Here is a 112,036-nt window from a genome sequence, read left to right as displayed (position 1 = left end):
GGGCCACAGGTTCGGCCCCTCGAGGATCCAGTAGTCCGGGGTGTCGGCCGTCATGGTCACGGCCGGGCGCTCGGCGCCGAGGTCGATCTGCTCGCGGATGTCGACGCGACCGAGCGTGCGCTCGCCGCCCATGCGGGTGTACCCGCGGAAGTGCGGGCTCGTGACGTTCTCGATCGCGAGCTTGTGCGACTCGGGCAGGGCGAAGAACGCCCGCGCCGCCGCATACGCGCGATCGACGAGCTCGGTCGGCACGCCGTGGCCGATGAGCGAGAAGAAGCCGACCTCGTGCGTCGCGCGGCGGAGGTCGTCGCGGAACTGCGCCTGCTGCTCGGTCGTGCCGTTGAGCAGTGAGAGGTCGAGAACGGGGATGTCGGACATGGGATGGTCCTTTCGAGTGCCGGGTGGTGCGCCGACGACGCGGCGGCCCCGGCATCCGTTGACGTCGGCTGCGTGGCATCCGGTGTTCGAGATCGATTCGAGATCGGTTCGAGGCGGATGCCGCGGAGCTGACGCGGACGCGTCGGATGCGGCGTGAGCACGGGGCTGCGGTCGGCGGCGCGGGGAATCGCGCCCTGGGGTCGTCGGGGAGACGACCGCCTAGCGGCGACAGCAGCGACAGGTGAAGGTGCTCACGATGTCCGAAACGGTAGCACGGTCGCCGGCGACCGGCTATTCCCCATCAGTGGGGCAGCACGAGCGAGGCCGCGATGGCGAGCATGACGACGGCGATGACGCCGTCGAGCACCCGCCAGGCGCGCGGGGTCGAGAGCACGCGGCCCAGCAGGCGCGCCCCGTAGGCGAGGGCGAAGAACCAGATGAGGGATGCCGCGCCGGCGCCCAGCGCGAACCACCAGCGGCCCTCGGGGCCGTGGCTGTTCGCCACCGATCCCAACAGGAAGACGGTGTCGAGGTACACGTGCGGATTGAGCCAGGTGAGGGCCAGGCACGTGAGCACGGCGCTCGCGAGGGTGGTGCGCGTGGCGATCGCCGGTCGTGCTTCGACGGCGACGGACGCACCGCGGCCGTCGGCGGAGGGCGTCCCCACACCGTCCGCCGACGGCCCCGGCACGTCCGCCGCCGAGTCGCCGCCGTCGCCCGTGACGAGCACCTCGCCCGTCGGGCGCAGCGCGCGGCGGGCGGCGAGCACGCCGTAGCCGACGAGGAATGCCGCGCCCGCCCACCGGACCACGTCGATGAGCCACGGCACCTGGCCGATGACGAGGCCGATGCCGGAGACCCCGACGACGATGAGCACGAGGTCGCTCACGGCGCAGATCGCGGCGACGGCGAACACGTGCTCGCGCCGGATGCCCTGGCGCAGCACGAACACGTTCTGCGCGCCGATGGCGACGATGAGCGAGAGGCCGAGGCCGAGGCCCGCGAGCACGGAGGAGGCGATCACCTTTCGACGGTACGTCGGCGTCAGGCTGTAATCCAGCTCAAGATCCTTCAGAACCATTAGCATCGCTTCAGATGCACATTCCACTCGACCTCGCCCGCACCCTCGCCGCCGTGATCGACGAGGGCACCTTCGACGCGGCCGCCCGTCGGCTGCGGCTCACGCCCTCGGCCGTGTCGCAGCGCGTGAAGACGCTCGAGCAGCAGCTCGGTCGCGTGCTCGTCGTGCGCTCGAAGCCGGCCCGTGCGACCGGTGCCGGGGCGGCCGTCGTGCGGCTCGCGCGCCAGCTCGCCCTGCTCGAGCACGACGCGCTCGCCGAGTTCGGGCTCGACGCCGATGACGTCGCCACGGCCGACGGGGAGGCGGGCGCGACGGCGTTCCGTCCCGTTCCGATCCCGCTCGCGGTCAACGCCGACTCGCTCGCCACGTGGTTCCTGCCCGCGCTCGCGCGCGTCGCCGAGACGCATCCCGTGGTCTTCGACCTGCACCGCGACGACCAGGACTTCACCGCCGGGCTGCTCGAGTCCGGCACCGTCATGGGGGCGGTGACCTCGCAGGCCACCCCGGTGGCGGGATGCCTCGTGCGCCCGCTCGGCGTCATGCGATACGAGGCCGTGGCCACGCCGGGGTTCGTCGGCCGCTGGAGCGACCGAGCCCGCCACGAGGCATCCGCCCTGCCCGACTGGATCGCCCGTGCGCCACTCGTCGACTTCGACCGGCGCGACCACCTGCAGCACGACGCGCTGCGCGCGGCCGGCCTCGACCCCGAGCGCGCCCCGCGCCACTACGTTCCGGCCTCGAACGACTTCGCGAACGCCGTGAAGCTCGGGCTCGGCTGGGGCATGCTGCCCGAGTTCCAGTCGGCCGCCGAACTCGACCGCGGCGAGCTCGTGCGACTCGGCGGGGCGCCAGTCGACGTGCCGCTGCACTGGCAGCAGTGGAACCTCAGTTCGCCCCTGCTCGACGCCGTCGCCGACGCGCTCGCCGTCGAGGCGCGGCGTGCGCTCGGCTGAGCCGCCCGGGCGTTCTCCAGTGCTGGCACGCATGCGGCCGGGGCGGCGGCTCCGCTAGCGTCGCGTGCGACCGGGGGCTGGGAGGGGCCCATGAAGACCTGGGAGGTCGCCGCCCTGGTGGCAGTGGCGACCCTCGCCGCGATCGCAGCCGCCTACGGCGTCGGCATGCTCGCCGGCGTGCAGGCCGGAGCGTCGGGTGCGGCTCCGATCGGGCGGGAGCCGCCGGGCCTGCATGCCGGTGTCGCCGGCCCCGCGGGAGTCGTGGGCCTCGAGCGGGCCATCTACCTGCGCAACGTCGACGTCGTGCTCGGGCCGGGTTGAGCCGGGCGCGCCCAGACGCGCAGCGGGCCGACGCGCCGGAAGCCCGCATCGAGCGCATCGTCGAGGGCGCCATCCGACTCGTAGCCGACGACCGGCAGCCCCGGCCACCGTGCTCCGGCCTCGCGTCGGAGCGCACGGTACAGTCCCTGGCCACCGCCGAAGGCGTTCGAGAGCCCGACGACCTCGCCCGTGCGGTTGAGCACGCCGCCCGCGGTGACCGCGGCCTGCACCGACGCCCGACTCGACCCGGGCCCGGCCGACCCGAGCACCACCACCTCGGCTGCCCCGAGCAACGGCTCGGCGAACGCGTCGGGGAGGCCGTGGGCGCCCGCCCACCGCGCGAGCCCGGCGGCCGTCGTCACCGTGACGAGTGCGGGGTCGCCGGGATCGGTGCCGTTCGACGACGAGTCGTGCGCGTCGGCGACGATCCAGGTCGCGTCGAACAGCGGCGCCCAGCCGGCGGCGCCCGGATCGAGGTCGGCGAACGAGTCCTTCAGGCTCGTCGCGTCGGGCGCGAGCATCGCGAGCACGGTCGCCGTGTCGAGCCCGGGTTCGACGGTCACCGCCTCGGGATAGCCGAGCGGCGTCGGCGCCTCCGCCACCCACAGGGCGCCGCCGAGGGCGAAGCCCGATGCGATCCCGTGGCTCGCGGCGACCGCTCGGCACCACTCCGCGTTGTTGCGTGCTGCGAGGCGTGCGAGCCGGGCGTCGCCGCGAGGCATCCCGCCTAGCCGAACAGTCGCTGCAGGCGCTGCACGCCCTCGAGCAGCGGCTCGTCACCGAGCGCGTAGCTGAGGCGGAGGAACCCGGACGGCCCGAACGCCTCGCCGGGAACGGCGGCGACCTCGGCCTGGTCGAGGATGAGGTCGGCGAGCTCCAGCGACGAGGTCGGCGTGACGCCGCCCCACTCGCGGCCGAGGAGGCCGGTCACGTCGGGGTAGACGTAGAACGCGCCCTCGGGCACCGGCACCGTCATGCCGTCGATCTTCGAGAGCTCGGCGACGATCAGGCGGCGTCGGCGGTCGAAGGCGCGGCGCATCTCCTCCACCGGCTCCTGCGGGCCGGTGAGGGCGGCGATCGCGGCGCGCTGCGAGATGTTCGAGACGTTCGACGAGAGGTGCGACTGGAGGTTCGCGGCGCCCTTGATCACGTCGGCGGGGCCGACCATCCAGCCGAGGCGCCACCCCGTCATGGCGTAGGTCTTGGCGACGCCGTTGACGAGGATCGCCTGGTTCGCGAGCCCCGGCACGGCCTCGACGATCGAGACGGCGCGCGGGGCGGGGCTGCCGACCTCGGAGTCGAGCGAGCCGTAGGTCAGGTTCTGGTAGATCTCGTCGGCGATGACCCAGATGCCGTGCTCGAGCGCCCACTCGCCGATCGCCTTCACCTGCTCGGGCGCGTACACCGCGCCGGTCGGGTTCGACGGCGAGACGAACAGCAGCACCTTCGTACGCTCGGTGCGCGCGGCCTCGAGCTGCTCGACCGTGACGAGGTAGCCCTGGTCGCTGCCCGCGAACACGTCGACCTGGCGGCCGCCCGCGAGCTTGATCGCCTCGGGGTAGGTGGTCCAGTACGGGGTGGGCACGAGCACCTCGTCGCCCTCGTCGAGCAGCACCTGGAAGGCCTGGTAGACGGCCTGCTTGCCGCCGTTGGTCACGACCACCTGCGATGCGGATGCCTCGAGGCCCGAGTCGCGCGCGGTCTTCGCCGCGATCGCCTCGCGCAGGTCGGGCAGTCCCGCGGCAGGCGTGTAGCGGTAGTTCTTGGGGTCGCGCGTGGCCGCGAGGGCGGCCTCGACGATGTGCTCGGGGGTCGCGAAGTCGGGCTCGCCGGCGGCGTACGAGATGACCGGGCGGCCCTCGGCCTGGAGCGCCTTCGCCTTCGCATCGACCTTCAGGGTCGCGGACTCGGCGATGGCGGCGATACGGGCGGACAGGCGCGGCTTCTCGGTCACAGGGGTGAGTCTAATCGCGTGGCCGCGAGGCCGTGAGGGGCGTTTCGATCGGTGTCGTCCGGCCCTCCGGACGGTCTGCCCGGGCACGGGCGAGCGGATGCCTCGGCGCCGCGCCGAGGCATCCGCCCGTGCTCCTCGACGTCAGCCGACGGTGGCGGCGATGTCGGGCTGGTCGCTGAAGATGCCGTCCATGCCGGCACCGACGAACACCGCGATCTCGCCCGCGAGGTCGCCCGGCGCGATCGGGTCGGCCGACGAGCGGAACTCCGCCGGGAGGAACTGGTTCTCGAGGCGGAAGGTCCAGCCGTGCACCGCGAGCCCGGCCGCGTGGGCATCGGCGATGACCGGCTTCGGCGCACCGAGCGTGCCCGCCGCCGTGCGCGGGATCATGACCGACTTCTCGAGGCCGACGCCGTCGGCGTAGCCGGCGATCTCCACGAGCCCGGCGGGCGTGACGAGGTCGGCGTACGTGCGCGGGTCGCCCGCGGCCGTGAAGTCGTACGGGCGGCCCGAGGCGCTCACGAGCTGGGCGAGGGCAACCTCGGTCATGCCGTCGAGCTCCTGCAGGTTCGAGACCTCGAAGCTCTGCACGATCACGGGTGCGTCGGCGTCGTCGACGCCGTTCGCCTGCAGGGCGGCGACGAGGGGCTCCTCGAGCGAGAGGCCGATCGAGTCGAAGTAGGTCGGGTGCTTCGTCTCGGGGTAGACGCCGACCTGCCGGCCGTCGCAGCTGATCGAGTGGCGGGCGAGGTCGATGACCTCGTCGAGGGTCGGCACCTGGTACAGCCCGTCGAACGCGGTGTTGGCGGGGCGGGTCTGCGGCAGCCGCTCCTTCGCCCGCAGGGTGCGAAGCTCCCCGAGCGTGAAGTCCTCGGTGAACCAGCCGGTGACCTTCGCGCCGTCGATGGTCTTCGTGGCCTTCCGGCCCGCGAACTCCGGGCGGGCGGCGACGTTCGTGGTGCCGCTGATCTCGTTCTCGTGGCGGGCGACGAGCACGCCGTCCTTCGTCGAGACCACGTCGGGCTCGATGTAGTCGGCGCACTGCACGATCGCCTGCTCGTACGAGGCGAGCGTGTGCTCGGGGCGGTGGCCGCTCGCGCCCCGGTGGCCGATGACGGTCACCTGCTCGGGCTCGATCTTCGTGCGGCCGAGGTCGATCACGGCGAACTCGGTGTCGTCGGGCGTGCCCGGCACGCGGGCGTCGTTGCCGGGGTAGTTGTTGTCGTTGCCGATGAGCAGGCGTCCGTCCTTCAGCTGCACGATCGTCTCGAACGACTGCACGGGCAGCGAGAACACCTCGCCCGTGCCGTAGCCGTCGCCGGCGCCGATGCCGTCGGGGTTCGCGATGCGGAGGGCGTCGAGCACGAGCGTCTTCTCGAGGTGGCCCTCGGCGTCGGCGCGCTTCAGGTCGACCTGGTAGACGCGCTTCGTGACCGACTGCTCGCCCTCGAAGTCGTCGCGCTCGACGACGAGCAGCACGCCGTTCTTGACCGTGAACGCGTCGCCGACGACGTTCGCCTCCTGGTCGGTCTGGTAGTTCCACGTGCGCCCGGTGTAGGCGCCGCGCTTGGTGTCGAACTCGTGCACCTCGCGCCGGCGCAGGTCGGCGTCGTCGGCGTACGAGCCCTCGACGATCGGGTAGAGGTAGCGCCCGTTCACCGAGCCCGCGAGCGCCTCGAAGCCGCGGCTCGCGCGCACCCGCGGCGTCTCTCCTGCGGCGAGGTACGGGTTCTGCGGCGACTTCGCGCCGTCGAGCGAGAAGGGCTTCTCGAGGAGGGTGCCCTCGGCGTCGAAGTGCAGCAGGAAGGGCCCGAACTCCTCGCCGACCCAGAAGCTGCCGTCCTTCGCGCGCACGACCGACTCGATGTCGAAGTCGGCCCCCGTGAGCAGCCGCTCGTCGGTGTCGCCGTTGACGATCGGGAAGTCGAGCACGCCGTTGCGGTCGTTGTACGAGATGAAGCGCTCCACCTCGAGCGCGCCGTCGCCGCCCTCGGCGGTCTGCCAGGCCGGTCGCACGAGGTAGTTGCGCAGCAGGAAGTCGGCGGAGTTGCCCTTCGAGCCGAACCCGTTGTCGGGCTGGGCCCAGAACGTGCCGTCGCCGTTCTCGATCACGGCGGAGAATCCGGGGATGACCTGGCCGTCCCACGGGCCCTGACGGCCGTTCGCGGCGGAGGCGAGCGCGCCCGAGGCAGGACCTTCGGCGAGGAAGTCGGCCGACAGGGTGGCCCGGGCGACGAGCGTGGGCTCGAACGACTGCATGGGCGAGGTCGGGGTGGTCTGCCCGTTGCCGACGGCCTGGGCGGCCGGTGCGGCGAGCAGCAGGGCGGCCGCCGTGGCGGTCGCGGCGGTGACGGCGATGGCGCGCGGCAGGGCGCGTCGCGTGAGGTTTCGGCTCATGCCGCGAGCCAACCGGCCCCGGTCTGCGACCCCGTGTCGGCCAGGCGACCGTTCGGCGACGACCCGGTGAACGGATGCCCCGTGTGAATGGATGCCCCGTGTGAATGGATGCCCCGTGCCGCGGCCTCGCGTCCGTGGCTCGGGCGGTGGCGGAGATCTCGGGCTAGAGGTTCTGGCCGATGTCCCAGAGCCGGTCGGGTCGCCCGTCGATCGCCTCGGAGACGGCGAGCGCCTGGTCGTCGGAGAGCGACGCGACGTAGTCGACGACACCGCGGCCGACGCCGAGCCGCAGCAGGTCGGCCGACTCGGGCACCGGCACTCCCTCGGGGCGCGTGCGGCGCAGTTGCGCGTAGCCGTCGGTCGCGATCTCGATGAGCTCGCGCAGCCGCTGGGGCACCCGGTGCCGGTCGTACTCGTCGGTCGCCCAGGCGGTCAGCCCCTTCACGGCACGCGTGAGCACGCGGCTGAGGCCCCGCTGGTACATGGCGATGTCGGCGCGGTCGAGGATGAAGTGCCGGTGCACGAACTTCAGGATCTCGACCTCGTGCCAGGCGCCCCGGTCGAGCGTCACGAGGCCCGTGCGGGCGACGCCGTCGGGTGCGGGCACGACCGAGGTCTGGAGGTGACCGATCCAGCGGTTCGTGAACGACGACAGCGCCCGTTCCGAGGCGATCGAGCCGTCGAAGGGCGTCGCGAGCAGGCCGTCGACGAGGTCGTCGGCGACGACGTCGACCGCGGCCGCGAACGCGTCGTCGTCGGCGATCCACGCGTCGGAGCGACGCAGCTTGCGCCGCAGTGCCTCGAGGGCGGCGCCCGCCGGCGCGCTGCGCTGCAGGAGGGCCTCGTCGTCGAGCTCGCGCAGGGCGCTCGAGTCCTCCATCCACCCGCGGAACTCGCGGGCGACCGCGCCCTGGCTGAGCAGGCCGGCGCGGTAGAAGTCGTCGACGTCGTGGATCGAGTAGGCGATGTCGTCGGCGGTGTCCATGATCGAGCACTCGAGCGACTGCACCATCGGCGCGAGGCCCCTGCGCGCCTCGGCGAGGTCGGCCGCGTCGAGGTCGTACGCCGAGAACTTCGCCGCCTCGACGCTCTCCCCGCTCCGGCGCCAACCGCGCGGCAGCCCGCCGTCGGCGAACGGCGCCGGCGAGGCGAACCGGGTCCACGGGTACTTCGCGACGGCCGCCCGCACCGCCGACGTGAGGTTGAGGCCGTGCGGCGCGGCCGCGCACACGTCGAGGGTGGCGATGATGCGGTAGCTCTGCGCGTTGCCCTCGAATCCGTCGGGGAGGTCGAGCGTCTCGCGGGCGAGGCGGTCGAGCACGCGCTCGCCGAGGTGCCCGAACGGCGGGTGCCCGAGGTCGTGCGCGCTCGCCGCCGCCTGGACGACGACGGCGTCGCAGCCGTGCTCCGTCGCGAGCGCGTGCGCCGGCGACGAGGCGTCCGCGAAGCCGACCGCGATCGCGCGTGCGACCGCGGTGACCTTGATGGAGTGGGTGAGCCGGTTGTGGATGAGGGGGCCGGCGCCCGGTTGCGCGATGACCTGCGTGACCGCCGACAGCCGCGAGAAGTAGGGGGAGAACCGGATGCGCTCGAGGTCGAGACGGAACTGCGAGTGCTCGCCGACGACCTCGACGCTCGAGCTCGGCTCGGGGGTGCGGCGGGCGGCGCGGTCGGGGCTCATGGTCCCAATGTAGGCGTCGGTTCGCGCGAGGCGCTCGCGTCGCCTACACTGATGGAGGTTGCTCGCCTCGGCAAAGATTCACTGCGCCCGAAATCGCGACTCGATCGAATCGAGTTTCGTTGCGGTCGTGTGAAGCGGAGCCGGGCTGGCGATTCCGAGGCGTCCCGTGCAAGCGGGGCCCTAGGGCGGTGGCTCAATTGGTAGAGCAGCGGTCTCCAAAACCGCAGGTTGCAGGTTCGAGTCCTGTCCGCCCTGCGAGCCGGCAGTGATTGCCGGCCCACGAAAGGTGTACGAGGTGGCACGAAAAGTTATCGACGAACCCAGTGAGGACGTCGTCGCCAACGCGAAGCGCGATCGCGCAGCGCGTCGGAACCCCTTTTCGCGCATCGCCCTGTTCATCCGGCAGGTCATCGCTGAGCTGAAGAAGGTCGTCACCCCCACGCGGAGGGAGCTTGTCAGCTTCACGGTCGTGGTGCTCGTGTTCGTCATCATCATGATGGCGCTCGTCTGGGGCCTCGACCAGCTGTTCGGATGGCTGGTGCTGTACGTCTTCGGAACGACCGGGGTCTGATCGGGCCTTCGGCCGCACGACCCGCTGGGCGCCGGGGGCGCACGAAGAGAAGGATCGAGAAGTGTCAAGGACTGAGCGCGACGACGTCGACTGGGCTACGGCTGCCGAGCAGTCGGCTGAAGACGACGAGGCGCAGACGGGCAGCGTCAACGAGCACGAGGAGCAGTCCTCGGAGCCGGCCGAGCACCGTGCCGTGCACCTCGTCGACGACGAGGGCAACGACATCGACCTCGAGGCGGTCCTCGACGCGATCGCCGAGGCGGGCGACCCCGAGGCCGACGCCGTCGTCGACGACGCCCTCGACATCGACTCGCCCGAAGAGGCCGAGGCCGCACTCGAGGCGGTCGAAGAAGAGGCCGACAGCGAGTTCGACCCGTACGAGGAGTTCCGCAACGAGCTGCGCTTCCTCCCGGGCAAGTGGTACGTCATCCACTCGTACGCGGGCTTCGAGCGCCGCGTGAAGGCGAACATCGAGCAGCGCCGCGAGTCGATGGCGATGGCCGACTACATCTACCAGGTCGAAGTGCCGATGGAAGACGTGGTCGAGATCAAGAACGGCCAGCGCAAGATGGTCACCCGCGTGCGCATCCCGAGCTACGTGCTCGTCCGCATGGAGCTGAACGAGGAGAGCTGGTCGGTCATCCGCCACACTCCGGGCGTCACCGGCTTCGTGGGCAACGCGCACAACCCGACCCCGCTGCGCTTCGAAGAGGCCTTCGGCATGCTGAAGAGCCTCGTCGAGCCCAAGGACGTCGCGCCCGCCAAGGGTGCGAAGGCCGGTGCCGCGTCCGGCGCAGCCCGTCAGATCCCCGCCGAGGTCGACTTCGAGATCGGCGAGACGATCACCATCAAGGACGGCTCGTTCGCGGGCCTGCCCGGCACGATCAGCGAGATCAAGCCCGAGAGCGGCAAGCTCACCGTGCTCGTCTCGCTCTTCGAGCGCGAGACCCCCGTCGAGCTCAGCTTCGACCAGGTCACCAAGCTCTAAGATCCCCAGAAGCTCCACAGCCGACCCTCCGGTATACTCGGAGGGTTGTGCTGCGTTCGGCCCCGCCGAACCCGCACGAACCACCGCCCTCCGGAACCGCCGGAGCGACGGGAGAGTGCCCGCCAGGGCGTTCGAACAGAAAGAGAGAAATCATGGCACCGAAGAAGAAGGTCACTGGTCTGATCAAGCTTCAGATCAACGCCGGCGCCGCCAACCCCGCACCGCCCATCGGTCCGGCGCTGGGTCAGCACGGCGTGAACATCATGGAGTTCTGCAAGGCCTACAACGCGGCGACCGAGTCGCAGCGCGGCAACGTGATCCCCGTCGAGATCACGGTCTACGAGGACCGCTCCTTCACCTTCGTCCTGAAGACCCCGCCCGCCGCCGAGCTCATCAAGAAGGCCGCCGGCGTCGCCAAGGGCTCGGGCGTCCCGCACACGACCAAGGTCGGCAAGCTCACGCAGGACCAGGTCCGCGCGATCGCCGAGCAGAAGATGGTCGACCTCAACGCGAACGACCTCGACGCCGCGTCGAAGATCATCGCGGGCACCGCTCGCTCGATGGGCATCACGGTCGAATAAGGCCGGTCGTCCCGGGGTCTCGTTCCGCGCTTCGCGCGACTCGACCACCGGGGCAGGATGCCTCGGCCGAGGCATCCGTCTTCAGAACTCTCATTCGTGGCAGCGCCCGCCAGGCGCGATGACCACACTCTCGCAAGGAGAACCAACATGGCACAGAAGTCCAAGGCCTACCGGGCCGCGGCCGAGAAGATCGAGGCCGGCAAGTACTACACCCCGACCGACGCGGTTGCGCTCGCGAAGCAGACCGGCTCGGCGAAGTTCGACTCGACCGTCGAGGTCGCGCTGAAGCTCGGCGTCGACCCCCGCAAGGCCGACCAGATGGTGCGCGGCACCGTCATCCTCCCGCACGGCACCGGTAAGACCGCCCGCGTCATCGTCTTCGCGACGGGCCCCGCGGCCGAGGCCGCCATCGCGGCCGGCGCCGACGAGGTCGGCGGCGCCGAGCTCATCGAGAAGGTCGCCGCGGGCTACACCGCGTTCGACTCGGCCGTCTCGACCCCCGAGCTCATGGGCCAGGTCGGCCGTCTCGGCAAGGTGCTCGGCCCGCGCGGCCTGATGCCGAACCCGAAGACCGGCACGGTCACCCCGAACGTCGGCCAGGCCGTCTCCGACATCAAGGGCGGCAAGATCGAGTTCCGCGTCGACAAGCACGCCAACGTGCACTTCGTCGTCGGCAAGTCGTCGTTCTCGGCCGAGCAGCTCGACGACAACCTCAAGGCCGCCCTCGAAGAGGTCATGCGTCTCAAGCCGTCGAGCTCGAAGGGCCGCTACATCCAGAAGGGCGCCGTGTCGACCACGTTCGGCCCCGGCATCCCGCTCGACGTCAACGCCATCTGACCCACTCGGTGATCGAGGAGCGCACGGCGCGTCTCGAGATCCACGAAGGCCCCGCCGGTTCGCCGGCGGGGCCTTCGTCGTTCCCTCTCGGGAGCGGTCGGGTCAGTGCGGGAGCGCGTCGTGGTGCGCCTGCATGCTGGGCCGGATGGCGAGCACGGCGGCGACGAGCGCGACCGCACCGCAGATCCACGACATCCAGGCGGCCCCGAACGTCATGGGGTCGGCGTAGCCGCCCATCCACGGCGAGATGAGGAGCAGCGCGCCGAGTGCAGCCTGGATGTACTCCATCGCGACGAGGCCGGGTGCGGCGAGGTTCACGACTCCGGAGACGACCAGCAGGGCGCCCAGCACGAGCATCAGGGCGACCGAGGCGCCCATCGGGGGAACGAACAGCGTCGAGATCATCGCGGCTGCACCCGCGGCGATCGCGACCCAGTCCTCCCAGCGAGTCCACTTCTTCATAGAAACCAGCCTCCTCAAGGTGGTGGCTCCCGATCAGGGGGTCGATTCAACGGTATTCCCGACCGATCGTCCGGTCAATATGTCTCGAGCGGCGTCGAGACGCCCCGGGATGCCTCGTGCGCGGCGCCGGCCGCGAGCAGGACACCCCGGCTCGGCGTCGGGCCCTCGACGAGCGGGCTCGGCCCGCTCGATCGTGGGTCACCGCACGATGAGGAAGCCATCGTCGTCGTCGCGGGGCTCGAGTTCGTCGACCGCGACGCCGGTCACCTGCGAGCCGGGCGGGCCCTGCTCGAGCCGCCGGATCATCTCGCGGACCGCGCGCGACGGCCCCTGCACCTCGGCCTCGACGGTGCCGTCGGGCAGGTTGCGGACCCAGCCGGTGATCGCGAGGCGCTCGGCGTGCTTGCGTGCGAGGTAGCGGTAGCCGACGCCCTGCACGGCGCCGCTCACGATGACGTGCCGACGGATCACCCGCTCACCATACACGCGCGGTGAGCGAACGCACTCCGGGGGTGCTTCCCGCTGATTCGAGCCCTCGAACGGCCTGGGCACGGCGGAGATGCACCCCCGGAGTGGAGGAGCGGGCGGAGGTCAGCCCGCCGTCGGGGCGTTCACCGCGGCGACGGCGCCGGTGCGGGCGCGGATCTCGTCGGCGACCGCGATCGCATCGCCCGCCGGGGCGTCGGACTTGCGGTCGGGGCGGGCGATGAAGAGATACAGCAGGCCGCTCACGACGACGACGCCGAGGCCGATGAGCACGATCCAGTCGGTGAAGAACGTGCCGCTCGTTCCCGGCATCGCGAGCAGGATCATCGCGAAGACACCGTAGGCGAGGGCGACGATGTTCACGATCAGGCCGAGTCCGCCGAGCGAGAACGGGCCGGCCGGCTTCCACCCCTTGAGTCGCTGGCGCAGGGCCGCGAGCACGACCATCTGGAACGCGACGTAGATGCCGAGCACCGCGAACGAGGTCACGGCGGTGAGCAGTGTCGCCTCGAAGTAGATGAGCACCGCGAGGATGACCGGGATCGTGCACGCGACGATGAGGGCGTTCGTCGGCACCTTGCTGCGGGGCGAGACCTTCGAGAGCCAGCGGTGGCCCGGGATCATGCCGTCACGGGCGAACGAGTAGAGCAGACGGCTCGCGGCGGCCTGCAGGCTCAGCACGCAGCTGATGAACGCGGTGACCGCGACCACGAGGAAGACCTTCGCACCGACGGGGCCGAGGGTCGCCTCGAGGATGCCCGGGATCGGGTCCATGTCGTCGCCGGCGACGATCGACGCGAGGTCGGGCGCGGCGAGCACGTAACCGCCGAAGGAGAAGAGCGCCGAGACGCCGCCGACGAGGATCGTCATGATCATCGCCTTGGGGATGCGGCGGGCCGGGTTCGCGACCTCTTCGGCGACATCGCCGCAGGCCTCGAATCCGTAGAAGAGGAAGAGGCCCGCGAGCGCGGCGCCGAGGAACGCCGCCGCGTAGCTGCCGTCGCCCTCGACGCCCATCGTGTCGAAGAACACGCTGAACTCCTGCTTGCGCTGGAAGATCAGGAGGTACAGGCCCACGCCGATGACGCCGACGAGCTCGGCGGCGAGGCCGATCTGCGCGACCCGGGCGAGGGTCTTCGTGCCCGAGAAGTTGAAGACCAGGGCGAGCACGAGCAGGCCGAGCGTGAGCAGCAGCGTCGACATCGGCGTGATCTCGATGCCGAGCAGGCTCGCGAGGAAGCCCGAGCCGTACTCCGACACCGCGGTGATCGTGACGATCATGGCCCAGATGTAGACCCATGCGGCCATCCAGGCGTAGCGACGACCCCAGAGCCGCCGGGCCCACGGGTAGATGCCGCCGTGGATCGGGTACTGCGAGACGACCTCGCCGAACACGAGCGACACGAGCAGCTGCCCGGCGCCGACGATGACGATCCACCAGATCGAGGGCGGACCGCCGACCGAGAGGGCGAGCGCGAACAGCGAGTACACGCCCACGAGGGGAGAGAGATAGGTGAAGCCGAGCGCGAAGTTCGCCCAGAGGCTCATCGAGCGGTTGAAGGAGCCCTCGTAGCCGAGGACCCCGAGGTGCTCGTCGTCGCCGAGGTGGTTCGGCGGGGTGGTTTCTTGCGACATGTCGCCCTTTCGATCGACGCTGATCTCGCGCCCGCCCCCCTCGGGCGCACGGTACCGGGACAGCTTAGCCATACCTGCGGCAGTAAAGCTATAGCACTAGATGATTAATCGGGATGCCTCCGCCGGGGCGCCGTGGCAGGATGCCGACATGGGAACCGTCACCGACTACCTGGCCGCGATCGACGGTGAGAACCGCGTCGCGCTCGAGCACGTGATCGCCGTCGCGCGTGGGCTCTCGCCCGACGCGACCGAGGGTGAGAGCTACGGCATGCCGGCCCTGCTGCACCGCGGCAAGGCGCTCGTCGCGGCGCTCGAGGCCAAGAAGCACCTGGGCCTCTACCCGTTCAGCGGGCAGATCCTGCCGGGCCTCGCGACCGAACTCGACGCCGCCGGACTGAACTGGTCGCCGGGTGCGCTCCAGTTCACGGCGCAGCATCCCGTGCCCGACGACCTGCTGCGCCGGATCCTGGGCGAGCGCATCGCGCAGATCGACGCGCAGCTCGACAAGAAGCGGCGCTGAGACGACGGATGCCCGGGCGCTCGCCCGGGCATCCGTCGGTCGACCCCGTCTCTGCGGGGTCGGTCGACCTCGTCTACGCGGCCTCGGCGACCTCCGCGGTGAGGCGGGCGCGCAGCGCGCCGAGTTCGTCGTCGGCGAGGCCCGCGGCGCCGAGATATCCGGCTGCGCCGCCGTGCTCGCGGTCGATCCAGCCGAGGGCGGCCTCGATGGCCTCGGGCGGGGTGCCGGTGACGAGCGTCTCGAGCTCGGGGGTCAGCGGAATGCCGAACGAGGCCACCATGTGCAGCATGCCGTCGGCCCACGCGCCCGACAGGTTGGCCTGCGATGCCGCGTAGTCGGCGACGACCGCGTCGCGCTCCACCCCGACGGCGTCGAGCATGAGCGCCGTCGCGACGCCGGTGCGGTCCTTGCCGGCGGTGCAGTGCACGAGCACGCCCGTGGGTGCGGCGTCGTTCGACGCCGCGATGAGCCGGGCGACGCGCGCGAACGCCGCGCCGCCGTGCTGCAGCATGCCGACGTACAGGTCGCCGAGCGACGGAATGGCGGCCGTCGTCTCGGCGGCCGACGGGGCCCCGCCCTTCATGAGCTGCTGCATCGAATCGGCGACGGCGCCCTCGAGGATCGAGAGGTCGACGACCGAGAACGGGCGCGAGTCGGGCACGAGGTCGGGTGCTGACTCGCGCTCGGCGGGCGTGCGGAAGTCGACGATCACGCCGACCTGCGTCGCCGCGAGCTCGTCGAGCCCCTGCGCGCTCAGCGCGGAGAGTGCGGCGGAGCGGAAGAGCACGCCGCTTCGCGTCGTGCCGCCGCCCTGCAGCGGCATGCCGCCCGTGTCGCGGAAGTTGACCAGGCCGTCGATGCTCACAGTTCCCCCAGTTCGTGCAGCGTTGCGGCGACGCGAAAGGCGACCGCCGTTCGGCATCCTAGCGACACCCGGGCGGGAGACGACGGATGCCTCGGGGCACGTGGCCCCGAGGCATCCGGATTTCATGCGAATCGGGTGATCAGCCGATGCGGATCATCTTCTTGTTGACGAACTCGTCGGCGCCGAAGCGGCCGAGCTCGCGGCCCGAACCCGAGCGCTTCACGCCGCCGAAGGGGAGCTCGGCGCCGTCGGCCGCGACGAGGTTGACGAAGACCATGCCGGCTTCGATCTTGTCGGCGACGCGGAGCGCCTGGTCCTGGTCGGTCGTGAACACGTACGAGCCGAGGCCGAACGGGGTGTTGTTCGCGAGCTCGACGGCGGCGTTCTCGTCGGCGACCTTGAAGACCTGCGCGACCGGGCCGAAGAACTCCTCGTGGAAGGCGTCGGAGCCCGGCTTGACGTCGGTGAGGATCGTCGCCGAGTAGTAGTTGCCGTTCTTGGTGCCGCCCGAGTGCAGGGTCGCACCCTGAGCGACGGCGCGCGAGACCTGCTCGGCGAGCCCCTCGGCGGCCTTGGCCGACGAGAGCGGGCCGAGGGCGGTGCCCTCCTTCGAGGGGTCGCCCTCCTCGACCTCGTTCATCTTGGCGGTGAACTTCTCGAGGAACGGCTCGTAGAGGTCCTCCACGACGATGAAGCGCTTGGCCGCGTTGCAGGCCTGGCCGTTGTTGTCGACGCGGGCGAGCACGGCGGCGTCGACGGTCGCGTCGAGGTCGTCGGTCGAGAGCAGGATGAAGGGGTCGGAACCACCGAGCTCGAGCACGACCTTCTTGAGGTGGCGACCGGCGATCTCGGCGACGATCGCACCGGCGCGCTCGGAGCCGGTGAGCGAGACGCCCTGCACGCGCGGGTCGGCGATGACGGTCTCGATCTGCGCGTGCGACGCGTAGATGTTGACGTAGGCGCCCTCGGGGAAGCCGGCGTCGAGGAAGATCTGCTCCATCGCGGCGGCCGACTCGGGGCACTGCTCGGCGTGCTTCAGCAGGATCGTGTTGCCGATGATGAGGTTCGGGCCGGCGAACCGGGCGACCTGGTAGTACGGGAAGTTCCACGGCATGATGCCGAGCAGCACGCCGAGCGACGAGCGGCGGATGAGGGCCGAGCCCTCGCCCGCGAGCAGGTCGATCTTCTCGTCGGCGAGCAGCGACTCGGCGTTGTCGGCGTAGTACTCGTAGATCGCGGCGGCGAACTCGACCTCGCCGACGGCCTGCTCGATGGGCTTGCCCATCTCGCGGACGATGATCTCGGCGAGCTCCTGCGCGCGCTCGTTGTGCAGTTCGGCGACGCGGCGGATGAGGGCGGCGCGCTCGGCGACCGTCGAGTTCTTCGACCAGGTGCGGTGCGCCTCGGCGGCCGAGGCGATCGCGGCCTGCAGACCGTCGTCGGTGATGGTGTCGAAGCTCTTGACGACCTCGCCGGTGGCGGGATTGGTCACGGCATAGGGCATGGGGTTTCTCCTTCTCGGGTGCACCGCGGGATGTTCCCTGAGCTTGTCGGAGGGTCCTGGCCTGTCGAAGGCTGGGCGCATGCCGCGGTGCAGACGCTCGTCGTCAAAGATATAACAACGGATGATTCTTCTCGACCCGGTCGCAGGGGATGCCCAGCCTCGCGCTCACTGCATGCGCGGATCCTCGGTCGGGTCGAAGTACTTGCCGGGGCAGCCGACGTCCGGCGCATCGGCGAACAGCTCGAAATGCCAGGCCTCGTTGTCGTACACCTGGCACAGTCCGTAGGCCTCCCCGCGCTCGGCGAGCCAGTCGACGGCGTCGTAGTCGCCGAGGTCGACGGCGTCGCCCGACACGTGGGCGGACTTCTCGGGCGGCGCGACCCAGCGCGCCGCCTCGGTCTCCGAGCCGTACTCGGCGACGGCCTCGTCGAGCAGGCGGTTCTGATGCGCCGGTGAGCGCCAGCCGCTGTTGACGCGGAACTCGATGCCCTCGGCCGCGGCATCCGTCGCGGCCCGGCGCAGGGCGTCGAGGAGCGCCGGGTCGAGGCGGGTGATCGCCGGGTACTCGTCGAAGGGCGTGGCGCCGTCGGGGAGGTCGCCGGCGGCTTCGCCCGTCGCGTCGCCGCCGTCGCCCGTGGATGCCGCGTCGTGCCCGCCGCCGACGGGCTGGGCCGATGAGGAGATCGACTGCATGACGAGGCTGCCGGCCATTGCGGCGGCGACGACTGCGAGGGCGACGACGAGCGCCGCGAAGGCACGTCGGGCCCGCCGGACGCGGCGCCGACGCGCTGAAGCTGATCGCTGGGAGTGCATGCGGCCAGTCAAGGCGGCGCGGTGTTGCGAGAGCGTCTGCGGAATCCGATACGCCGGCGATATGCGCTCGCTCCTAGCATGGGGGCATGCGGGTACTGGTCGTCGAAGATGAGCCCTTCATGGCCGAGGCCATCCGCGACGGGCTCCGCCGCGAGGCGATCGCCGCCGACCTCGCGGGCGACGGCGACACCGCGCTCGAGCTGCTGAGCGTCAACGCCTACGACATCGCCGTGCTCGACCGCGACGTTCCGGGGCCCTCGGGCGATGAGATCGCCCGGAGCATCGTCGCCTCGGGCAGCGGCATGCCGATCCTGATGCTCACCGCGGCCGACCGCATCGACGACAAGGCCACCGGCTTCGAGCTCGGCGCCGACGACTACCTCACGAAGCCCTTCGAGCTGAAGGAGCTCGTGCTCAGGCTGCGGGCGCTCGACCGGCGGCGCGCGCACGCCAGGCCGCCGGTGCGCGAGATCGCCGGCCTGCGCGTCGACCCCTTCCGCCGGGAGGTCTACCGCGACGGACGGTACGTGGCACTCACGAGGAAGCAGTTCGCGGTGCTCGAGGTGCTCGTCGCCGCGGAGGGCGGCGTCGTCAGTGCCGAGGCGCTGCTCGAGCGGGCGTGGGACGAGAACGCCGACCCCTTCACGAACGCCGTGCGCATCACCGTCTCGGCGCTGCGCAAGCGGCTCGGCGAACCGTGGGTCATCGCGACGGTGCCGGGCGTCGGCTACCGCATCGACGTCGGCGGCGGTGCGGACGATACCGGCGGGACCGGGGCGGGGGAGCGGCGATCGTGACGCGCGCACCGGGCATGAGCGTCCGGCTCAAGCTCGCCCTCAGCTACGCGGGCTTCCTCATGGTCGCCGGTGCCCTGCTGCTCGCGGTGGTGTGGGCCTACCTGCTGCGGTACGTGCCCGCCGACGCGGTCGCGACGCGCGAGGGGTTCATGCCGGGTCGCGACGACCTCGTGCGCGCGTTCGCACCCGCGGTCAGCTGGGCACTGCTCTTCCTGCTCGTGTTCGGGCTGCTCGGCGGCTGGGTGCTCGCCGGCCGCATGCTCGCGCCGCTGACGCGCATCACGAGGGCGACCCGCAAGACCGCGACCGGGGCGCTCGGCCACCGCATCGAGATGGAGGGCCGCCGCGACGAGTTCCGCGAGCTCGCCGACAGCTTCGACGACATGCTCGCCCGGCTCGAGGCGCACGTCGCCGAGCAGCAGCGCTTCGCCGCGAACGCCTCGCACGAGCTGCGCACGCCGCTCGCGATCACGCAGACCCTGCTCGACGTCGCCGACGATCCGGCGGCCGACCGAGACGTGCTGCTCGAACGCCTCCGCATCGTGAACGCCCGCGCGATCGACCTCACCGAGGCGCTGCTGCTGCTCACCCGCGCCGACCGCCGCTCGTTCAGCCGCGAGCGGGTCGACCTGTCGCTGCTCGCCGAGGAGGCCGTCGAGACGCTCCTCCCGATCGCCGAGGCGCGCGGCGTCGGCATCGAGGCCGCGGGCGACGTCGCACCGACGCTCGGGTCGCCGGCGCTCCTCTTGCAGCTGACGACGAACCTCGTGCACAACGGGATCGTCCACAACGTCCCCGAGGGCGGCACCGTGCGGATCGACACGGCCGCCGCGACCGACTCGGTCGCGCTCACGGTCGAGAACACCGGTCCGCACCTGAGCCCGCAGTCGGTGGCGACCCTCACCGAGCCGTTCCAGCGCGGCACCGAGCGCATCCGCGACGACCACGCCGGCGTCGGGCTGGGGCTCGCGATCGTCAAGAGCATCGTGCAGGCGCACGACGGAGCGCTCGTGATCGAGGCGCGACCCGGCGGAGGCCTGCGGGTCGTCGTGCGGCTGCCGGCCGCGCCCGACGGTGCCGTCGGCGACGGCTCGCGATCGGGCGCCTGACGGGGCTAGTCGCCGACGAGCACCCGGAACGGGGTGCCCGGGCATTCGAGGGATGCCGCGGCGGAGGCATCCGCGAGCTGACCGACCTGCAGTGCGGGGTCGGTCGACAGCACGACGCGACCGTCGGCGTTCACGAGGGCGAGCGGGGCGTCGACCGCGAGGAAGCGGGGGAGCAGCTCCTGCTCGAGGCGGCGGACCGAGATGTCGGCGCCGACGACGCCGACCATGCGCTCGCCGTCGGGGGCGTGCACGGGCATCGTGAGCGTGAGGATGTAGTCGCACGTGCACAGGTGGTCGACGTAGGGGCCGGTCACGTGCGCGTGCCGCGTCGTCGCCGGGATGCGGTACCACTCGAGCGCGCGGAAGTCGCGGAGGTACTCGGTGTACCCGCGCGTCGACAGGTCGAGGCGGGTGGGGGCGTCGGTCGAGCCGAGCACTGGGTTGTCGTCGAGCGGCCCGAGCCACCACGCGAAGTGCACGTCGCGCCCGCGCACGATCTCGCCGTCGGCGATGAACCCGGCGCCGACGAGGAGGGCCTCGGGCTCGGTCAGGCGCGGCAGCACGAGTCCGGCCACGACCTGGTCGAGCTCGGCGGGGCGCACCTCGCCGACGGCGGCGTCGGCGGCGGGCCGCTCGCCCGGCCGGCCGGCGCGCTCGGCTTCCAGCGCGGTGCGGTCGGCGACGGCGCGGATGCCGGGCGCGATCGCCTGCTCGATGGGCGAGCGCCACTCGGCGAGCAGGTCGAAGGCACCGTCGAAGAGCCGGGCGACGGCGTCGGCGGCCTCGCGGGCGCCGCGCCTCGACGGGCTCGGCGAGCGGTCGTGGTCAGCGCTCATCGAGGGCACCTCCTCGTTCGACGCGGGCCTTCGCCTGCAGCAGGTGGGTCGCGAGCGAGCCGACCAGGGCGCCGGCCGCCTCGCGCGCCTTCGCGGGCCGGTGGGCGGCGACCGCGCGGACGATGCGGCGGTTCGCCGCCGAGGCGTCCACGCGCTCCCGGTCGTCGTCGAGACCGAGCAGCAGCAGGGGGCCGAACTCGGCCTGCAGGCGGATCTGCTCGCGCACGAGCCGCGCCGACTGGCTGAGCACGGCGAGCTCGAGGAAGAACCCGCCCTGATTGGTGCGGGCCGACGCGGCCGCCCCGAAGTCGGCCGCGTCGAGCCAGCCGGCGAGGCGCTCGGCGTCGGCGTCGGAGGCGCGTTCGGCCGCCCGCTCGGCGACGCCCGCGAGGATCGCGCCGAAGTACACGGTCATGTCGCTGAGCTCGACCTGAGCGAGCGCGCGCAGGCGTGCGGTGATGATCGTGCGGTGCTCGGCGTCGTCGTGCACGACGAAGCTGCCGCCGTCGCGGCCGCGGCGGGTCTCGACGAGCCCGGCCTCGCGGAGGATGCCGAGGCCCTCGCGCACGGTGATGAGGGCGACGCCGAAGCGGCGGGCGAGCTCGGGCTCGCTCGGCAGGCGCTCACCGGGGTCGAGCACTCCGAGCACGATGCCGTCGGTGAGGCGCTGCGCGACCTGCTCGGCACGACCCGCATCGGCGAGCTGGGCGAACACGGCTTCGCGTGCGCCCGGGCCCACCCTCGATTCCATGGGGTTCACGATAGTCGAGGGTGCGGCGGCCGAGTGGCGGCGCGCGCAAAAAAGATTCACTATAGGATGAATGAACGTGCGGCCGACCGGCCGGGCACATGCGAAGGCGGATGGATCATGAGCGAGCGACCCGAGGCGACGACCCGAGGCGTGCTCGACGGGCTGCGCGTCGCGGACTTCTCCCGCGTGCTCGCCGGCCCGTACGCGACCATGATGCTCGCCGACTTCGGCGCCGACGTCGTGAAGATCGAACCGCCGGCCGGCGACGACACCCGGCACTGGAGGCCGCCCGTCGACGCGAGCGGCATGGCCACGTACTTCGGCAGCGTCAATCGCAACAAGCGCTCGGTCGCGCTCGACCTCACGAATGAGGCGGATGCCGCGGAGGCGCGCCGGCTCGCGGCATCGGCCGACGTGGTGATCGAGAACTTCCGGCCCGGCGTGATGGCGCGGTTCGGGCTCTCCTACGACGAGGTGCGCGCCCTGAACCCCCGCGTCGTCTACTGCTCGATCACCGGCTTCGGCGCGGGCGAGGGGGCGGCGCTCGCCGGCTACGACCTGCTCGTGCAGGCAGTCGGCGGCCTCATGTCGATCACGGGGGAGCCCGACGGCGAGCCCGCGAAGGCCGGTGTCGCGCTCGTCGACGTGCTGTGCGCGCAGAACGCGCTCGCCGGCATCCTGCTCGCGCTGCGCGAGCGCGACCGCACCGGCCGAGGCCAGCTCGTCGAGGTGAACCTGCTGCAGAGCCTGCTGTCCGCGCTCACGAACCAGGCGGGCTCGACGCTCGCGACCGGGCGGGCACCGCGCCGGCTCGGCAACGCGCATCCGTCGATCGCGCCGTACGCCGTCTTCCCGGCGGCCGATCGCGACCTCGTCATCGCCGTCGGCAACGACAAGCAGTTCGGCGCGCTCGTAGGGCTGCTCGCCGAGGCATCCCCGCAGGCGGCGTCGCTCGCCGCCGACGTGCGGTACGCGACCAACGAGGCGCGCGTCGCCCACCGCGACCACCTGCGCGCCGAGCTCGAGGCGGCCCTCGCGACCGCGCCGGCCGCGCACTGGGTCGAGGCGTTCAGCGCCGCCGGAGTGCCCGCCGGGCTCGTCAACGACGTCGCCGAGGCGATCGCCTTCGCCGACGCGCTCGGCCTCGACCCCGTCGTCGAGCTCGGGCACAGCCGCACCGTGGCGAACCCGATCGGGCTCGCCGAGTCATCCCCCCGCTACCTGACCCCGCCGCCCGCGCTCGACGAGCACTCCGGTGCCGACTGGCGCGGGCCCGCCGAATAGCCCCAGCGCGCGAGCGCTGCCCGACCACCGCGACCCACCGAGAGGAACCCCCATGACGACCGCACCCCGCATCGACCAGGTCTTCGACTTCGACGCGCTGCTCACGGAAGAGGAGCGCGGCTGGCAGCAGAAGGCCCGCGGGTTCGCGCAGGAGCGCATCCTGCCGATCATCGAGGAGGACTTCGAGAACAAGCACTTCCGCAAGGAGCTCATCCCCGAGCTCGGCGCGGCCGGCTTCCTCGGCATGCACCTGAAGGGCTACGGATGCGCCGGGGCCGGCGCCGTCGCGTACGGCCTGGTCTGCCTCGAGCTCGAGGCCGCCGACTCGGGCTGGCGCACCTTCGTGTCGGTGCAGGGCTCGCTCGCGATGAGCGCCATCTACAAGTACGGCTCGGAGGAGCAGAAGCAGCAGTGGCTGCCCGGCATGGCCGCCGGCGAGCTCGTGGGATGCTTCGCGCTCACCGAGCCGCAGGGCGGCAGCGACCCCGCCGCGATGTCGACGGTCGCCCGCCGCGAGGGCGACGAGTGGGTCATCGACGGCGCCAAGCGCTGGATCGGCCTCGCCGCGCTCGCCGACGTCGCCGTCGTGTGGGCGCGCGTCGAGGACCCGTCGGGCGAGTACGGCGAGGGCGCGCGCGCGGTTCGCGGCTTCATCGTGCCGACCTCGACCGCCGGCTTCACCGCCACTGCGATCGACGGCAAGCTGTCGATGCGTGCGAGCGTGCAGTGCGACATCGATCTCGACGGCGTACGCCTGCCGGCCGACGCGATCCTGCCGGGCGCGGCCGGGCTGTCGGGCCCGTTCGGCTGCCTCAACGAGGCCCGCTACGGCATCGTCTGGGGTGCGATGGGCGCCGCGCGTTCGTGTCTCGAGGTCGCCCTCGACCGGTCGATCACGCGCGAGGTGTTCGGCAAGCCGATCGGCGCCAACCAACTCACGCAGGCGAAGCTCGCCGACATGTTCCTCGAGGTCGAGAAGGGCACCCTGCTCGCCCTGCACCTCGGCCGCCTCAAGGAGGCCGGCACGCTGACGCCGGCGCAGATCTCGGTCGGCAAGCTCAACAGCGTGCGCGAGGCGCTCGAGATCGCCCATCAGGCGCGCACGATCCTCGGCGGCGACGGCATCACGAACGCGTTCCCGGTCATGCGGCACGCGGCCAACCTCGAGTCCGTGCGCACGTACGAGGGCACCGACGAGATCCACCAGCTGATCCTCGGTCGCGCCCTCACGGGCCTCAACGCGTTCTAGGGGCCGGCGATGACGAACACGGATGCCTCGGGCATCGCGCCGCGCGGCGAGCGGGCGCTCGGTGACGACCGGGTCGGACTGACGGCGGCGAACGAGGTCGAGCTGGCGGTGACGCTCGCCGCGTCATCCGGGCTGGATGTCGCGACCCGCGCCGATCGAGGCCGCTGGCTGCGCGCGATCGCCGACGGCGTCGAGGCGCACCGCGACGAGCTCGTCGCGCTCGCCGCGGAGGAGACCCACCTCTCGGCGGCGCGCCTGAACGGCGAGGTCACCCGCACGGCGACGCAGCTGCGCTTCTTCGCCGACGTCGTCGACGAGGGGTCGTACCTCGAGGCGACGATCGATTCGCCCGACCCGTCGCTCGTGCCGCCGCGGCCCGAGCTCCGGCGCATGCTGCGGCCGCTCGGCGTCGTCGCCGTGTTCGCGGCGTCGAACTTCCCGTTCGCGTTCTCGGTGCTCGGCGGCGACACCGCCTCGGCGCTCGCGGCCGGCTGCCCCGTCGTCGTGAAGGCGCACCCCGGGCACCCGCGGCTCTCGCGCCGGATCACCGAGATCGCGCGTTCGGCGCTCTCGTCGGCGGGCGGGCCCGTCGGCGCGCTGCAGCTCGTCGAGGGCATGGAGCAGGGCACCGAGCTCGTCGCCCACCCGCGGGTGACCGCGGTCGGCTTCACCGGCTCGACGCGCGGCGGTCGGGCGCTGTTCGATCTCGCGAACGGCCGGCCCGCGCCCATCCCGTTCTACGGCGAGCTCGGCTCGATCAACCCCGTCGTCGTGACGCGCGCCGCGGTTGCGACGCCTGCCGAGGTCGCGGGCGTCGCGGCGGGCCTCGCGGGTTCGTTCACGCGAGACGGCGGGCAGTACTGCACCAAGCCCGGCCTCGTGTTCGTGCCCGAGGGCGCCGGGTTCGAGGCGGCGCTCGTCGACGCGCTCGGCGCGGCCGCTCCGCAGCGCCTGCTCACCGACGGCATCGCCGCCGCGTTCGACCGGGGCTCGGGCGCGCTCGCGGAGCGCGACGACGCTGAGGTCGTGTTCGCGGGGGAGCGTGCCGCCGATATCGCGGCGCCGGTCGTCGTCGCGACCACGGCGGGTGCGTTCGTCGCCGCGCACGAGACGTTCCTCGAGGAGTGCTTCGGGCCGCTCACCGTGCTCGTGCGGTACGGCTCCGACGAGCAGCTCGCCGCCGCGCTCGACGTGCTCGAGGGCTCGCTCACGGCATCGATCCAGCACGCGCCCGGCGAAGACGTCGCCGCGCTCGCCGACCGCCTCGTGCGCGTCGCAGGCCGCCTCGTCTTCAACGGCTGGCCGACTGGCGTCGCGATCGCGTGGGGTCAGCACCACGGAGGCGGCTGGCCCGCGACGACCGCGTCGGTGCACACGTCGGTCGGGGCGACGGCGATCCGCCGCTGGCTGACCCCGGCGACCTGGCAGGACGCCCCCGCCGCGGTGCTGCCGCCCGAGCTCGCCGACGGCAACCCGCTCGGCGTGCCCCGCCGCGAGGACGGTGCGCTCGTCGTTCCGAGCTCGTCGGTCGAGCGCCGGGTCGAGTAGGCGCGCAGCGCCCGATCGAACCCAGCGACGAAGGATCGCATCGAGACCACCGGGCGCGTGGTCCCGAGTGGCGCCCGCCTTCGTCGCACGCTGCTCGCCCGACGCCGGGTGGGAATGCAACGCGGGGTAACGCCGTTTCACCTTGCGGTCGGTGTCGTGATGGACTCGACCGCATCGACGCCGCAGACTCGCGGTCGCACCCCTCCCCACGAACGGAGCACCACATGTCACGCGCCCCTCGCGCCCGCACCCTGCTCGGCCTCGCGGCCGCATCCCTCGCCGTCGTCGCGCTCGCAGCGTGCTCGAGCGGTGCCCCGGCGTCGAGCGACGACGCCTCGGGCAAGGGCGACGAGTACGGGCTCGTGACCCCGGGCACGCTCACGGTCGCGACCGAGGGCACGTACAAGCCGTTCACCTACCACGAGGGCGGTGCCGGCGACCTCGTCGGCTACGACGTCGAGGTGGCCGAGGCCGTCGCCGACAAGCTCGGCCTGAAGGTCGAGTTCCAGGAGACCCAGTGGGACGCGATCTTCGCGGGCCTCGACGCGGGCCGCTTCGACGTGATCGCGAACCAGGTCTCGATCAACCCCGAGCGCGAGGAGAGCTACCTCTTCTCGACGCCGTACACCGTCTCGCCGAGCGTCGTCGTCGTGAACGAGGGCGACACGTCGATCACGAGCTTCGACGACCTGAAGGGCAAGACGACCGCCCAGTCGCTCACGAGCAACTTCTACCAGCTCGCGGTCGACGCGGGCGCGAACGTCGAGGCCGTCGAGGGCTGGGCGCAGGCCGTCGCCCTCCTCCAGCAGGGCCGCGTCGACGCGACCGTGAACGACAAGCTCACCTACCTCGACTACGTCAAGCAGACCCCCGACGCGAAGCTCGCCGTCGCGGCCGAGACCGACCCGAGTGAGAGCGCGCTGGCGTTCACCAAGGACAAGGCCGCCCTCGTGAAGGCCGTCGACGGCGCCCTCGCGGAGCTCCGCGAGGAGGGCGTGCTCGCCGAGCTCGGCGAGAAGTACTTCGGCGAGGACGTCTCGCAGTAACGACGCTCTGCACGATCCGGCGGATGTCGCGTTCCGCCCCCGGTTCCCGAGTGGAATCATGGGGTGACGCGGCATCCGCCGTACTTCGAAGGCGGTGAAGCGATGCCCGACTGGCAGCTCGTACTCGACTCGTTCTGGCCACTCCTGCTCGGAGGGCTGACCGGCACCATCCCACTCGCGCTGGCGTCGTTCGCGCTCGGTCTCGTGATCGCGCTCGGCATGGCGCTCATGCGCATCTCGAAGAACCGGGTGCTGAACGGCATCGCACGGTTCTACATCTCGGCGATCCGCGGCACTCCGCTGCTCGTGCAGCTCTTCGTGATCTTCTACGGCATGCCGTCGGTCGGCATCACGATCGACCCGTGGCCGAGCGCGATCATCGCGTTCTCGCTCAACGTCGGCGGGTACGCTGCCGAGGTGATCCGGGCGGCGATCCTCTCGGTGCCGAAGGGGCAGTGGGAGGCCGGGTACACGATCGGCATGTCGCCCGGCACGACGCTCCGGCGGCTCATCCTGCCGCAGGCGGCGCGCGTCTCGGTGCCGCCGCTCTCGAACACCTTCATCTCGCTCGTGAAGGACACGTCGCTCGCCTCGACCATCCTCGTGACCGAGATGTTCCGGGTCGCCCAGGAGATCGCGGCGTTCAGCCAGAAGTTCCTCCTCATCTACATGGAGGCGGCGCTCATCTACTGGATCTTCTGCTTCGTGCTCTCGGGCGCGCAGAACCTCGTCGAGAAGAGGCTGGACCGCTATGTCGCCCACTGACCCGCTCGCCCCCGTCGAGACGCCCGACGACAGCGTGCTGCTCGAGGCCCGAGGCATCCGCAAGTCGTTCGGCGACAACGAGGTGCTGCGCTCGATCGACCTCGAGGTGCGCCGCGGCGAGGTCGTGGTGCTCATCGGCCCGAGCGGCTCGGGCAAGACGACCGTGCTGCGCTCGCTCAACGGCCTCGAGACGCCCGACGGCGGTACCGTGTCGATCGCCGGCGGACCCTCGCTCGACTTCTCGAAGCCGATCTCGAAGTCCGAGCGGTACGCGCTGCGCGACCGCTCGGCCATGGTGTTCCAGCAGCACAACCTGTTCCCGCACATGACGGTGCTGCAGAACGTCATCGAGGGGCCCCTGCGCGTGCAGAAGGTGCCGCGCGAGCAGGCGGTGGCCGAGGCATCCGCACTGCTCGAACGCGTCGGCCTCGCCGAGAAGCGCGACGCCTACCCGTTCGAGCTGTCGGGCGGGCAGCAGCAGCGGGTCGGCATCGTGCGCGCGCTCGCGCTGAAGCCGCAGCTGCTGCTCTTCGACGAGCCGACGAGCGCGCTCGACCCCGAACTGGTGGGCGAGGTGCTGCAGGTCATCAAGGAGCTCGCCGACGAGGGCTGGACGATGGTCGTCGTCACGCACGAGCTCGGCTTCGCGCGGCATGCCGCCGACGAGGTCATGTTCATGGACGGCGGCGTCGTCGTCGAGCGCGGCGCCCCGAAGGAGTTGTTCTCGAACCCGCGCGAGCCGCGCACCAAGCGGTTCCTCGAGCGCATCCTGCGGCCGCTCGACTGAGCCGGCGTCGGCCGGTCGGGCGACGGCGGGCTAGCGTGGAGGCATGCCCGGCTCGCCCGCCCCGAACGGACCGGGGGTGGTGCGCGCGCGTCGCGCGCTCGGCGTCTTCCGGCTGCTCATCGCGGCGCTCGAGGTGATCGCGCTCATCGGCAACTTCCAGTACGTGCTGGGCTTCCGCTTCTTCGCGACGGCGAACTTCTTCAGCTACTTCACCGTGCAGTCGGCGTTCGCGGCGGTCGCGACGCTCGGCGTGGCCGGGGCGTTCGCCCTGCTCGCGCCGCGCGACCCGCCGTGGCTCGGCATCGTCCGCACGATGGTGACGGTGTACGTGCTCGTCTCGGGCATCGTGTTCGCGCTCATCGTGACGCAGGCGTCGACGCACGACTACCGGGTCGACGTGCCCTGGTCCGACACGCTGCTGCACTTCGTCGTGCCCGCCCTCGCCGTGATCGCATGGACGGCCGACAGCATCATCGCGGTCAACCCGCCCGTGCCGTGGTCGACGGTGGGGTGGGTGCTGGTGTATCCGTCGGCGTGGCTCGTCTACACGCTCGCCCGCGGCGCCGACGTCGGCTGGTACCCGTACTTCTTCCTCGACGAGGCGCAGGTCGGCGGACCGGTCGGGGTCGCGCTCTACTGCGCCCTCGTGCTCGTGATCTTCGTGACGCTCACGGCGGGGCTCGTCGCGGTCAACCGGTGGCTGCAGCGGGCGGGGCGGTCGCGAAGGGAGCGAGGTCGTCGAGCACCGCGGACTGGAACGCCTGGTCGTCGAGGTCGTCGAGCAGGCGAGCCTGCGCGGCAGCGATGATGCCGACGAGCACGGGCGGGCCGCCGCCGAAGGGGCCGGTCGCCTCGCCGCCGTCGACCTCGGCAGGGTCGGGCTTCGGATAGCCGTTCGCGGCACCGAGGTCGATCCAGGCGGAGACCTGGGTGCCGACGCCGACGACGGTGTAGAGGTCGGGCGCCGAGGCGGAGGCGTCGCCCGTCGTCTCGCCCGATCCGGGCTGCTCGGGTCGCCAGAACGCCTCGTCGAAGCGCAGCCAGACGAGGTCGACCGCGCCCGTGCGGAGCTCGTCGAGCGCGCGGCGGTGCCCCGCGGGCAGCGGCGGGTCGAACTCGAACGCGTCGGACTGCAGCACGCCGAGCGGCACGGCGACGACGGCCCGGTCGGCCGACACCGACTCGCCCGAGTCGAGCCGCAGCGAGACGCGGCGATCGGTCGCGGCGAGGCGGGTGACCGCGCTGCCGACGGCGATGTCGAGGCCCTCGGCGAGCAGGTCGGCGACGTCGGAGAGCCGCCCGGTGATGAGCCTGCGCGGGGTCGCGGCGAGCGCGGCGAAATCGGTGTTCGCGGAGACCACCGTCGAGCCGGCCCCGGTGAAGGGTTCGACGCCGGTGCGCACCGTGTGGCTGAGCCACTCGCCGGCGTCGACGCCGTCGGTGTCGCCGTCCTTCGGCGGGAGTTCGCCGGCGCCCATGAGCGCGGCGGCGAGCGAGACGTCGTCGGGCTGCTCAGCCGCCCACGCGTGCGCGGCGGCCACCGCGTCGGGGCCGGTCGCGGGCACCGCGACGGTGCGCCCGTCGAGCGAGCGGGTCTCGGTGCGTGCGGTGAACGGCACGGTCGTGACGGATGCCTCGTCGAGGAGCCGCGCGAGCGCGGCGTCGTCGCCGACGAAGAGCGGGCCGAGCTCGACCGGCCGCCCGAAGGCGTCGTCGCCGACGGTCTCGATGCGTCCGCCGATCCGCGTGCGCGCCTCGACCACGATGACCTCGAAACCGCCGCGATCGAGTTCGCGGGCGGCGGCGAGACCGGCGAGGCCGGCGCCGATCACGGCGACGCGTTCGCCGGGCTCGGACACGGCCATGAGGGAGGCTGCCGCATCCACGCCCGAGCGCAGTGCGCCGTGCAGGGTGCCGGGGGCATCGGGCGAACAGGCCTCACCGGCGAACCAGAGCCGGTCGCCGACGGGTTCGGCGAGCGCCTCGCGCAGTCCGGGCGTGGTGTCGACGGCGCGGAAGCCGAATGCTCCGCGGGCGAACGGGTCGGCCGCCCAGCGCGAGCGGCGCATCGCCGTCGGCAGCGGCACGCCGCCGGGCGTCGCGGTCGGGGCGGGCGTCGTCGGCGTCGGAGTGGGAGTGGGAGTGGGGGAGGGCTTCGGCTCGGGCCCGGTGCAGCTCGCGAGCACGACGGCGGCGGTGCCGGAAAGCGCCGCGGCGAGGAACCCGCGCCGGCTCACGCCGCCCCCGCCGCCTCGCTCACGCATGCTCTCAGGCTATCCGGGTGTCGGCTCATCGAGGAGCGCCCGACGAAGGAGGACGCGTGCGGAGACGTGCTCGCCGAAAAGCTGCAGGATCAGGAGACGACCACCCCGCTCGTGGGCGGTGCCGGCCGAATGGTCCTGCAACTTTCCGCAGAACGACGGATCGCCCGCATCCATGCAGATGCAGGCGATCCGGGGCGGTGGTCTCGATGCGCTTCGCTCCTCGACCGACCGGGTTCGGTCACGCGGTGACGTGGCCGTCGGCGACGGTGAGCGCCTCGTCGATGATGTCGAGGCCGCGCACCAGCTCCTCCTCGCTGATCACGAGCGGCGGTGCGACGTGCATGCGGTTGAAGTGGATGAACGGCCACAGTCCGGCCTGCTTGCACGCGGCTGCGACGGCGCCCATGGGCGCCGCGTCGGCGCCGGCGGCGTTGAACGGCACGAGCGGTTCGCGGGTCGAGGCATCCTTCACGAGCTCGATGGCCCAGAAGAGGCCCAGGCCGCGCACCTCGCCGACCGACGGGTGCTTCGCGGCGATCTCGCGCAGGCGCGGGCCGACGACGCGCTCGCCGAGGTCGCGCACGCGCTCGAGGATGCCGTCGCGCTCGAACACCTCGAACGTCGCGACGCCCGGGGCGCACGCGAGCGGGTGGCCCGAGTACGTGAGCCCGCCCTGGAACGCGACCGTGTCGAAGTGCGCGGCGATCTTCTGCGAGATCACGACGCCGCCGAGCGGCACGTAGCCCGAGTTCACGCCCTTCGCGAAGGTGATGAGGTCGGGAGTGACGCCGAAGTGGTTCACGGCGAACCACTCGCCGACGCGGCCGAAGCCGACCATGACCTCGTCGGCGATGTACACGATGCCGTACTTGTCGCACAGCGCGCGCACGCCCTCGAGGTAGCCGGGCGGCGGCACGAGCACGCCGTTGGTGCCGACGATCGTCTCCATGATGATCGCGGCGATCGTCGACGCGCCCTCGAGCACGATGACCTGCTCGAGGTGCGCGAGCGCGCGCTGCGCCTCTTCGGCAGGGGTCGTCGCGCCCCACGACGAGCGGTACTCGTACGGGCCGAAGAAGTGCGCGACGCTGCCGTCGCTCGGCTCGTTCGCCCAGCGGCGCGGGTCGCCCGTGAGCGAGATCGCGGTCGCGGTGCCGCCGTGGTAGCTGCGGTACATCGACAGCACCTTGCGACGACCGGTGACGCCGCGTGCGAGACGCACCGCGTACTCGTTCGCGTCGGCGCCGCCGTTCGTGAAGAACACCTTGTCGAGGTCGCCGGGGGCGACCTCGGCGATGCGGCGCGCGAGTTCGCCGCGCACGTCGGACGCCATCGACGGCTGGATCGTCGCGAGGCGGGCCGCCTGCTGCTGGATCGCCGTCACGAGGTCGGGGTGCTGGTGGCCGAGGTTCAGGTTCACGAGCTGCGACGAGAAGTCGAGGTACTCGTCGCCCTGGTAGTCCCAGAAGGTGGCGCCGGCGCCACCCGCGACGGGCAGCGGGTCGATGAGGGCCTGCGCGCTCCACGAGTGGAACACGTGGGCCCGGTCGTCGGCGCGCACCTGCGCGTCGGCGGCGGGGTCGGGGAGCTGGTGCACGGACCCCTGGCGGTCGGTGTAGGCGGGCCCGTCGGTGAGGGTGTCGGTCATTTCGGATGCCTCGTTCAGTCGTTCGCCGGGACTCAGTGGTTCTGGGGGAAGCCCAGGTTGATGCCGCCGTGGGTGGCCGGGTCGAGCCAGCGGCTCGTGATGGCCTTCTCGCGGGTGAAGAAGTCGAAGCCGTGCGCGCCGTACGCCTTCGAGTCGCCGAAGAGCGACTGCTTCCAGCCGCCGAACGAGTGGTAGGCGACGGGCACGGGGATCGGCACGTTGATGCCGATCATGCCGACCTCGATCTCGTTCTGGAAGCGACGGGCCGCACCGCCGTCGTTGGTGAAGATCGCGGTGCCGTTGCCGAACTGGCCCGAGTTGATGAGGTCGACGCCCTCCTGGAAGGTCTCGACGCGCACGATCGACAGGACCGGGCCGAAGATCTCCTCGGTGTAGGCGCGCGACGTGGTCGGCACGCGGTCGAGCAGGGTGGGGCCGAAGAAGAAGCCGTCCTCGTGGCCGTCGACGGTGAATCCGCGGCCGTCGACGACGACCGCGGCACCGTCGGCCTCGGCGATGTCGACGTACGACGACACCTTGTCGCGGTGCACGTCGGTGATGAGCGGGCCCATGTCGGGCTCGACGCCGTCGACGCCCGCGCCGTTGCCGATCTTCAGCTTGCCGATGCGCTCGGTGATCTTCTCGATGAGCTCGTCGGCGACCGGCTCGACGGCCAGCACGACCGAGATCGCCATGCAGCGCTCGCCCGCGGCGCCGTAGCCCGCGTTGATCGCCATGTCGGCGGCGAGGTCGAGGTCGGCGTCGGGCAGCACGAGCATGTGGTTCTTCGCCCCGCCGAGCGCCTGCACGCGCTTGCCGTGCTTCGAGGCCGTCTCGTAGATGTACTGCGCGATCGGCGTCGACCCGACGAACGAGATCGACTGCACGTCGGGGGAGGTGAGCAGGCCGTCGACGGCCTCCTTGTCGCCCTGCAGCACGGTGAACACGCCGTCGGGCAGGCCGGCCTCCTTCCACAGCTCGGCGAGCCAGAGCGCAGCCGACGGGTCCTTCTCGGAGGGCTTCAGCACGACGGCGTTGCCCGCGGCGATCGCGATGGGGAAGAACCACATCGGCACCATGGCCGGGAAGTTGAAGGGGCTGATGATGCCGACCACGCCGAGCGGCTGCTTGATCGAGTACACGTCGATGCCGGTCGAGGCGTTCTCGCTGAACGCGCCCTTGATGAGGTTCGGGAAGCCGGTCGCGAGCTCGACCACCTCCTGCCCACGGGCGATCTCGCCCGCGGCGTCGGAGAGGACCTTGCCGTGCTCGGCGGTGATGATGGCGGCCAGCTCGCCCTTGCGCGAGTTGAGCAGCTCGCGGAACGAGAACAGCACCGCCTGGCGCTTCGCGATCGAGTACTCCGACCAGACCTTGAAGCCGGCGACGGCCGACGCGATCGCCGCGTCGATCTCGGCCTGGTCGGCGAGGGCGACCTCGGCCTGCACGGCACCGGTGGCGGGGTTGTACACCGGTGCGGTGCGGCCCGAGGTCGAGGTGCGCAGCGCGCCGTCGATCCAGTGTCCGATCACGCGCGATTCGGGGGTCGTGGTGGGTGACGAGGCCGTCTCCGTGATGCTCATCGCAGCTCCTTCAGCTGGTCGTGCGGGGCCGGGTCGGACAGAATGCCCGATGCTCGGCTAAGCTTCTGTTTCCAAGTGTTGCAGAGGCGAAGTGAGCGGAGCGATGGCAGTTCGTCGCGAAGATGAGGCGATCCGAACGGATCGTCCGACGGGTCAGAGCCCGGTGATGCCGGCGGTCGGCGACGGGGCGGCGATGCCGACCGTTCGCGAGATCGTCGGGCTCCAGGCGTTCGCCGACGGGGTGCCCGAGGTGCTGGTCGGCGGCGAGGCCCTCGAGGCCCCCGTGCGCTGGGCGCACGTCTCCGACAGCGCCGGAGTGGCGCGACTCCTCGACGGCGGCGAGCTGCTCCTGTCGACGGGCTCCGGGTGGCCCACCGAGCCCGACGAGCTCTCGGCCTTCGTGCGCGGGCTCGTCGACGCGGGACTCTCGGGCCTCGTGCTCGAGCTGGGCGCGCACTACCGGTACGTGCCGGCCGTCGTCGTCGAGACGGCGCAGGAGCACGGCCTCGCGCTCGTCGCGCTGCATCGCGAAGTCAAGTTCGTCGCCCTCACCGAGGCGGTGCACAGCCGCATCATCTCCGAGCAGACCGCCGCACTCCGCGCGCGCGACGAGGTGCGCGAGCGATTCACGGCGCTGAGCCTTCGCGGTTCGCCCGCCGACTACATCGTGCAGCAGCTCGCGCAGACCCTCGGCGCCCCCGTCGTGCTCGAGAACCTCGCGCACGAGGTCGTGGCCGCCGAGGTGCCGGGCGGCGACGAAGCCGAGCTCTTCGCGAACTGGGAGACCCGTTCGCGGCACGCCCACGACGACGACGCCCTGCTCATCGTGCCGGTCGAGGCGCGCGGCATCAGGTGGGGGCGGCTCATCGCGCTGCCGGGCCCGCCGCATCCGGCCGGCCGTACGGGCGTGCTCGAGCAGGGGGCGATCGCGCTCGCGCTCGGTCGCCTCGCCGACGGCATCGAGGTCGACGAGTGGGTGCGGGCGGGGCGCCAACGGCTCATCGACGCGCTGCTCGACGGCCGGTTCGCCGGATTGCCGGCCGCGGCCGGCCGGCTCGTCGCGGCGGGCTTCCCCGTCGAGCAGGCGGCACTCTACGGGCTCGTCGCGACCGGCGCCCCGATCGAGGCGCGCGCGGTCGACGCCGCGGCGCGCGAACTCGGCGGGCGGGCGCTCGCCGGCACGGCCACCGGCGCTGCACCCGCGACGATCGTGCTCGTCTCCCTGCCCCAGCGGGCGGTGCTCGACGACGAGGCGGCACGCGGGTTCGCGCGGGCGATCGTCGGCTCCGAGGCATCCGCAGAACGCATGGTGATCGCCATCGGATCGCGCGCGACCGGGCTCGACGGCCTGCTGGGCTCGGTGCAGGAGGCGCTCGACCTGGCGCGGGCGCCGGGCGCCCGGCCGAGTCGCGGGCCGGTGCTGCGGCGTGCCGAGAACCGTCCGCTCGTGCGGCTCGTGACGTCGCTGCGCGACGACCATCGGTTGCAGCGGCACAGCGAGCAGATGCTCGCCCCGCTCATCGAGTACGACCTCGCCCGCGGCGGCGACCTGCTCGACGTGCTGGGCGCGACGCTCGCGCACCCGGGCAACCGCACGGCGGCGGCGTCGGCCTCGCACCTGTCGCGGTCGGTCTTCTACCAGCGGCTCGCGCTCATCGGCGACCTGCTCGACGTCGACCTCGACGACGGCGAGACGCTGACGGCCCTGCATCTCGCCCTGCTCGTGCGCCGCAGCGGGACGCGCTGAGCACCGGCGAACCGGTGTTCACTTGCTATTGACAAGTGAACTTGTTAAGAGCAAGCTGAGTCTCGCAACCCACGAACGAACGACGATCCCGATGGAGGAGATCATGACCACGACCAGCATCTTCGTGAACCTGCCGACGACCGACCTCGACCGCTCGAAGGCGTTCTACGAGGCCCTCGGCTTCAGCATCAACCCGCTCTTCACCGACGAGAACGCCGCGTGCGTCGTGCTCGACGAGAACATCTACTTCATGGTGCTCACCCGCGAGTACCTCGGCACCTTCACCGACAAGCAGATCATCGACCCGAAGACGCAGGCGCAGACGAGCATCTCGTTCACCCGCGACTCGCGCGACGAAGTCGACGCGGTGCTCGCCAAGGGCCTCGCAGCGGGCGGGTCGGAGCCGCGCGAGGCGCAGGACTACGGGTTCATGTACTCGCGCGACCTCGAAGACCCCGACGGCAACATCCTCGGGTTCCTCTTCATGGAGCAGGCGGCCGTCGAGCAGGGCCCCGACGCGTACCTGGCGCAGCAGGCGTCGGCCGGCGGCGCGGCCTCGGCCTGAGGCATCCCGCATGGCGACGCGCGCCGCGCGCGGCTACGGCCAGTACAGCGGCGTGGCACGGGCCCTCGAGCGGGTCGGCGAACGGTGGGCGCTGCTCATCGTCCGCGACCTGCTCGGGGGCGCGCGGCGGTACAGCGACCTCAAGGCGTCGCTGCCGCGCATCCCGACGAACATCCTGAGCGACCGGCTGCGCGAGCTCGGGGAGTCGGGGGTGATCCGGCGCGTTCCGATGGTGCGCGGCGGCTACGAGCTCACGCCCCTCGGGCGTGAGCTCGCGCCCGTCGTCGCCGCGCTCGAACGCTGGGGCTGGGCGGTGCTCGGCGACCCCGGAGACGGCGAGACGGTGAGCGCCGACTCCGTCGCCTTCGCGCTGCGATCGGCATTCCGGCCGGATGCCGCGGCGTCGATGCCGCCCACGGAATACGTGCTGCACCTGGCCGACGAGAGTGCTCCCGACGCGGTGGTCGTCTCGGTGTCGGCGATCGTCGTGGGCAGCACGCTCGACGTCGCGCCCGTCGGCCCCGGCGCCCTGCCGCAACCCCGGCGATCGGCGTTCGAGCCCGTGCCGCAGGCCGTGCTCGAACTCGAGCTCGCACCAGGCCGGCTGCGAGCACTGCTGGCGGGCGAGGCATCCGTGTCGAAGTCGTTCGCAGGTGACGCCGAGCTGCTCGCGCGGTTCAGCGAGACGTTCCGCATCGAGCCGGCGGGGCCGCCGCAGGGGGCGGCCGACGCGGCGGTCGCGTGAGGCGGGCGTTATCCAAGCGATACGGAGAACTCCTTCCTGCGGACGGGAGCGGGCCGGTACGTTGATCGGACACGGCCGGGGGCCACGTGCATGAAGGAGATCCATGCCTCGCAACGTATCTTTCGTCGGATCGTGGGCCGGAGCGGTTCTCGCAGCGGGCACAGCGCTCGTGCTCGTCGGGTGCGCGACGTCGGGCGACGCGACCGAGCCCGAGCCGACGGCCGCGGTCACGGCCGCGCCGACACCCGTCGAGACACCGACGGCCACACCGACGGTCGCGCCGGTCGCCGTCGATCCGGCTGATGTGTCGACCTGGACGATCACGACGAGCGGCATCGGGCCGATCCAGCGAGGAGCCTCGGCCGAGGCGGCCATCGCCGAGCTCACGGCCTTCGAGTCAGAGGAGTACTGCCCCGGGATCGTGCAGCTCTCGACGGAGGGTTCGGCCTCGATGCTGTTGACCCACCCCGAGGGCGCTGACGCGATCGGCGGGGTGTGGGCCAACGGCCGCGCCGACGCCGAGGGAGTGGTGCCCGCGTCGCCGAAGACCGAGACCGGTGTAGCGCTCGGGTCGACCATGGACGAGCTCGCAGCCGCCTACCCCGACCTCGCGCCGTCGAACCAGACGGGTGCCGAGTCGTACGGTTACGCCGCCGGCGACGAGGCGAGCGGGTACCTCAACTTCCTCGTCGAGAACGATGTCGTCGTGATGATCGGGGTCCAGGACCGGGCCGGCATTCCGAAGGAGTTCTGCGGTTGAACGTGCCGACCATGAGCCGAGCCAGAGGAGTCCTCGCGGCGCTCGCGGTCGCTGCCGTGCTCGCCGCCTGCTCGGGCTGCGCGATCAACGCGGGCGGCGCCGCGACCTCGCGGGCGTCCGAGCGCTTCAGCGGCGTCGCCGACGTCGACGAGGTCGCAGTCAGCGGTTCGAACAACCTGCCGTTCATGGGGTCCGCGAACGTCGTGCTCCGCGTCGACGACGCAGCGTCGCCCGAGCGCGCCGTCGAGCTCGGTCACGAGCTCGGTGCGTTCATGGCGCACGACGGCGGCGGCGCCGTGTCGTGGAAGGGTGCGATCGAGTACGAGAGCTTCACGGTGGAGATCACCGACGATCGCGCCCTGAACGACACGCGGCTCGCCATCGCGGGTCCGATGTGGGAGAGCGGCGTCGAAGGCGTGCTGAGCGCGTCGGAGGTGTTGATGTCGGCCGTCGACGCCGACGGGCTCGAGCCGGCGGCACGCCGTTCCCAGGCGCTCGCGGCCCATGACTCGCTCGAGGTCCGTTCAACTGCGGAGGTCGGCGCGTTCGTGCCCGTCGAGGGTGAACCGGCCGACGGCTATGACCAGGTCCTGATGCAGGGGCGATACGGGATGCCGACGCGGTTCGAGGCCGTCGCCGACCCCGGCGTCTCCCTCGAGGCCGAGTTCGACGTCTTCGACGAGGTGCGGGCCTCGTATCCGGTCGAGGCGGGCCGGATCAGGGAGGGAGAGGTCAGCCTCCTCGTGACGGTCACCGACCTCGACTCGGCGACGGCGCTCGCCGAGCAGCTCGCAGCCGCATCCGGCATCGAGGTCGAGATCGAGCGGGCCGGGCCCGGCGACGTGCCGCTCTGGGGCTAGACGACATCGCCGGACCCGGCCCGCTCGGGCGGGCTACTTCGCGACGAACGAGAGCCGCTTGTTCGAGAACTCGCCGATGCCGATGGGGCCCATCTCGCGGCCGAAGCCCGATCGCTTGACCCCGCCGAACGGCAGCTCGGCGGCCTCGGCGGCGATCGTGTTGACGTGCGTCATGCCGACCTCGAGACGCGAGGCGACGCGGGCGGCACGTGCCTCGTCGGTCGAGAAGACCGAGCCGCCGAGGCCGAGCGCGCAGTCGTTGGCGAGTTCGAGGGCCTCCTCGTCGCTGTGCACCCGGTAGACCGTCGCGACCGGTCCGAAGATCTCCTCGCGGTACGACTCCGAGTCGCGCGGAACGTCGGTGAGCACGGCGGGGGAGTAGTACGCCCCGGGGCCGTCGGCGAGGACGCCGCCCGCCTGGAGCTTCGCACCCTCGGCGATCGCCCTCTGCACCTGCGCGTGCACCGTCTCGGCGGCGGTGCGCGTCGACAGCGGGGCGTACTGGCCCTCGCCGAGGTCGAGCTGGTCGCCCGGCTCGAGGCCCGTCGCGAGCTTCGTCAGCTCGGCGACGAACTCGTCGTAGATGTCGTCCATGACGATCATGCGCTTGTTCGAGTTGCAGACCTGGCCGCCGTTGTAGACGCGGAAGTCCCACGCCGCCTTCGCCACGGAGGCCACGTCGTCGGCGTCGAGCACGACCATCGGGTCGATGCCGCCGAGCTCGAGCACGGCCTTCTTGAGGTGGCGGCCCGCCTGCTCGCCGATGATGGCGCCGGCGCGCTCGGAGCCCGTGAGCGAGACGCCCTGCACGCGCGGGTCGGCGATCATGGTCGCGATCTGGTCGTGCGAGGCGAACACGTTCTGGTAGCCGCCGACCGGAACGCCGGCCTCCTCCATGATCTCCTGGACGGTCAGGGCCGAGCGCGCGCAGATGTCGGCGTGCTTCAGGATGATCGTGTTGCCGAGCACGAGGTTCGGCGCCGCGAAGCGGGCGACCTGGTAATAGGGGAAGTTCCACGGCATGACGCCGAGCAGGGCGCCGACGGGCAGCTGCTCGATGACGGCCTTGCCGGGGATGGTCGACGGGATCTCGTGGTCGGTGATGAGGCTCGGGCCGTACACCGCGTAGTACTCGATGATCGAGCGGGCGAACTCGACCTCGTCGAGCGACTCCGCGATCGACTTGCCCATCTCGACGGCGATGAGGCGGGCGAGCTCGTCTCGACGCTCGTCGAAGAGTTCGGCGACGCGCTTGACCACGGCGGCGCGCTCCTGCACGCTGCGTTCGCGCCACTCGCGGTAGGCGGCGTCGGCCGCCGCGAGCGTCTGCTCGATCTCGGCGTCGGTCGCCGACTCGAACGTCTCGACGATCTCCCCCGTCGCGGGGTTCTGCACCCGGTACTTGGCCATGTCTGCTCCTCCTGAAACCTGAATCCTGAAACGTAGAACGCGCCTCAGCGCGAGATGAACACCTTGCGGAGCGGTTCGCGGACCGTCCAGATGGTCTTCATGCCGGCCTCGAGTCGCACGACGGCTCCCGGCGCCAGCACGATCGGGTCGCCGGGGCGGCCCGTCGACGGCACGTGCTCGAACTCGACCGTCGCGGCGCCCGCGAGCACGACGAACACCTCGTCGACCTCGACGTCGCGCATCGCGCCGACCGACATCTCCCAGACGCCGATCTCGCCGACCGCCGACTCGTCGAGGGGGAGGTACGCCGTCGTCGGGCTGCCCGCGACGACCTGGTCGGCCGGCACCGGCTCGTGCTCGAGCGCCAGCCCCGCGGCATCCGTCACCGCACCGGCGAGAAGCCGCAGCACGTCGCCCTGCCCGTCGGCGCTCACGAGTCGAACCCCAGGCCGAGCGCGTCGAGCGTCTTCAGCAGCACGTTGCGCTTGCCGCGGTTGTGGTCGGCTCGGTCGAGCGACCAGCGCGTGGCGTTGATGCCCATCGCCGCTGCGGGCTCGGGCGGGAAGGGCAGGGGGCGCTTGCGCACCATCTCGAGCGAGGTGCGCTCGTTCTCGCGCCCCTCGAGCAGGTCGAGCATGACCTCGCCGGCGAACCGCGTCGATCCGACGCCGAGGCCCGTGAAGCCCTGCGCGTAGGCGACGCGGCCGTCGCGCGCCGTGCCGAAGAACGCCGTGAACTGCGTCGAGGTGTCGATCGCACCGGCCCACTGGTGGCTGAACCGCAGCCCCTCGAGCTGCGGGAACGTCGTGAAGAAGTGGCTCGCGAGCTTCTGCCAGGTCTCGGGGCGGTTCTCGTACTGCTCGCGCACCTTGCGGCCGTAGTGGTAGATCGCGTCGTAGCCGCCGAACAGGATCCGGTTGTCCTTCGAGAGGCGGTAGTAGTGGAACTGGTTCGCCATGTCGCCGATGCCCTGGCGGTCGTTCCAGCCGATCGAGGCGAGCTGCTCGGCCGACAGCGGCTCGGTCATGAGCACGTAGTCGTACACCGGCACCGTCATGAGCCGGTTGCGCTTCAGGAGCGACGGGAAGACGTTCGTGGCGAGCACCGCGTGCTTCGCGTCGACGCGGCCGCCATCGGTGACGATGCTCACCGCGCCCGTCGACCCGGGAGTCTCGAGCCTGCGCACGGGCGAGCCCTCGAAGATCTCGACGCCGCGTTCCTCGGCCGCACGGGCGAGCTCGGCCGCGAGGCGCGCCGGGTGCACCATGGCGTTGGTGCGCTTCTCCCAGACTCCGGCGAGATAGGTCGGCGAATCGACGGATGCCCGGACCGCGGCCTCGTCGAGGAACACGACGTCGTCGGCCTCGCCGTTCGACGCCGCCTCGTCGGCCCACTCGCGCAGCCACTCGACCTGGTGCTCCTCGATCGCGGGGGCGAGCTGCCCGGTGCGCTCGAACTGGAAGTCCATGCCGTACTTCGCCTCGCTCGCCTCGATGGCGTCGAGGTTCTCCATGCCGAGGCGGTGGAGCAGGTGCATCTCCTTCGGCCAGCGGGCCTTGCCGTTCTCGTCGCCGTGCGTGAGGCTCGCCTCGCAGAAGCCGCCGTTGCGGCCGGAGGCCGCCCAGCCGATGCGCTTCGCCTCGACGAGCACGACGCGCGCGTCGGGGTTGCGCTCCTTCGCGAGCAGCGCCGTCCAGAGGCCGGTGTACCCGCCGCCGACGACGACGAGCTCGGCGACCTTCGTGCCGGCGAGCTTCGGCCGGTTCGGCGTGAGGGTTGCGGGCAGGTCGTCGCGCCAGAACACCGCGTGATCGGTGGTGGCGAGCGAGTGCTCGATGACGGATGGACGGGGGGTGCGTCGTTCGAAGACGGTGGTGCCCACGGGGTATCACTCCGATGCGATTGGTTGCCATCCATCCTGACGGCGGCGGGTCGAGGTCGCCAGCGGCGGGTGTCGCGATCTGGGCTCGCGACCGAACGACTTGTCCGATCGGCTGCAGCCGCTGTCGCAACGCACTCCTGGAACGTACCCCCCGTTCGTGGGGCATGGCCCGGATTGGTGCGAGATGTCGTGCCGGAGGATCCCTCATCCGTGAATAAACTCCACCATATGGACGGTATGACGGCCGTGCGGGGGGACGCGTCGTCGGGATCGGGTGCAGACCCGATCCCGACGATCGACGGGCTGTCCGTGCCAGACGGGCACGAGCGGAAGTTCGCGCCGCCCAGAGCGCGCGGCGCCACCGTGAGCCGTCGACGACTGATCGAGCGCGCGCGAACCTCGCGGGCCGCGCTCGTGAGCCTCGTGGCCCCGGCGGGGTACGGGAAGTCGACGATGCTGCGCGAGTGGGCCGAGCTCGACGAGCGCCTGCTCGTCTGGGTCTCGCTCGACCGTTTCGACGACGACCCGGCGGCACTCGTCAACGTGCTGGCGGAGGCGTTCGACCATGCGCTGCCGGGCGACGAGCGGATCGCGGGCGTCGCCGCCCTGCCGATGACCGGTCCCGGAGTGCTGGGCCGGGCGGCCCCGCTCCTCGCCTCGGCGATCGAGCGGCTCGGCGTTCCGTTCGTCCTCGTGCTGGACGACGTGCACGAGGCCGACTCGCCGGACTGCCAGGACGTGCTCGAGGTCGCGCTCGCGCGCGTGCCCGAGGGGTCCCAGGTCGTGATGGCGAGCCGGCGCGTTCCGCCGTTCCTCTCGCGGCTCCGGCTCGGCGGTGACATCGTCGAGATCGGCGCCGACCACCTGCGGCTCGACGTCGACGACGCCCGCCAGGTCTTCGAGCTGCTCGACGCCGGCACCGACGACGCCGAGCTCCGACGGCTCGTCGAGCACACCGAGGGCTGGCCGACGGGCATCACGCTCGCCGCGCTGGTCGCCCGCGACGGCGGCGACCCGGTCGACGTCGGCGGCGACGACCGTTTCGTCGCCGACTACCTGTACCGCGCCTGCTACGCCGGGCTCGAGCCAGACGACCAGTCCTTCCTGCGGCGCACCGCCCTGCTCGAGCACCTCTCGGCCGGATGCTGCGACGCGGTGCTCGAACGCCACGACTCGCGTGCGCGACTACGGGATCTCGAACGACGCGGACTCTTCCTCGTGCCGATCGACCGCCGCCGCGGCGAGTACCGCTATCACCAGCTCTTCCGGGAGTTCCTGCTCGCGGAACTCGACCGAGTCGAGCCCGGCGCCGACACCGAGCTGCATCGTCGGGCCGCGCGCTGGTGCGAGGAGCACGATCACGTGCACCTCGCCATCGAGCACCTGCTCGCTGCCGGTGACCGCGCGCAGTCGGTGCGGCTCGTCGCCGAGCGCGGGCTCACGGCCTACCAGGCCGGCGAGCTCGCGGCCCTGACGCGCTGGATGCAGGAGCTCGGCGACGAGGCGATCGCCTCGTTCCCTCCCCTCGTCGTGCACGCAGGGCTCCGAGCCATCCTCGCGGGGCAGGCGGCCGAGGCCGATCGATGGGCGCGCATGTTCGACGCGATCGAGTACGACGCTCCGCCCGAGTTCGGGCTTCCGCAATACCACTCGGCGCGGGCGATGGTGCGGGTCATCATGTGGCGCGAGGGACTCGCCTCGGCCACCGAGGACGCCGCCTACGCGCTCGGCGCCGAGTCGCCGTCGAGCCTGTGGCGCGACCAGGCGCTGCACCTGTTCGGCTGGACGAAGCAGCTCGCCGGCGATGACGGCGGGGCGAAGCGCGCCTTCGAGCAGGCGACGGCTCAGGCCGAACTGTTCGGCAACGCCGACACGATCCTGCTGAGCGAAGCCGAGCTCGCCGTCATGGCGTTCGATCGGGGTGCGATCGATGAGGCCGCAGGCCATGCCGACCGGGCGATGAACGTCATCGAGTCCAGCAACATGCACGGCTACGCGACGACGATGCTCGCGCTCGCGGTCAGCGCCCGCATCGCGATCCGCCGGCGCGACCTCGCGACCGCCGAGCGCCTGCTCGTGAGCGCCATGCGAGATCGCGGGCTCTGCACGCATGTCATGCCGGTGTTCGCCGTCAAGGTGCGGCTCGAGCTCGCCCGGTCATTCGCCGCCCTGGGCCGGAACCCGACGGCCGCCCACCTGCTGCACGAGATCGACGAACTGCTGCGCGCGAGACCCGACCTCGGCACCCTGGTCGACGCCGTCGACGAGCTCCGCTCCTCGCTCGAGCATTCGCGCGAGGTGCTCGGCAGCTCGCCGCTCACGCCGGCCGAGCTGCGACTGCTGCCCTACCTGCAGACGCACCTCACGATCGCCGAGATCGGCGAGCGGCTGTTCGTCTCGCGCAACACGGTGAGCTCGCAGGTCGGCTCGATCTACCGCAAGCTGCAGGTCACCACGCGCGGCGCCGCCGTCGAGCGTGCCGGCGAACTCGGCCTCCTCGGTTGAGCGTCGGGACGGCGGTCGACGATCACGCGTCACCCGTGATGAACGTCTCGAGGTCGAGCCCGAGCGCGACCGCCAGGTGCTGCGCGGCGGCGACCGCTCGCGGCGCCCCGACGATCGGGACCACGCCGACGACCACGTGCACGAGCTCGGCCGTCGAAGCCCCCGCCCGGACGGCCGCGTCGGCCACTGCGGCGAACGAGGCGTCGGTGCCCCCCACGCCCGCCAGGGCACCGAGGCGCGAGAGCGCGAGCGACTTCGCCGTGAGCGAGCTGGTGTCGGGCTCGCCGAAGACCTCGCTCGAGAGCCGCTCGTCGGCGATGGCGAGTCGGCGCAGCGCTTCGATGTGGTCCATGGCGGGTGCTCCAATCGATGCCTTCGATCACACCGCGATTCGGCTCCGCCCGCATCACGCAGATCACGCGATCGCGTCGGCGGGTGGTCATCACACGATCTGCGTGATGCAGGTGATGGGTGGCGTCAGCACGATGGGAGCGGGTGCGGTTCCGCGTGCCCGACCGCCGGAGCGAAGCGCTCCGAGCCGAACTGCCGAGGGGGCGCGATCCATGGAAGATCTCGAATTCGGACCGGTCGAGCTGGTGCTCGCCGCATATGACGGCGATGCGCCGGATGCGGGCGTCGTGGAGGCGGTGCTCGACCTCGTCGAGGCCGGTACCGTGCGGCTCCTCGACCTCGTGCACGTCGCGCGCACGGCCGACGGCATCGAGTTCCTCGAGCTCGACGAGACGGGCATCGAGTTCGGCGAGATCGAACTGGCCGGCGAGGGCCTCGTCGGCGAAGACGACGTGAACGAGCTCGGCGGCCGCCTTCCGGTCGGCGCATCGGCGCTCCTGCTCGTCGTCGAACTGGTCTGGGCGAGGCACCTCGCGAGCAGGTTGCTCGCGGCCGGTGGTGTCGTCGTCGATTCGGTGCGGATCCCCGCACCGGTGGTCAATGCCGTGGTCGCGGAAGCGCGCGACGCGCTCTAGAGGGGGAGAAACGACGATGCCACTGTTGAGAAGGTTCGGTCGACCGGGTCTGATCGGAATGGCCGCGCGCACCGCGGTCGTCGCCGGAACGGCGACCGCCGTGAGCGGCGGGGTCATGCGGCACCAGCAGCGCAAGGCCGACGAGAAGTACGAGGCCCAGCAGTACGAGATGCAGCAGCAGGCCGCGATGTACCAGGCGCCGCCTCCGCCTCCGCCCGCCCCGGCGCCTGCCGCGGCACCGGCGGCCGGCGGCACCGACGTCGTCGCCGAACTGCAGCAGCTCGCGACGCTCAAGGAGCAGGGCGTGCTGAGCGACGCCGAGTTCGAGGCCGCCAAGGCCAAGCTGCTCGGCTGAGAACGAAGAGACAGGAAAGCTGAAATGACCGATACCGCATCTCGTTCCGTGATCGGGGCACAGCTCCCACCGGCTCGCACGCTGCCCTTCGCGCCGAAGGCGTCCGGCAGCATCGCCGGACGCACGCTCGGCGAATCGACGTACGCGCCGCTGCCCGCCGAGCGCCATCTCGGCGAGCAGGCGCCCAACGTCCTCGTCGTGCTCATCGACGACGCGGGGCCCGCTCTGCCCAAGCCGCTCGGCGGCGTCGTCGAGACGCCGACCCTCGACCGCATCCGTTCCGGCGGCATCGGGTTCAACCGGTTCCACACGACGGCGATGTGCTCGCCCACCCGTGCGTCGTTGCTCACGGGCCGCAACCACCACCGGGTCGGCAGCGGTCAGATCGCCGAGCTCGCGAACGACTGGGACGGCTACTCGGGCCACATCCCGAAGTCGAGTGCGACGATGGCGGAGGTCCTCCGCAACTACGGGTACTCGACCGGCGCTTGGGGCAAGTGGCACAACACGCCGGCTGAAGAGACCACGTCGGCCGGTCCGTACGACCGCTGGCCCACCGGCTACGGGTTCGAGTACTTCTACGGGTTCCTCGCGGGGGAGGCATCCCAGTACGAACCGAACCTCGTGCGCAACACGACCGGCGTGCTGCCGCCCAAGTCGCCCGAAGAGGGCTACCACCTGAGTGAGGACCTCGCCGACGACGCGATGCACTGGCTGCGCGACCACAAGGCGAACGCGCCCGACAAGCCCTTCTACATGTACTGGGCGACGGGCGCCATCCACGGGCCGCACCACATCATGAAGGAGTGGGCCGACAAGTACAAGGGCAAGTTCGACGACGGCTGGGACGCCTACCGCGAGACGGCGTTCGCCGGGGCCAAGGAGTCCGGCTGGATCCCCGACTCGGCCGAGCTCACCCCGCGACCCGAGAGCCTGCAGGGCTGGGACGACATCCCCGATCACCAGAAGCCGTTCCAGGCGCGCCTGATGGAGGTGTGCGCCGGCTTCGGCGAGCACGCCGACGTGCAGGCCGGCCGCCTCATCGACGAGATCGAGCGCCTCGGCTACCTCGACAACACGATCATCGTCTACATCTGGGGCGACAACGGGTCGTCGGGCGAGGGCCAGAACGGCACGATCAGCGAGCTGCTGGCGCAGAACATGATCCCCACGACGATCGACCAGCACATCGCCGCGCTCGAGGAGCTCGGCGGGCTCGACGCGCTCGGCACCCCTGCGACCGACAACCAGTACCACGCGGCGTGGGCGTGGGCGGGGTCGACGCCGTACCAGGGCATGAAGCTCATGGCCTCGCACCTCGGCGGCACCCGCAACCCGATGTTCGTGCAGTGGCCCGGCCGGATCGCGCACGACCCCGAGCCGCGCACCCAGTTCCACCACGTCATCGACGTCGTGCCGACGATCTACGAGATCCTCGGCATCTCGCACCCCGACATGGTGAACGGCATCCCGCAGGACCCGATCGACGGCACGAGCTTCGCGTACGCGATCGACGACCCGTCGGCCGACGGACGGCACCGGGTGCAGTACTTCGAGATCATGGCGAGCCGATCGATCTACTCAGACGGGTGGATCGCGTCTGCGACGGGGCCGCGCCTGCCGTGGGTGCCCGGGGCGCCTCCCGGCATCGCGACCTGGACTCCCGACGCCGACAAGTGGGAGCTCTACCACCTCGACGAGGACTGGAGCCAGGCGCGCGACCTCGCCGCGGAGCATCCCGAGAAGCTCGCGCAGTTGAAGGAGCTGTTCGCGATCGAGGCGGCCAAGAACGAAGTGCTGCCGGTCGGCGGCGGGCTCTGGGTTCCGGTCTACCACCCCGAGTTCCGGCTCGGCCCGGCCTACACCGAGTGGGAGCTGTCGGGCGATACCGTCCGCATCCCCGAGTTCTGCGCGCCGGCGCTCGGCAACAAGCCGAACACGGTCTCGATGCAGGTCGACCTGCCCGAGCAGGCGAACGGCGTGCTCTACAAGCTCGGCGGCGCCGGCGGCGGGCTCACGGCCTACCTCGTCGACGGCGTGCTGCACTACGAGTACAACCTGTTCCTGGTGCAGCGCACGATCATCGCCTCGGCCGAGCCGCTCGCGGCGGGCGAGGCGACGATCGAGATCGTGACCGACTACCTCGAGCCCCGGCCCGGCGGACCGCTCTCGGTCTCGCTGAAGGTGAACGGCGCCGAGGTCGGCTCGGGCACGGTGCCCGTCAGCGCGCCGCTGCTGTTCTCGGCGAACGACTGCCTCGACATCGGCCGCGCGTACGGCGGACCCGTCTCGCGGGCGTACTTCGACAAGATGCCCTTCGCCTTCGACGGTACGATCGACAGCGTCCATGTCGCGTACCACCTGCCGGCGAAGGCTTGAGTCCCACTGAACACGCAGAGAACTGACGAGTCCGCGATCGGCGCGGCATGAGCGGAACGCTTCAGGCATTCGCGCATGTCGTGCCGATCGCGGTCGCGGTCGCGGCGAGCTCCGTGCCGATCCTCGTCACGCTCTCCATCCTGCTGTCGCCGAACGGCGACCGGGTCGCCGGGCCGTTCCTCGCGGGATGGCTCGTCGGCATGACCGCGCTCGTCATCGGGTGCACGGCGCTCGCGCAGGTGCTGCCGCGCCAGGGGTCGCAGCGCGAGCCCGAGCAGGCCGTCGGCATCGCCGAGATCATCGTCGGCGCGCTCATCATCGTCGTCGCCATCGTGGGACGATTGCGCGCTCCGCGCACGCCCGCCGACCAGCCGCCGAAGTGGCTCGGGCGCATCAGCCGGCTCGGCCCGGGCGAGGCGTTCACGCTCGGCGCGGTGCTCAACATCCGGCCGAAGAGCCTGCTGCTCGTCGTCGCGGCGGCGCTCTCCATCCGCGGCGCCGGGCTCACGGCCGTGGAGTCGGTCGTGGTGATCGCGTGCTTCGTCGTCATCGGGGCCTCGACCGTCGCCGTGCCCATCGTCTCGGCGAAGGTCGCGCCCCGGCGCACCGCCCCCCGCCTCACGAGCATGCGCGACTGGATGTCGCGGAACAGCCGGTCGATCACGGGCCTGATCCTCGTCGTGATCGGCGTGTTCGTCATCGTCTCGGGCATCGGGCGGCTCTGACCCCGCGAGACCTCGCCGGGGCTGCGAATCACGCAACCTGAGTGATGCCTGTGCAGGTCGCGGCTCGGTACCGTGACGGCAACCGAGGCGACGCGCGGGTTCACTCCCGGGCGCCCGTCCAACCCCACAGGGAGGAACCGAAATGAGCGACACCGAAACCACCGGCTGGGTCGGCTGGGGATACTTCGCTGCGATCGTGCTGCTGATCGCGGGTATCTTCGACGCGATCTACGGACTCATGGCCATCATCGGCCCCGACAGCGCCTACTTCCTCACGAGCGAGAACCTGTTCATGATGAACGTCGCCGGGTGGGGCTGGTGGCACCTGATCATCGGCGCCTTCCTGATCATCACGTCGCTCGCGCTCTTCGGAGGCGCCACCTGGGCACGGGTCATCGCGATCATCCTCGCGATCGTCAACGCGATCGGGCAGCTCTTCCTGATTCCCGCCCAGCCCTGGCTGTCGATCATCCTGATCGTGCTCGACATCCTCGTGATCTACGCGCTGACGGTGCACGGACGCGAGCTGAAGGCCGCCGCGCGCTGAGTCGACGCCGGCGCCGGCCGGAGGAGCGCATCGGGACCCCGTGAGGGGCTCGGTGCGCTCCTTCGTCGTTCGGCCGTCAGCCGAGCGCCGGTGCGTGCTGCTCGAGGAACTCGTACACCTCGGTCTGGTCGACGCCGGGGAACGTGCCCGTCGGCAGCGCCGCGAGCAGCGATGTCGGAGTGCGCGCGGCCGGCCACGAGGCATCCGCCCACTTCTCGGCGAGGCCCGCGGGAGCCTGGCAGCACGACGGATCGGGGCAGCGAGAAACCGCACGATGCGGTGTCTCCCGGCCGCGGAACCACTTGACGTGCTCGAACGGCACGCCGACCGAGACCGAGTACTCGCCCTCCTTGGCCTTCTCGATGCGCGACGTGCACCAGAACGTGCCCGACGGCGTGTCGGTGTACTGGTACCAGGGGCTGAAGCGGTCGTCGACGTCGAAGACCGTGCGAGCGGTCCAGTTGCGGCAGACGGTGGTGCCCTCGACGGCGCCGAGTGCGTCGGAGGGGAACCGCACCCGGTCGTTCTCGTACGCCTTGATGATCGTGCCCGACTCGTGCACCTTCATGAAGTGCACGGGGATGTCGAGGCGGGCCGTCGCGAGGTTCGTGAACCGGTGCGACGCCGTCTCGTACGAGACCGCGAAGTGGTCGCGCAGCTCCTCCATCGAGATGCGCCGCAGGTTCTTCGCCTCGGTGAGGTAGCGCACCGCGGCCTGCTCGGGCAGCAGGATCGCTGCGGTCAGGTAGTTGGTCTCGATGCGCTGGCGCAGGAAGTCGCCGTAGCTCGCAGGCTCCTCGTGACCCAGCAGGTGGCTCGCGAGCGCCTGCAGGATGGGGGAGCGGGAGTCGCGCGACGGCGACTGCTGGGTCGGCAGGTAGATGCGGCCGTTGCGCTTGTCGGTCACCGAGCGGGTGGAGTGCGGCAGGTCGCCGACGTAGTGCAGCGAGTAGCCGAGGTGGGTCGCCATGTCGGCGACGAGCTGATGCGAGACCGGGCCCCCGGTGTGGCCGACGGCCTCGAGCAGCTCGGCCGCCTTCTGCTCGAGCTCGGGGTAGAAGTTGTCGCGGGCGCGCATCTCGGCGCGCAGCTCGGCGTTCGCCCGGCGCGCCTCCTCGGGGGTCGCGGCGCGCTCGCGGTGCAGGCGGTCGATCTCGTTGTGCAGCGCGAGGATCGTCTGCAGGGTCTGGTCGCTCATCGACTTCGCCACGCGGAACGGGTCGAGTCCGAGCGCCGAGAAGACCGGGCCCCGCTGGGCGCGTTCGACGGCGATCTCGAGGGCGGCCCGCTCGCTCGGCGCATCGGTGCGCAGCAGCTCGTCGACGCTCGTGCCGAGTGCGAGGGCGATCGTGCGCAGCATCGACAGTCGCGGCTCGCGCTTGCCGTTCTCGATCGCCGACACCTGGCTGGGCGCCCGGTCGATCGCGCGGGCCAGTTCGCCGAGCGTCATCCCTCGTGCGACCCGGCGCTCACGGATGCGGCGGCCGAGCGTGAGGGCGTCGAGCTCACCGGCCCCTTCGGGCGCGGCGGCGGGCGCGCCCGCCGGTTCGACGGGGGCGAGGTGCGCGCGATCGGCGGTGATCATGCCATCGATGGTCACACGCGCGCGGCGTTCCCGCAAACGGAAGAAGTTGCGAAGTTCTGCGAGACTCGGGACTTCGGCCCCGCTTCGGGCTCAATTTGGATGTCGCGCGCCGGAATAACCTCGAAACTACGCTATGCGCGCGATGATCTCGTCGGCGAGGTCGACCGCGGCGTAGCCGTCGGCGAGCGCCGCCATGAACGCCGCGTGCACCTGGGCACCTGGGACGACGACGCCGTCGAACTCGAGGTCGGGTGCGGCGCACGCGTCGTGCGCGACGGCGACGGCATGACCGCGGTCGGCGGCGGCGCGCACGGTCGCGTCGACGCACATGCTCGACATCATGCCCGCGACGACGAGGTCGACCGGGCTGATCGGGTCGCCCGGCGTCGCGGCGCTGCGGGCCAGCTCGTCGAGGCGCTCGGCGAGGTCGGTCTCGAGGAACGCGTTCGGATTCGACTTCGTGACGAGGGCTTCGTCCGCGCGCGGTGCGACGACCGGATGGATCTCGACGCCCGGCGTGCCCGGCTGGAAGAACGCGGCGTCGGGCGCGTCCCAGACGTGCTGCACGTGCACGACCGGCTCGCCGCGCTCGCGCCACGCGGCGAGCAGGCGCGCCGCTGCGGCGGCCGCGGCATCGGGGTCGACGAGCGGGTGCCGCCCGCCCGGGAAGTAGTCCTGCTGGATGTCGATGATGAGCAGCACGCGGGTCACCCGCCCACCGTAGCGCGACGGGTGGGTGCTCTCGACACGCGGTGCTCGCGTGTGCGCGGCGTGCGTCAGCCGAGCGCGCGCTCGCGCGACGCGAGCACCTCGGGCACGTGCCGCTCGGCCCAGTCGCGCAACGCGCCGATCGGCTCGAGCAGCGACTCGCCGAGCGGGGTGAGCGAGTACTCGACGCGGGGCGGCGAGTCGGCGAAGGCGCGGCGCTCGACGAGCCCGTCGCCCTCGAGCGCCCGGAGCGTCTCGGTGAGCACCTTCGGCGTGACCTCGCCGACGCGGGCGCGCAGCTCGGTGAATCGCAGGGTGCCGGCGCGCGAGAGCGCGAGGATGACGAACATGGTCCAGCGCTCGCCGATGCGCCCGAAGATGACCCGGCTCGGGCAGTCGGGCGCGAGCACGCTCCACGGCTCTGCGGTGATGGCGTTCGGCTCGGACATCGGACCCCCGTGCAGGTGCGGTTCCCCCGAGGGAACTTCCGTTGAAGTAACCGGCGACGCGTCCGTAGCGTCTCGGGCATGAGGATTCTACTGACCGGGGCGACCGGATACATCGGATCGGCCGTGCTCGACGAACTCGTCGGCGCGGGACACGACGTCGTCGCGGCCGTGCGCAGTGAGCGCGCGGCCGACGACGTCACCGTGCGCGGTGCGACCGCGGCGATCGGCGAACTGACGGATGCCTCGTGGCTCGCGCGTCGGCTCGACGGCGTCGACGCGGCGATCCACACCGCGGCGCCCGCCGCCGATGCGGCCGCGTTCGACAGGGCGATCGCGGAGGCGGTGCTCGACGCCTTCGCGGGCACCGGCCGCCGGTACGTGCACACCGGCGGCATCTGGGCGTACGGCGCGGGCGACGACCTCGACGACGACGCCGTGCCCAACCCGCCGGAACTGGTCGCGTGGCGGGTGCCGATCGAGGAGCGGCTGCTCGCGGCATCCGATGCGGTGACGGTCATCGCACCGGGCGTCGTCTACGGGCGCGGTCGCGGGCTCTCCGGGCTGGTCGTGGAGGCGCCGCGCGACGCCGCCGGCCGCCTCGAGCTCATCGGCGACGGGGACCAGCACTGGACGTGGGTGCACGTCGACGACCTCGCGCGCCTGTACCGGCTCGCGGTCGAGCACGAGTCAGGGCTCGGCCGGGTCGTCGGCAGCGACGGATCGCCGACGACCGTGCGCGAGGTCGCCGAGGCGGTCGTCGGTCGGGGAGGTGCCACGGGCGTCGTCGCTGAGGGCGCCGGGCGCTCGCGCTCGCGGCTCGGCGAGGCGTTCGCCGATGCGCTGCTCCTCGACCAGCGTGCATTCGGCGCGAAGGCCCGCGCACTCGGCTGGGTTCCGGAGCGCACGAGCGTGATCGACGAGATCGTCGCCGACGAGGCATCCGTCGCCTGACGGACGGGCCGCCCGGGTCGGGGACCCGGGCGGCCGATCACCCGCCTGCGGCCCCCGGCCGGCTCAGCCCTCGCGCGCGAGCACGGGCGCCGGCCCGCCGAGCATGTCGAGGTAGTGCACGTTGGTCATCACGCCGAGGACGTTGCCGAACGGGTCGACGACCGAGGCCGTGACGAAACCGGGGCCGTGCTCCGTGATCGGCATGAGGGGCGTCGCGCCGAGCTCGACGAGCCGCGCGACCGCCCGCTCCAGGTCGTCGACGTGCCAGTGCACGAGCGCGCCGCCGGTGCCGGCGCCGAGCCCCGCCGGCGCGAACCGGCGGTCGATGAACCCGAGTTCCTGCTGGTGGTCGCCGATGCGGAACTCGACGTAGGCCGGGCTCCCGTCGGGGCCGGGACGGCTGAAGTACGGCTCGATGCCGAGCACCTCGGTGTACCAGGCCGCGGCCGCGGCGGGGTCGTCGACGTAGCAGTTGATGGTGGCGATGCCTCGCAGCATGGGATTCTCCTCGTCCTCGGCGACCGGTCGTCGCCCTGATGAATCCATGATCGAACGCAGAAGTGCTCACCTCTTGACTACTTTTGCGACGAGAATCGGAACATGCGTGCAGACCGACTCGTCGCGACCCTCCTCGTCATGCAGGCGCGAGGCAGGGTCACCGCGAGGCAGCTCGCCGAGGAGCTCGAGATCTCGGTCGCCACGGCCCGCCGCGACCTCGAGGCGCTGTCGGCGGCCGGGATCCCCGTCTACCCGCAGCCGGGCCGGGGCGGCGGCTGGCAGCTCCTCGGCGAGGGCCGCACCGACCTCAGCGGCTTCACGGCGGCCGAGGCGCGAGCGCTGTTCCTCCTGTTCGGACCTCGCGCCGGTGAGAGCGAGGAGGCGCGCTCGGCCCTGCGCAAGGTGCTGCGGGCCCTGCCCGCGACGTTCCGCGCCGAGGCCGAGGCCGCCGCCGAGTCGATCGTCGTCGACTCCGGCGGGTGGGACGCGCCGGCGACCCGGCCGTCGCACCGGGTCGAGGTGCTGCAGGCGGCGGTGGTCGAGCGACGTGTCGTGCGCTTCACCTACACGCGCTGGGGCGGCGAGCCGGCGTCGCGCACCGTGCGCCCGCTCGGTCTCATCGACACGCGCGGCACGTGGTACCTGATCGCCGACCGGGTGCCGCACGACTCGGCGGACGTGGCGCCCGACGTCGCCGATCGACGGAGCTACCGCGTCGATCGCATGGCCGACGTCGAGGCGCTCGCCGAGCGGTTCGAGCCGCCCGCGGACTTCGACCTCGATGTCGCCTGGGCCGACCTGCGCGCCGCCGCGCAGCGCGCTCGCCGCCGCGTCGAGGCCGTCGTGCTCGTCGACCCGGCCGCGGCCGACGAGTTCCGCGGCTGGGTCGGGGGCCTCGTCGACGAGGAGGTCCACGACGACGTCGACGGCCCCGGCGACGTGCGCGACGGGCGGGTGCGGGTGCGCGTCGTCGCCCAGAGCGAGACGGTCCTCGTTCGACGACTCGCGGGCTGGGCTGCGGAGATCGAGGTCGTCGCACCCGTCGGACTCCGTGGACGACTCGCCCAGGTCGGCGTCGCCCTCACGGCGCGGTACCCCTGACCCGGCGGCGCTCGACGGCGGTCGGCCGGCGATGGGGACGGGTCCCCATTTCGCGCTGTCGGTGCCTCCTGCTTGGATGGAGCGGGGGACCGGGAACGACTCGGTACCGAAAATCCAGGGGAATCACACAGATGACTGCATCACGTCCGCTCGCCGCCGCCTCGTTCGCGCTGCTCGCGCTGCTCTTCACGGGTTGTGCCGCCACCGGCTCCGCCGACGACGCGAAGTCCGACTCGAAGGCCGACAGCGCCGAGGCTGCACCCGCCGCCGACCAGAGCAAGGAGGAGGCGTGCGAGATCGTCGAGGGCACCCTCACCGACCTGCAGTCGCTCTCGTCGGTCGACGCGAGCGACCCGACCGCCGCGCTCGAGGCGTTCAAGGGTGCCCAGGCCAAGGTTGGTGACGCGGCCGACCAGGTCTCGAACGCCGACGTCAAGCCCGCGCTCGACGGTGCCGCGACCGCCATGAACGAGTACGTCGAGTACGTCGACGGCATGCTCGCCGACCCGGCGAACGCCGACATCTCGGCGATGAGCGACCACCTCGAGTCGCTCACTACGAGCATCACGGAGCTCACCACGATCTGCGCGTAACGCACGGATTGCGGAGCGGGGGCGCACCTTCGGGTGCGCCCCCGCTTCCCGCATCTCAGGGATGCCTCGTGCCGGGCCCCTGTCGTCGGGCGATGCCACGACGACGAAGCGCACGCCCGCGGCATCCCGATCAGGCGTCGCCTGCCGCGTAGACGCGCTCGCCCTCGACGAAGGTCTGCAGCACGCGCGTCGCGCCGATCGCGTCGGCGGGCCCGGCGAAGGGGTCTCGGTCGAGCAGGGCGAGGTCGGCGAGCTTGCCGACCTCGATCGTGCCGGTCTCGTCGAGGTGGTTCACGTACGCCGACCCCGCCGTGTACGCGGTGAGCGAGGTCGCGAGGTCGATCGCCTGCTCGGGGAGGAACGGCGGGTACTCGCCCTCCTCCTCGCCCGGCGCCGACACCCGGTTCACCGCGACGTGGATCGCGGCGAGCGGGTTCGGCGTCGAGACCGACCAGTCGCTGCCTGCCGCGAGCACGGCGCCCGCGCGCAGCAGGTCGCCGAACGGGTACTGCCACGCGTCGCGCGGCGAGCCGAGGAACGGCAGCGTCAGATCGACCATCTGCGGCTCGAGCGCCGCCCACAGCGACTGCATGTTCGCGACCACGCCGAGCTCGCGGAATCGCGACACGTCGTCGGGGTGCACGACCTGCAGGTGCGCGATGTGGTGGCGGTGGTCGCTGCGGCCGTTGCGCGCGATCGCGTGCTCGACGGCGTCGAGGCACTCGCGCACCGCGCGGTCGCCGATCGCGTGGAAGTGCAGCTGGAAGCCGAGGGCGTCGAGCCGCGGGGCCGCCTCGTTCAGGATCTCGGGCGGCACGAACGAGATGCCCGAGTTGTCGGTCGCGTGGCCGTGGCCGTCGCAGTACGGCTCGAGCATCGAGGCCGTGAAGTTCTCGGCGACGCCGTCCTGCATGACCTTGATGCTCGTCGCGGCGAAGCGCCCGCCCCGGTAGCGCTCGCGGCGCTCGACGAGCGAGTCGATCTGCTCGAGGCCGCGCGTGCGGTCCCACCAGAGGGCGCCGACGACGCGGCCGGTGAGGGTGCCCGCGGCGGCCGCGGCGAGGTAGGCGAGCCCGGGGTCGTCGCCGACCCCGTAGTCGCCGACGATCGCATCCTGCCAGGCCGTGACGCCGAACGAGTGCAGGTAGCGCTGCCCCTCGAGCACGGCGTCGACGAGCTCGGCCGGCGTCGTCTCGGGGAGGTGGCGGCGAACGAGGTCCATCGCGCCCTCGTGCAGCGTCCCGGTCGGCTCGCCGGCGGCGTCGCGCTCGATGCGGCCGTCGGCGGGGTCGGGCGTGCCCCGGTCGATGCCGGCGAGACGCAGGGCCGCCGAGTTCACCCAGGCGCCGTGGCCGTCGCGGTTGGGCAGGAACGCCGGACGGTCGGGCAGCACCCGGTCGAGGGCCGCGGCGGTCGGCGTCCCGCCCGGGAAGGCCGACATCGACCATCCGCCGCCCTGCACCCACGAGGCATCCGGGTGCGACGCGGCGTACGCCGCGATCGTCTCGAGGTAGTCGGCCTCGCTCTCGCCGTCGCGCAGGTCGCAGCGCAGCATGTCGAGGCCGCCCCACACGGGGTGCACGTGCGCGTCCTGGAAGCCGGGCACGAGCAGGCGCCCGCCGAGGTCGACGACCTCGGTGCCCGGGCCGACGAGGTCGCGCACGTCGTGATCGGTGCCGACGGCGACGATGCGGCCGGCCCGCACGGCGACGGCCGTGGCGCGCGAACGCACCGTGTTCGCGGTGAAGACGGGGCCGCCGGTGAAGACGAGGTCGGCGTGGGGCATGGGCGAGTCCTTTCGTGGCGGCGGTGGGGTGATCGGGGCGGACGCCGAGGGAGCGCGACGAGCCGCGATGGTCTCGTCGCGCTCCCTCGTCGGTGCGGTGCGGCGGATCAGCCGCCGCTCATGGTGCGTGCGATGTCGGCGGCCGAGTCGCCGGCCCGGCGCAGCACGTACGCCACGAGACCGAGCGCGATGAGCGTGAGCACGAGCATGATCGTCGACACCGCGGCGATCTCGGGCCGCAGGCCGCTGCGCAGCGCGCTCAGCACGTAGACGGGCCACGGCGTCGTGCCCGACACCTGCACGAACGCGGCGATGACCGTGTTGTCGAGGCTCAACGTGAACGACAGCAGGAAGCCGGCCAGCACGGCGGGCATGGCGAGGGGCAGCGTCACGCGGCGGAACGTGTTGAACGGCTTCGCGTAGAGGTCGGCGGAGGCCTCCTCGAGCTGCGCGTCCTGGCCGACGAGGCGGGCCCGGACGAGGTACGACACGACCGCGACCGAGAACAGCGAATGGCCGACCACGAGGCGCACGATGCCGTCGTTGAAGATCGCGAGGCCGAGATCCTGGCCGAGGAACACCATCCACGGCAGCAGGGCGACGGCGTCGACGATCTCGGGGGTCACCGAGACGAGCAGCAGCAACCCGAGGAACCACCAGACCCACTTGCCGGGATGCCTCGCCATCGCGATGCCGGCGAGCGTGCCGAGCAGCGTCGCCACGATCGCCGCGATGAAGCCCGTCTGCACCGAGATCCAGACGGCGTCGCGGATCGCGGGCTTCGAGGCGATCGCGAGGAAGGAGTCGAAGCCGAAGGCCTGCCATGACACGAGGAGGCGGCCGACGTTGAACGACGACAGGATGATGACGACGATCGGCGCGAACAGGAACGCGAAGACCGCGACGCCCCACACGTTGAGCACGATGTCGGACCACGGGCGGCGTCGCCGGTGCTGCCGCACCGCGGCCGGGGTCGTGCCCGGGCCTTTCGACTGCTCCGGCGCCGGGGCCTGCTGCTGCGGCTGGGACTGCTGGACGGTCATGCGGAGACCTCCTCGTCGGCCGGCGCGGGCCGGGAGCGGATCGCCGCGATCGCCGTCGTCACCGGGCGAGCCGGTGCGGCGTTCGCCGCGTCGCCGATCACGAGCCGGTTGCGCGAGCGGAACGGCAGCGTCACGAGCCACACGACGAGCGCGCCGACGGCGACGGTCAGCATGATCACGATGATCAGGAGCACCGCCATCGCCGAGCCGAGCGCCCAGTTCTGCGCGGTCTGGAACTGGCTCGCCACGAGCTGGCCCACCATGTTGCCCTTCGCACCGCCGAGCACGGTCGCGGTGATGTAGTCGCCCATGAGCGGGATGAACACGAGCAGCACGCCCGCGACGACGCCCGGCCGGGCGAGCGGCAGGGTCACCCGGAAGAACGTCGTCCACTTGCCGGCGCCGAGGTCCTTCGAGGCCTCGCGCAGCGGTGGGCCGACCCGGTCGAACGCGACGAACAGCGGCAGGATCATGAGCGGCAGGTAGTTGTAGACCACGCCGAGCAGCACGGCCCCGCGGGTGTACAGGATGTCGAGCGGGCCGCCGATGAGCCCGACCTGCTGCAGCGTCGTCGACAGCCACCCCTCGGGTGCGAGGATGACCTGCCAGCCGATCGTGCGCACGAGGAAGTTGGTCCAGAACGGCACCATCACGAGCGCGACGAGGAGGCCCCGCCGGGCGGGCGACGCCTTGACCGCCATCCAGTACGCGACCGGCAGGCCGACCACGAGGCACAGCAGCGTGCCCGCGATGCCGACCCACAGCGTGTTCTGGAACGTCGCGAAGAAGGTCGGCGACATCGCCTCGGCGTAGCGGTCGAACGACAGCACGTCGTTCGCGTGCGTGCCGAAGATGCCCGGCTTGTAGCCGAAGCTGAACCAGATCACCATCGCGACGGGCGCGACGAAGAAGATCAGCAGCCACGCCCACGCGGGGATCGCGAGGGCGGCGCCGGACCTCTTACTCACCCGCCGCCGCCTTCGTCGCGTTCCAGATCTCGACGATGCGGGCCTGCGCCTCGGTGACCGCGCCCTCGTTCATGGTCTCGATCTGCTCGGGCGTGAAGAACACGAGGTCGAGCATCGGCAGCTCAGCGGCCTGCGCCGCCTCCTCGATGCCGGCGACGCCCGTGTGGTAGCCGATGTAGTCGAGCTCGGCGAGCGAGTTCTCGGGGTCGAGCACGTAGTTGATGAACGCGTGCGCGGCCTCGGGGTTCGGCGCACCGGTCGGGATCGCCCAGTTGTCCATCCAGATCTCGGTGTCGGGCGAACCGAGCACCCACTGCCAGCGGTCGGGGTCGCCCGACTCGAGGATGCCGATGCGGGCGTCGCCGTTCCACGCCTGCAGCAGTGCGTGCGTCGCCTGCGGGATGGCCGCACCGCCCGGGTAGGAGTCGAAGGCCGACACGTGCGGGGCGAGGGTGTTGACGAGGTAGTCCTCGGCGGCGTCGAGCTCGGCGGGGTCGGTCGTGTTCCAGTCGACGCCGTTCGCCCAGAAGTAGAGGCCGGTGAGCTCGGCGGGGTCGTCGAGGAGCGACGTCTTGCCGCTCGCCTCGTTCTGCGCGGCGTCGAGGAAGTCGTTCCAGTCCTTGAGCTCGCGCGTGATGACGGTCTTGTCGTAGACGAAGCCGGTCGTGCCCCACGCCTTGCAGATCGAGTAGTCGTTCTCGGGGTCCCATGCGCGGCCGACGAAGGCGGCGTCCATGTGCTCGAGGTTCGGGATGAGGTCGTGGTTGAGCTTCTGCAGCAGGCCGTTCTCGACCATCTGCGGGATGAACGTGCCGGTCGGCACGACGATGTCGAAGCCGCTCGTGCCCTTCGCGGCGACGAGCTTCGAGATCATCTCCTCGTTCGAGTTGAACGAGCTCAGCGTGATCTTCGGTCCGAGCTCCGAGGTGAACGCCTCGAGCACGTCGGGCGCGTCGTAGTCGCCCCACGTGTACATCGAGAGCTTCGACTCGAGCGGGCCGCCGGTCGCGACGGGGGCGGCCTGGGTGCCGCCCGTCGAGCACGCGGCGAGGAAGCCGGTCGCGCCGGCGGCCGCGGCGAAGCTCAGGAACCGGCGGCGGTTGAGCTCGCGGCCGATGACCTTCGCGGCGCTCTCGTGAGCGAGGATGCGGACGGTGGGGAGGGAATCGGTCATCGGAGTCTCCTGGTGATGGGAAGGGATCGCGGTTCAGGGGTGGAGGTCGCAGACGTGCGCACGGCGACGGGATGCCTCGTGGCCGGCGCTGCGGGCCGGCTCAGGCCGTCGGCGGGGCGACGTAGCCGCCCGCGCTCGCCGCATCGTCGGCGGGGAACAGCAGCACGCTCTCGGCGCGCCACGAGCACTCGACGGGGTCGCCGACGGTGAGGTTCGGCGCCTCGGGGGTGGGGCGGCGCACGATGAGGCTCTGGTCGTCGCCGAGCCGCACGAGGTACTGCATGGTCTCGCCGAGGTGCGAGACCCCGAGCAGCGTGCCGCGCGCGAGGTTGACCTCGGCCGAGGCATCCGACCGGGCCGCGGCGATCTCGACGAACTCGGGCCGCACCGCGGCCTGGCCGTTCGCGAGCCCCGCGAGCTCGGGCGCCGTACCGCGCACGAGCGCGTGGGTCGATGCGACGGCCGCGCCGCCCTCGGCGACCTCGCCGCGGAAGAAGTTCTGCTGGCCGACGAACGCCGCGACGTAGGCCGAAGCGGGCCGCGCGTAGACGGTGTCGGCGTCGGCGAGCTGCTCGATGCGGCCGTCGCGCATGATCGCGATGCGGTCGCTCATCGAGAGGGCCTCGCCCTGGTCGTGGGTGACGAACACGAACGTGATGCCGAGGCGCGACTGCAGGAGCTTCAGTTCGAGCTGCATCTCTTCGCGCAGCTGACGGTCGAGCGCACCGAGCGGCTCGTCGAGGAGCAGCACCGACGGACGGTTCACGAGTGCGCGCGCGAGCGCGATGCGCTGCTGCTGTCCGCCCGAGAGCTGGGTCGGCTTGCGGTCGGCGAATCGGCGCATCTGCACGAGGTCGAGCGCCTCGACCACGCGGTCGCGCACCTCCGACCTCGGCGTGCGGCGCTGCTGCAGGCCGTAGGCGACGTTCTCCGCGACCGACATGTGCGGGAAGAGCGCGTAGGCCTGGAACACCGTGTTCACGTCGCGGCGGTAGGGCGGCACGCCGAGCACCGAACGGCCCGAGACGCGGATGTCGCCGGCGTCGGGCTGCTCGAACCCGGCGATCATGCGCAGCGTCGTGGTCTTGCCGCAGCCCGAGGGGCCGAGCAGCGAGATGAACTCGCCCGCTTCGATCGTGAGCGACATGCCGTCGACCGCGGTCGCGTTGCCGTAGCGCTTCGTGACGGCATCGACGACGACCGTGCCGGGCGCCTCGCCGGTCGTGGAAGTGGTCGGCTTGGACTCGATCGTGGCTGCGCTGGTCACGGTGCGGCACCTCTTTCACTCGGACGCCTCGTCGCGTTCGTCGCCATTCAATCCGCGCACCCGACCGGACGCAAACGCGCGACGCCCGAACTGGACGAACCAGACGAACCCGCGACCGGCATCGGACAGACCGTCCGGTCGGTGCCCGGACGGTCGGTGGTGCGGAATGCCCGGGCGGCGTCGGGGCTCGCGGTGATACGCGCACCGTGCCGCCCGGGCCGTCGGTTCAGGCGCCGGGTGTCGCGCTGCGTTCCTCGAGCTCGCGCCGGCGCGCACGCTGCTGGACGCGGCCCGCGAGGAGCACGCAGCCCACCGCCACGAGGTAGGCGCCCGCGACCGTGCCGCCGCCGAGCTGCGAGAGGAAGAGCAGCGGCACCTGGACGAAGGGCAGGGCGATCGCGAGCCAGAGGCCGACCCGGCGTGCGCGTACGAGCGAGACGCACAGTGCGATCGAGCCGATGAGCCACAGCGCATTGGCCGCCATCGCCACGATCGGGAAGAACTCGAGGTCGACGCCGTTCACGGCACTCGTGATGGTGCCGACGGTGAGCAGGACCGTGCCGACGGCGGCGACGATCGCGCCCCAGCTCGATCCGGCGTACCGGGCCAGTCCGAGGAAGAGCACCGCGAGCGCCCAGAGGCTGACCGTGAACATCGCGAGGATGACCCGGGTCCGCGGATCGATCGTCGGATCCTCGTCCTGCGGGAAGAGGATCTGCAACGTGCCGATCACGATCGACAGGGCTCCGGCGGTGAGGGCGGCGGCGCCCGCGAGGCGGTGGCCGACGCGGCCGGGCCGGGGGTAGGCGGCGCCGGCGGGCCGCGTGCCGGCCGTGGGACGCGGCGATGGGCGGAGCTCCCGGTCGGGCGCTGATCCGGATTCGGTGAGGGGTGCCATGGTCGGCCTTCCGTTCGAGTTCGAGGCCGGCACGATCGGCCGGCGATGCGACGCTACGGACGGCCAGCAGGCGCCGGCATCGTCCGAGGGTCGACGGGCGGCTCGACTCGCGGGCGGCCCCGGATACGACTCGGATCGGGGCCGAATGCCGACCTTCGTCGCTGTCGTGGGTGCCGTTCCTCGGCCTAGCATCGGAGCGTGACGAGCCGGCACCCCACGAGTGAGCGCGCGCGAGACGAGCACGAGGTGCTCCGCCCGATCGCGCCCGGCGCCCGCGGCTGGCGCGCGTGGACCACGCCGTTCGACCTCGCGCTCGCGGGCGGTATCGCGCTCTGGGCGGTGCTGGAGGCGCTGCTCGTTCCCTCGGCGAACGTCGTCGCCCAGCTCGGCTTCGCGCTCGCCGTCTCGCTGCCGCTCGTGGTGCGGCGCCGGTTTCCGGCGCTCGTGATGCTCGCGGTCGCCTGCGCGCTGCTGCTGCACGCCGCGACGAGCGGGCCGGACGCGACCTTCAACCCGTTCCCGAGCCTGCTCGTCGCCACCTTCACGGTCGCCGAGCGCATCGCGGCGTGGTGGCGGGCCGCGCTGCTCGGCCTCGTGCCGATCGCGGCGATGCTCGGCGCCCACGTCCTCGGCTACTTCGGCTCGCCCGGCATCGAGACGGCCGGCACCGTCTTCCTGGTGTTCTTCGTCGGCGCGACCTGGACGGCGGGTCGCGTGGTCCGCCATCGCGCGCTCACCCTGCAACGCACGCGCGACAGCTCCGATCGCCTGGCCGCCGACGCGGTCGCCGCCGAGCGCGTGCGCATCGCACGAGAGCTCCACGACATCGTCGCGCACGCGCTCTCGATCGTCGCGTTGCAGGCCGGGGCCGCCGAGCAGTTCCTCGACAAGGACCTCGACCGTGCGCGACGCCATCTCACCCTCACGCGAGGCACCGCGCAGTCGGCCCTCGACGAGATGCGGCACCTCCTCGGCGTGCTGCGCGAGGACGGGGCGGTCTACGCGCCGCAGCCGGGTCTCTCGGGCCTGCCCGAGCTCATCGCGGAGACCGAGGCCGCCGGGCACGAGTGCCGCCTCCAGGTCGACGAGCCGGCGCGCGACATCCCCGACGGCCACGCCCTGGCGGTGCACCGCATCGTCCAGGAGTCGCTCACCAACGTCCGCACCCACGCCGCTGGAGCGCCCGTCGAGGTGCGGGTCTCGCGCGACGAGCGGGCGGTCGTGGTGGCGGTCGTGAACGGGGCGCCGACGGTCGTCCGCCCCGGTGCCCCCGGCAGCGGGCGTGGACTGCCGGGCATGGGCGAGCGCGTGCGGGTGTACGGCGGGTCGCTGGAGGCGGGCCCATCCGGGGCGGGCTGGCGCGTCGCCGCGAGCCTTCCGCTCGGCCCCCTGCCGATCGGATCGCACGCGTGAGCGGCCCCCGGCTCCTCGTCGTCGACGACCACGCGCTCGTACGCTCGGGCATCGTCGGTCTGCTCGAGGCGGCCGATCTCGAGGTGGTCGGCGAGGCGGGCGACGGCATCGAGGCCGTGGAGCTCGTGCGCCGGCTCCGCCCCGACGTCGTGCTCATGGACATCCGCATGCCCGGCCTCGACGGCATCGAGGCCACGCGTCGGATCGCCGGGGCGCCGGGAGCGCCGCGGGTGCTCGTGCTCACGACCTTCGACCTCGACGAGTACGTGTACCGCGCACTGCAGGCCGGCGCCTCGGGATTCCTGCTGAAGGACGCACCGCCCGACCGGCTCGTCGACGCCGTGCGCACGATCGCCGGGGGCGAGTCGCTGCTGGCGCCCTCGCTCACCCGGCGGCTGATCGAGCGCTACCTCGCGGCGCCGCCGCCCGACGCGCGCGCGACGGCATCCGTCGACCTCACCCCACGCGAGCGCGAGGTGTGGTCGCTCATCGCGCGCGGGCTCTCGAACCACGAGATCGGCGCTGAGCTCTTCCTCAGCGAGGCCACGGTCAAGGCGCACATCACCCGCCTGTTCGTGAAGCTCGGTGTGCGCGACCGGGTGCAGGCCGTCGTCGCCGCCTACGAGTCGGGGCTCGTGCGACCCGGCGAACACGCGGCAGGCGGATAGCTCAGGCGAAGCCGAACAGCGGCGGGAAGACCACGACGAGGATCGCGGCCCACGCGAAGTACACCGGGAGCATCGCGGTCTGCCAGCGCTCGAGCGCGCCGAAGCCCGTGCGACGCCGCAGGAAGCCGACCTGCAGGCGCATCGCCCAGGCGAGGTTGACGAGCAGGATGAGGTTGAGGCCGAGCGACGCGGTCTTGTTCGCGCTGAAGCCGAACTCGCCGGTGCGCCCGAGCATCGCGATGAGGACGACCACGTCGAGCACGAGGGCGCTCGCGAGCATCAGGGCCTGCAGTCGGTCGAACCACCCGGGCGGCAGCAGCGGGTCGCGCGCCGAGATCGAGTAGACGAGGAGGCCGACCACCACGACGAGCACGGCGTCGAAGGCGATGAGCAGGTCGCGGCTCGCGTCGACGAGGTTCCACTGCACGAGCGCCGCGACGACGAGCGCGAGCAGCAAGAGGGTGAACAGGGGTGTGAAGACCTTCGTGAGCACGGGGGCGATGTTCTCGATCACGCGCTGCTTCGCCCCGACGAGCCACGCCGCGACGAGCACCGCTCCCGCCGCGCCGAGCGGCAGCACCCACTCGCCCACGAACTGCATCACGTCGACGCCGATCGAGGCGAACACCGCGACCGTCAGCGCCGAGAGCGCGCCACCGCCGAGGGCGATGAGCAGGTAGTAGACGAACCACTCGCCGCTGAAGCGCACGACGTCCATGCGGGTGCGCTCGTCGCGCCAGCCGCTGCCGGCGTAGGCGATGCCGACCGCGAGCCAGAGCACGACGAACGAGCCGATCATCGCGATGATCTCCGTCGCCGCGGTGATCCCGGCGACCTCGGATCCGGCGGTGGCCGTGTCGGGGACCGCGAACGGGTAGAGGTTGAGCGCGAGCCCGGTGACGAGGAAGACGGCGCCCACGGTCGCGAGCACCCCGAGGGAGGGCCGGCGGCGCCACGCGAACCAGAGCGCGAGGAACGGCAGCACGATCACGGCACTGTTCAGCACGACCTGGGCGGGGTCGTCGGTCGCGAGGTCCACGGCCTTCACGGCGAGGCCGGCGCCGGCGCCGAGCGCCAGCGCGACGGCGAGCCCGTTCGCCCGGCGGTGGAACGGGAGGGGACGGGCGGCGTCCTCCTCATCGACGGCGTCGGTGCCGCCGTCGCCCGTCAGCACGAGCTGCTTCCAGAGCCGCTCGGAGTGCTCTCGTGCGTACTCGCGGGAGAGATCGTCGGTCGCGCCGAGGCGCTTCACCGCGACCAGGAACGCCTCGTCGGGGGTGAGCCCGGCGGCGACGAAGTGGTCGACGGTGTCGTAGAGGTGGCTCTCGAGCTCGGCGAGGTCGGTCGCGCTCATCGCATCGTGCCGCTGCATCCATCGCCGCCACGAGGCGACGAGCGCGTCGAGGTCGGTCGGCAGGTCGTGGGGCGCGTCGATCGGCACGTCAGACCTCCCCGAGCGCGAGGCGCAGCCGGGGGCGGTCGTCGGGCCACACCTTGCTCAGCACGTCGCCGACGACCGACCACTGCCGGCGCTGCTCGGCGAGCACCGCCTCACCCTGCTCGCTCAGGCGGTAGTGCTTGCGCGGCCGGCCCGAGTCGCTCTGACGCCACTCGGAGTGCACGTGCCCGAGTCGCTCGAGCCGGTGCAGGAGGGGGTAGAGCATGCCGTCGCTCCACTCGAGCTCACCGCCCGACAGGGCGGTGATCCGCTGCAGGATCGCGTACCCGTACGACTCGCCCTCGGCGAGGATGCCGAGCACGACGGGCGTCGCGGCCGCCGCGACCAGGTCTTTGCCGATGCGCATGACCGTCTCCATACCTTGAGCTGCTAGATACCTAGAACTGCAAGGTACCACGACGGCGCCGGTGGAGGCGAGCGGCGGCCAACCGGTGGCGCTTCTTCCGTGCCGCAGAAATACCGCAGAAGTTCACCCCCCGGATCGTCGATGCGGCCCGTCCCGGCGGGCGCAGCATGGGTTTCACGACGAGCGGACGCCCCGCCACGAGGCATCCCGCATCACGACCCCGCACGACCGAAGGAGCACGACGATGAGCACCCCCACCCGCCCCGGCGACCAGACCCAGACCGCTGCCGAGCTGCAGCTCGAGTGGGACGCCGACCCGCGCTGGGAGGGCGTCAAGCGCGACTACACCGCCGAAGACGTCATCGCGCTCCGCGGCCCCGTGCGGGAGGAGCGCACGCTCGCCAAGCGCGGCGCCGAGAAGCTCTGGGAGAACATCCAGAAGAACACCGGGAACGCGTTCGAGCGCATGGAGGACCCCGAGTGGTCGGCCGCGCTCGGCGCCCTCACCGGCAACCAGGCCGTGCAGCAGGTTCGCGCGGGCCTCAAGGCGATCTACCTGAGCGGCTGGCAGGTCGCCGCCGACGCGAACCTCTCGGGCCAGACCTACCCCGACCAGTCGCTCTACCCCGCGAACTCGGTGCCGGCCGTCGTGCGCCGCATCAACAACGCGCTCCTCCGGGCCGGCCAGATCGAGACGGATGCCTCGGCCACGGGCATCGCCGACTGGATGGCGCCGATCGTCGCCGACGCCGAGGCGGGCTTCGGCGGACCGCTCAACGCCTACGAGCTCATGCACCAGATGATCGAGGCCGGAGCCGCGGGCGTGCACTGGGAGGACCAGCTCGCGAGCGAGAAGAAGTGCGGGCACATGGGCGGCAAGGTGCTCATCCCCACCTCGCAGCACATCCGCACGATCAACGCGGCCCGCCTCGCGGCCGACGTCGCGGGCGTGCCGTCGATCATCATCGCCCGTACCGACGCGCTCGCCGCGACGCTGCTGACGAGCGACCACGACGAGCGCGACCGCCCGTTCGTGACGGGCGAGCGCACCGCCGAGGGCTTCTACGAGGTGCAGAACGGCATCGAGCCGGTCATCGCCCGCGGCCTCGCCTACGCCGAGTACGCCGACCTGCTCTGGGTCGAGTCGGCCGAGCCCGACCTCGAGCTCGCCCGCCGGTTCGCCGAGGCCGTGCACGCGAAGTTCCCCGGCAAGCGCCTCTCGTACAACTGCTCGCCGTCGTTCAACTGGAAGCGCCACCTCGACGACGACCAGATCGCGAAGTTCCAGCGGGAGCTCGCGTCGATGGGCTACGCGTTCCAGTTCATCACCCTCGCGGGCTTCCACGCCCTCAACCACTCCATGTTCACGCTCGCCAAGGACTACAACGAGCGTCACATGTCGGCCTACGTCGAGCTCCAGGAGGCGGAATTCGCCTCGGAGGCCGCCGGCTACACCGCCACGCGCCACCAGCGCGAGGTCGGCACCGGCTACTTCGACCAGATCGCCACCGCGCTGAACCCGCAGAGCGCCACGCTCGCCCTCGTCGGATCGACCGAGGAAGACCAGTTCAACCACTGACGCATCCGTCGGTCGAGGAGGCGCGAAGCGCCGTGTCGAGACCACCACACCGGTCTCGACACCCGCTCCGCGCTCCTCGGCCGGCACGTCGCAAGGAGACGAAACCATGAGCACCATCACCCTCGAACGCGCCGAGACCGAACCGCGCACCGCGACGGGCAGCTTCGCCGTCGTCGACCCGCGCATCGAGATCACCGCCCAGCTCGGCGAGCGGTACGACGAGATCCTCACGCCCGAGGCGCTCGAGTTCATCGCCGAGCTGCACGACCGGTTCGCGCACACCCGGCACGAGCTGCTCGCCGCCCGGCTGCAGACCCGGGTCGACGCCGCGAACGGGCGCGACCCGAAGTTCCTGCCCGAGACCGCCCGCATCCGCGAGGACCGCAGCTGGCGCGTCGCCGGCGCCGGCCCCGGCCTCGAGGACCGCCGCGTCGAGATCACCGGCCCGACCGACCGCAAGATGGCGATCAACGCGCTCAACAGCGACGCGAAGGTCTGGCTCGCCGACCAGGAGGACGCGACGAGCCCCACCTGGCGCAACGTCGTCGAGGGCCAGCTGAGCCTGTTCGACGCCCTGCGCGACCGGCTCGAGTTCACGAGCCCCGAGGGCCGGCAGTACCGTCTCGAGCGCCCGATCACGGAGACCCCGACGATCGTGTTCCGCCCGCGCGGCTGGCACCTGACCGAGAAGCACCTGAAGTTCCACGACCGCTCGGGCCGCGCCATGCACGCCTCGGGCTCGCTCGTCGACTTCGGGCTCTACTTCTTCCACAACGCACGCCGGCTCATCGAGCTCGGCCGGGGTCCGTACTTCTACCTGCCGAAGCTCGAGTCGCACCGCGAGGCGAAGCTCTGGAACGACATCTTCGTGTTCGCGCAGGACTACGTCGGCATCCCGCAGGGCACCGTCCGGGCGACGGTGCTCATCGAGACCATCCAGGCCGCCTTCCAGATGGAGGAGATCCTCTTCGAGCTGCGCGACCACTGCGCGGGCCTCAACGCCGGTCGCTGGGACTACATCTTCTCGATCGTGAAGACGTTCCGCAGCCGGGGCCGCCGCTGGGTGTTCCCCGACCGCACGCAGATCACGATGACGGTGCCGTTCATGCGGGCCTACACCGAGCTGCTCGTCTCGACGGCGCACCAGCGCGGTGCGTATGCCATCGGCGGCATGAGCGCGTTCATCCCGAACCGCCGAGACCCCGAGGTGACCGAGCGTGCGCTCGCCGCGGTGTCGGCCGACAAGCGCCGAGAGGCCGGCGACGGGTTCGACGGCACCTGGGTGGCGCACCCCGACCTCATCCCGACGGCACGGGCCGAGTTCGACGCGGTGCTCGGCGAGCGGCCGAACCAGCTCGACCGCCTGCGCGAGGACGTCGAGGTGACCGGTGCCCAGCTGCTCGACATCCCGTCGGTGGGCGGCGCCGTCACCGAGGCGGGAGTGATCGACAACATCCAGATCGCGATCCGCTACATCGAGTCGTGGCTGCGCGGCATCGGCGCCGCGGCGATCGAGAACCTCATGGAGGACGCGGCGACGGCCGAGATCTCGCGGTCGCAGATCTGGCAGTGGCTGCACGACAACACCGTCACCGCAGAGGGCACCCGCATCGACCAGACGTACATCGTCGGGGCGATGGGCGAGGCGGTGCGCAGCCTGCCCCGATTCGAGGGCGACCGCTTCGACGACGCCATCCAGGTGTTCCGCTCGGTCGCGCTCGAGCCCGAGTTCCCCACGTTCCTCACGCTGGGGGCCTACGCCCGGTTCCTGTGACGGGCTGATCGAGGGGATGCCTCGGCGGGACACGATCCCGCCGAGGCATCCTGCTGTGCCGCGGTGGTCTCGAGACGCTGCACTCGACCGCTCGACCGCTCGACCGACCGACGCCGATCACCGAGCGACCGCGGTCAGCGCAGGGGCACGCCCACGTCGCTTCCGCCCTCGGGCGTGAGACGCCGGTTCATCGCGAGCAGGGTCGGCGCGGGGGCGAAACCGCCGGCGAAGAGCGCCTCGCCCTGGCGGAACCACGGCGAGCGCGCGACGAGCGCGGCCGGCGCATACCCGAAGTACTCGGCGATGCCCGCGAGATCGATCGGCGAGCTCATCTTCATGAGGGCGAGGTTGTCGCACTGGGAGACGATGCCGGGGTGCACCTTCGACGGGCGCTGCGTCGAGATGAGCAGCCAGAGGCCGTACTTGCGGCCCTCTGCGGCGATCTGCTCGATGCGGTCGCGCACCGCGATCGCGAGGGGCGACGTGAGCGCGGGGGAGCAGAGGTTGTGCGCCTCGTCGATCACGAGCAGGGTGGGCCGCCGCTCCTCGCGCCGCTCCCAGAGCTCCTCGAGCACCGACAGCGCGACGACGAGGTGCTGGTCGGGCGTCGAGAACCCGCCCAGGTCGAGCACGGTCGCGTCGGCGCGTTCGTCGATGACGAGCGTCGCCTCGCGGTCGTGGCCCGCCCACACCTCCCAGTTCAGGAGGCCCATGTTCTCGATGCGAAGGCCGAGCGCACGACGCACCGGATCGTCGGAGCCGAGCAGCTCGGGCAGCACCTCGTCGGGCTCGTCGGCGCTGAGCGTGTCGCCGAGATGCACGACCGCGTTGAACTCCTCGCGGTCGGCGACCGGGTCGAGGCGGAGCACCGCGGCCTTCGCCTCGAGGCTCAGGGCGGGGAAGCGGGCGCGCAACGGCTCGGCGCCCGGCGTGCTCGGGCGCAGCACGCGGATGTCGCGTTGGCCCAGCAGTTCGGCCGTTGGCCCGCTCGCGCCGGGGTTGAGCTCGCCGAGCCGCACGAAGTCGGAGTTCGGGTCGAAGACCACGACGGGCAGCGCGGTGTGCGCGATGAGCTGCTCGAGCACGACGCCGAGGGCGTACGTCTTGCCCGACCCGCTCTGCCCGCACCAGAAGGTGTGCCGGTTGAAGCGATGACTGAGCAGTCGCGCCGGGCGGATCGGCGGGCTGAGGTTCACGCCGATCTCGAGCGTCGCGCCCATCGCCGCGTGCACGAGGTCGATGGTGTCGGCGTCGGCGATCTCGACCACGGCGTCGGAGAACGGCGAGCCGCCCCGAGGGTCGAACCGGGTGCCGTCGATGATGCCGATCAGGCGACCGAGCACGGCGTCGGGCTCGCCGCCGGCCGCGCCGCGCTCCTCGACGATCGCGAGGTGCCGCCGGTCGTCGGCCGTGACGAGCAGCAGGGTGCCGGCGGTGAACGGCGTGCCGGAGGCATCCGCGATCGTGAACGATCGCCCGTCGTCGGAGCGGGCGAGGAGCGGCGAGCTGCGGTCGGCCATGCGCCGATCATGGCACGGAGGGTCCGACCGGTGACAGGACTTCCCGGCGACGCGCCGGCATGGCCGTCGTGCGCACCGCGGCCTCGCGGGCGATCGCCGACGTCACGTTCGGCGCGCTGCGGGTCGTGCTCTGGCAGAATCGCGGCGTGAGCGCCGTGACCGAACTCCTCATCCGTCCTGCGGCCGCGACCGATGTCGAGCCGCTCGCGGAGCTCGCCGCCGAGACCTTCCCGCTCGCGTGCCCGCCGCACACGACGGCGGAGGCCGTCGCCGACTTCGTCGCGCGCAACTTCCTGCCCGAGCACTTCGCGAGCCACCTGGCCGACCCCGATCGCATCGTGCTCGTGGCCGAGCGCAGCGACGGGACGTCGGCCCGGCTCGTCGGATACAGCATGCTCGTGGGCGGCGAGCCAGGCGACGCGGATGCCGCCGCCGCGGTCGCCGCCCGCCCGGCGATCGAGCTCAGCAAGTTCTACACGCGTGCCGACGAGCACGGCGGCGGCATCGCCGCGCCGCTCATGGCGGCGACCCTCGACGCCGCCGGGGCGACCGGTGCGATCGCGTGCTGGCTCGGCGTGAACGAGCAGAACGCCCGGGCGATCCGCTTCTACGAGAAGCACGGCTTCGCGAAGGCCGGCCGCAAGCACTTCACCGTCGGCGGCCGCCTCGAGAACGACTGGGTGCTCGCGCAGCCGCTCGGCTGAGCCGCCGCGCCGCGAGCGGTCACCGGGAGTTCAGGCGGGCGAGGCGGATGCCGCGGCGCGAGCCGCGCGCCTGGCGATCCAGGCCGTGCCGAGGCCCGAGACGAGGAAGATCACAGCGAGCACCGTCCAGCCCCAGAGCCCGTTCGAGATCGCGGTGGCGTTCACCACGAGGGGTGCCGCGAGCGCACCGACCGAGTAGCCCATGCCGAACACGCCCTGGTAGGTGCCGGCGCGCACGGGGTCGGCGAGCTCGAAGCTGAGGCCCCAGCCGCCCGCCTGCGAGAGCACCTCCGCGAAGGCGTGCGCCAGTGCGGCGATCACGAGCACGGTGACGGCGAACCCGGTCGGCAGCCCTGCGGCCGCGGCGTACACGAGGCACGCCCCGGCCATGAGCCACGCGGCGATCGCCGAGACGCGACCCGCGACCCGCAGGTCGTGCGTGCCGCGCGACATCGGCACCTGGAAGACGACGACGATCGCCGTGTTGAGGATGAGCAGGGCGGCGATGAGCACCTCGGGCGCGGACGTGTCGCGGGTGATCCACAACGGCACGCCGAGCTCGCCGACGCCGAACTGCATGCCGAAGATCGCGCTGAGCACCGTGAGGGCGAGGTAGCGCGGGTCGCGCCACGGCGAGTGGGCGCGCCAGTTGCGGCGCTCCTCGGCGATCGCGTCGGCGGTGGCCGCGGCATCCACGGAGCCCGTGGCGGTGACCACGTCGGCGACCGTCGGCCGTGCCGGTGCATCGACGTGCGCGGGCAGCCGCACGAGCTGGAACAGGCCGAGCAGGTAGAGCACGCCCGCGCCGATGATGAGCCCCCGGTACGCCTCGGCGGTGCCGAGCGCGAGGGCGAGGGCGCCGAGGCCCGAGCCGACCGCGATCGAGACGTTCGTGACGGTGCGCAGCACCGCCCTGGCGTGCACGCGCGACTCGCCCTCGAAGGCGCGCGCGATGATCGCGGAGCGGGTCGAGTTCGCGCCCTGCTCGAAGAACCCGCAGACGACGGCGATCACGAGTGCCGTCGCGAAGTCGCCCGCGAAGACGTACGCGATGAGCGCCACGCCCTCGACCGCGGTGAAGAGGATGAGCAGCCGCTTCGCGCTGAACCGGTCGGCGAGCCATCCGCCGGCGAACGACGCGACGACCCCGGCCGCGCTCGCCGAGGCGAGCACGATCGCGACCTCTCCCGGCGCGAGGCCGACGATCAGGGTGAAGTACAGCACCGTGACGGCGAGGAAGATGCCGCGGCCGATCCGCGAGATGAGGGTCGCGCCGACGAGGATGCGCAGCACCGGGTCGGCGACCGAGGCGGCGAGGCGGGCGCGCCAGGTGGGGCGTGCGCCCGGCGTCTCGAGAGGCGGGGATGCCTCGGAGCCGACGGCCGGCGTCGAGCCGGTGCCGGGAGCGGGGTCGGTGTCGGTCGGGGAGGTAGGGCTCACGGTTCAGTTCTGGCAGAGGCCGAGGCGCCGCGAAATTGATGTAGCGTATGCCTTCATGTTGCGCTACGTGCTGAACGAGAACGATGTCGCAGCCGTGCGCTTCGGCATCTCGCCGCTCTCGGAGCTCGGCCTCTCGTTGCGCGCCGTGCGCGACCCGTCGCGGTTTCCGCTGCAGCTGCCCTGGGTCGCCCGCACCGAGACGGCACGGGCGGGTCTCGACCACGCCGTGCTCGCGGCGCTCATCGACGATCGCCTGTGGACGCCCGACTTCCTGAACCCGAGGCCGGAGTCGCCGCTCACCCGCCTCGACGACGAGCTCGAGGCGCTGCTCGAGACGCCGGCCGAGGTGTTCCGCCGCGACCTCGAAGCGGTGCACGGCGCGGTGCCCGCGGTGTTCGCGGGCTCGCACCGGGCGGCGCTGCGGCGCATCGTCGCCGCGCTCGACGAACTCTGGGAGTCGTCGTTCGCACCGTACTGGCCGCGCATGCGCGCGGTGCTCGAGGCCGACGTCGTGCACCGGGGCCGTCAGATCGCGCAGTCGGGCGTGGCGACGATGCTGAACGGCCTGACCAGCACGGTCGAGTTCGCCGACGGGGTGCTCGCGGTACGACTGCGGCATCCGATCGAGCGCACCCGGGCCGTCGGCGGCTCGGGGCTCACGCTCGTGCCGACGATGTTCACGCGTCGCGCCTCGGCGCCGGTCGGCGACGGCCCGCCGATGCTCATGTACCCGGCCCGCGGCCAGGGCGCCCTGTGGGAGGCCGAGGACGTCGCGAACCCGGCGGCCGTCGCCGCGGTGCTCGGCGAGACGCGCGCCCGCCTGCTCTCGGCGCTCGGCGACCCCGCCTCGTCGACCGAGCTCGGGGTGCGGTTCGGCGTCACCGCGTCGGCCGTGAACCAGCACCTGCGGGTGCTCCGCGACGCGGGGCTCGTCGTCTCGACCCGGTACGGTCACAGCATGCTCTACCTGCGCAGCGAACTCGGCTCGTCGCTGCTCGCCGCCGGGCGGTGAGCGACCTCCCGCCGGTCAGGCGGGATCGGGCGCGACCCGCAGCACGATCTTGCCGCGCACGTGCCCGGCTTCGACGAGCCGGCTCGCCTCGGCGCCGTCGGCGAGCGGCAGCTCGCGGTCGACGTGCACGCGCACGGCCCCGTCGTCGATGAGGCGGGTGATGACCGCGAGCGTGCGGGCGTCGGGCGACACCGAGTACCCGGTGGCGCGCAGGCCGCGGGCCTCCGCGTCCTCCCGCATGGTCGGCCACGAGCTGGTCGGCACGTTCACGACCAGTCCGCCCGGGCGCAGCGCGTCGAGCGAGCGCACGCCCGTGTCGTCCTTCACGTTGCCGATCAGGTCGATCACGACGTCCTGGTCGCGGGCGACCTCCTCGAAGCGCTCGGTCGTGTAGTCCACGACGCGGCGGGCGCCGAGGTCGCGGACGAACTCGGCGTTGCGGGCCGATGCGGTCGCGGTGACGTTCGCGCCGAAATACGCCGCGAACTGTACGGCGAAATGGCCGACGCCGCCGGCGCCCGCATGCACGAGCATGCGCTGGCCGTCGTGCACCCGCGCCGTGTCGACCACCGCGCCCCACGCCGTGAGCGCGGCGAGCGGGACGGCGGCGGCGTGCGCGAAGTCGAGTGAGGCGGGCATCCGCGCGACGCTCATCGAGCTCACGCTGATGAGCTCGGCGAAGCTGCCGCCGGTGCGGGGCACCCGGCCCATGCCGTAGACCCGGTCTCCCGGCTGCAGCGGATGCGCCGCGTAGGGCACCTGCTCGACGATTCCCGCGAAGTCGTGGCCGAGCACGACGGGGAAGCCCGTGATCGCCGCCGCGGTGCCGCGGCCGGCACGCGTCTTCACGTCGATCGGGTTGAGGCTCGCGGCGACGACCCGCACGAGCACCTCGTCGCTCACCCGCAGTGGCCGCGGCACCTCGGCGAGGTGGAACTCGTCGGGGCCGCCCGTGCGGTCGATCACGAGTGCGTGCATCGTCGGGGCCTGCGTCGTCTGCGTCATGCGTCGTCCTCCCACCTCCATCATGCCGTCATCGCTAGGCTGCACTCAGCGTCGCGACGGGCTCGGCCCGACTGCGCCGCACGACGGCACGAGGGGAGCGCGATGCGACGGGTCTTCGGGGTACTGCGGGTGCTGGCCGCCGCGCTGATCATCACCGCGATCGTCGGCCAGTTCGTGAAGAGCCTCTCGATGGTCGAGGACCCGGGGTCCTTCGTGGTGAACTTCTTCAGCTTCTTCACGATCCTCTCGAACGCGCTCGCGGCCGTCGTGCTGCTCGCGGCCGCGTGGTTCGCGTTCCGGAGCGAGACCGACAGCCCCGGGTTCACGGTCGTGCGGGTCTGCGCCACGGCCTACATGACCACCACCCTCGTGGTCTACAACACGCTGCTGCGCGACATCTCGCTCGACCAGGCGACGACGGTGCCCTGGTCGAACGAGATCCTGCACGTCTGGGCGCCGCTCTACCTGCTCGCCGACTGGGTGCTCGCGCCCGGTCGTCGTCCGGTGCCGTGGCGGCGGCTCTGGACCGTCGCGCTCTTCCCGCTCGCCTGGGCCGCGTACACGATGCTCCGCGGCGCGATCGTCGGCTGGTACCCGTACCCGTTCCTCGACCCCGCCGTGAAGCCCGGCGTCGGCTACGACGGCGTGCTCGTGTACGTCGTCGCGATCGCCGCCTTCATCCTGCTCGTCGGTGCCGGGGTCATCGCGATCAGCCGAACGGCGTGGCCGTACCGCGGCGGCGCAGCCGAGGCATCCCCGGTCGTGGCGCCGGAGGCCGCCTCCGACGCAGACCGCGTCGACGCACGCTGAGCGTGGCTCGTGCCGGTCAGGTGCGGGGCGCGCGTTCGAGCCACCGCGCGAGGTGCTCGGCGAGCACCGCGTTCTGCCGGGCCTGGCCGGCGTCGCGCTCGGTGAGCATCGCCAGCGGTGCGCCGAGCGCTCCGGCCCAGTGCTCGGCGGTGGGCACGGGGTGCACCGGGTCGCGGGGCGCCGCGATGACGAAGGTGCTGACGCCGCGTCCGCCGAGGGCGGCGAGCTCGGCGTCGTTCGCGAACGCCCGGTTGCGGGGGATCTCGACGAGGCGCATGGCCCGCCGCGCCGCGTCGGGGGAGGTGAACTGCGAGAGCAGCCCCTTCGCCGCGGCGGGCGACTCGTCGGCGACCCGCTGGTAGAGCTCCCGCTCGCGGAACTCCTGGGCGCCCGCCGGGCCGGCGTCGATGAGGAGCTGTCCGATCACGGGGAACGCCCGCAGGTTGTCGGGCAGCGAGCGGTCGTCGAAGGCCGGGCGCACGAACACGGCCCGGTCGATGGGCAGCATGCCGCCGAGCAGGAGCCGCATCGCGATCGCGGCGCCCATCGAGAGCCCGATGACCGTCAGCGGCCCGTCGTCGTCGACCGGTCGCCCGGTCGTCTTCTCGACCTGCGCCCGCGTCGTCGCCGCGATCTCGGCAGCCAGTCGGTCGATCGCGAAGTCGGCCGGCTCGCCGACGGTGAGGTAGCCGCCGTGGGCGCGGACGTCGGGGGCGATGACGAGCTCGTCGTCGCCGGCGGCGGCGCGCACCGCCGGGGCGAACAGCTCGAGCGGCTGGCGGCGGTCGGCGCCGAGCCCGTGCAGCAGGAGCGTGGTCACGCGAGGGCGCCCGGACGGTAGAACGCGCGCGGGTCGGCGGCGCGCGGGTTCGGCCGGATCGCGGCCAGCAGCTCGTTCGCGAGCCCGACGAGGATCGCGATCTGGTCGTCGTCGCGGTCGACCCAGCGGCATTTCGGCTCGTCGTCGACGGGCACGAAGTCGGCGTGCTCCTCCCACACGACGAGGGTGCGCTCGGCGCCGAGCACGTACTGCTGCCACCAGACCTGTCTGAGGTACCCGCGCGGGATGCCGCGCCAGGGCTTCGACGTCGTCTTGATCTCGCACAGCTCGAGTGCGCCGTTCGGCGCCACACGCAGCCCGTCGGGCGTCGCGAGGTGCCGCCGCTCGGTCTCGGCGTGGAACAGCAGCGTCGAGCCTTCGAGGCCGTGCGTCTGCTTCGCCCACTCGGCGATGACGGGCTCACGGGCGCGGCCGTGGTCGGTGTAGCGACTGCCGCCGAAGCTGTGCCGCGACCCGTGCAGCTTCTCGTGGGCGGCGGTGCGCACCGACTCGCGCGTCGCGAGCTTCGCCGCGTCGGTCGCCGTGATGCCCTGCGACCGGGCGCGCAGCCAGGCGACGCGGTCGCTCGAGTCGGCGACGACGCGGGTCTCGTGCGGATGCCTCGGCCGGGGTTCGGGCGGAGGAGCCCACGTGTCGCCCTCGAGGTCGAAGAGGGCGAACGGTTCTGGCACGTTCCGAGCGTACCCGCCGCCACCGTCGGATGCGGCGCGGCGTGCGGTCGTCGAGCGGGTTGTCGAGCGAGCGTCTCGAGACCCGCGCATCGTACGATCGACGGCATGGCCCGTGATTCGACGACCGCCGCGCGCGGCGCCCGCCCCGCGGCATCCCGTCCGAACGGTCGCCCCGCCACCGCGCCGACGTCGCCCGCCGGGAGGGACCTGTCGCGCCCGCTGCCCGCCGCGCCGACGTCGCCCGCCGGGAGGGACCTGTCGCGCCCGCTGCCCGCCGCGCTGAGCTGGGGCGTCCTCGCGGCCTTCGCACTGCTCGTCGCCGCGACGGTGGTGGCCGGGGTCGCGCCGTGGTGGATCGCAGCGTGGTACGGCGCGGTGTCGCTCGTCGCGTTCGCGGCCTACGGGCTCGACAAGCTCGCCGCGAGGCGCGGCTCGCAGCGGGTGCCCGAACGCACGCTGCACCTCCTCGACATCGTCGGCGGCTGGCCCGGTGCGATCGTCGCGCAGCAGCGGCTGCGGCACAAGACGCGCAAGCGCAGCTTCCGCCGCGTGTTCTGGGTCGGCGTCGTCGTCAACGTGCTCGCGCTCGGCGCGCTCCTCGCCTGGCTCGCACGGTAGGCGTCACCCGTCGACTGGCGTCGCGAAGAGCGTCGCGATGAGCCGTTCGCGGTCGGCGCCGAGCGCGTCGTCGAGTCGCCCGCCGGCCGAGAGCCCGCTGACCCCGTGCAGCAGGCTCCAGAGCAGTTCGGCCCTGACCGTTCGATCGTGCGCGTCGCGTCCGCCCGCGGCGCGTTCGACGACGGCGAAGCCCGAGACGAGGACCTCGGGCGTCTCGCCGGAGGCGAAGGCGAAGCTCGTGCGTGCTGACGCCATCGCCTCGTAGAGGGCGGGATTCGTGCGTGCGTAGTCGAGGTACGCCGTGATCAGGTGGCGCAGGTCGTCGTCGGGCGACGCCATCCGGGTGGCGAGTTCGGTATAGCCGGTGACGACGAGTCGCTCGACGATCTCGTCGCGCCCCCCGGGGAAGTGACGGTAGAGGATCGGCTGGCTGAACCCGATCTCGTCGGCGAGCCGGCGCACCGTGACTGCGGCCCAGCCCTCGTCCTCGGCGATCCGACGCGTGGTGTCGAGGATGAGGCGTTCGCGTTCGCGGAAGCGTTCCGCCTCTTGCGGGGTGCGTGCCATGTCGCTATGTTAGCAGCGGTAACAGTTAGCAGCGCTAACACCAGTCGAAGGAGTCGAGATGTCGATCGTCATCGCCGCAGCCGCGGCCCTTGCAGTGCTGAACCTCGCCGTGATCTTCGGCACCGACGTGGTCGCGGCGGTCGTGCTGCGTCCCGTCTATGCCGAGGTCGACGACCGCACCATGGTGCAGGTGGTCGGCCGGGGCCACTACTACGGCGATCGGCGTCTGCCGGTCGTCGGCATCCTCGGCACGGTGCTGGCGGCGATCACGGTCGCGCTCGCGGTCGGCTGGGGAACGGCCGTCACCACGACGCTCTCGGCGATCGCGCTCGCCCTGCTGCTCGCCTGGCTCGGACTCTTCGCCCGCATCTCGGCGCCGATCAACAAGGTGCTCACCGCAGCGGCCCTGGCCGGCGACGTGCCGGCCGACGCTCGCGCGCTGCAGTCGCGATGGGAGTCGATCATCGTGCTCCGTGCGGTGCTGCTCGGCCTGTCGATCCTGCTGCTGTGCGCGACGATCGCACTCGTCTGACGGGTGCGGGCGGTCGCCCCGTCCGCACGGCCGCCGTATGACCGGCGCCGCACCGTTCAGGTGACGTGGTTGCGACTTCTGTGACCATCACAAACAACTTTCGATTGACGCGACGACAAAAGTAGGCGACAGTGTTCCGCACGGACTCTCGACGATGAGACGGAAGGAACCAGCATGTGTTACGGACATGACGGACGAGGGGCGCTGCGCGAATCGCTCGCCGGGCGCGGGGTGAGCCGACGCGGCCTCCTCCTCGGAGCACTGGGCGCGACGGCCGCGGCCGCGACGTTCTCCGCCGGGGCGATCCCCGCCGCGGCGGACGTCGCGACGAAGCCGTGGAAGCGGGTGCCGCCCGGCAAGATCAGCATCCAGCTGTGGACGGTGCGCGAGGCGCTCGGAGCACCATGGGGTCCCGGCGACTACGACACGACGCTGGGCGCGATCGCGGACATGGGCTACCCGCGCGTCGAGCAGGCGCTCGGCTACTTCGGCCGCACCGCCGCCGGACTGCGCGCGTTCTACGACGAGATCGGCGTCTGGGCGTCGTCGTCGCACGACGGCCCCTCGTCCGACGCGGCCGCCCTCGAGCAGAAGCTCGAGAACGCGGCGACGCTCGGCCAGCGCTATCTCAACGTGCCGTACTTCGCCTCGGGTGCGCTCGCCGAGTGGCAGCAGCTCGCCGACACGATGAACGCCGAGGCGCAGGCCGCGGCCTCGTACGGCATCGCCTACGGCTACCACAACCACGCGCACGAGTTCACGACCGATCTGGGCGGCGGGCTCACCCCGTGGCAGGTGCTCACCGAGCGGCTCGACCCCGCCCTCGTGCACCTCGAGGTCGACCTCTACTGGGCCGTCACCGGCGGTATCCAGAGCGGTGACGGCGCCGCCGACCCCGAGCAGTTCGCGATCGACGTGATCGACGCGGCGCCGCAGCGGGTGCGGCAGTTCCACGTCAAGGACCGTCACGTGGGAGGCGACATGGCCGACCTCGGCACCGGCACGATCGACTTCGCGCGGATCTTCCGGGCGCACGCCGTCGAGGAGTACATCGTCGAGAACGACACTCCCGACGTCACCCCGCTGCAGACCGCGGAGGTCGGGTACGACTACCTCCGCGAGCTGCGGTTCTGACGGTGTCGCGGTCGGGGGCGCGTCGTGGCAGGCGCGCCCCCGGCTGCCGCACCTCAGGGACACCGGTACCGCCGGGGATGCCTCGCGGTCAGCGCGCGGCGAGCGCGTCGATGCCCTCGGGCGAGAGCACGTGGTGGATCGCGAGCATGCTCGCGCCGAGCACGGCCGCGTTCTCGGCCGCGGCCGACTGCACGATCGCGAGGTGCTCGGTCGCGAGCGGCATCGAGCGCGTGTAGACGACCTCGCGCACGCCGGCGATGAGGTGCTCGCCGGCTCGCGCCATCGAGCCGCCGATGGCGATGACCGAGGGATTCACGAGGCTGACGCACGCGGTCAGCACCTCGCCGATGTCGCGACCGGCCTGGCGCACCGCCTGGATGGCGTCGATGTCGCCGCGCTTCACGAGCTCGACGACATCGCCGCCGGACGCCGCGTCGACGCCCTGCTCGCGCAGCGCGCGGGCGATCGCCGGCCCCGAGGCGAGCGCCTCGAGGCATCCGCGGTTGCCGCAGTGGCAGGGCACGTCGCTGCCGCGCGCCACCCGCACGTGGCCGATGTCGCCCGCGATGCCCTGCGCGCCGCGCTGCAGCCGCCCGCCCGAGATGATGCCCGAGCCGATGCCGGTCGCGACCTTCACGAACATGAGGTGCTCGATCTGCGGCCAGGCGAGCGCCTGCTCGCCGAGGGCCATGATGTTCACGTCGTTGTCGACCAGCACCGGCACCTCGAGGTGCTGCTGCACCCAGCCGGGCACGTCGAAGCGGTCCCAGCCGGGCATGATCGGCGGGTTCACCGGCCGCCCCGTCGAGTGCTCGACCGGGCCGGGAACGCCGATGCCGATGGCGACGAGCTCGCGGCGGTCGCGGCCGAGCCCCTCGATGAGTGCGAGTCCCTGCTCGACCATCCAGCCGAGCACGGCCTCGGGGCCGAGGGCGATGTCCTTCGGCTCGGAGCGCTCGACGAGCACCGTGCCGGAGAGGTCGGTGACGGCGAGCGTCGCGTGCGACGCGCCGAGGTCGGCCGCGAGCACGATGCGCGCGGCGGGGTTGAGCGCGAACTGCGACGGCGGGCGCCCCCCGGTCGAGGCGGCGTCGGCGACCGGTGTGACGAGTCCGAGCCGCATGAGCTCGTCGACCCGCGCCGCGATCGTCGAACGGGCGAGCCCGGTCGATTGCGCGAGCGACGCGCGCGTGCGCGGCACGCCGTCGCGCAGGAGCTGGAACAGCTCACTGGCACCCGATGTGCCGAGCGCGGATCCTCGGCTGATGTCCACCATGCAACTGAGTAAAGCACAAGGTCTTCGACGTATGGCACAGCCACTACCTGTTGTCCGGAGAACAACTTTTGACGGAGTGCTAGCAAAAGTTGCCATGAGTGTGTCACGATGTCCCCATGACAACGGACGTCATCGCCCCGACCCGCACACGACGTGCCGGCTTCATCGGTGGCGGCTTCATGGCCGCGGTGCACTCGCGTGCCGCCCGCGCCGCCCGAGCCGAGCTCGTCGGCGCCGCCTCGTCGACCTCGGGTCGTGCCGCCGCGGCGGCCGAGCGCCTCGGTCTCGGTGCCGCCTACGACTCGTTCGAAGCCCTGCTCGCCGACCCCGACATCGACGTGGTGCACATCTGCACGCCGAACACGACGCACGCCCGCTTCGCGAGGGCCGCGCTCGAGGCCGGCAAGCACGTCGTCTGCGAGAAGCCGCTCGCGACGACCGCGGCCGACGCCGTCGAACTCGTGCGGCTCGCCGACGAGCGCGGCCTCGTCGCCGCGGTGCCGTTCGTCTACCGCTTCCACCCGATGGTCCGCGAGGCGCGGGCCCGTGTCGCCGCCGGGGAGACCGGCCGGCTGCTCAGCGTGCACGGGGCCTACCTGCAGGACTGGCTCTCGACGCCGGGTGACGACGACTGGCGCGTCGACCCCGCGCTCGGAGGGCCGTCGCGGGCGTTCGCCGACATCGGCTCCCACCTCGTCGACCTCGTCGAGTTCGTCGCGGGCGAGCGCATCGCGAGGCTCACCGCCTCGACCAGCACCGCGTACGCCGAGCGCGTCGACCACGTCGCCGTCGAGACCGAAGACCTCGTGGCGCTCGTCGTCGAGTTCGCCTCCGGCGCACTCGGCACGCTGCTCGTCTCGCAGGTCGCTCCGGGTCGCAAGAACGCCCTCTCGATCGAGCTCGCGGGCACCGAGGCGAGCATCCGGTTCGAGCAGGAGCGCCCCGACACCCTCTGGGTGGGCCGCACCGCGGCCTCGAGCATCATCGAGCGCGATCCGGCGCGGCTCGACGCCGACGCGGCCCGGCTCTCGCTCGTGCCCGCCGGGCACCCGATGGGCTACCAGGACGCGTTCAACGCCTTCGTCGCCGACGCCTACGCGGCGATCGACGGCGCGCGGCCCGACGGGCTCCCGGTCTTCGCCGACGGGCTGCGCGCCGCACAGGTCACCGAGGCCGTGCTCGCTTCGGCCGAACGCCGCGACTGGACGGAGGTGCCCGCATGAGCGCCGCGACCCCCGCATCGTCGTCGCCCGGCGCAGTCGCCGCGGCCGGCGAGCCGGTGCTCGTCGCCGAGGGGCTCGAGAAGTCGTTCTTCGGCGTGACCGTGCTGCGCGGCGTGGGGCTGACCCTGCGCGCCGGCGAGGTCCACGGCCTGGTCGGCGAGAACGGCGCCGGCAAGTCGACCTTCATGAAGATCCTCGCGGGCGTCTACGAGCGCGACGCGGGCAGTGTGCGACTCGGCGGCGAGGAGGTCGCGTTCAGCCACCCCGTGCAGGCCGCGCGGGCCGGCCTCGCGACGGTCTTCCAGGAGTTCAACCTGCTGCCCGAGCGCACGGTCGCGCAGAACGTCTTCCTCGGTCGCGAGCCGAAGCGGCGCGGCCTCGTCGACCGCAAGGCGATGCTCGCCGAGACGCGGGCGCTGCTCGCCGAGCTCGGCATCGACTCGATCGACGCCGACGCGCCGGTCCGCACCCTGACCGTCGCCGAGCAGCAGATCGTCGAGATCGTCAAGGCGCTCTCGGTCGACGCCCGGGTCATCCAGATGGACGAGCCGACCGCCGCGCTCGCCGATCACGAGGTCGAGCTGCTCTACGCGATCGTCCGGCGCCTGCAGGCGCGCGGCGTCGCGATCATCTACGTCTCGCACCGGCTGAAGGAGATCTTCGACCTCTGCGACACGATCACGGTGCTGAAAGACGGTGCGCTCGTCTCGAGCGGGCCCGCGTCCGAGCTCGACACCGACGAGCTCGTGCGGCGGATGGTCGGCCGGCCGATCTCCGCGTACTTCCCCGACCCCGAGCCGGGCACCGTGAGGGGCGAGCCCCGGCTCGAGCTCCGCGCCGCCGGCAACGCCTACGTCGACGGGGTCGACCTCGAGCTGCGCGCCGGTGAGATCGTCGGTGTCGCGGGCCTGCAGGGCTCGGGTCGCACCGAACTCGTCGAGGCCGTGTTCGGCATCGCGCCGTTCACGCGCGGCGAGCTGCGCCTCGACGGCCGGCCGGTGCAGATCTCCTCGGCCCGGCAGGCGGTGAGGCGGGGCGTCGCCCTCATCACCGAGGACCGCAAGGCCCAGGGCCTCGCGCTCAACCAGTCGATCGCCGACAACGCGCTCCTCGTGATCCGCTCGGTGTTCTCGCGGCGCACCCGCGAGACGCGGCGAGAGCTGCCGGGCGTGCTCTCCTCGCTCGAGCTGTCGTCGCGCGGCCTCGACCAGGAGGTGCAGTTCCTCTCGGGCGGCAACCAGCAGAAGGTCGTCCTCGCGAAATGGCTCGCGACCAAGCCCCGCGTCGTGCTCCTCGACGAACCGACCCGCGGCATCGACGTCGGCGCGAAGGTCGCCGTCTACACGCTCATGCGCCGACTCGCGAAAGAAGGGGTCGCCATCCTGATGATCTCGTCCGAACTGCCCGAGGTGATCGGCATGTCCGATCGCATCATCGTCATGCACGACGGCCGGGCCTCGGCCGAACTGCCGGCTCGCAGCGACGAGGCGACGATCCTCGGCGCCGCGACGGGAACCCTGCGCGTCGGCGGGGAGGAGCTGCGATGAGCGCGACGACCCCCACCGCCCGGCGCGCGACACCGCGCCGTCGCCGGCTCGACTCGAGCCTCATCGTCGGCATCGCGCTGGTCGCGGTCATCGCGATCGGCGCCGTCCTCGTCGCCTCCGTCGGCCGCAACTTCTTCAGCGCCGGCAACATCCGCGACATCCTCACCGGAATGAGCGTGCTCGGCTTCGTCGCCATCGGCCAGACCCTCGTCATCCTGTGCGCGTCCCTCGACCTGTCGGTGCCCTACGTCGTGAGCCTGTCGAGCCTCATCGCGGCCGACCTCATGGCCGGCAACCCCGCGAACATCCCGATGGCCGTCGTCGCCGTGATCGTCGTCGCCGCGGTCATCGGGCTCGCGAACGGGCTCATCGTCACGAAGCTCAAGGTCAACGGCTTCATCGCGACGCTCGGCACCGGCCTCATCATCAAGGGCTACCTCGACACGAACTACAAGGGCACGAGCGGCCAGGTGCCGTGGGAGTTCCAGCTCATCGGCGCCACGGGCATCGGACCGATCCCCGTCTCGACGCTGCTCATGCTGCTCGTCGCGCTCGCCGGGGCGTTCTTCCTCGCCCGCACGCGCACCGGCAACCACATGTTCGCGGTCGGCGGCAACGAGCAGGTCGCGCGCCTGTCGGGCATCCGCACCGCACGACCGCTCATCGTCGCGCACATGCTGTGCTCGATCACGGCGGCGCTCGCCGGGCTGCTGCTCGCGAGCCGGCTCGGCGTCGGCAGTCCGGTCGTCGGCACCCAGGGCGGCTACGACCTGCTCTCGATCGCCGCGGTCGTGCTCGGCGGCACCCTGCTCATGGGCGGCCGCGGCTCGATCTGGGGCACGATCGGCGGCGTCGCGATCTTCGCCGTCGTCGACAACGTGATGAGCGTCATGCAGGTGAACCCCTTCCTGAAGGACGTCGTGCGCGGCGTCGTCATCGTCGCGGCCGTCGCGGTCTACACGAGCCGGTCGGTCGACCGGCGCAGGCCGAGGTTCGCGAACGCCTCGGCACCGCCGACCGGCCCCGACGGCGCCGGAGGCGACGTCGACGGGAACGACGCACGAGAGGAGGCCCGCGCATGACCGCCGTCAGCACCGACCGCCGCGACCTGGGCAGCCGCCTGGCCGACCTCGGCCGCACCCTCGTGAGCCCGCGCGGCGCCGTGTTCCTGCTGCTCATCGTGCTGCTGGTCGCGATCACCGTCCTGAACCCGTCGTTCGCCGAACCGAGCCAGTTCATCCGCTTCATCCAGCGCGTGGCGCCCATCGCGATCGTCGCGATCGGCCAGTACTTCGTCATCGTCGGCGGCGAGTTCGACCTGTCGATGGGATCGGTCGTCACGGCCCAGGTCGTGATCGCCGGCAACCTCATCGGCCAGGACGAGGCGAAGTCGCTGCCCGTGCTCGCGCTCATGCTCGCGTTCGGCGCCCTCATCGGGCTGGTCAACGGACTCATCGTCTCGTTCCTCAAGGTGCCGAGCTTCATCGTCACCCTCGGCATGATGCTCGCGCTGCTCGGCGGCACCCTCTACTGGACGGGCGGCGCCGCGACCGGCAACCCCGCCGACGGGTTCCGCGAGATCGGGCGCGGCGGCATCCGCGGCATCCCCGTCATCGACATCCTGCCGTGGTCGGTCCTCGTGCTCGCCGTCGTGCTCGCCGTCGCGATCTGGTTCTCGAAGCGCCCGTTCGGCCGCACGATCATCGCGCTCGGCGACAACCCGACGACCGCGCGGTTCGCGGGCGCCCGCAGCTGGTGGGTGAAGACGTCGACCTTCATGATCTCCTCGCTCTCCGCGACGATCGCGGGCGTGCTGCTCGTGGGCTACGCCGGTGTCCACCCGTCGGTCGGTCGCGGCTACGAGTTCATCGCGATCACCGCGGTCGTGCTCGGCGGCGTGGTGCTCGGCGGCGGGCGCGGCTGGGTCGTCGCGGCGGCGGCGGGCGCGTTCGCGCTCGAGGCCCTGTTCACCCTGCTCAACTTCGCCGGCGTGCCCTCGACCTACCGCGACGCGGTGCAGGGCGCGATCATCATCATCGCGGTCGCCTACTCGGCGACCACCTTCCGCGCACGACGCCGCGGCAAGGGCATCGACCCGGCACCCGCGGCATCGACGACGATTCCGGATGCCTCGGCCGAGGCATCCGACGCGGCATCGGGCGGCTCGCCCGGGACCGCCACCCAGACCTCGCCGGACACGGCGACCCAGACTTCGCCGGCACCGGCGGAGGAGCGCGATGCCGAGGCATCCGCTCGCCCTGCATCCATTCCCTCGACGTCGAGGGCTGACAACGAAACCAAGGGAGGTTCGTGATGCGACGCAAGTATGCGGTGGCATCCGCAATGGTCGGCGCCCTCGCGCTGCTGACGATGGCCGGCTGTACCACCGACCCCAACGTGGCCGCGCCGACGGAAGACGCCGGCGCCACGGAGGAAGCGGTCGAGTGGTTCGACCAGGAGCTCTTCGACAAGCAGGACGCCGAACGCGACGTCGTGCCCGAGGGCCCCGAAGGGCAGCCGTGGCTGCAGTACATCAACGCCGAGATGGTCGACACCTCGGAATTCGCGAGCGAGGGAGCGAAGAAGGCGTGCTTCGCCAACGCCTCGATCTCGAACCCGTGGCGCCAGACCGGCTGGATCACGATGAACCAGCAGCTGAAGGTGCTGCAGGACGCCGGTGTGATCAGCGAGATGGAGACCCGCGACGCGCAGGACTCCGACGACACGCAGATCGCCGACATCGACTACTTCATCAACGAGGGCAACTGCGACATCTTCCTCATCTCGCCGAACTCGACGGCGGCGATGACCCCGGCCGTCGAGCGCGCCTGCGACACGGGCAAGCCCGTCGTCGTGTTCGACCGCGGCGTGCAGACCGACTGCCCCGTCACGTTCATCCACCCCATCGGCGGATTCGCGTGGGGCATCGACACGGCCGAGTTCCTCATCGACGAGCTCGACGAGGGCGACAAGGTCGTGGCGCTGCGCATCCTGCCGGGCGTCGACGTGCTCGAGCAGCGCTGGGCCGCGGCCGAGAAGCTGTTCGACGAGGCCGGCATCGAGGCCGTCGACTACTTCACGGGCGCCGACCCCGCCGAGATCAAGAAGATCATCTCCGACGAGCTCGCCAAGGGCGACGTCCAGGGCATCTGGATGGACGCCGGCGACGGCGCCGTCGCCGCCATCGAGGCGTTCGAGGACGCCGGCGCCGACTACCCGGTGATGACGGGCGAGGACGAGATGAGCTTCCTCCGCAAGTGGAAGGAGACCGGGCTCACGGGCCTCGCGCCGGTGTACTCGAACTTCCAGTGGCGCACGCCGCTGCTCGCCGCGCAGAAGATCTTCGCCGGCGAGGAGGTGCCCCAGGAGTGGGTGCTGCCGCAGTCGCCGATCACCGAGGAGGAGGTCGACGAGTACCTCGCGCTCAACGAGAACATGCCCGACGGCCACTACGCCAAGTTCGGCGGCGAGGACCTGCCCGGCTACCCGCAGGTCTGGGAGGACCGGATCATCCCGTAAACCCTGATCCGTCGGTCGAGGAGCGCGGAGCGCGTATCGGGACCACACGCACGATCGTGGTCTCGATACGCTGCGCTCGTCGACCGGCGGCGGGTCTCGATACGCTCGCTTCGCTCCCTACTCGACCGACGGAGTTCTGCAAGGAGGCAGCATGCGCCGCACCATCGGCGTGAACACCTGGGTGTGGGCTTCGCCCCTCACCGCCGAGAACCTGCCCGCGCTCGCCGCGAAGGCGGCGGCGCTCGGCTTCGGGGCGATCGAGCTGCCGGTCGAGAACCCCGGCGACTGGTCGGCGGATGCCGCGGTGGAGATCCTGCGCGAGCACCGCCTCGCCCCGATCGTGATCGGGGCGATGGGCCCCGGCCGCAACCTCGTCGCCGCGCCCGGCTCCGAGATCGTGGCGACCCAGAACTACCTCGTGCACTGCCTCGGCGTCGCCGAGCGCCTCGGCTCCCCGGTCGTGGCCGGCCCCTTCACCGCGGCCACCGGCCGCGCCTGGCGCATGGACGCCGAGGAGCGCGAGGCCCGGTACCGCGAGCTCCGCACGGCGCTCGCGCCGCTCGTGCGACAGGCCGAGGCTCGTGGCATCCGGCTCGCGATCGAACCGCTCAACCGGTACGAGACGAGCCTCGTGAACACGGTCGAGCAGGCGCTCGAGGCGCTCGGGCCGCTGCTCGGCCCCGGCCTCGGGCTCGCGCTCGACAGCTACCACCTCAACATCGAGGAGAAGTCGATCGGCGACGCGATCCGTGCGGCCGGCCCGAACCTCGCCTACGTGCAGGTCTGCGGCAACGACCGCGGCGCCGTCGGCGACGACCACCTCGACTGGCCGGCGTTCCTCGACGCACTCGACGAGGTCGGGTACGCCGGGGCGCTCGGGCTCGAGAGCTTCACGGGCGAGAACGCCACGATCGCGGTGGCCGCCTCGGTCTGGCGGCCGCTCGCGCCCTCGCAGGACGAGCTGGCGGCACGAAGCATCCGCTACCTGACCGCCCTGAACGACGAAAGGTACCCCGCATGACCGCCGCAACCCATCCCGTCACGCTGTTCACCGGCCAGTGGGCCGACCTGCCGTTCGCCGAGGTGGCGCGCCTCGCCGCCGATTGGGGCTACGACGGGCTCGAGATCGCCTGCTCGGGCGACCACCTCGACCTGAAGCTGGCGGAGGAGGAGCCCGGTTACCTCGCCGAGCGGCAGGAGATCCTGAAGCGGCACGGGCTCGAGGTCCACGCGATCTCGAACCACCTGACGGGCCAGGCCGTCTGCGACGATCCGATCGACTTCCGCCACGAGGCGATCGTGCGCCCGTACACGTGGGGCGACGGCGACCCCGAGGGGGTGCGGCAGCGTGCCGCCGACGACATGAAGCGGGCGGCGCGGGTCGCCCGCGCGCTCGGCGTCGACACCGTCGTCGGGTTCACGGGCTCGGCGATCTGGCCGTACGTGGCCATGTTCCCGCCCGTGCCGGCGAGCGTTATCGACGCCGGCTACGAGGACTTCGCGAACCGCTGGAACCCCATCCTCGACGTGTTCGACGCCGAGGGCGTGCGCTTCGCCCACGAAGTCCACCCCTCCGAGATCGCCTACGACTACTGGACGAGCGTGCGCACGCTCGAGGCGATCGACCGCCGCGCCGCGTTCGGCTTCAACTGGGACCCCTCGCACATGATGTGGCAGGGCATCGACCCCGTCGGCTTCATCTGGGACTTCCAGGACCGGATCTACCACGTCGACTGCAAGGACACGAGGATGCGGCCCGCGACCGGCCGGCCGGGAATCCTCGGCTCGCACCTGCCGTGGGGCGACCCGCGGCGCGGCTGGGACTTCGTCTCGACGGGGCACGGCGACGTGCCGTGGGAGGACGCGTTCCGCGCGCTCGACGCGATCGGCTACACGGGCCCGATCTCGGTCGAGTGGGAGGACGCCGGCATGGACCGGCTGCACGGTGCCGCCGAGGCGGTCGGGTTCATCCGCTCGAAGCTCTTCCCGCGCCCGACCGCCTCGTTCGACGCGGCGTTCTCGAACCAGTAGGGGCTCGCATGCCGATCGAGCACACCGTCGTCTTCCGCCTCGTGCACGAGGCCGGCTCCGACGAGGAGTCGGCGTTCCTGCGCGCCGGCCGCGACACGCTGACGGCGATCCCCGGGGTGACGGGCTTCGCGGTCATGCGTCAGGTCAGCCCCGGGAGCCCGTTCACCCACCAGTTCCGCATGGTGTTCGCGGATGCCGCGGCGTATGACGCCTACAACCGCCATCCCGCTCACGTCGGCTTCGTGGAGGAGCGCTGGGTGCCCGAGGTCGCCGACTTCCAGGAGTTCGACTTCGAACCGGCCTGACCGGCGGTCGCGACCGCCACGGGCGTCAGCCCGTCACGCTCCAGAAGTACACCTTCGTCTCGGGGTGCTTCGGGTGGTCGTCGACCGACCGATCCCACGTCGCGTCGGTGTGCCCCGCGTAGTAGACGTGCACGTCGCCGTCCTCGTCCTCGATGACGGCCGTGACGATGGCGGTGTGGTCGCGATCGCCCGAGGCGTCCCAGTCGAACTGCACGATGTCGCCGGGCTTCACCTTCGCTCGCTGCGCGTCGGAGAGCGGCGTCGCCCGCTCGGGGTGCGCCGTGAGGTAGTCGCGGAACACGGTCGACGATCGCCACGCGTCGCTCGACGCGTACGGGTCGCCGTCCGCCGAGTACCACCACTCGGCGTCGGGCTGCCAGCCGCGCTCGACGAGCGACTGCGAGGCGAAGTTCACGCAGTCGTCGTCGCCGAGCACGCCGTACTGCTCGTTCGCGCCGTCCCAGTGCTCGCGCACGTACTCGAGCTGGCGCAGCACGGGGGCCGGCAGCTCGGGGTCGAGCTCGAGCGCCGCCGCGTTCGGACGGCTGCCGTGGCCGCCCTGCGTTCCCGGCCCGGTCGGGCCGGGCGGCGTGGCGGCGGCGACCGCCGCGGTCACGATCGCCACGACGAGCCACACGACGAGCCCGACGGCGACGAGCAGCGCGCCGCCCACGACGAGGCGCCGGCGCAGGTACACGCCGGGAGAGGGTCGCGGGGTCGGCTGGCTCATCGGTTCCACGCTACGTCGTGCGTCGACGGTCGGCCGGAGGGCACGCGCATCGTCGGGCGCTACTCGGGGATGCTCCAGTAGTACGCGACGCCGCCGGGATGGATCTCGGTGATCGCCTCGTCGACCGTGCGGTCCCAGGTGGCGTCGGTGTGGCCGGCGTACTCGATCGAGACCGCGCCGTCGGCGCCGACGACGACGGCCGTCACGGTGCCCGTGTGATCGCGGTCGCCGGTGCCGTCCCAGTCGAACTGCACGAGGTCGCCGGGCTTCACGAGGGAACGTTGCGTGTCGTCGAGGGCGGTCGCCCGCTCGGGGTGCAGCTCGAGGTAGTCGCGCAGCACGGTCGAGCTGATCCAGGCGTCGCTCGAGGCCCACGGGTCGCCGTCGGCCGAGTACCACCACTCGTCGTCCTCGGTCCAGCCGCGGGCGAGCAGCCCCTGGCTCGCGAAGTTCACGCAGTCGTTCTCGTCGATGTAGCCGAACTCCTCGCTCGACGTGTCCTGCCAGTGGGCGCGCAGGTAGGCGAGCTGGGCCGCGACCGCGGGGCTCACCGCGGCCGCGGCGACCGTCGAGTCGGCCCTCGCGTCGGCGCCCGGCGTCGGCCGGGCGGTCGCGGCGTCGATCGAGTCGGCCGACGCGGCCGAGGGGGCGGGCGACTGCCCGAAGAGCCAGGCGAGGGCGCCGCCGGTGGCCGCGACGGCGGCGACGCCGCCGCCGATCAGCACGGCTCGGCGGGGGAGGGCGCGGGGGTGCGGTGGCTGCGACATCGATTCGACCGTAGGCGGTCTTCCTCCGCGTTCCATCCGAACGGACGAGTGCGCGGACGCCTCGCGGGAGTGCTCCCGGCGAGGCATCCGCGCATCGACGGACGTCGCATCAGCGCTCGGTGACCGTGCCGTGCTTGATGTGCAGGCGCCGCTCGGCCCGCCGCGCGACGGCCGAGTCGTGCGTGACGATGACGAGCGTGAGCCCGCGGTCGCGCCACAACCCCTCGAGCAGGCCCAGGATCTCGTCGCGGGTCTCCTCGTCGAGCGCGCCCGTCGGCTCGTCGGCGAGCAGCACGTCGGGCTCCTTCACCAGGGCGCGGGCGATCGCGACCCGCTGCTGCTGCCCGCCCGAGAGCTCACCGGGCACGTGCGTCGCGCGGTCGGCGAGCCCCACGGCGGCGAGCGCCTCGGCGGCGCGCCGGCGCCGCTCCGGCCCCGGCACGCCGAGCGGCTCGAGGGCGGTCTCGACGTTCTCCTGCGCCGTGAGCGTCGGAATGAGGTTGAACCCCTGGAAGACGAAGCCCACCTCCTTCGCGCGAACCCGGGCGAGCTTCGCGTCGGGCAGATGCGAGATGTCGGACTCGCCGAGCCGCACCCGGCCGGAGGTCGGCCGGTCGAGCGCGCCGAGCATCTGCAGCAGCGTGGACTTGCCGCCGCCCGTCGGCCCCTGGATCGCGACCATCTGGCCGGCCGCGATCTCGAGGCTGACGTCCTTCAGCGCGGTGACCGTGCGCTTGCCGGCGTACTGCTTCGTGACGTTCTCGAGCACGTACATGTGGGTTCCCTTCGGTCGGGCGGGCGTCGCCGGCCCGGTTTCGGTGGATGCCTCGGCGCCGGCGGCGTGCACGGCCCCGGTCTCGACGGCGGTCATGCGACGCTCCGCAGCGCTTCCGCCGGGCGCAGGCGCGAGGCCCGCCAGCCGCCGATCGCGCCGGCGGCGAGGCCCCCGAGCACGGCGAGGCCGATCGCGATCGCGATGACGCCCACCGTCACCGGCGCGTTCAGCACGACCTCGGTGGTCGTCTGGGTCGCCGCGGCGGCGCCGAACGGGCCGCCGGCCATGCCGCCGGGCATCGCGCCCGAGGCATCCGCCCCCTGCATCGCCGCACCGCCCGGGCCGCCGGCCGTGATGCCGCCGGCGCTGCCGCCGAGCGTGAGCCCCATGAGGTTCACGATCCAGATGCCGGCGAGGCCGATGACGAGGCCCGCGGCCCCGCCGATGAGGCCCTGCACGAGCGACTCGCCCGCGACCTGCCCGACGATCCGGCCGTTTCGCCAGCCGATCGCCTTGAGCGTGCCGAACTCGCGGGTGCGCCGGGTGACCCCCTGGATCGTGAAGAGGATCGCGATGAGGAACGCGGCGACCAGCACGGCGAGCGAGACCCACAGGCCGAGGTTCGAGATGAGGCTCGACGCGGTCGACAGCGATCCCGAGACCTGCGAGGCGAGGTCGGCCTGCGTCGACACCGTGGCGTCGGGCAGCGCCTCCTCGATCTCGGCCTGCACGGCGTCGATCCGATCCGACGAGTCCGCCTGCACGTAGAGGTCGCTGATCATGCCGTCCTGGCCCGAGATCGACTGGGCGAGGTCGAGCGGGATGTACGCGTTCGACGCGGTCGTCGCGTCGGCCGACGTCGAGGCGACCGTGCCGACCACCTCGAAGTCCGTGCCCCCGAGGTCGATCGTGTCGCCGACCGCGAGTTCGGCGCTCGTCGCGTAGGTCGCGTCGAGCACGACGACGGCCTGACCGGTGTCGCCCGACTCGAGGCCGCGGCCGTCGGCCAGTTCGACCGACGACAGCGGGCCGACCGCGGCGCCGGCCGGATCGACGCCGAGCACGCTGACCCGGTCGACGTCGAAGGCGCTGCCGCCGGCGCCGTCGAACCCGCCCTGCGGGGGCTGCTCGCCGGTGCCGTCGCCCGGTGCCACCCGGTCGGTGCCGTCCTGCTGCGCCGAGAAGTCGGGCAGCTCGCCCGAGAACGTGACGTTCTCGAGCGCGAGCGTCGCCGCGGCCGCCGAGACGCCGCCGAGGCCCTGCACGGTGTCGAGCGACGACGCGTCGAATGTCTGCGAGCCCGGGCCCGAGGTGAGGCGCGACTGGCTGATCGAGGTCGAGCCGTCGGCGGTCTCGCCGTCGTCGGCGCCGAACTCGAAGCGCTGCGGCCCGTCCCCCTCGCCCGGTGCGGCGGGGGTCGCCGTCACCGTGAGGTCGGTGCCGACGCCGTAGACCGACTGCAGCACCTGGGCCTGCGCATCGCGCACGCCCGTCGAGACGGCGTTCACGATCATGACGAGGGCGATGGCGAGCGCCATGCCGATCGCGATGATCGCGGTCTGCCTGCGGCGGCCCGCGAGCTCGCGCCGGAGGTAGGTGAAGAACATGGGGGTCCTCTCGTCGATGGGGTCGGGACCGACGCTAGGAGCGCGCGCTGTGGCGTCGCTTTGGCGCCGCTATGCGTCGGCCATGCATCGGCCGGGGCCGAGGCATCCGGAATCGCACAGGCGAGCCATAGGAATCGCATAGCTCGGTGCGGATACTGGAACCATGAGCTCGACGCCCGCCGCCCCGCACCGTGCCCCCGCGATCGCCAAGGGCGACGGGTCGATGGTGCGGGTGCTCGTCGTCGACGACGAGCACTCGCTCACCGAGCTGCTCAGGATGGCGCTCAAGTACGAGGGCTGGGACGTGCGCACCGCCGCCGACGGCCAGAGCGCCGTGCGGATCGCGCGCGAGTTCCGTCCCGATGCGATCGTGCTCGACATCATGCTGCCCGACATCGACGGGCTCGAGGTGCTGCAGCGGGTGCGCGCCGACGGCACCGAGACCCCCGTGCTGTTCCTCACCGCGAAGGACTCGCTCGACGACCGCATCGCCGGGCTCACCGCGGGCGGCGACGACTACGTCACGAAGCCGTTCAGCCTCGAAGAGGTCGTCGCCCGGCTGCGCGGGCTCATCCGCCGCTCGACGCTCACCCTCGCGCAGGCGAAGGACCCGGTGCTGACCGTCGGCGACCTCACCCTCGACGAGGACTCCTACGAGGTCGCCCGCGCGGGAGAGCCGATCGAGCTCACCGCGACCGAGTTCGAGCTGCTGCGCTACCTCATGCGCAATCCCCGCCGCGTGCTCTCGAAGGCGCAGATCCTCGATCGCGTGTGGTCGTACGACTTCGGCGGCAAGGAGACGGTGGTCGAGCTCTACATCTCGTACCTGCGCAAGAAGATCGACGCGGGCCGGGCACCCATGATCCACACGGTTCGCGGCGCCGGCTACATGCTGAAGGCGGCGGGATGACGCGCCCCGGCGATCCCGGATACGCGGCGGCGGCTCGCCGGGAGGCCACCGCCCGCGACCACGGCGCCGGCGGGTCGGCCGGCCAGGGCGACGACACGGCGACGAACGACGCGGATGCCGCGCACCGCCGCCCCTGGACCCTGCGTCGCCGGCTCCTCGTCATCGTCGCATCGCTGCTCGTCGCGGTGAGCGCCGTCGTCGGTGTCGTGAGCGTCGCGGTGTTCCACAGCTCGTCGGTCGCCCGGCTCGACGCCAACCTCGACTCGGCGATCTCGCGCGCGAACGTCGCCATCGCCGGGCAGCCGCCCGGGTTCCCCGGCGACCCCGACGCCGCACCGGGACTCGTGCTGAACGTTCCCGGCCAGGAGGCCGGCACGCTCGCCGCCCTCGTGCCGCGCGAGGGCGAGGCACGGGCCGGCTACATCACCGAGGGCGGTCGCGTGCTCGACCTTCCCGACCACGTGGCGAACGCCCTCGCGGCGGTGCCGGCCGACGGGCAGCCCCATTCGATCAAGGTCGGCGAGTACGGTGACTACCGTGCGCTCGCCGTCGAGGAGGCCGAGTGGGACGGCGTCTCGATCGTCCTCGCACTGCCCCTCGCCGAGGTCGGCGCCGCGACCTCGCAGCTCGCGATCACGATCACGATCGTCGCGCTCGCGGGGCTCGCCGCCGCGCTCGCGCTCGGCTCGCTCATCGTCACCCGTGCCCTCAGCCCGCTCGCGCGCGTCACCGAGACCGCCCAGCGAGTGTCGGAACTGCCGCTCGACCGCGGCGACGTCGCGCTCGCCGAGCGGGTTGACGTCGGCGACGAGCGCACCGAGGTCGGCCGGCTCGGCGCCGCCTTCAACCGCATGCTGGGGCACGTGGCATCCGCCCTGACGGCGCGCGAGCAGAGCGAGCAGAAGGTGCGCCGCTTCGTCGCCGACGCCTCGCACGAGCTGCGCACGCCGCTCGCATCGATCCGCGGGTACGCCGAGCTCACGCGGCTGCACGGCGGCCAGCTGCCCGAGGACGTGATGCATGCGCTCTCGCGCATCGAGTCGGAGTCGGTGCGCATGACCGAGCTCGTCGAGGACCTGCTGCTGCTCGCCCGGCTCGACGAGGGGCGCGAACTCGTGCACTCGACCGTCGACCTGCGGGCGATCGTCGTCGACGCCGTCGGCGACGCCCAGGCCGCAGGACCCGATCACGACTGGTCGGTCGACGCGGGGGAGTCGCCCGTCGAGGTCTCGGGCGACGACGCACGACTGCGCCAGGTGCTGGCCAACCTGCTCGCGAACGCGCGCGTGCACACGCCCGCCGGCACCGCCGTGTCGGCGACCCTCACCGAGGTCGACGGGCGCGCGAGGCTCCAGATCGCCGACGACGGCCCAGGCATCGACGAGGGGCTGCGCGACCGCCTGTTCGAGCGCTTCGCACGAGGGGATGCCTCGCGCTCGCGCCGCGCCGGGTCGACCGGCCTCGGGCTCGCGATCGTGCGCGCGGTGGTCGAGGCGCAGCACGGCACGGTGTCGGTCGAGTCGAAGCCCGGCCGCACGGTCTTCACGGTCGATCTGCCGCTCGCCGGGGCGACGCCCGCGTCGTAGCCCGATCGAACGACCGGCAGTCCTCACCGGAACACGGCGTGCGGGCGCCGTGCGACGGGTGTCGTGCGAACGTGCCCGTCGCGACACGAGGACCGGAGGCGACGGGTGCGGCCGCCGGACAGACATCCGACCATCTCTGGCGTGTCGCGCGCCCGCACCCCTAGCGTGTGGAGGAGCCACGGGGTCGTGGCACCGCGCAGAGACGCGGGTGGAGGCCGTGGCCCCGGCATGACCGAAGGAGCATCCGCATGTCTTCAGCGGTACCCACCACCGCACGACGACGCACCATCCGCACCGCAGCCCTGCTCACCGCCGTGATCGCCGGCGCCGGCCTCGCGGCCGCCTCGCCCGCGTACGCGAGCCCCGACCAGACTGATCCGACCTTCGTCGACGGACTCTCGCAAGCCGTCTTCACGAAGAACTCGGCCGAGTGGGTCAACGAGGAGGCCTGGGTCGAGAGCGAGGTCGACTCCGACCGCGACGGGCGGCCCGACCTCGTGCACATCGACGTCAGCCGAGTGCCCGAGACCGAGACCGACGGCCTCGACGTGCCGGTCATCATGGAGCTGAGCCCGTACTACGCAGGCGGCTCGCAGGTGACGAACTGGTCGGTCGACCACGAGATCGGAGATCCGCCCTCGACGAAGGACCCGTGGCCCGCGTACCAGCCGACGAACCGCACGAGCCCGACCATCTCTCGTTCGCTCGAGAACACGTGGGTGCCCCGCGGCTTCGCCGTCGTGCACGCCGAGGGCTTCGGCAGCGGCTGGTCGGAGGGCTGCCCCACCTCGGGCGGGGTGAACGAGTCGCTCGCCGGCAAGGCCGTCGTCGACTGGCTGAACGGCCGCGCGAAGGCGTACACGAAGCCCGACCGCGCAACCGAGGTCGCGGCCGACTGGACGACCGGCAGCGTCGGCATGATCGGGACGTCGTACAACGGCACGCTGCCGATCGGCGTCGCGTCGACGGGCGTCGAGGGACTCGACGCGATCGTGCCCGTCTCGGCGATCTCCGACTGGTACGACTACTACCGCGCGAACGGCGCGGTCCGCGCACCGGGCGGATACCAGGGCGAGGACCTCGACGTGCTCGCCGACTACGTGTACACCCGGTTCGACCAGGAGATCTGCCAGCCGGTCATCGACGAGCTGCGGGCGAACCAGGACCGCGCGACCGGCGACCGCAGCGCGTTCTGGGAGGAGCGGAACTACCTCGCGAACGCCGACCGCATCAGCGCGGCGACCCTCGTCGCGCACGGGCTCAACGACTGGAACGTCATGACGAAGAACGCCTCCGCGCTCTACGAGGAGCTCAAGGCGAACGGCGTGCCGCACCAGATCTACCTGCACCAGGGCGGCCACGGCGGCAACCCGAACGACACGCTGCTCAACCGCTGGTTCACGCGGTACCTGTACGACGTCGAGAACGGCGTCGAGCAGTTGCCGAAGGCGTACGTCGTGCGCGAGGACCGCACCCTCACCGAGTACCCCGAGTGGCCCGACCCGGCGACGGAGGACGTGAAGCTCAAGCTCGCGCCCGCCGTCGAGGCCGACGGCGTCGGCGCGCTCGCCGCGTCGCGCAACGGATCGAAGGCGACCGAGGACCTCGTCGACGACGCGGGCATCCGCGCCGCCGACCTGGCCGCCGCCGCATCGTCGCCGAACCGGCTCGCGTACCGCACGGCGGCGCTCGGCGAGCCGCTGCGGCTCTCGGGCACGCCGACGGTCTCGCTGCGGATCGCGGTCGACCGGCCGAAGGCGAACCTCACCGCCCTCCTCGTCGAGTACCCGCTGACGGGAGCCCCGAAGATCATCACGCGGGGCTGGATGGACGTCGAGAACCGCGACTCCGACGCGGTGACGACGCCCGTCGCTCCCGGGGTGGCGTACGACTTCGCGTTCGACCTGCAGCCGAAGGACTACGTGTTCTCGGCGGGCTCGCAGATCGGCGTCGTCGTGCTCTCGAGCGACCAGGAGTACACGGTGCGCCCGGCGCCGGGCACGACGCTCACGCTCGACCCGTCGAAGTCGACCGTGCACCTGCCGCTCGTCGGCGGCATGGAGGCCCTGCAGGCGTCGCTGCACGCGGGCTGAGCGCGACGGAGACGCAGAAGGAGCGTATCGGGACCCCGGCGGGTCTCGATACGCTCCTTCGTCGCGGCCGGAACGGCGGGGGAGTCCGTCCGGCGCGGTCCGGGCGGCGGGGGGAGGTCCGCCCGGAGGTTCAGGCCTCCGACAGCACCTTCAGCATCTCGGCGAAGGTCTCGAGCTCGGACACGGAGCGCTCGCTGAGCGCTTCGTGCAGCCGTGCCTGGTTCTTCACCCGCAGGGCCGCGACCCGCTCGACCGCGAACGGGGTGGGCTCGAGCACCCGCACCCGGCCGTCTCGCTCGTCGGGGCGGCTCACGACCAGCCCGTCCTCCTCGAGGATGCGCACCTGGCGGCTCACGACGCTCTTGTCCATGTCGAAGAGCTCCGCGAGCTGATGCGCGTTCGACGAGCCCAGTCGCACGATCGTCGAGAGCAGCTTGTACCCGGCCGGGTTCAGCTCGGGGTGGATCTGCTGCGCCGCCTCCTTCCAGACCGTGCGGGCACGGTTGAAGACGAGGCCGAGTTGCTCTTCGACGCGGGCGATGGCCTCGTCGAGGGAGGGGGAGGTCATGGCGATCATGCTACTTGCGCGCCTCCTGCGCCGTGGCCGTCGCCGACGAGCGGGCGGATGCCTCGCGGTCGGCGCCGGTCGCGGCATCCGAGCCCTCGACGACCTGCAGCGACGAGGTGACCGGCGCGCCGATCTCGGCCTCGGCGAGGTCGATGGCGACCTGCTCCGCCTCCTCGGCGAGGGTCTGCGCGGCATTCTTCGTCGACAGCGGCTTGTTCGGCAGGAACGCGATCGCGATGAGGCTCAGCACGGCGAGGGGGATCGCGATGATGAACACGTCGGCGATGCCCTGGCCGTACGAGCTCTCCACGATCACGCGGATCGTGTCGGGCAGCTCCGAGACCTTGGGCAGGTCGCCGGTCGCGAGCGACTTGAGCGCATCGATCTCGTCGGGCGAGGTCGGCGTGAACTTCGCGAGGCTGCTCGTGATGTGCGTCGTCACCTGGGTGGCGAGCACCGAGCCCATGACCGTCACGCCGATGGTGCCGGCGATCGAGCGGAAGAAGTTCACGTTCGAGCTCGCGGCGCCGAGCTGCGAGGCGGGCGTGTCGTTCTGCACGATCAGGGTCAGGTTCTGCATGACCATGCCGAGGCCGGCGCCGAGCACGAACATGTAGACCGAGACGAGCGCGAACTCGGTGTCGTACTGCAGGGTCGCCATGGCGGTCACGCCGGCGGTCACGAGCACGGAGCCGAGCAGCATCCAGCCCTTCCACTTGCCGAAGCGGCTCACGAGCGCGCCGATGCCGATCGAGGCGCCCATCTGGCCGACGATCATCGGGATGGTCATGAGGCCCGACTCGGTCGGGGTGGCGCCGCGCGCCAGCTGGAAGTACTGCGCGAGGAAGACGCTCGTCGCGAACATCGCGACGCCGACCGAGATCGACGCGATCACGGCGAGGGTGAAGGTGCGGTTCGCGAAGAGGCTCATCGGCACGATGGGCTCCTCGACGAAGAACTCGGCGATGACGAAGCCGATGATCGCGGCGGCGGAGATGCCGATGACGACGAAGCTCTCGACCGAGTCCCAGTCGAACTGGTTGCCGCCCATCGACACCCAGATGAGCAGCAGCGAGACGCCGACGGTGAGCAGGATGGCGCCGAGGTAGTCGATCTTGACCCGCTCGCGGTTCGGCTTCGGCAGGTGCAGCGTGCGCTGGATGAGGATGATCGCGAGCACGGCGAAGGGCACGCCGATGAAGAAGTTGGCGCGCCAGCCGAACGCGTCGGTGATGACGCCGCCGAGCAGCGGCCCGCCGATCGTGGCGAGCGCCATGATGCCGCCGACGACACCCATGTACTTGCCGCGCTCGCGCGGCGAGATGATGAGCGCGACGGCGATCATGACGAGCGACATCAGGCCGCCGGCGCCGAGGCCCTGTACGACGCGCACGGCGATGAGCATGCCCGTGTCCTGCGAGAAGCCGGCGATGACGGTGCCCGCGACGAAGAGGCCGAGCGCGAGCTGCAGCAGCATCTTGCGGTCGACGAGGTCGGCGAGCTTGCCCCAGATCGGGGTCGAGACGGCGGTGGCGAGCAGGCTCGCCGTGATGACCCAGGTGTAGGCGGCCTGGTCGCCGCCGAGGTCGGCGATGATGACGGGCATCGAGGTCGAGACGACCGTGCCCGAGAGCACGGCGACGAACATGCCCATGATGAGGCCCGAGAGGGCCGTGAACACCTCGCGCGGCGAGCGCTGCGCCTCGGTGTCGTTCGGGAGTGTTGCAGTCAAGGGGAGATCCTCACAGAAAGTTGATTACGGTCAACTATATACATTTCGTTGATCTTTATCAACTATCGACTCAGGTCAACTATTCCTCAGGATCCGGCCGGTATCCTGAGATCCCAGATGCGTCGCGTACCCCCGTGGGAATCCCCCTGCGCGGTGCACCTCGGAGGCAGCCGGTGACCGTCAGTCAGCTCGTCAATCTCATCGCCCGCGAACTCGGCCGGCCGGCGCTCCTCGAGGACGGCCGGTATCGCGTCGTCGCCTTCAGCCCGCAGTCCGAGGTCATCGACGAGGTGCGGCGCCGCTCGATCCTCGAGCACCACGCCGGTCCGGGCGTGCATTCCTGGCTCGCGGGACTCGGGGTCTACCGCTCCGAGGAGGCCATGCACGTGCCGCGCAATCCCGGCCTCGGCATGCTGCAGCGGCTCTACGTCCCGATCCGCACCCAGGACGGTGCGCGCGCGCATCTCTGGCTCATCGAGGAGCCCGACGCGATGTCGCCGGAGGAGGTCGCTCGAGCCGGTGAGCTCGCCGTGCGCCTGGCCGAGGAATGGGCCCGCGTGCTCTCGTTGCGCGACGACGAGTCGGCCCGCAGGGCGGAGCGCACTCGCGTGCTTCTCATGGGCGAGGCGCGCGAGCGCCTCCTCGCGGCCGACGAGCTGGTCGCGTCGGGCGACATCGACGCCTCGGGCGCCCTCCGCGCCTACCTCCTGACCACCCGCGATCCCGGCGCGCTCAGCCGCGAGGACCTCGAGGCTGCCGAGCGCCGCATCCGCCGGGCGCTCGCGGACCTCGGCCCGCTCACCCTCGTGACCGCCGGCGGCGTGGTGCTCATCGTGCCGGACGACGGCGGGCGGCTGCACCCGGCCGTGGACGCCGTCGTCGAGCGACTGCGGTCGGCCGCTGCGCGCGGCGGCGGCCCCCTGGGCGACCCGCTCGTCGCGATCGGCGGCGCCGTCGTGCACCTGCCCGACTCGGCCCGGAGCCACCGCGAGGCGCAGCGCGCGCTCGCGATCGCCACGGCCTTCCGACTGCGGGGGCCCGCCGTCGCCTGGGACGAGCTCGGCGTGTACCGCGGCCTGCAGTCCGCGGCCGCGCTGGGCGTGCGCTCGGCGGACTTCTCGACCGGGCTCGCGAGCCTTCTCGATGAGCGCGACGGAGACGTGCTCCTCGAGACGCTCGAGGCGTACTTCCGGCACGGAGGTCGGCTTCGCGACGTCGCGGGACGGCTGAACGTGCACCGGGCGACGGTCTACCACCGGCTCGCCCGCGTCGAGCGCATCCTCGGCATCGACCTGCACGACGGGCTCGAGCACCTCGGGCTCCATCTCGCGCTGCTCCTGCGCCGCATCGAGGTCGCGGCGGCCATCGAGCCGAACCTCACGGCCTGACGGGATCCGTCTCCGGTCTCGTACGACGATCGTCGCACCGGAGCTCGTGGTTGCTCGACAGTTGATCGATGACCGGGCGCCGAGGGGTTCCTAGGCTGTGAGTCACCTGACACGGGCAAGAACGGGCACGCGGCGGATCCAGCACGGGCTGAAGGCCGGCCGCGTCGCCCGACGAGGAGAGCACCACCCGCCGTCACCGCGGCGGGGGAGCGGTTCGTCGCGCCACCCATGCGCCGATCTTCCGACCGCGACGCAACGTCGCGCCGCGGGACATCCAGATGAAGGGAACCATCGCATGAACGCCCAACCGCTCGCCCCGCCGGCCGTGCCGCGAGCCGTCACGTCGCGCCCGGCGCGTCGTCGCGCCGGCGCCCTCGCGCTCGCCGCAGTGCTCGCCACCGGCCTGACCGTCGCCACGGCCCAGTCCGCGAACGCCGACGAGCCCGCCGTCGGCAGCTCGACGCTCGTCCCGATCCAGGTGACGGGCGACCCCTCCGAGCGGTTCTCGCTCGTGATCCTCGGCGACGGCTACACCGCCGACGAGCAGCCGCTCTTCCGCGAGCAGGTCGAGAAGCACCTCGAGACGATGTGGAGCATCGAACCGTACAAGAGCTACCGCAACTACTTCAACGTCTACGCGGTCGAGATCATCTCGGGCGAGTCCGGCATCAGCTGCGACTCGTCGCTCGGCTCGCCCCGACGGAACACTCCGCTCAAGATGTCGTTCTGGGGCGGCTGCAACCCGAACAGCGTGCAGCGGCTGATCACGATGGACGGCGCGAAGGCCCGCGAGTACGCGAAGGCCGCGCCCAAGGTCGACCAGGTGCTCGCCCTCGCGAACAGCGACACCTACGGCGGCGCGGGCGGCAGCTATGCGACGGCGAGCGGCGGCAACTCGCTCTCGGCCCTCATCTCGCCGCACGAGATCGGGCACTCGCTCGGCGGCCTCGCCGACGAGTACGACTACTACACGCGCGGCATCACGACCGGCGACTACACTGGCGGCGAGCCCCGCTCGAAGCACCACACGATCATGACCGTCGAGGAGATGGCCGCGCAGCAGGCCAAGTGGTGGCGGTGGCTCGGCGAGCCGAGCGAGGCCGGCGGCATCATCGGCGCCTACGAGGGCGGCCAGTACTACTCGACCGGCATCTTCCGTCCGAGCCGCCACTCGATGATGAAGACCCTCGGATACCAGATGGACCAGGTCTCCCGCGAGATCATGACCGAGCGCATCTCGTCGAAGATCCCGCTCATCGCGGACGCGCCCGACGAGGCGACGCCGGTCGCGGCCGACGAAGTGATCTCGATCGATGTCGCCCACCCCGTCTACCACGAGCTGGACGTCGCCTGGGCGATCAACGGCAAGGCGGTGCCGAACCCGCACAACACGACGCAGCTCGAGCTCGCGAAGACCAGGGCGAAGCCCGGCGACACGGTGACCGTCACCGTCGTCGACAACACGCCGTTCGTGCGCGACCCCGCGCTGCGCGACTCGGCGTCGATGACCCAGACGCGTTCGTGGACCGTGGGCACCGGCCGCGCAACGGCGACCGACGTCGAGCCGGCGTTCACCGAGTCGACCCAGACCGAGCGCCCCGTCGGCTCCGACGACGTGCTCTACGTCGAGACCACGCATCGCCCCGACCGGGTGTTCGACGTGATCTGGACGGTCGACGGCGAGCGTCAGCCGAATCCGCACAACGCGCGCACCCTCGAGCTCGCAGACCTCGACCTCTCCGCCGGTACGCACACGGTCACCGCGTCCGTCGGCGACTCGAAGCGGGCCGCCGCGGCGACCGAGACCCGCGCCTGGACGGTCGACGCGACCGGTCCGACCGTCGAGGCGGTCGTCGGAACCCCGGTCGAGACCTCGACCGGCGCGAACGGCGAGCCGCACTACGTCGTCGACGAGTCGTTCACGATGAAGCTGACGGCGAGCGACGACCAGGCCGGCGCGCTCGTGACCGAGTTCCGCCTCGACGGAGACGGGTGGCACAACTACTACGGCTGGCCGACCGACGCGGATGCGCCGTTCCTGTTCACGCCGACCGGCACGAACGTCGACGACCTCATCTACGGCAACCTCGGCACGGGCGGCATGTCGCTCTCGCCGTTCCAGGCGCGCGAGCCGGGTTACGGCGAGCACCGCGTCGAGTACCGGTCGACGGATGCCGCGGGCAACATCGGTCCGGTCGAGGCGTTCACCGTCGAGGTGCGCCCCTGAACGGGCTGACGCGCCGCATCGGCGCATCCTCGTCCGGCTGATCGCGCAGGGGCACCCGGGGCCGAAGGGCCCCGGGTGCCCCTTCCGCGTGCGCCGGTGCGCCCCGCCGATTTGGCGAGGGCCGAGGCATCCGCTAATCTTGACGGAGCCGAAGACCGCTGGTTGTCGTGCGCGCTCGTGAAAGCGGGCGCATGCGACCGAAGTCTTGCGAAAGCAAGGGCCCGCGCAGGTGTGACGAAGACTTCCGAGTGATCGGCCGAGCTCCGCGCAACTGCGCCGGAGCTCTTTTCTTTCTCCCCATGCTTCCAGCGCTCCCAGGCCGTGCATCGCCTCCGCGATGCGCGTTGAGTACACAAGGAGTGGCCATGGCGAACAAGGAAGCCTCGGTTGCCGAACTCACGAACCTGTTCGAGAGCTCGACTGCCGTTCTGCTGACCGAATACCGCGGCCTGACGGTTGCACAGCTCAAGGAGCTGCGCAACAGCATCCGTCAGGACGCGAACTACGCCGTGGTGAAGAACACGCTGACCAAGATCGCCGCCAACAACGCGGGGATCACGACGCTGGACGACGACCTCAACGGTCCGTCCGCCGTCGCCTTCGTGCACGGCGACTTCGTCGCCACCGCCAAGGCCGTGCGTGACTTCGCCAAGGCGAACCCGCATCTCGTGATCAAGAGCGGCGTCTTCGAGGGCAAGACCCTCAGCGCCGACGAGGTCAACAAGTACGCCTCGCTCGAGAGCCGTGAGGTTCTGCTTGCGAAGGCTGCGGGAATGATGAAGGCGACGATGGGCAAGGCTGCCGCCACCATCGACGCGCTTCGCGAAAAGCTGGAGACCGCCGAGGCCGCGTAAGCGCCCGACGATCTCGTTCTACAAACCCCACCCATTAGGAGAAACATCATGGCGAAGCTCACCACCGAAGAGCTGCTCGAGCAGTTCGCTGGTCTCACGCTTGTCGAGCTCAGCGAGTTCGTGAAGGCGTTCGAGGAGAAGTTCGAAGTCACCGCGGCCGCCCCGGTCGCCGTCGCCGGCGCTGCCGGTGGCGCCGGTGCCGCTGAGGCCGAGGAGGAGAAGGACTCGTTCGACGTCATCCTCGAGGCTGCCGGCGACAAGAAGATCCAGGTCATCAAGACCGTCCGCGAGCTCACCTCGCTCGGTCTCGGCGAGGCCAAGGCCGTCGTCGACGGTGCTCCCAAGGCCGTGCTCGAGGGCGCGAACAAGGAGACCGCCGAGAAGGCGAAGGCTGCCCTCGAGGAAGCCGGCGCAACCGTCACCCTCAAGTAATCAGGGCGCCCGCTTCGGGCGCGCTGCTTGAGGTGACCGCGTCACCTGAACACACGGATGCCCCGTGGTCGATCATCGACCACGGGGCATCCGTCGTTCTCGGGCCCAATCGGGGAGCAACGCATTCGACAATTGCTTAGCCTAGCTATATAGTTGGGCTATGCATTCTTCCACCGACACGTCGAGCCTGACCGCGCTCATCGGCGATCTCGTCTCGGTGAACCACCGCCTCACCCGCCTCGCCGCCGCGTCGACGGCGTCCGCCGAGTCACCCGCCGTCTGGCGCACGATCGCGGTGCTGCGCGACCTCGGCCCCATGCGCCTCGGCGAACTCGCCCGCGTCAGTCGGGTCAGCCAGCCGACCATGACGAAGCTCGTGCACACCCTCGACGACCGGGGGTGGATCCGCCGTATCGCCGACGCGAACGACGCTCGCGCGTGGCTCATCTCGGCCGACCCGTCGGGCCTCGAGGCGCTCGACGCGTGGCGCGACGAGCTCGTCGGCGCGATGGCCCCCTACTTCGACGACCTCTCGATCGACGAGCGCGAGACGCTCGCCCGAGCGGTCGCCGTCATCCGTACCCGCATCGAGCGCGCGGACGACACCGCGCGGAATGGAGCAGCGACCGCGTGACCAGCCACGCCAGCCACGAGACATCCGCATCGATCCTGAAGCAGCCGAAGGCCGTCTGGGCCGTCGCGTTCGCGTGCGTGATCGCGTTCATGGGCATCGGCCTCGTCGACCCGATCCTGCCCGCGATCGCCGAGAGCCTCAAGGCGACCCCGACCGAGACCGAGATGCTCTTCACGAGCTACCTGCTCATCACGGGGCTCGCGATGCTCGGCACGAGCTGGCTGTCGAGCCGCATCGGCGCGAAGAAGACGCTGCTCATCGGGCTCGGCCTCATCATCGTGTTCGCCGCGGCGGCCGGCCTCTCGCAGAACGTCGAGGAGGTCATCGGGTTCCGCGCCGGGTGGGGACTCGGCAACGCACTGTTCATCTCGACGGCGCTCGCGACGATCGTCGGCGCCGCAGCGGGCGGCACCGGCTCGGCGATCATCCTCTACGAGGCGGCGCTCGGTCTCGGCATCGCGATCGGCCCGCTGCTCGGCGGACTGCTCGGGCACGTCAGCTGGCGGGGCCCGTTCTTCGGCACCGCCGCGCTGATGGCGGTCGGCTTCATCGCGATCGTCGCGTTCCTGAAGGACGACGCGGGTGCCACCGCCGGGCCTGAGCCCACCAGGCTGTCGGCGCCCATCCGGGCGCTGCGCCAGCCCGCACTGGCGGTGCTCGCCGCCGCCGCGCTGTTCTACAACATCGGCTTCTTCGTGCTGCTCGCGTACTCGCCGTTCCCGCTCGGCTTCGACGCGCTCGGCCTCGGCTTCACGTTCTTCGGCTGGGGCCTCGCGCTCGCGATCACCTCGGTCTTCGTGGCGCCCCTGCTCACGGCGAGGATGCCGCGCACCCGCGTGCTCTGGATCGGGTTGCCGCTGCTCTCGCTCGACCTCGTCGCGGCGGGCCTGTTCATCTCCGACCCCGCGGCGCTCGTCGTCTGCATCGTCATCGGCGGTCTCGTGCTCGGCGTGCTCAACACCGTGCTCACCGAGTGCGTCATGGAGGCGACCGACCTGCAGCGCTCGGTCGCGTCGAGCGCCTACTCGGCGGTGCGGTTCCTGGGCGGTGCGGTCGCCCCGCCCGCGGCGGCCGAGCTCGCCCACCTCATCTCGCCCGACGCGCCGTACTACGCGGCGGCGATCTCGGTCGGCGTCGCGCTCGTGATCGTCGTCGCCGGGCACCGCGCGCTGCGCCGGGTCGACCGGGTCGAGTCCGAACCCGAGTCATCCCTCGTCGAGGCCGAGGCGATCTCGGTCGGCGACGCGGCGTGAACCGCGCCACGACCCGATCCCGTCCGTGACGAGGCGCGGAGAGCCGGCCGGTGTCAGCGCTCCGGGGCGGTCGTGCTCGCGCGCACGACGAGGCGCGTCGGCAGCGGGGCACCCGAATCGGGCAGCGGGTCGGCGTGCTCGCCCTCGCCGAGCAGCCGCAGCACGACGTCGACGGCCAGCCGGCCCTGGTCGCCCGGCGACTGCGAGATCGTCGTGAGACCGAACATCTCGCCGTACTCGTGGCCGTCGACGCCGATCACCGAGAGGTCGCGCGGCACCGAGAGGCCGAGCCGCTCGGCGGCGCGGATCACCCCGAACGCCATCTCGTCGGAGGCGGCGAACACCGCCGTCGCGCGCGGCCCGGGCCTGCCGAGCAGCTGCAGCGCGGCCGTGTAACCCCCCGGCATGGTCATCTCGCCTTCGAGGAGCGTCGCCGCGGCGCCCGACGCGGCGCCCGCCGCGGCGCTCCCGGCGACCGCATCGCCGAGCCCGGCCGCCGCGATGGCGTCGAGATAGCCCAGCCGACGCTGGCCGTGCACGCTCCACGGCGCTGCGGCCGCGCCCGCGCCGGCGAGATGCGCGACGCGGGTGTGGCCGAGGTGCAGCAGGTGCTCGGTCGCGAGCGCGCCGACCGCCCGGTCGTCGATCGAGAGCCTGGCGCCGCCCGGCTCGCCGCCGCCGAGGCGCACGAGCGGCTTGCCCCGCTGCTCGAGCCCTTCCGCCTCGCGACTCGTGAGGTCGACGCCGACGGCGATGACCGCGTCGACGCGCTTGCGCGCGAGGAAGAACTCGAACACGCGGTCGCGCACCGGCCCCGTGTCGCCGACGTTGTAGAGCGTGAGGTCGTAGCCGGCGGCCAGGAGCGCCCGCTCGATGCCCTCGAGCACCTCGCCGAAGAACCAGCGGTTGACGAACGGGATGACGACGCCGACGTTCTTCGTGCGGCCGGTGACGAGGCTCGCCGCATCGGGCGAGGCGATGTAGCCGATCTCGGCTGCAGCCGCCTCGACCCGCCGGCGCGTGTCGACCGCGACGTGACCGCGGCCCGAGAGTGCTCGCGACGCGGTCGCCTTCGACACTCCGGCCAGGCGGGCGACATCGCCGATCGCCGCCATCAGCAACCCCCTCCGTCGGGCAGTCCCGGTGCCGAGCATACTGCGGGCCGACCCGTGATTGGAACCGATTGCGGATGCCTCGGCGCCCGCCCCGAGGCATCCGTCCCGATGCGCAGGGGAGCGCTCTCTCGCAATGTTCGCAGGCCGTGCGATCGGTGCCGGATCGTGACCGGCCGCCCCCTTGTGGGAGCCGCTCGCCCTGCCATAGCGTGGAATCTGGAACCGGTTCCGGCTCCGCCCTGCACCACACTCAACGAGGAGAAGACATGAGATTCACACGGCATCGCCGTTTGATGGCCCCCGTCGTGGTGGCCGCGGCGGTCGGCCTCACGCTCACGGCCTGCACGGGCGACATCGCGAACGACGACTCCGCCACGGGCGACTGCGGCCCGTACGAGACCTACGGCACCTTCGACGACGGCACCGAGGTCAACGTCTACGGCACGATCCTCGACGCCGAGGCCGACCTCCTGAACGAGTCGTGGGTCGACTTCGAGAACTGCACCGGCATCGACATCGTCTACGAGGGCTCCGACCAGTACGAAGAACAGCTGAACGTGCGCATCGAGGGCGGCAACCCGCCCGACCTCGGCATCACGCCGCAGCCGGGCCTCATCGCCCGTCTCGCCCAGCAGGGCGACCTGCTGCCGGCGCCGAAGGCGGTGGCCGACAACGTCGCCGAGTACTGGTCCGAAGACTGGGCCGCCTACGGCACCGTCGACGACACGCTCTACGGTGCGCCACTGATGGCGAACATCAAGGGCTGGGTCTGGTACTCGCCGTCGATGTTCGAGGAGAACGGCTGGGAGGTGCCGACGACGCTCGACGAGCTGGCGACGCTGACCGACGACATCCGCGAATCGGGCGCGGTCGACAAGCCCTGGTGCGTCGGCTTCGCCTCGGGCGTCGCAACCGGATGGCCCGGCACCGACTGGGTGGAGGACTTCGTGCTCCGCCAGCAGGGCGCCGACGTGTACGACGAGTGGGTCGCGCACGACATCCCGTTCAACGACCCGAAGATCGCCGAGGCGTTCGACTCGGTCGGCGACTACATCCGCGCCGACGACAACGTCAACGGCGGGCTCGGCGACGTGCGCTCGATCGCGACGACCGACTTCGGTGACGCGGGCCTGCCGATCCTCGACGGCGCGTGCGCGCTGCACCACCAGGCCTCGTTCTACGAGGGCTTCTGGCCCGAGGGCACGACGGTCGCAGAGGACGGCGACGTCTGGGCGTTCATGCTGCCGGGCACCGAGGCCGGGGCCAACGCGGTCACGGGCGGCGGTGAGATCGTCGCCGCGTTCGCCGACAGCGACGAGGTCGTGGCCACGCAGACGTACCTGTCGAGCCCCGAGTGGGCGAACTCGCGCGTCAGCCTCGGCGGCGTCATCAGCGCCAACACCGGGCTCGACCCCGAGAACGCCGGCAGCGAACTGCTGAAGGCGTCGGTCGCCCTGCTGCAGGACCCGAACACGACGTTCCGTTTCGACGGTTCCGACGTGATGCCCGCCGCGGTGGGCTCGGGCACGTTCTGGACGGGGATGGTCGACTGGATCGGCGGCAAGAGCACGGCAGACACGCTCGACTTCATCGAGGCGAGCTGGCCGCAGGAGTGATGGATGCCTCGGGGCCGCGCCGCGCGCGGCCCCGAGGCTTCCCGCTCCCCACCCCTGCCGCGCCGTGCGCCGGCCCGTCTGTATCCCCTGCGATCGGAGGCCATCGACGTGACCACCGCCGACCTCATCGGCAAGATCTTCCAGATCCTGCTCGGGCTCGCGATCTTCGCGGCCGTGATCGGGTTGATCCTGTTCCTCATCGACCGCGCGCCGAAGCGCGGCCGAGAGTGGTACCAGCTCGTGCTGTTCCTCGCGCCCGCCTGCATCCTGCTGGCGGTGGGGCTGCTCTACCCGGCGGTGCGCACCGCCTTCACCTCGTTCACCAACCGGGCGGGCGAGTTCGTCGGAATCGACAACTACGTCTGGATGTTCACCCAGCCCGAGGCGCTGCTGACGCTCGGCAACACCATCCTCTGGGTCGTGCTCGTGCCGACGATCTCGACCGGCATCGGGCTCGCGTACGCGGTGTTCATCGACCGCTCGCGCGGTGAACGCATCTACAAGTCGCTCGTCTTCATGCCCGTCGCGATCTCGTTCGTCGGGGCCGGCATCATCTGGAAGTTCATCTACGAGTACCGCCCGGCGAGCCGCCCCCAGATCGGCCTGCTCAACCAGATCGTGGTCTGGTTCGGCGGCGAGCCCGTGCTCTGGCTGCAGGAGCCGTTCATCAACACCCTGCTGCTCATCGTCGTGATGATCTGGGTGCAGGTCGGGTTCGCCGTCGTCGTGCTCTCCGCGTCGATCAAGGGCATCCCGTCCGAGCAGCTCGAGGCCGCCGAGCTCGACGGCGCGACGAACTGGCAGCGGTTCCGCAACGTGACGCTGCCCGGCATCCGAGGCGGTCTGGTCGTCGTCGTCACGACGATCACGATCGCGACGCTCAAGGTGTTCGACATCGTGCGCGTCATGACCGGCGGCAACTTCAACACGAGCGTGATCGCCAACGAGATGTACACGCAGGCCTTCCGAGCCGCCGAGGCGGGGCGCGGCGCCGCGCTCGCGCTCGTGCTGTTCCTGCTCGTCGTGCCGATCGTGGTCTACAACATCCGCGTGCTCCGCAAGCAGAGGGAGATCCGATGAGCCAGGCCACCGGCTCGACCGACAAGGCGATCGTGAAAGAGCTCGACGCGGCCGCGCGTCGCGGCTACAACCTCGACGGCACCAAGGCGATGAGGGTCAAACGGCGCCTGACCTCGCGCCCGGCGACGGTCTTCGCGCTGCTCATCGCCGTGTTGTGGACGCTCCCGACCTTCGGGCTGCTCATCTCCTCGTTCCGGCCGGCCGAGCTCATCAACACCACCGGTTGGTGGACGGTCTTCCAGAACTGGGGCTGGACCCTCGACAACTACAGCGAGGTGCTGCTCTCGGCGTCGTCCAGCGCACCGCAGCTCGGGTCGTACTTCGTGAACTCCCTCGCGATCACCATCCCCGTCGTCGTGTTCTGCACGGTGCTCGCGGCCATGGCGGCCTACGCGCTCGCGTGGATCAAGTTCCCCTTCGTCGACTGGGTGTTCATCGGCATCTTCGCGCTGCAGATCGTGCCGCTGCAGATGGCGCTCATCCCGCTGCTGCAG

Annotated in this window: 107 protein-coding genes and 1 tRNA gene (2 of these 108 only partly in view); 61 read left to right on the top strand and 47 right to left on the bottom strand. The window is 71.6% G+C overall.

What is annotated here, in order from left to right; all coding sequences use genetic code 11:
• Positions 1–378 carry the start of an isopenicillin N synthase family oxygenase gene (locus LR269_RS18185; RefSeq protein WP_231432163.1) on the bottom strand. Its footprint begins 627 nt before the window's first position, so only the first 378 of its 1,005 coding nucleotides appear in the window; it begins with the start codon at positions 376–378; the stop codon falls past the left edge of the window.
• Positions 379–679: 301 nt separating this feature from the next.
• The gene (lysE, locus tag LR269_RS18180; protein ID WP_231432400.1) at positions 680–1,399 is read right to left on the bottom strand and encodes an L-lysine exporter; all 720 of its coding nucleotides are present in this window, start codon (positions 1,397–1,399) and stop codon (positions 680–682) included.
• Between the two features lie 74 nt (positions 1,400–1,473).
• On the opposite strand from lysE, the gene LR269_RS18175 reads away from it, so the two are divergent.
• Both LR269_RS18175 and LR269_RS18170 read left to right on the top strand, forming a co-directional pair.
• Positions 1,474–2,412 (top strand): LysR family transcriptional regulator ArgP, encoded by a 939-nt coding sequence (locus LR269_RS18175; RefSeq protein WP_231432161.1) that lies wholly within the window; start codon positions 1,474–1,476, stop codon positions 2,410–2,412.
• Between the two features lie 90 nt (positions 2,413–2,502).
• On the top strand, positions 2,503–2,733 hold the full coding sequence (locus LR269_RS18170) for a hypothetical protein (protein ID WP_231432160.1): 231 nt from the start codon (positions 2,503–2,505) through the stop codon (positions 2,731–2,733).
• Here the strand turns inward: LR269_RS18170 and LR269_RS18165 are convergent.
• The 4 genes from LR269_RS18165 to dgt form a co-directional block, all read right to left on the bottom strand.
• On the bottom strand, positions 2,694–3,455 hold the full coding sequence (locus LR269_RS18165; RefSeq protein ID WP_231432159.1) for a hypothetical protein: 762 nt from the start codon (positions 3,453–3,455) through the stop codon (positions 2,694–2,696). The genes LR269_RS18170 and LR269_RS18165 overlap by 40 nt on opposite strands.
• Positions 3,456–3,460: 5 nt before the next feature.
• Positions 3,461–4,687 carry a pyridoxal phosphate-dependent aminotransferase gene (locus tag LR269_RS18160; RefSeq protein ID WP_231432158.1) on the bottom strand — a complete coding sequence of 409 codons (1,227 nt, stop codon included), beginning with the start codon at positions 4,685–4,687 and terminating at the stop codon, positions 3,461–3,463.
• A gap of 141 nt (positions 4,688–4,828) precedes the next feature.
• On the bottom strand, positions 4,829–7,084 hold the full coding sequence (locus tag LR269_RS18155; RefSeq protein ID WP_231432157.1) for an esterase-like activity of phytase family protein: 2,256 nt from the start codon (positions 7,082–7,084) through the stop codon (positions 4,829–4,831).
• A gap of 163 nt (positions 7,085–7,247) precedes the next feature.
• Positions 7,248–8,765: a dGTP triphosphohydrolase gene (gene dgt, locus LR269_RS18150; protein ID WP_231432155.1), complete on the bottom strand. Its 1,518-nt coding sequence runs from the start codon at positions 8,763–8,765 to the stop codon at positions 7,248–7,250.
• A 182-nt stretch (positions 8,766–8,947) separates the two neighbouring features.
• Between dgt and LR269_RS18145 the strand changes: the two genes are divergently transcribed.
• The 5 genes from LR269_RS18145 to rplA all read left to right on the top strand — a co-directional run bounded on the left by LR269_RS18145 (position 8,948) and on the right by rplA (position 11,742).
• Positions 8,948–9,020, top strand: a tRNA-Trp gene (locus LR269_RS18145).
• A gap of 40 nt (positions 9,021–9,060) precedes the next feature.
• On the top strand, positions 9,061–9,336 hold the full coding sequence (secE, locus tag LR269_RS18140; RefSeq protein WP_231432154.1) for a preprotein translocase subunit SecE: 276 nt from the start codon (positions 9,061–9,063) through the stop codon (positions 9,334–9,336).
• A gap of 61 nt (positions 9,337–9,397) precedes the next feature.
• Positions 9,398–10,324 (top strand): transcription termination/antitermination protein NusG, encoded by a 927-nt coding sequence (nusG, locus tag LR269_RS18135; protein WP_231432152.1) that lies wholly within the window; start codon positions 9,398–9,400, stop codon positions 10,322–10,324.
• 152 nt (positions 10,325–10,476) lie between these two features.
• The gene (rplK, locus tag LR269_RS18130) at positions 10,477–10,905 is read left to right on the top strand and encodes a 50S ribosomal protein L11 (RefSeq protein ID WP_149160049.1); all 429 of its coding nucleotides are present in this window, start codon (positions 10,477–10,479) and stop codon (positions 10,903–10,905) included.
• A 147-nt stretch (positions 10,906–11,052) separates the two neighbouring features.
• Positions 11,053–11,742 (top strand): 50S ribosomal protein L1, encoded by a 690-nt coding sequence (rplA, locus tag LR269_RS18125; protein WP_231432150.1) that lies wholly within the window; start codon positions 11,053–11,055, stop codon positions 11,740–11,742.
• 102 nt (positions 11,743–11,844) lie between these two features.
• Here rplA and LR269_RS18120 read toward each other — a convergent pair whose 3' ends face one another.
• From LR269_RS18120 to LR269_RS18110, 3 genes are all read right to left on the bottom strand, one after another.
• On the bottom strand, positions 11,845–12,204 hold the full coding sequence (locus LR269_RS18120; RefSeq protein WP_231432149.1) for an SPW repeat protein: 360 nt from the start codon (positions 12,202–12,204) through the stop codon (positions 11,845–11,847).
• 198 nt (positions 12,205–12,402) lie between these two features.
• Positions 12,403–12,675, bottom strand: a complete 273-nt coding sequence (locus LR269_RS18115) for an acylphosphatase (RefSeq protein ID WP_231432147.1) — start codon at positions 12,673–12,675, stop codon at positions 12,403–12,405.
• Positions 12,676–12,795: 120 nt separating this feature from the next.
• Positions 12,796–14,325 carry an APC family permease gene (locus tag LR269_RS18110; RefSeq protein WP_231432146.1) on the bottom strand — a complete coding sequence of 510 codons (1,530 nt, stop codon included), beginning with the start codon at positions 14,323–14,325 and terminating at the stop codon, positions 12,796–12,798.
• 148 nt (positions 14,326–14,473) lie between these two features.
• On the opposite strand from LR269_RS18110, the gene LR269_RS18105 reads away from it, so the two are divergent.
• Positions 14,474–14,845: an iron chaperone gene (locus LR269_RS18105; RefSeq protein WP_231432145.1), complete on the top strand. Its 372-nt coding sequence runs from the start codon at positions 14,474–14,476 to the stop codon at positions 14,843–14,845.
• Between the two features lie 73 nt (positions 14,846–14,918).
• Here LR269_RS18105 and LR269_RS18100 read toward each other — a convergent pair whose 3' ends face one another.
• The 3 genes from LR269_RS18100 to LR269_RS18090 all read right to left on the bottom strand — a co-directional run bounded on the left by LR269_RS18100 (position 14,919) and on the right by LR269_RS18090 (position 18,027).
• Positions 14,919–15,710: a tyrosine-protein phosphatase gene (locus tag LR269_RS18100; protein ID WP_231432144.1), complete on the bottom strand. Its 792-nt coding sequence runs from the start codon at positions 15,708–15,710 to the stop codon at positions 14,919–14,921.
• 139 nt (positions 15,711–15,849) lie between these two features.
• The gene (locus LR269_RS18095) at positions 15,850–17,214 is read right to left on the bottom strand and encodes an NAD-dependent succinate-semialdehyde dehydrogenase (RefSeq protein ID WP_231432143.1); all 1,365 of its coding nucleotides are present in this window, start codon (positions 17,212–17,214) and stop codon (positions 15,850–15,852) included.
• Between the two features lie 165 nt (positions 17,215–17,379).
• Complete coding sequence (locus LR269_RS18090; RefSeq protein ID WP_231432142.1) at positions 17,380–18,027, bottom strand: M15 family metallopeptidase; 648 nt, start codon at positions 18,025–18,027, stop codon at positions 17,380–17,382.
• 86 nt (positions 18,028–18,113) lie between these two features.
• Between LR269_RS18090 and LR269_RS18085 the strand changes: the two genes are divergently transcribed.
• Positions 18,114–18,824 (top strand): response regulator transcription factor, encoded by a 711-nt coding sequence (locus tag LR269_RS18085; protein ID WP_231432141.1) that lies wholly within the window; start codon positions 18,114–18,116, stop codon positions 18,822–18,824.
• Positions 18,821–19,933, top strand: coding sequence for a HAMP domain-containing sensor histidine kinase (locus tag LR269_RS18080; RefSeq protein WP_231432140.1), 1,113 nt, complete (start codon positions 18,821–18,823; stop codon positions 19,931–19,933). Before LR269_RS18085 ends, LR269_RS18080 begins: the two co-directional genes overlap by 4 nt.
• Positions 19,934–19,938: 5 nt before the next feature.
• On the opposite strand, the gene LR269_RS18075 is transcribed toward LR269_RS18080, so the two are convergent.
• A complete protein-coding gene (locus LR269_RS18075) occupies positions 19,939–20,769 on the bottom strand; it encodes a cache domain-containing protein (RefSeq protein ID WP_231432139.1) in 831 nt (276 codons plus the stop codon).
• The gene (locus tag LR269_RS18070; RefSeq protein WP_231432138.1) at positions 20,759–21,520 is read right to left on the bottom strand and encodes a FadR/GntR family transcriptional regulator; all 762 of its coding nucleotides are present in this window, start codon (positions 21,518–21,520) and stop codon (positions 20,759–20,761) included. Before LR269_RS18070 ends, LR269_RS18075 begins: the two co-directional genes overlap by 11 nt.
• A 117-nt stretch (positions 21,521–21,637) precedes the next feature.
• Here LR269_RS18070 and LR269_RS18065 point away from each other — a divergent pair, with 117 nt between their 5' ends.
• From LR269_RS18065 to LR269_RS18035, 7 genes are all read left to right on the top strand, one after another.
• Positions 21,638–22,804 (top strand): CaiB/BaiF CoA-transferase family protein, encoded by a 1,167-nt coding sequence (locus tag LR269_RS18065; protein ID WP_231432137.1) that lies wholly within the window; start codon positions 21,638–21,640, stop codon positions 22,802–22,804.
• Positions 22,805–22,856: 52 nt separating this feature from the next.
• Positions 22,857–24,053 (top strand): acyl-CoA dehydrogenase family protein, encoded by a 1,197-nt coding sequence (locus LR269_RS18060; protein WP_231432136.1) that lies wholly within the window; start codon positions 22,857–22,859, stop codon positions 24,051–24,053.
• A gap of 9 nt (positions 24,054–24,062) precedes the next feature.
• Positions 24,063–25,601, top strand: a complete 1,539-nt coding sequence (locus tag LR269_RS18055) for an aldehyde dehydrogenase (NADP(+)) (protein ID WP_231432135.1) — start codon at positions 24,063–24,065, stop codon at positions 25,599–25,601.
• 224 nt (positions 25,602–25,825) lie between these two features.
• Complete coding sequence (locus LR269_RS18050; protein WP_231432134.1) at positions 25,826–26,647, top strand: amino acid ABC transporter substrate-binding protein; 822 nt, start codon at positions 25,826–25,828, stop codon at positions 26,645–26,647.
• Positions 26,648–26,749: 102 nt separating this feature from the next.
• Positions 26,750–27,412, top strand: a complete 663-nt coding sequence (locus LR269_RS18045) for an amino acid ABC transporter permease (RefSeq protein ID WP_231432133.1) — start codon at positions 26,750–26,752, stop codon at positions 27,410–27,412.
• Positions 27,399–28,199 carry an amino acid ABC transporter ATP-binding protein gene (locus LR269_RS18040; protein ID WP_275506252.1) on the top strand — a complete coding sequence of 267 codons (801 nt, stop codon included), beginning with the start codon at positions 27,399–27,401 and terminating at the stop codon, positions 28,197–28,199. Before LR269_RS18045 ends, LR269_RS18040 begins: the two co-directional genes overlap by 14 nt.
• A 43-nt stretch (positions 28,200–28,242) precedes the next feature.
• Complete coding sequence (locus LR269_RS18035; RefSeq protein WP_231432132.1) at positions 28,243–29,007, top strand: Pr6Pr family membrane protein; 765 nt, start codon at positions 28,243–28,245, stop codon at positions 29,005–29,007.
• Here the strand turns inward: LR269_RS18035 and LR269_RS18920 are convergent.
• The 3 genes from LR269_RS18920 to LR269_RS18020 all read right to left on the bottom strand — a co-directional run bounded on the left by LR269_RS18920 (position 28,889) and on the right by LR269_RS18020 (position 33,694).
• Positions 28,889–30,463: an FAD-dependent oxidoreductase gene (locus tag LR269_RS18920; RefSeq protein ID WP_275506254.1), complete on the bottom strand. Its 1,575-nt coding sequence runs from the start codon at positions 30,461–30,463 to the stop codon at positions 28,889–28,891. The two genes, LR269_RS18035 and LR269_RS18920, sit on opposite strands and share 119 nt — an antisense overlap.
• Before the next feature lie 238 nt (positions 30,464–30,701).
• Positions 30,702–32,111, bottom strand: a complete 1,410-nt coding sequence (locus LR269_RS18025) for an aspartate aminotransferase family protein (protein ID WP_231432131.1) — start codon at positions 32,109–32,111, stop codon at positions 30,702–30,704.
• A gap of 32 nt (positions 32,112–32,143) precedes the next feature.
• Complete coding sequence (locus tag LR269_RS18020) at positions 32,144–33,694, bottom strand: CoA-acylating methylmalonate-semialdehyde dehydrogenase (RefSeq protein ID WP_231432130.1); 1,551 nt, start codon at positions 33,692–33,694, stop codon at positions 32,144–32,146.
• Positions 33,695–33,797: 103 nt separating this feature from the next.
• On the opposite strand from LR269_RS18020, the gene LR269_RS18015 reads away from it, so the two are divergent.
• The 5 genes from LR269_RS18015 (at position 33,798) to LR269_RS17995 (ending at position 38,371) form a co-directional block, all read left to right on the top strand.
• A complete protein-coding gene (locus LR269_RS18015) occupies positions 33,798–35,441 on the top strand; it encodes a PucR family transcriptional regulator ligand-binding domain-containing protein (protein ID WP_231432129.1) in 1,644 nt (547 codons plus the stop codon).
• A 103-nt stretch (positions 35,442–35,544) separates the two neighbouring features.
• On the top strand, positions 35,545–36,006 hold the full coding sequence (locus LR269_RS18010; RefSeq protein ID WP_231432128.1) for a VOC family protein: 462 nt from the start codon (positions 35,545–35,547) through the stop codon (positions 36,004–36,006).
• 10 nt (positions 36,007–36,016) lie between these two features.
• On the top strand, positions 36,017–36,751 hold the full coding sequence (locus tag LR269_RS18005) for a helix-turn-helix domain-containing protein (protein ID WP_231432127.1): 735 nt from the start codon (positions 36,017–36,019) through the stop codon (positions 36,749–36,751).
• A gap of 103 nt (positions 36,752–36,854) precedes the next feature.
• A complete protein-coding gene (locus LR269_RS18000) occupies positions 36,855–37,511 on the top strand; it encodes a hypothetical protein (RefSeq protein WP_231432126.1) in 657 nt (218 codons plus the stop codon).
• Positions 37,512–37,522: 11 nt separating this feature from the next.
• Positions 37,523–38,371 carry a hypothetical protein gene (locus LR269_RS17995; RefSeq protein ID WP_231432125.1) on the top strand — a complete coding sequence of 283 codons (849 nt, stop codon included), beginning with the start codon at positions 37,523–37,525 and terminating at the stop codon, positions 38,369–38,371.
• Between the two features lie 33 nt (positions 38,372–38,404).
• On the opposite strand, the gene LR269_RS17990 is transcribed toward LR269_RS17995, so the two are convergent.
• From LR269_RS17990 to LR269_RS17980, 3 genes are read right to left on the bottom strand one after another with little or no spacing between them, the layout of a single operon-like run.
• On the bottom strand, positions 38,405–39,781 hold the full coding sequence (locus LR269_RS17990) for an NAD-dependent succinate-semialdehyde dehydrogenase (protein ID WP_231432124.1): 1,377 nt from the start codon (positions 39,779–39,781) through the stop codon (positions 38,405–38,407).
• A gap of 44 nt (positions 39,782–39,825) precedes the next feature.
• Positions 39,826–40,215 carry a cupin domain-containing protein gene (locus LR269_RS17985; protein WP_231432123.1) on the bottom strand — a complete coding sequence of 130 codons (390 nt, stop codon included), beginning with the start codon at positions 40,213–40,215 and terminating at the stop codon, positions 39,826–39,828.
• Positions 40,212–41,663 carry an FAD-binding oxidoreductase gene (locus LR269_RS17980; protein ID WP_231432122.1) on the bottom strand — a complete coding sequence of 484 codons (1,452 nt, stop codon included), beginning with the start codon at positions 41,661–41,663 and terminating at the stop codon, positions 40,212–40,214. The genes LR269_RS17985 and LR269_RS17980 overlap by 4 nt, the downstream gene beginning before the upstream one ends.
• Before the next feature lie 363 nt (positions 41,664–42,026).
• Here LR269_RS17980 and LR269_RS17975 point away from each other — a divergent pair, with 363 nt between their 5' ends.
• On the top strand, positions 42,027–44,168 hold the full coding sequence (locus tag LR269_RS17975; RefSeq protein ID WP_231432121.1) for an AAA family ATPase: 2,142 nt from the start codon (positions 42,027–42,029) through the stop codon (positions 44,166–44,168).
• A gap of 22 nt (positions 44,169–44,190) precedes the next feature.
• Here LR269_RS17975 and LR269_RS17970 read toward each other — a convergent pair whose 3' ends face one another.
• Positions 44,191–44,520, bottom strand: coding sequence for a hypothetical protein (locus LR269_RS17970; RefSeq protein ID WP_231432120.1), 330 nt, complete (start codon positions 44,518–44,520; stop codon positions 44,191–44,193).
• A gap of 211 nt (positions 44,521–44,731) precedes the next feature.
• Here LR269_RS17970 and LR269_RS17965 point away from each other — a divergent pair, with 211 nt between their 5' ends.
• The 5 genes from LR269_RS17965 (at position 44,732) to LR269_RS17945 (ending at position 49,160) form a co-directional block, all read left to right on the top strand.
• On the top strand, positions 44,732–45,154 hold the full coding sequence (locus tag LR269_RS17965) for a DUF6325 family protein (protein WP_231432119.1): 423 nt from the start codon (positions 44,732–44,734) through the stop codon (positions 45,152–45,154).
• 58 nt (positions 45,155–45,212) lie between these two features.
• Positions 45,213–45,509 carry an SHOCT domain-containing protein gene (locus tag LR269_RS17960; protein WP_231432118.1) on the top strand — a complete coding sequence of 99 codons (297 nt, stop codon included), beginning with the start codon at positions 45,213–45,215 and terminating at the stop codon, positions 45,507–45,509.
• A gap of 24 nt (positions 45,510–45,533) precedes the next feature.
• Positions 45,534–47,888, top strand: a complete 2,355-nt coding sequence (locus LR269_RS17955) for an arylsulfatase (protein WP_231432117.1) — start codon at positions 45,534–45,536, stop codon at positions 47,886–47,888.
• Between the two features lie 47 nt (positions 47,889–47,935).
• Positions 47,936–48,613 carry a GAP family protein gene (locus tag LR269_RS17950; RefSeq protein ID WP_231432116.1) on the top strand — a complete coding sequence of 226 codons (678 nt, stop codon included), beginning with the start codon at positions 47,936–47,938 and terminating at the stop codon, positions 48,611–48,613.
• 142 nt (positions 48,614–48,755) lie between these two features.
• Positions 48,756–49,160, top strand: a complete 405-nt coding sequence (locus LR269_RS17945; RefSeq protein ID WP_231432115.1) for a hypothetical protein — start codon at positions 48,756–48,758, stop codon at positions 49,158–49,160.
• Between the two features lie 76 nt (positions 49,161–49,236).
• Here the strand turns inward: LR269_RS17945 and LR269_RS17940 are convergent, their stop codons facing one another.
• From LR269_RS17940 to LR269_RS17930, 3 genes are all read right to left on the bottom strand, one after another.
• A complete protein-coding gene (locus tag LR269_RS17940; RefSeq protein WP_231432114.1) occupies positions 49,237–50,745 on the bottom strand; it encodes an XRE family transcriptional regulator in 1,509 nt (502 codons plus the stop codon).
• A gap of 126 nt (positions 50,746–50,871) precedes the next feature.
• Positions 50,872–51,456: a cysteine hydrolase family protein gene (locus tag LR269_RS17935; protein WP_231432113.1), complete on the bottom strand. Its 585-nt coding sequence runs from the start codon at positions 51,454–51,456 to the stop codon at positions 50,872–50,874.
• A 65-nt stretch (positions 51,457–51,521) separates the two neighbouring features.
• Positions 51,522–51,902, bottom strand: a complete 381-nt coding sequence (locus LR269_RS17930) for a helix-turn-helix domain-containing protein (protein WP_231432112.1) — start codon at positions 51,900–51,902, stop codon at positions 51,522–51,524.
• Between the two features lie 78 nt (positions 51,903–51,980).
• Here LR269_RS17930 and LR269_RS17925 point away from each other — a divergent pair, with 78 nt between their 5' ends.
• Complete coding sequence (locus LR269_RS17925) at positions 51,981–52,853, top strand: NAD-dependent epimerase/dehydratase family protein (RefSeq protein ID WP_231432111.1); 873 nt, start codon at positions 51,981–51,983, stop codon at positions 52,851–52,853.
• 63 nt (positions 52,854–52,916) lie between these two features.
• Here LR269_RS17925 and LR269_RS17920 read toward each other — a convergent pair whose 3' ends face one another.
• Positions 52,917–53,351, bottom strand: coding sequence for a VOC family protein (locus tag LR269_RS17920; protein ID WP_231432110.1), 435 nt, complete (start codon positions 53,349–53,351; stop codon positions 52,917–52,919).
• A 102-nt stretch (positions 53,352–53,453) separates the two neighbouring features.
• On the opposite strand from LR269_RS17920, the gene LR269_RS17915 reads away from it, so the two are divergent.
• Together LR269_RS17915 and LR269_RS17910 are read left to right on the top strand one after the other, a co-directional pair.
• Positions 53,454–54,452 carry a YafY family protein gene (locus tag LR269_RS17915; RefSeq protein ID WP_231432109.1) on the top strand — a complete coding sequence of 333 codons (999 nt, stop codon included), beginning with the start codon at positions 53,454–53,456 and terminating at the stop codon, positions 54,450–54,452.
• Between the two features lie 131 nt (positions 54,453–54,583).
• Entirely contained in the window at positions 54,584–55,045 is a 462-nt protein-coding gene (locus tag LR269_RS17910; RefSeq protein ID WP_231432108.1) for a hypothetical protein, read from the top strand.
• A gap of 130 nt (positions 55,046–55,175) precedes the next feature.
• Here the strand turns inward: LR269_RS17910 and LR269_RS17905 are convergent, their stop codons facing one another.
• From LR269_RS17905 to LR269_RS17880, 6 genes are all read right to left on the bottom strand, one after another.
• A complete protein-coding gene (locus LR269_RS17905; protein WP_231432107.1) occupies positions 55,176–56,831 on the bottom strand; it encodes an amidohydrolase in 1,656 nt (551 codons plus the stop codon).
• 107 nt (positions 56,832–56,938) lie between these two features.
• Positions 56,939–57,874, bottom strand: a complete 936-nt coding sequence (locus tag LR269_RS17900; protein ID WP_231432106.1) for an ABC transporter permease — start codon at positions 57,872–57,874, stop codon at positions 56,939–56,941.
• Entirely contained in the window at positions 57,871–58,842 is a 972-nt protein-coding gene (locus tag LR269_RS17895) for an ABC transporter permease (protein WP_231432105.1), read from the bottom strand. Before LR269_RS17895 ends, LR269_RS17900 begins: the two co-directional genes overlap by 4 nt.
• On the bottom strand, positions 58,835–60,016 hold the full coding sequence (locus tag LR269_RS17890) for a spermidine/putrescine ABC transporter substrate-binding protein (RefSeq protein WP_231432104.1): 1,182 nt from the start codon (positions 60,014–60,016) through the stop codon (positions 58,835–58,837). The genes LR269_RS17895 and LR269_RS17890 overlap by 8 nt, the downstream gene beginning before the upstream one ends.
• A gap of 100 nt (positions 60,017–60,116) precedes the next feature.
• Positions 60,117–61,283 carry an ABC transporter ATP-binding protein gene (locus LR269_RS17885; protein ID WP_231432103.1) on the bottom strand — a complete coding sequence of 389 codons (1,167 nt, stop codon included), beginning with the start codon at positions 61,281–61,283 and terminating at the stop codon, positions 60,117–60,119.
• 226 nt (positions 61,284–61,509) lie between these two features.
• Positions 61,510–62,181, bottom strand: a complete 672-nt coding sequence (locus LR269_RS17880) for a hypothetical protein (protein ID WP_231432102.1) — start codon at positions 62,179–62,181, stop codon at positions 61,510–61,512.
• 198 nt (positions 62,182–62,379) lie between these two features.
• On the opposite strand from LR269_RS17880, the gene LR269_RS17875 reads away from it, so the two are divergent.
• Both LR269_RS17875 and LR269_RS17870 read left to right on the top strand, forming a co-directional pair.
• Entirely contained in the window at positions 62,380–63,594 is a 1,215-nt protein-coding gene (locus LR269_RS17875) for a sensor histidine kinase (RefSeq protein WP_231432101.1), read from the top strand.
• The gene (locus LR269_RS17870; RefSeq protein WP_231432100.1) at positions 63,591–64,262 is read left to right on the top strand and encodes a response regulator transcription factor; all 672 of its coding nucleotides are present in this window, start codon (positions 63,591–63,593) and stop codon (positions 64,260–64,262) included. The genes LR269_RS17875 and LR269_RS17870 overlap by 4 nt, the downstream gene beginning before the upstream one ends.
• A gap of 1 nt (position 64,263) precedes the next feature.
• Here the strand turns inward: LR269_RS17870 and LR269_RS17865 are convergent, their stop codons facing one another.
• Together LR269_RS17865 and LR269_RS17860 are read right to left on the bottom strand one after the other, a co-directional pair.
• Entirely contained in the window at positions 64,264–65,703 is a 1,440-nt protein-coding gene (locus LR269_RS17865; protein ID WP_231432099.1) for a permease prefix domain 1-containing protein, read from the bottom strand.
• A 1-nt stretch (position 65,704) separates the two neighbouring features.
• On the bottom strand, positions 65,705–66,067 hold the full coding sequence (locus tag LR269_RS17860; RefSeq protein ID WP_231432098.1) for a PadR family transcriptional regulator: 363 nt from the start codon (positions 66,065–66,067) through the stop codon (positions 65,705–65,707).
• Between the two features lie 244 nt (positions 66,068–66,311).
• On the opposite strand from LR269_RS17860, the gene aceA reads away from it, so the two are divergent.
• Together aceA and aceB are read left to right on the top strand one after the other, a co-directional pair.
• On the top strand, positions 66,312–67,646 hold the full coding sequence (gene aceA / locus LR269_RS17855) for an isocitrate lyase (RefSeq protein ID WP_231432097.1): 1,335 nt from the start codon (positions 66,312–66,314) through the stop codon (positions 67,644–67,646).
• A 106-nt stretch (positions 67,647–67,752) separates the two neighbouring features.
• Positions 67,753–69,420 carry a malate synthase A gene (aceB, locus tag LR269_RS17850; protein ID WP_231432096.1) on the top strand — a complete coding sequence of 556 codons (1,668 nt, stop codon included), beginning with the start codon at positions 67,753–67,755 and terminating at the stop codon, positions 69,418–69,420.
• 134 nt (positions 69,421–69,554) lie between these two features.
• Here aceB and LR269_RS17845 read toward each other — a convergent pair whose 3' ends face one another.
• Positions 69,555–70,940 carry an ATP-binding protein gene (locus tag LR269_RS17845; protein WP_231432095.1) on the bottom strand — a complete coding sequence of 462 codons (1,386 nt, stop codon included), beginning with the start codon at positions 70,938–70,940 and terminating at the stop codon, positions 69,555–69,557.
• Between the two features lie 59 nt (positions 70,941–70,999).
• Between LR269_RS17845 and LR269_RS17840 the strand changes: the two genes are divergently transcribed.
• Positions 71,000–71,644: a GNAT family N-acetyltransferase gene (locus tag LR269_RS17840; RefSeq protein ID WP_231432094.1), complete on the top strand. Its 645-nt coding sequence runs from the start codon at positions 71,000–71,002 to the stop codon at positions 71,642–71,644.
• 30 nt (positions 71,645–71,674) lie between these two features.
• On the opposite strand, the gene LR269_RS17835 is transcribed toward LR269_RS17840, so the two are convergent.
• Positions 71,675–73,084 carry an MFS transporter gene (locus LR269_RS17835; protein WP_231432093.1) on the bottom strand — a complete coding sequence of 470 codons (1,410 nt, stop codon included), beginning with the start codon at positions 73,082–73,084 and terminating at the stop codon, positions 71,675–71,677.
• A gap of 55 nt (positions 73,085–73,139) precedes the next feature.
• Between LR269_RS17835 and LR269_RS17830 the strand changes: the two genes are divergently transcribed.
• Positions 73,140–74,096 (top strand): DUF5937 family protein, encoded by a 957-nt coding sequence (locus LR269_RS17830; RefSeq protein ID WP_231432092.1) that lies wholly within the window; start codon positions 73,140–73,142, stop codon positions 74,094–74,096.
• Positions 74,097–74,111: 15 nt separating this feature from the next.
• Here the strand turns inward: LR269_RS17830 and LR269_RS17825 are convergent, their stop codons facing one another.
• The gene (locus LR269_RS17825) at positions 74,112–75,101 is read right to left on the bottom strand and encodes an NADP-dependent oxidoreductase (protein WP_231432091.1); all 990 of its coding nucleotides are present in this window, start codon (positions 75,099–75,101) and stop codon (positions 74,112–74,114) included.
• A gap of 102 nt (positions 75,102–75,203) precedes the next feature.
• Between LR269_RS17825 and LR269_RS17820 the strand changes: the two genes are divergently transcribed.
• Entirely contained in the window at positions 75,204–75,911 is a 708-nt protein-coding gene (locus tag LR269_RS17820; RefSeq protein ID WP_231432090.1) for a Pr6Pr family membrane protein, read from the top strand.
• 16 nt (positions 75,912–75,927) lie between these two features.
• Here the strand turns inward: LR269_RS17820 and LR269_RS17815 are convergent, their stop codons facing one another.
• Both LR269_RS17815 and LR269_RS17810 read right to left on the bottom strand, forming a co-directional pair.
• Complete coding sequence (locus LR269_RS17815; protein ID WP_231432089.1) at positions 75,928–76,731, bottom strand: alpha/beta fold hydrolase; 804 nt, start codon at positions 76,729–76,731, stop codon at positions 75,928–75,930.
• On the bottom strand, positions 76,728–77,423 hold the full coding sequence (locus LR269_RS17810; RefSeq protein WP_374201150.1) for a YqaJ viral recombinase family protein: 696 nt from the start codon (positions 77,421–77,423) through the stop codon (positions 76,728–76,730). Before LR269_RS17810 ends, LR269_RS17815 begins: the two co-directional genes overlap by 4 nt.
• 105 nt (positions 77,424–77,528) lie before the next feature.
• Here LR269_RS17810 and LR269_RS17805 point away from each other — a divergent pair, with 105 nt between their 5' ends.
• On the top strand, positions 77,529–78,041 hold the full coding sequence (locus tag LR269_RS17805; RefSeq protein ID WP_231432088.1) for a DUF1294 domain-containing protein: 513 nt from the start codon (positions 77,529–77,531) through the stop codon (positions 78,039–78,041).
• A gap of 3 nt (positions 78,042–78,044) precedes the next feature.
• Here the strand turns inward: LR269_RS17805 and LR269_RS17800 are convergent, their stop codons facing one another.
• Positions 78,045–78,608 (bottom strand): TetR/AcrR family transcriptional regulator, encoded by a 564-nt coding sequence (locus LR269_RS17800; RefSeq protein WP_231432087.1) that lies wholly within the window; start codon positions 78,606–78,608, stop codon positions 78,045–78,047.
• 58 nt (positions 78,609–78,666) lie between these two features.
• On the opposite strand from LR269_RS17800, the gene LR269_RS17795 reads away from it, so the two are divergent.
• Both LR269_RS17795 and LR269_RS17790 read left to right on the top strand, forming a co-directional pair.
• Positions 78,667–79,140, top strand: a complete 474-nt coding sequence (locus tag LR269_RS17795; protein WP_231432086.1) for a DUF1772 domain-containing protein — start codon at positions 78,667–78,669, stop codon at positions 79,138–79,140.
• Positions 79,141–79,314: 174 nt separating this feature from the next.
• The gene (locus tag LR269_RS17790; protein ID WP_231432085.1) at positions 79,315–80,274 is read left to right on the top strand and encodes a sugar phosphate isomerase/epimerase; all 960 of its coding nucleotides are present in this window, start codon (positions 79,315–79,317) and stop codon (positions 80,272–80,274) included.
• 88 nt (positions 80,275–80,362) lie between these two features.
• Here the strand turns inward: LR269_RS17790 and LR269_RS17785 are convergent, their stop codons facing one another.
• A complete protein-coding gene (locus LR269_RS17785; protein WP_231432084.1) occupies positions 80,363–81,550 on the bottom strand; it encodes an ROK family transcriptional regulator in 1,188 nt (395 codons plus the stop codon).
• A 116-nt stretch (positions 81,551–81,666) separates the two neighbouring features.
• Here LR269_RS17785 and LR269_RS17780 point away from each other — a divergent pair, with 116 nt between their 5' ends.
• The 8 genes from LR269_RS17780 to LR269_RS17745 all read left to right on the top strand — a co-directional run bounded on the left by LR269_RS17780 (position 81,667) and on the right by LR269_RS17745 (position 90,175).
• Entirely contained in the window at positions 81,667–82,773 is a 1,107-nt protein-coding gene (locus LR269_RS17780; protein ID WP_231432083.1) for a Gfo/Idh/MocA family protein, read from the top strand.
• Entirely contained in the window at positions 82,770–84,320 is a 1,551-nt protein-coding gene (locus LR269_RS17775) for a sugar ABC transporter ATP-binding protein (RefSeq protein WP_231432082.1), read from the top strand. The genes LR269_RS17780 and LR269_RS17775 overlap by 4 nt, the downstream gene beginning before the upstream one ends.
• On the top strand, positions 84,317–85,402 hold the full coding sequence (locus tag LR269_RS17770; protein ID WP_231432081.1) for an ABC transporter permease: 1,086 nt from the start codon (positions 84,317–84,319) through the stop codon (positions 85,400–85,402). Before LR269_RS17775 ends, LR269_RS17770 begins: the two co-directional genes overlap by 4 nt.
• On the top strand, positions 85,399–86,634 hold the full coding sequence (locus tag LR269_RS17765; protein ID WP_231432080.1) for an ABC transporter permease: 1,236 nt from the start codon (positions 85,399–85,401) through the stop codon (positions 86,632–86,634). Before LR269_RS17770 ends, LR269_RS17765 begins: the two co-directional genes overlap by 4 nt.
• Entirely contained in the window at positions 86,634–87,839 is a 1,206-nt protein-coding gene (locus LR269_RS17760; protein WP_231432079.1) for a substrate-binding domain-containing protein, read from the top strand. The genes LR269_RS17765 and LR269_RS17760 overlap by 1 nt, the downstream gene beginning before the upstream one ends.
• Positions 87,840–87,990: 151 nt before the next feature.
• Positions 87,991–88,860, top strand: coding sequence for a sugar phosphate isomerase/epimerase (locus LR269_RS17755; RefSeq protein WP_231432078.1), 870 nt, complete (start codon positions 87,991–87,993; stop codon positions 88,858–88,860).
• Complete coding sequence (locus LR269_RS17750) at positions 88,857–89,870, top strand: sugar phosphate isomerase/epimerase (protein ID WP_231432077.1); 1,014 nt, start codon at positions 88,857–88,859, stop codon at positions 89,868–89,870. The genes LR269_RS17755 and LR269_RS17750 overlap by 4 nt, the downstream gene beginning before the upstream one ends.
• Before the next feature lie 8 nt (positions 89,871–89,878).
• Positions 89,879–90,175, top strand: coding sequence for a Dabb family protein (locus tag LR269_RS17745; RefSeq protein WP_231432076.1), 297 nt, complete (start codon positions 89,879–89,881; stop codon positions 90,173–90,175).
• Between the two features lie 25 nt (positions 90,176–90,200).
• Here the strand turns inward: LR269_RS17745 and LR269_RS17740 are convergent, their stop codons facing one another.
• From LR269_RS17740 to LR269_RS17725, 4 genes are all read right to left on the bottom strand, one after another.
• The gene (locus tag LR269_RS17740) at positions 90,201–90,905 is read right to left on the bottom strand and encodes an amidase domain-containing protein (RefSeq protein ID WP_231432075.1); all 705 of its coding nucleotides are present in this window, start codon (positions 90,903–90,905) and stop codon (positions 90,201–90,203) included.
• A 59-nt stretch (positions 90,906–90,964) separates the two neighbouring features.
• A complete protein-coding gene (locus tag LR269_RS17735; protein ID WP_231432074.1) occupies positions 90,965–91,672 on the bottom strand; it encodes an amidase domain-containing protein in 708 nt (235 codons plus the stop codon).
• Positions 91,673–91,781: 109 nt separating this feature from the next.
• The gene (locus LR269_RS17730; RefSeq protein ID WP_231432396.1) at positions 91,782–92,447 is read right to left on the bottom strand and encodes an ABC transporter ATP-binding protein; all 666 of its coding nucleotides are present in this window, start codon (positions 92,445–92,447) and stop codon (positions 91,782–91,784) included.
• Positions 92,448–92,539: 92 nt separating this feature from the next.
• The gene (locus LR269_RS17725; RefSeq protein ID WP_231432073.1) at positions 92,540–94,054 is read right to left on the bottom strand and encodes an ABC transporter permease; all 1,515 of its coding nucleotides are present in this window, start codon (positions 94,052–94,054) and stop codon (positions 92,540–92,542) included.
• Positions 94,055–94,217: 163 nt separating this feature from the next.
• On the opposite strand from LR269_RS17725, the gene LR269_RS17720 reads away from it, so the two are divergent.
• The 3 genes from LR269_RS17720 (at position 94,218) to LR269_RS17710 (ending at position 98,643) form a co-directional block, all read left to right on the top strand.
• Positions 94,218–94,964, top strand: a complete 747-nt coding sequence (locus LR269_RS17720) for a response regulator transcription factor (protein ID WP_231432072.1) — start codon at positions 94,218–94,220, stop codon at positions 94,962–94,964.
• Positions 94,961–96,550: a cell wall metabolism sensor histidine kinase WalK gene (locus LR269_RS17715; RefSeq protein ID WP_231432071.1), complete on the top strand. Its 1,590-nt coding sequence runs from the start codon at positions 94,961–94,963 to the stop codon at positions 96,548–96,550. Before LR269_RS17720 ends, LR269_RS17715 begins: the two co-directional genes overlap by 4 nt.
• 248 nt (positions 96,551–96,798) lie before the next feature.
• Complete coding sequence (locus LR269_RS17710) at positions 96,799–98,643, top strand: Xaa-Pro dipeptidyl-peptidase (protein WP_231432070.1); 1,845 nt, start codon at positions 96,799–96,801, stop codon at positions 98,641–98,643.
• Between the two features lie 130 nt (positions 98,644–98,773).
• Here LR269_RS17710 and LR269_RS17705 read toward each other — a convergent pair whose 3' ends face one another.
• Positions 98,774–99,211 (bottom strand): MarR family winged helix-turn-helix transcriptional regulator, encoded by a 438-nt coding sequence (locus LR269_RS17705; protein ID WP_231432069.1) that lies wholly within the window; start codon positions 99,209–99,211, stop codon positions 98,774–98,776.
• A gap of 10 nt (positions 99,212–99,221) precedes the next feature.
• Positions 99,222–100,943 carry an MDR family MFS transporter gene (locus tag LR269_RS17700; RefSeq protein ID WP_255680021.1) on the bottom strand — a complete coding sequence of 574 codons (1,722 nt, stop codon included), beginning with the start codon at positions 100,941–100,943 and terminating at the stop codon, positions 99,222–99,224.
• Positions 100,944–101,116: 173 nt separating this feature from the next.
• Here LR269_RS17700 and LR269_RS19070 point away from each other — a divergent pair, with 173 nt between their 5' ends.
• The 6 genes from LR269_RS19070 to LR269_RS17670 all read left to right on the top strand — a co-directional run bounded on the left by LR269_RS19070 (position 101,117) and on the right by LR269_RS17670 (position 107,731).
• Positions 101,117–102,331, top strand: coding sequence for a CdaR family transcriptional regulator (locus LR269_RS19070; protein ID WP_231432068.1), 1,215 nt, complete (start codon positions 101,117–101,119; stop codon positions 102,329–102,331).
• Positions 102,332–102,626: 295 nt separating this feature from the next.
• Positions 102,627–104,558: a M64 family metallopeptidase gene (locus LR269_RS17690; protein ID WP_231432067.1), complete on the top strand. Its 1,932-nt coding sequence runs from the start codon at positions 102,627–102,629 to the stop codon at positions 104,556–104,558.
• A gap of 365 nt (positions 104,559–104,923) precedes the next feature.
• Complete coding sequence (gene rplJ, locus LR269_RS17685) at positions 104,924–105,412, top strand: 50S ribosomal protein L10 (protein WP_231432066.1); 489 nt, start codon at positions 104,924–104,926, stop codon at positions 105,410–105,412.
• 48 nt (positions 105,413–105,460) lie between these two features.
• On the top strand, positions 105,461–105,844 hold the full coding sequence (rplL, locus tag LR269_RS17680; RefSeq protein WP_231432065.1) for a 50S ribosomal protein L7/L12: 384 nt from the start codon (positions 105,461–105,463) through the stop codon (positions 105,842–105,844).
• A 160-nt stretch (positions 105,845–106,004) separates the two neighbouring features.
• Entirely contained in the window at positions 106,005–106,478 is a 474-nt protein-coding gene (locus LR269_RS17675) for a MarR family winged helix-turn-helix transcriptional regulator (RefSeq protein ID WP_231432064.1), read from the top strand.
• Entirely contained in the window at positions 106,475–107,731 is a 1,257-nt protein-coding gene (locus LR269_RS17670; RefSeq protein ID WP_231432063.1) for an MFS transporter, read from the top strand. Before LR269_RS17675 ends, LR269_RS17670 begins: the two co-directional genes overlap by 4 nt.
• Positions 107,732–107,784: 53 nt before the next feature.
• Here the strand turns inward: LR269_RS17670 and LR269_RS17665 are convergent, their stop codons facing one another.
• Positions 107,785–108,846: a LacI family DNA-binding transcriptional regulator gene (locus tag LR269_RS17665; protein WP_231432062.1), complete on the bottom strand. Its 1,062-nt coding sequence runs from the start codon at positions 108,844–108,846 to the stop codon at positions 107,785–107,787.
• Positions 108,847–109,112: 266 nt separating this feature from the next.
• On the opposite strand from LR269_RS17665, the gene LR269_RS17660 reads away from it, so the two are divergent.
• The 3 genes from LR269_RS17660 to LR269_RS17650 all read left to right on the top strand — a co-directional run.
• A complete protein-coding gene (locus LR269_RS17660; protein WP_231432061.1) occupies positions 109,113–110,462 on the top strand; it encodes an ABC transporter substrate-binding protein in 1,350 nt (449 codons plus the stop codon).
• Positions 110,463–110,570: 108 nt separating this feature from the next.
• Entirely contained in the window at positions 110,571–111,542 is a 972-nt protein-coding gene (locus LR269_RS17655) for a carbohydrate ABC transporter permease (RefSeq protein WP_231432060.1), read from the top strand.
• A gap of 89 nt (positions 111,543–111,631) precedes the next feature.
• Positions 111,632–112,036, top strand: the 5' end (the start) of a protein-coding gene (locus LR269_RS17650; protein WP_231432394.1) for a carbohydrate ABC transporter permease. It continues 495 nt past the right edge of the window; 405 of the gene's 900 nt are visible here — the first part of the coding sequence; its start codon is at positions 111,632–111,634; its stop codon lies off the right edge, out of view.

Origin of the sequence: Agromyces sp. S2-1-8 (assembly GCF_021129215.1) — a bacterium.
Lineage (GTDB): Bacteria > Actinomycetota > Actinomycetes > Actinomycetales > Microbacteriaceae > Agromyces > Agromyces chromiiresistens.
This window is presented reverse-complemented; position numbering and strand designations above follow the sequence as displayed.

What these genes read in the sequence shown, in the direction of transcription:
- LR269_RS18170 (WP_231432160.1), top strand. Translation starts at nt 2,503, where the DNA reads ATGAAGACCTGGGAGGTCGCCGCCCTGGTGGCAGTGGCGACCCTCGCC.
- LR269_RS17710 (WP_231432070.1), top strand. Translation starts at nt 96,799, where the DNA reads ATGTCTTCAGCGGTACCCACCACCGCACGACGACGCACCATCCGCACC.
- LR269_RS18085 (WP_231432141.1), top strand. Translation starts at nt 18,114, where the DNA reads ATGCGGGTACTGGTCGTCGAAGATGAGCCCTTCATGGCCGAGGCCATC.
- LR269_RS17785 (WP_231432084.1), bottom strand. Translation starts at nt 81,550, where the DNA reads ATGGTGGACATCAGCCGAGGATCCGCGCTCGGCACATCGGGTGCCAGT.
- LR269_RS17915 (WP_231432109.1), top strand. Translation starts at nt 53,454, where the DNA reads ATGCGTGCAGACCGACTCGTCGCGACCCTCCTCGTCATGCAGGCGCGA.
- LR269_RS17800 (WP_231432087.1), bottom strand. Translation starts at nt 78,608, where the DNA reads ATGGCACGCACCCCGCAAGAGGCGGAACGCTTCCGCGAACGCGAACGC.
- LR269_RS17790 (WP_231432085.1), top strand. Translation starts at nt 79,315, where the DNA reads ATGTGTTACGGACATGACGGACGAGGGGCGCTGCGCGAATCGCTCGCC.
- LR269_RS17750 (WP_231432077.1), top strand. Translation starts at nt 88,857, where the DNA reads ATGACCGCCGCAACCCATCCCGTCACGCTGTTCACCGGCCAGTGGGCC.
- LR269_RS18020 (WP_231432130.1), bottom strand. Translation starts at nt 33,694, where the DNA reads ATGAGCATCACGGAGACGGCCTCGTCACCCACCACGACCCCCGAATCG.
- LR269_RS17860 (WP_231432098.1), bottom strand. Translation starts at nt 66,067, where the DNA reads ATGCGCATCGGCAAAGACCTGGTCGCGGCGGCCGCGACGCCCGTCGTG.
- LR269_RS17945 (WP_231432115.1), top strand. Translation starts at nt 48,756, where the DNA reads ATGAGCGACACCGAAACCACCGGCTGGGTCGGCTGGGGATACTTCGCT.
- LR269_RS17765 (WP_231432080.1), top strand. Translation starts at nt 85,399, where the DNA reads ATGACCGCCGTCAGCACCGACCGCCGCGACCTGGGCAGCCGCCTGGCC.
- LR269_RS17770 (WP_231432081.1), top strand. Translation starts at nt 84,317, where the DNA reads ATGAGCGCGACGACCCCCACCGCCCGGCGCGCGACACCGCGCCGTCGC.
- LR269_RS18110 (WP_231432146.1), bottom strand. Translation starts at nt 14,325, where the DNA reads ATGTCGCAAGAAACCACCCCGCCGAACCACCTCGGCGACGACGAGCAC.
- LR269_RS18015 (WP_231432129.1), top strand. Translation starts at nt 33,798, where the DNA reads ATGGCAGTTCGTCGCGAAGATGAGGCGATCCGAACGGATCGTCCGACG.
- rplA (WP_231432150.1), top strand. Translation starts at nt 11,053, where the DNA reads ATGGCACAGAAGTCCAAGGCCTACCGGGCCGCGGCCGAGAAGATCGAG.
- LR269_RS17760 (WP_231432079.1), top strand. Translation starts at nt 86,634, where the DNA reads ATGCGACGCAAGTATGCGGTGGCATCCGCAATGGTCGGCGCCCTCGCG.
- LR269_RS17845 (WP_231432095.1), bottom strand. Translation starts at nt 70,940, where the DNA reads ATGGCCGACCGCAGCTCGCCGCTCCTCGCCCGCTCCGACGACGGGCGA.
- LR269_RS17890 (WP_231432104.1), bottom strand. Translation starts at nt 60,016, where the DNA reads ATGACCGATTCCCTCCCCACCGTCCGCATCCTCGCTCACGAGAGCGCC.
- LR269_RS17830 (WP_231432092.1), top strand. Translation starts at nt 73,140, where the DNA reads ATGTTGCGCTACGTGCTGAACGAGAACGATGTCGCAGCCGTGCGCTTC.
- LR269_RS18005 (WP_231432127.1), top strand. Translation starts at nt 36,017, where the DNA reads ATGGCGACGCGCGCCGCGCGCGGCTACGGCCAGTACAGCGGCGTGGCA.
- LR269_RS18065 (WP_231432137.1), top strand. Translation starts at nt 21,638, where the DNA reads ATGAGCGAGCGACCCGAGGCGACGACCCGAGGCGTGCTCGACGGGCTG.
- LR269_RS17720 (WP_231432072.1), top strand. Translation starts at nt 94,218, where the DNA reads ATGAGCTCGACGCCCGCCGCCCCGCACCGTGCCCCCGCGATCGCCAAG.
- LR269_RS17795 (WP_231432086.1), top strand. Translation starts at nt 78,667, where the DNA reads ATGTCGATCGTCATCGCCGCAGCCGCGGCCCTTGCAGTGCTGAACCTC.
- LR269_RS17665 (WP_231432062.1), bottom strand. Translation starts at nt 108,846, where the DNA reads ATGGCGGCGATCGGCGATGTCGCCCGCCTGGCCGGAGTGTCGAAGGCG.
- LR269_RS17930 (WP_231432112.1), bottom strand. Translation starts at nt 51,902, where the DNA reads ATGTCCGAGCCGAACGCCATCACCGCAGAGCCGTGGAGCGTGCTCGCG.
- aceA (WP_231432097.1), top strand. Translation starts at nt 66,312, where the DNA reads ATGAGCACCCCCACCCGCCCCGGCGACCAGACCCAGACCGCTGCCGAG.
- LR269_RS17755 (WP_231432078.1), top strand. Translation starts at nt 87,991, where the DNA reads ATGCGCCGCACCATCGGCGTGAACACCTGGGTGTGGGCTTCGCCCCTC.
- LR269_RS17805 (WP_231432088.1), top strand. Translation starts at nt 77,529, where the DNA reads ATGGCCCGTGATTCGACGACCGCCGCGCGCGGCGCCCGCCCCGCGGCA.
- LR269_RS17990 (WP_231432124.1), bottom strand. Translation starts at nt 39,781, where the DNA reads ATGGCCAAGTACCGGGTGCAGAACCCCGCGACGGGGGAGATCGTCGAG.
- LR269_RS18040 (WP_275506252.1), top strand. Translation starts at nt 27,399, where the DNA reads ATGTCGCCCACTGACCCGCTCGCCCCCGTCGAGACGCCCGACGACAGC.
- LR269_RS17745 (WP_231432076.1), top strand. Translation starts at nt 89,879, where the DNA reads ATGCCGATCGAGCACACCGTCGTCTTCCGCCTCGTGCACGAGGCCGGC.
- LR269_RS17965 (WP_231432119.1), top strand. Translation starts at nt 44,732, where the DNA reads ATGGAAGATCTCGAATTCGGACCGGTCGAGCTGGTGCTCGCCGCATAT.
- LR269_RS18025 (WP_231432131.1), bottom strand. Translation starts at nt 32,111, where the DNA reads ATGACCGACACCCTCACCGACGGGCCCGCCTACACCGACCGCCAGGGG.
- LR269_RS18045 (WP_231432133.1), top strand. Translation starts at nt 26,750, where the DNA reads ATGCCCGACTGGCAGCTCGTACTCGACTCGTTCTGGCCACTCCTGCTC.
- LR269_RS18055 (WP_231432135.1), top strand. Translation starts at nt 24,063, where the DNA reads ATGACGAACACGGATGCCTCGGGCATCGCGCCGCGCGGCGAGCGGGCG.
- LR269_RS17690 (WP_231432067.1), top strand. Translation starts at nt 102,627, where the DNA reads ATGAACGCCCAACCGCTCGCCCCGCCGGCCGTGCCGCGAGCCGTCACG.
- LR269_RS17735 (WP_231432074.1), bottom strand. Translation starts at nt 91,672, where the DNA reads ATGTCGCAGCCACCGCACCCCCGCGCCCTCCCCCGCCGAGCCGTGCTG.
- LR269_RS17995 (WP_231432125.1), top strand. Translation starts at nt 37,523, where the DNA reads ATGAGCCGAGCCAGAGGAGTCCTCGCGGCGCTCGCGGTCGCTGCCGTG.
- LR269_RS17900 (WP_231432106.1), bottom strand. Translation starts at nt 57,874, where the DNA reads ATGACCGTCCAGCAGTCCCAGCCGCAGCAGCAGGCCCCGGCGCCGGAG.
- dgt (WP_231432155.1), bottom strand. Translation starts at nt 8,765, where the DNA reads ATGAGCCCCGACCGCGCCGCCCGCCGCACCCCCGAGCCGAGCTCGAGC.
- LR269_RS17740 (WP_231432075.1), bottom strand. Translation starts at nt 90,905, where the DNA reads ATGAGCCAGCCGACCCCGCGACCCTCTCCCGGCGTGTACCTGCGCCGG.
- LR269_RS17920 (WP_231432110.1), bottom strand. Translation starts at nt 53,351, where the DNA reads ATGCTGCGAGGCATCGCCACCATCAACTGCTACGTCGACGACCCCGCC.
- LR269_RS17910 (WP_231432108.1), top strand. Translation starts at nt 54,584, where the DNA reads ATGACTGCATCACGTCCGCTCGCCGCCGCCTCGTTCGCGCTGCTCGCG.
- LR269_RS18095 (WP_231432143.1), bottom strand. Translation starts at nt 17,214, where the DNA reads ATGCCCTATGCCGTGACCAATCCCGCCACCGGCGAGGTCGTCAAGAGC.
- LR269_RS17675 (WP_231432064.1), top strand. Translation starts at nt 106,005, where the DNA reads ATGCATTCTTCCACCGACACGTCGAGCCTGACCGCGCTCATCGGCGAT.
- LR269_RS17905 (WP_231432107.1), bottom strand. Translation starts at nt 56,831, where the DNA reads ATGCCCCACGCCGACCTCGTCTTCACCGGCGGCCCCGTCTTCACCGCG.
- LR269_RS17715 (WP_231432071.1), top strand. Translation starts at nt 94,961, where the DNA reads ATGACGCGCCCCGGCGATCCCGGATACGCGGCGGCGGCTCGCCGGGAG.
- LR269_RS17950 (WP_231432116.1), top strand. Translation starts at nt 47,936, where the DNA reads ATGAGCGGAACGCTTCAGGCATTCGCGCATGTCGTGCCGATCGCGGTC.
- LR269_RS17725 (WP_231432073.1), bottom strand. Translation starts at nt 94,054, where the DNA reads ATGTTCTTCACCTACCTCCGGCGCGAGCTCGCGGGCCGCCGCAGGCAG.
- LR269_RS17960 (WP_231432118.1), top strand. Translation starts at nt 45,213, where the DNA reads ATGGCCGCGCGCACCGCGGTCGTCGCCGGAACGGCGACCGCCGTGAGC.
- LR269_RS18105 (WP_231432145.1), top strand. Translation starts at nt 14,474, where the DNA reads ATGGGAACCGTCACCGACTACCTGGCCGCGATCGACGGTGAGAACCGC.
- LR269_RS17940 (WP_231432114.1), bottom strand. Translation starts at nt 50,745, where the DNA reads ATGATCACCGCCGATCGCGCGCACCTCGCCCCCGTCGAACCGGCGGGC.
- LR269_RS17925 (WP_231432111.1), top strand. Translation starts at nt 51,981, where the DNA reads ATGAGGATTCTACTGACCGGGGCGACCGGATACATCGGATCGGCCGTG.
- LR269_RS17880 (WP_231432102.1), bottom strand. Translation starts at nt 62,181, where the DNA reads ATGGCACCCCTCACCGAATCCGGATCAGCGCCCGACCGGGAGCTCCGC.
- LR269_RS17955 (WP_231432117.1), top strand. Translation starts at nt 45,534, where the DNA reads ATGACCGATACCGCATCTCGTTCCGTGATCGGGGCACAGCTCCCACCG.
- rplJ (WP_231432066.1), top strand. Translation starts at nt 104,924, where the DNA reads ATGGCGAACAAGGAAGCCTCGGTTGCCGAACTCACGAACCTGTTCGAG.
- rplL (WP_231432065.1), top strand. Translation starts at nt 105,461, where the DNA reads ATGGCGAAGCTCACCACCGAAGAGCTGCTCGAGCAGTTCGCTGGTCTC.
- LR269_RS18035 (WP_231432132.1), top strand. Translation starts at nt 28,243, where the DNA reads ATGCCCGGCTCGCCCGCCCCGAACGGACCGGGGGTGGTGCGCGCGCGT.
- LR269_RS18165 (WP_231432159.1), bottom strand. Translation starts at nt 3,455, where the DNA reads ATGCCTCGCGGCGACGCCCGGCTCGCACGCCTCGCAGCACGCAACAAC.
- LR269_RS18120 (WP_231432149.1), bottom strand. Translation starts at nt 12,204, where the DNA reads ATGAAGAAGTGGACTCGCTGGGAGGACTGGGTCGCGATCGCCGCGGGT.
- LR269_RS17820 (WP_231432090.1), top strand. Translation starts at nt 75,204, where the DNA reads ATGCGACGGGTCTTCGGGGTACTGCGGGTGCTGGCCGCCGCGCTGATC.
- LR269_RS17780 (WP_231432083.1), top strand. Translation starts at nt 81,667, where the DNA reads ATGACAACGGACGTCATCGCCCCGACCCGCACACGACGTGCCGGCTTC.
- LR269_RS17970 (WP_231432120.1), bottom strand. Translation starts at nt 44,520, where the DNA reads ATGGACCACATCGAAGCGCTGCGCCGACTCGCCATCGCCGACGAGCGG.
- LR269_RS17730 (WP_231432396.1), bottom strand. Translation starts at nt 92,447, where the DNA reads ATGTACGTGCTCGAGAACGTCACGAAGCAGTACGCCGGCAAGCGCACG.
- LR269_RS18000 (WP_231432126.1), top strand. Translation starts at nt 36,855, where the DNA reads ATGCCTCGCAACGTATCTTTCGTCGGATCGTGGGCCGGAGCGGTTCTC.
- LR269_RS18155 (WP_231432157.1), bottom strand. Translation starts at nt 7,084, where the DNA reads ATGAGCCGAAACCTCACGCGACGCGCCCTGCCGCGCGCCATCGCCGTC.
- LR269_RS17825 (WP_231432091.1), bottom strand. Translation starts at nt 75,101, where the DNA reads ATGACGCAGACGACGCAGGCCCCGACGATGCACGCACTCGTGATCGAC.
- LR269_RS18075 (WP_231432139.1), bottom strand. Translation starts at nt 20,769, where the DNA reads ATGAGCGCTGACCACGACCGCTCGCCGAGCCCGTCGAGGCGCGGCGCC.
- LR269_RS18090 (WP_231432142.1), bottom strand. Translation starts at nt 18,027, where the DNA reads ATGCACTCCCAGCGATCAGCTTCAGCGCGTCGGCGCCGCGTCCGGCGG.
- LR269_RS17840 (WP_231432094.1), top strand. Translation starts at nt 71,000, where the DNA reads ATGGCCGTCGTGCGCACCGCGGCCTCGCGGGCGATCGCCGACGTCACG.
- LR269_RS18060 (WP_231432136.1), top strand. Translation starts at nt 22,857, where the DNA reads ATGACGACCGCACCCCGCATCGACCAGGTCTTCGACTTCGACGCGCTG.
- LR269_RS18175 (WP_231432161.1), top strand. Translation starts at nt 1,474, where the DNA reads ATGCACATTCCACTCGACCTCGCCCGCACCCTCGCCGCCGTGATCGAC.
- LR269_RS18070 (WP_231432138.1), bottom strand. Translation starts at nt 21,520, where the DNA reads ATGGAATCGAGGGTGGGCCCGGGCGCACGCGAAGCCGTGTTCGCCCAG.
- LR269_RS18010 (WP_231432128.1), top strand. Translation starts at nt 35,545, where the DNA reads ATGACCACGACCAGCATCTTCGTGAACCTGCCGACGACCGACCTCGAC.
- LR269_RS17660 (WP_231432061.1), top strand. Translation starts at nt 109,113, where the DNA reads ATGAGATTCACACGGCATCGCCGTTTGATGGCCCCCGTCGTGGTGGCC.
- rplK (WP_149160049.1), top strand. Translation starts at nt 10,477, where the DNA reads ATGGCACCGAAGAAGAAGGTCACTGGTCTGATCAAGCTTCAGATCAAC.
- LR269_RS18920 (WP_275506254.1), bottom strand. Translation starts at nt 30,463, where the DNA reads ATGCGTGAGCGAGGCGGCGGGGGCGGCGTGAGCCGGCGCGGGTTCCTC.
- LR269_RS18050 (WP_231432134.1), top strand. Translation starts at nt 25,826, where the DNA reads ATGTCACGCGCCCCTCGCGCCCGCACCCTGCTCGGCCTCGCGGCCGCA.
- LR269_RS17705 (WP_231432069.1), bottom strand. Translation starts at nt 99,211, where the DNA reads ATGACCTCCCCCTCCCTCGACGAGGCCATCGCCCGCGTCGAAGAGCAA.
- aceB (WP_231432096.1), top strand. Translation starts at nt 67,753, where the DNA reads ATGAGCACCATCACCCTCGAACGCGCCGAGACCGAACCGCGCACCGCG.
- LR269_RS17775 (WP_231432082.1), top strand. Translation starts at nt 82,770, where the DNA reads ATGAGCGCCGCGACCCCCGCATCGTCGTCGCCCGGCGCAGTCGCCGCG.